Source organism: Mycobacterium sp. RTGN4 (genome assembly GCF_033804635.1).
Lineage (GTDB): Bacteria > Actinomycetota > Actinomycetes > Mycobacteriales > Mycobacteriaceae > Mycobacterium.
In genome coordinates, this window is record NZ_JAPZLB010000009.1 from 113,871 (window position 1) to 227,362 (window position 113,492).

The 113,492-nt window shown below is 66.3% G+C and carries 115 protein-coding genes and 2 riboswitches (2 of these 117 cut by a window edge); of the genes, 63 read left to right on the forward strand and 52 right to left on the reverse strand.

The annotated features are described in order from the left end of the window. Positions 1-1,178 carry the 5' portion of an MFS transporter gene (locus SLQ30_RS20320; RefSeq protein ID WP_319448187.1) on the reverse strand. The gene continues 79 nt to the left of window position 1, outside the view, so the window shows 1,178 of its 1,257 coding nt (coding positions 1-1,178); the start codon lies at positions 1,176-1,178; its stop codon lies beyond the left edge, outside the window. Beyond that, positions 1,175-1,819 (reverse strand): GntR family transcriptional regulator, encoded by a 645-nt coding sequence (locus SLQ30_RS20325; RefSeq protein ID WP_319448186.1) that lies wholly within the window; start codon positions 1,817-1,819, stop codon positions 1,175-1,177. Before SLQ30_RS20325 ends, SLQ30_RS20320 begins: the two co-directional genes overlap by 4 nt. Before the next feature lie 147 nt (positions 1,820-1,966). Between SLQ30_RS20325 and SLQ30_RS20330 the strand changes: the two genes are divergently transcribed. Together SLQ30_RS20330 and SLQ30_RS20335 are read left to right on the forward strand one after the other, a co-directional pair. After that, on the forward strand, positions 1,967-2,449 hold the full coding sequence (locus SLQ30_RS20330; RefSeq protein WP_319448185.1) for a DUF6640 family protein: 483 nt from the start codon (positions 1,967-1,969) through the stop codon (positions 2,447-2,449). Positions 2,450-2,475: 26 nt separating this feature from the next. Further along, positions 2,476-2,745: a hypothetical protein gene (locus SLQ30_RS20335; RefSeq protein ID WP_319448184.1), complete on the forward strand. Its 270-nt coding sequence runs from the start codon at positions 2,476-2,478 to the stop codon at positions 2,743-2,745. On the opposite strand, the gene SLQ30_RS20340 is transcribed toward SLQ30_RS20335, so the two are convergent. Next, on the reverse strand, positions 2,746-3,693 hold the full coding sequence (locus SLQ30_RS20340) for an Lrp/AsnC family transcriptional regulator (protein WP_319448183.1): 948 nt from the start codon (positions 3,691-3,693) through the stop codon (positions 2,746-2,748). 181 nt (positions 3,694-3,874) lie between these two features. On the opposite strand from SLQ30_RS20340, the gene SLQ30_RS20345 reads away from it, so the two are divergent. Continuing rightward, a complete protein-coding gene (locus SLQ30_RS20345) occupies positions 3,875-4,390 on the forward strand; it encodes a PaaI family thioesterase (protein ID WP_319448182.1) in 516 nt (171 codons plus the stop codon). 2 nt (positions 4,391-4,392) lie between these two features. Here SLQ30_RS20345 and SLQ30_RS20350 read toward each other — a convergent pair whose 3' ends face one another. Next, entirely contained in the window at positions 4,393-6,576 is a 2,184-nt protein-coding gene (locus SLQ30_RS20350) for a molybdopterin-dependent oxidoreductase (protein ID WP_319448181.1), read from the reverse strand. Positions 6,577-6,619: 43 nt separating this feature from the next. Next, the gene (locus tag SLQ30_RS20355; RefSeq protein ID WP_319448180.1) at positions 6,620-6,952 is read right to left on the reverse strand and encodes a hypothetical protein; all 333 of its coding nucleotides are present in this window, start codon (positions 6,950-6,952) and stop codon (positions 6,620-6,622) included. 270 nt (positions 6,953-7,222) lie between these two features. Between SLQ30_RS20355 and car the strand changes: the two genes are divergently transcribed. The 4 genes from car to SLQ30_RS20375 all read left to right on the forward strand — a co-directional run bounded on the left by car (position 7,223) and on the right by SLQ30_RS20375 (position 13,824). Then, positions 7,223-10,747 (forward strand): carboxylic acid reductase, encoded by a 3,525-nt coding sequence (gene car / locus SLQ30_RS20360; protein ID WP_319448179.1) that lies wholly within the window; start codon positions 7,223-7,225, stop codon positions 10,745-10,747. A 77-nt stretch (positions 10,748-10,824) separates the two neighbouring features. Next, on the forward strand, positions 10,825-11,898 hold the full coding sequence (locus tag SLQ30_RS20365; protein WP_319448178.1) for a hypothetical protein: 1,074 nt from the start codon (positions 10,825-10,827) through the stop codon (positions 11,896-11,898). Positions 11,899-11,920: 22 nt separating this feature from the next. Next, positions 11,921-13,015 (forward strand): LLM class flavin-dependent oxidoreductase, encoded by a 1,095-nt coding sequence (locus SLQ30_RS20370; protein WP_319448177.1) that lies wholly within the window; start codon positions 11,921-11,923, stop codon positions 13,013-13,015. Further along, entirely contained in the window at positions 13,012-13,824 is an 813-nt protein-coding gene (locus tag SLQ30_RS20375) for an SDR family NAD(P)-dependent oxidoreductase (RefSeq protein WP_319448176.1), read from the forward strand. The genes SLQ30_RS20370 and SLQ30_RS20375 overlap by 4 nt, the downstream gene beginning before the upstream one ends. Before the next feature lie 4 nt (positions 13,825-13,828). Here the strand turns inward: SLQ30_RS20375 and SLQ30_RS20380 are convergent, their stop codons facing one another. Then, the gene (locus tag SLQ30_RS20380) at positions 13,829-14,500 is read right to left on the reverse strand and encodes a TetR/AcrR family transcriptional regulator (RefSeq protein WP_319448175.1); all 672 of its coding nucleotides are present in this window, start codon (positions 14,498-14,500) and stop codon (positions 13,829-13,831) included. A gap of 185 nt (positions 14,501-14,685) precedes the next feature. Here SLQ30_RS20380 and SLQ30_RS20385 point away from each other — a divergent pair, with 185 nt between their 5' ends. From SLQ30_RS20385 to SLQ30_RS20435, 11 genes are all read left to right on the forward strand, one after another. Continuing rightward, the gene (locus SLQ30_RS20385; protein WP_319448174.1) at positions 14,686-15,222 is read left to right on the forward strand and encodes a MarR family winged helix-turn-helix transcriptional regulator; all 537 of its coding nucleotides are present in this window, start codon (positions 14,686-14,688) and stop codon (positions 15,220-15,222) included. A 166-nt stretch (positions 15,223-15,388) separates the two neighbouring features. Continuing rightward, on the forward strand, positions 15,389-16,288 hold the full coding sequence (locus SLQ30_RS20390) for a hypothetical protein (protein WP_319448173.1): 900 nt from the start codon (positions 15,389-15,391) through the stop codon (positions 16,286-16,288). 356 nt (positions 16,289-16,644) lie between these two features. Continuing rightward, entirely contained in the window at positions 16,645-17,838 is a 1,194-nt protein-coding gene (locus tag SLQ30_RS20395) for an MCE family protein (RefSeq protein WP_413468112.1), read from the forward strand. After that, entirely contained in the window at positions 17,835-18,866 is a 1,032-nt protein-coding gene (locus SLQ30_RS20400; protein WP_319448172.1) for an MCE family protein, read from the forward strand. The genes SLQ30_RS20395 and SLQ30_RS20400 overlap by 4 nt, the downstream gene beginning before the upstream one ends. Then, the gene (locus SLQ30_RS20405; RefSeq protein ID WP_319448171.1) at positions 18,863-19,945 is read left to right on the forward strand and encodes an MCE family protein; all 1,083 of its coding nucleotides are present in this window, start codon (positions 18,863-18,865) and stop codon (positions 19,943-19,945) included. The genes SLQ30_RS20400 and SLQ30_RS20405 overlap by 4 nt, the downstream gene beginning before the upstream one ends. Next, the gene (locus SLQ30_RS20410) at positions 19,942-21,390 is read left to right on the forward strand and encodes an MCE family protein (RefSeq protein WP_319448170.1); all 1,449 of its coding nucleotides are present in this window, start codon (positions 19,942-19,944) and stop codon (positions 21,388-21,390) included. The genes SLQ30_RS20405 and SLQ30_RS20410 overlap by 4 nt, the downstream gene beginning before the upstream one ends. Further along, the gene (locus SLQ30_RS20415; RefSeq protein WP_319448169.1) at positions 21,387-22,748 is read left to right on the forward strand and encodes an MCE family protein; all 1,362 of its coding nucleotides are present in this window, start codon (positions 21,387-21,389) and stop codon (positions 22,746-22,748) included. The genes SLQ30_RS20410 and SLQ30_RS20415 overlap by 4 nt, the downstream gene beginning before the upstream one ends. Next, positions 22,748-24,310 carry an MlaD family protein gene (locus tag SLQ30_RS20420; protein ID WP_319448168.1) on the forward strand — a complete coding sequence of 521 codons (1,563 nt, stop codon included), beginning with the start codon at positions 22,748-22,750 and terminating at the stop codon, positions 24,308-24,310. Before SLQ30_RS20415 ends, SLQ30_RS20420 begins: the two co-directional genes overlap by 1 nt. Before the next feature lie 38 nt (positions 24,311-24,348). Continuing rightward, the gene (locus SLQ30_RS20425; protein ID WP_319448167.1) at positions 24,349-24,891 is read left to right on the forward strand and encodes a hypothetical protein; all 543 of its coding nucleotides are present in this window, start codon (positions 24,349-24,351) and stop codon (positions 24,889-24,891) included. A gap of 19 nt (positions 24,892-24,910) precedes the next feature. After that, positions 24,911-26,038 (forward strand): NDMA-dependent alcohol dehydrogenase, encoded by a 1,128-nt coding sequence (locus SLQ30_RS20430; protein ID WP_319448166.1) that lies wholly within the window; start codon positions 24,911-24,913, stop codon positions 26,036-26,038. Between the two features lie 33 nt (positions 26,039-26,071). Further along, positions 26,072-26,533: a hypothetical protein gene (locus SLQ30_RS20435; RefSeq protein ID WP_319448165.1), complete on the forward strand. Its 462-nt coding sequence runs from the start codon at positions 26,072-26,074 to the stop codon at positions 26,531-26,533. 20 nt (positions 26,534-26,553) lie between these two features. On the opposite strand, the gene SLQ30_RS20440 is transcribed toward SLQ30_RS20435, so the two are convergent. Genes SLQ30_RS20440 through SLQ30_RS20450 form a run of 3 tightly spaced genes read right to left on the reverse strand, consistent with a single transcriptional unit; the run spans position 26,554 to position 28,760 of the window. Beyond that, positions 26,554-27,345: a site-2 protease family protein gene (locus SLQ30_RS20440; protein ID WP_319448164.1), complete on the reverse strand. Its 792-nt coding sequence runs from the start codon at positions 27,343-27,345 to the stop codon at positions 26,554-26,556. A gap of 16 nt (positions 27,346-27,361) precedes the next feature. Further along, on the reverse strand, positions 27,362-27,967 hold the full coding sequence (locus SLQ30_RS20445) for a peptidase M50 (protein WP_319448163.1): 606 nt from the start codon (positions 27,965-27,967) through the stop codon (positions 27,362-27,364). Between the two features lie 34 nt (positions 27,968-28,001). Next, positions 28,002-28,760 (reverse strand): hypothetical protein, encoded by a 759-nt coding sequence (locus tag SLQ30_RS20450; protein ID WP_319448162.1) that lies wholly within the window; start codon positions 28,758-28,760, stop codon positions 28,002-28,004. 273 nt (positions 28,761-29,033) lie between these two features. Here SLQ30_RS20450 and SLQ30_RS20455 point away from each other — a divergent pair, with 273 nt between their 5' ends. From SLQ30_RS20455 to SLQ30_RS20470, 4 genes are all read left to right on the forward strand, one after another. After that, positions 29,034-30,329, forward strand: coding sequence for an adenylosuccinate synthase (locus SLQ30_RS20455; protein WP_319448161.1), 1,296 nt, complete (start codon positions 29,034-29,036; stop codon positions 30,327-30,329). Next, positions 30,326-30,961 (forward strand): PaaI family thioesterase, encoded by a 636-nt coding sequence (locus tag SLQ30_RS20460; protein ID WP_319448160.1) that lies wholly within the window; start codon positions 30,326-30,328, stop codon positions 30,959-30,961. Before SLQ30_RS20455 ends, SLQ30_RS20460 begins: the two co-directional genes overlap by 4 nt. Positions 30,962-30,980: 19 nt before the next feature. Next, the gene (locus SLQ30_RS20465; RefSeq protein ID WP_319448159.1) at positions 30,981-31,670 is read left to right on the forward strand and encodes a hypothetical protein; all 690 of its coding nucleotides are present in this window, start codon (positions 30,981-30,983) and stop codon (positions 31,668-31,670) included. 206 nt (positions 31,671-31,876) lie between these two features. Then, on the forward strand, positions 31,877-32,503 hold the full coding sequence (locus SLQ30_RS20470; protein ID WP_319458332.1) for an Ltp family lipoprotein: 627 nt from the start codon (positions 31,877-31,879) through the stop codon (positions 32,501-32,503). Between the two features lie 162 nt (positions 32,504-32,665). Here the strand turns inward: SLQ30_RS20470 and SLQ30_RS20475 are convergent, their stop codons facing one another. Together SLQ30_RS20475 and SLQ30_RS20480 are read right to left on the reverse strand one after the other, a co-directional pair. Beyond that, positions 32,666-32,854, reverse strand: a complete 189-nt coding sequence (locus SLQ30_RS20475) for a ferredoxin (protein ID WP_319448158.1) — start codon at positions 32,852-32,854, stop codon at positions 32,666-32,668. Positions 32,855-32,856: 2 nt separating this feature from the next. Then, positions 32,857-34,062 carry a cytochrome P450 gene (locus SLQ30_RS20480; RefSeq protein WP_319448157.1) on the reverse strand — a complete coding sequence of 402 codons (1,206 nt, stop codon included), beginning with the start codon at positions 34,060-34,062 and terminating at the stop codon, positions 32,857-32,859. Positions 34,063-34,255: 193 nt separating this feature from the next. Here SLQ30_RS20480 and SLQ30_RS20485 point away from each other — a divergent pair, with 193 nt between their 5' ends. After that, on the forward strand, positions 34,256-34,777 hold the full coding sequence (locus SLQ30_RS20485; protein ID WP_319448156.1) for a MarR family winged helix-turn-helix transcriptional regulator: 522 nt from the start codon (positions 34,256-34,258) through the stop codon (positions 34,775-34,777). On the opposite strand, the gene SLQ30_RS20490 is transcribed toward SLQ30_RS20485, so the two are convergent. Then, on the reverse strand, positions 34,764-36,356 hold the full coding sequence (locus SLQ30_RS20490) for a Na+/H+ antiporter (RefSeq protein ID WP_319448155.1): 1,593 nt from the start codon (positions 36,354-36,356) through the stop codon (positions 34,764-34,766). The two genes, SLQ30_RS20485 and SLQ30_RS20490, sit on opposite strands and share 14 nt — an antisense overlap. A gap of 91 nt (positions 36,357-36,447) precedes the next feature. Here SLQ30_RS20490 and SLQ30_RS20495 point away from each other — a divergent pair, with 91 nt between their 5' ends. The 7 genes from SLQ30_RS20495 to SLQ30_RS20525 all read left to right on the forward strand — a co-directional run bounded on the left by SLQ30_RS20495 (position 36,448) and on the right by SLQ30_RS20525 (position 43,343). After that, entirely contained in the window at positions 36,448-36,756 is a 309-nt protein-coding gene (locus SLQ30_RS20495) for a UBP-type zinc finger domain-containing protein (RefSeq protein WP_319448154.1), read from the forward strand. Positions 36,757-36,925: 169 nt separating this feature from the next. After that, the gene (locus tag SLQ30_RS20500) at positions 36,926-37,996 is read left to right on the forward strand and encodes an ATP-grasp domain-containing protein (protein WP_319448302.1); all 1,071 of its coding nucleotides are present in this window, start codon (positions 36,926-36,928) and stop codon (positions 37,994-37,996) included. Next, positions 37,993-38,445: a lumazine-binding protein gene (locus SLQ30_RS20505; protein WP_319448153.1), complete on the forward strand. Its 453-nt coding sequence runs from the start codon at positions 37,993-37,995 to the stop codon at positions 38,443-38,445. Before SLQ30_RS20500 ends, SLQ30_RS20505 begins: the two co-directional genes overlap by 4 nt. Before the next feature lie 19 nt (positions 38,446-38,464). After that, positions 38,465-38,878 carry a rhodanese-like domain-containing protein gene (locus SLQ30_RS20510; protein ID WP_319448152.1) on the forward strand — a complete coding sequence of 138 codons (414 nt, stop codon included), beginning with the start codon at positions 38,465-38,467 and terminating at the stop codon, positions 38,876-38,878. A 25-nt stretch (positions 38,879-38,903) separates the two neighbouring features. Continuing rightward, positions 38,904-40,124, forward strand: a complete 1,221-nt coding sequence (locus SLQ30_RS20515) for an O-succinylhomoserine sulfhydrylase (protein ID WP_319448151.1) — start codon at positions 38,904-38,906, stop codon at positions 40,122-40,124. A gap of 108 nt (positions 40,125-40,232) precedes the next feature. Next, a complete protein-coding gene (locus tag SLQ30_RS20520) occupies positions 40,233-40,625 on the forward strand; it encodes a hypothetical protein (RefSeq protein WP_319448150.1) in 393 nt (130 codons plus the stop codon). A 69-nt stretch (positions 40,626-40,694) separates the two neighbouring features. After that, positions 40,695-43,343: an AAA family ATPase gene (locus SLQ30_RS20525; protein WP_319448149.1), complete on the forward strand. Its 2,649-nt coding sequence runs from the start codon at positions 40,695-40,697 to the stop codon at positions 43,341-43,343. Here SLQ30_RS20525 and SLQ30_RS20530 read toward each other — a convergent pair. Further along, positions 43,330-44,181, reverse strand: a complete 852-nt coding sequence (locus SLQ30_RS20530) for an SDR family oxidoreductase (RefSeq protein WP_319448148.1) — start codon at positions 44,179-44,181, stop codon at positions 43,330-43,332. The two genes, SLQ30_RS20525 and SLQ30_RS20530, sit on opposite strands and share 14 nt — an antisense overlap. Before the next feature lie 127 nt (positions 44,182-44,308). On the opposite strand from SLQ30_RS20530, the gene SLQ30_RS20535 reads away from it, so the two are divergent. Genes SLQ30_RS20535 through SLQ30_RS20555 form a run of 5 tightly spaced genes read left to right on the forward strand, consistent with a single transcriptional unit; the run spans position 44,309 to position 48,649 of the window. Continuing rightward, positions 44,309-44,803 (forward strand): GNAT family N-acetyltransferase, encoded by a 495-nt coding sequence (locus SLQ30_RS20535; RefSeq protein WP_319448147.1) that lies wholly within the window; start codon positions 44,309-44,311, stop codon positions 44,801-44,803. Beyond that, complete coding sequence (locus SLQ30_RS20540) at positions 44,800-45,876, forward strand: LLM class flavin-dependent oxidoreductase (protein WP_319448146.1); 1,077 nt, start codon at positions 44,800-44,802, stop codon at positions 45,874-45,876. Before SLQ30_RS20535 ends, SLQ30_RS20540 begins: the two co-directional genes overlap by 4 nt. Beyond that, positions 45,873-46,985: an LLM class flavin-dependent oxidoreductase gene (locus SLQ30_RS20545; RefSeq protein ID WP_319448145.1), complete on the forward strand. Its 1,113-nt coding sequence runs from the start codon at positions 45,873-45,875 to the stop codon at positions 46,983-46,985. Before SLQ30_RS20540 ends, SLQ30_RS20545 begins: the two co-directional genes overlap by 4 nt. Beyond that, complete coding sequence (locus tag SLQ30_RS20550) at positions 46,982-48,316, forward strand: NtaA/DmoA family FMN-dependent monooxygenase (RefSeq protein WP_319448144.1); 1,335 nt, start codon at positions 46,982-46,984, stop codon at positions 48,314-48,316. The genes SLQ30_RS20545 and SLQ30_RS20550 overlap by 4 nt, the downstream gene beginning before the upstream one ends. 39 nt (positions 48,317-48,355) lie before the next feature. Then, entirely contained in the window at positions 48,356-48,649 is a 294-nt protein-coding gene (locus SLQ30_RS20555) for a hypothetical protein (protein ID WP_319448143.1), read from the forward strand. Positions 48,650-48,659: 10 nt separating this feature from the next. Here the strand turns inward: SLQ30_RS20555 and SLQ30_RS20560 are convergent, their stop codons facing one another. Then, a complete protein-coding gene (locus SLQ30_RS20560; RefSeq protein WP_319448142.1) occupies positions 48,660-49,397 on the reverse strand; it encodes an MBL fold metallo-hydrolase in 738 nt (245 codons plus the stop codon). A gap of 141 nt (positions 49,398-49,538) precedes the next feature. Between SLQ30_RS20560 and fgd the strand changes: the two genes are divergently transcribed. From fgd to SLQ30_RS20580, 4 genes are read left to right on the forward strand one after another with little or no spacing between them, the layout of a single operon-like run. Next, positions 49,539-50,549, forward strand: coding sequence for a glucose-6-phosphate dehydrogenase (coenzyme-F420) (fgd, locus tag SLQ30_RS20565; RefSeq protein WP_319448141.1), 1,011 nt, complete (start codon positions 49,539-49,541; stop codon positions 50,547-50,549). Next, positions 50,546-51,370, forward strand: coding sequence for a PHP domain-containing protein (locus SLQ30_RS20570; RefSeq protein ID WP_319448140.1), 825 nt, complete (start codon positions 50,546-50,548; stop codon positions 51,368-51,370). Before fgd ends, SLQ30_RS20570 begins: the two co-directional genes overlap by 4 nt. Positions 51,371-51,384: 14 nt before the next feature. Further along, the gene (pta, locus tag SLQ30_RS20575; RefSeq protein ID WP_319448139.1) at positions 51,385-53,466 is read left to right on the forward strand and encodes a phosphate acetyltransferase; all 2,082 of its coding nucleotides are present in this window, start codon (positions 51,385-51,387) and stop codon (positions 53,464-53,466) included. Continuing rightward, complete coding sequence (locus tag SLQ30_RS20580; RefSeq protein WP_319448138.1) at positions 53,463-54,608, forward strand: acetate kinase; 1,146 nt, start codon at positions 53,463-53,465, stop codon at positions 54,606-54,608. Before pta ends, SLQ30_RS20580 begins: the two co-directional genes overlap by 4 nt. A 77-nt stretch (positions 54,609-54,685) precedes the next feature. On the opposite strand, the gene SLQ30_RS20585 is transcribed toward SLQ30_RS20580, so the two are convergent. From SLQ30_RS20585 to glnX, 3 genes are read right to left on the reverse strand one after another with little or no spacing between them, the layout of a single operon-like run. Further along, positions 54,686-56,938: a serine/threonine-protein kinase PknG gene (locus SLQ30_RS20585; protein ID WP_319448301.1), complete on the reverse strand. Its 2,253-nt coding sequence runs from the start codon at positions 56,936-56,938 to the stop codon at positions 54,686-54,688. Then, positions 56,938-57,900, reverse strand: coding sequence for a glutamate ABC transporter substrate-binding protein (locus SLQ30_RS20590; RefSeq protein WP_413468113.1), 963 nt, complete (start codon positions 57,898-57,900; stop codon positions 56,938-56,940). Before SLQ30_RS20590 ends, SLQ30_RS20585 begins: the two co-directional genes overlap by 1 nt. Further along, positions 57,897-59,216 (reverse strand): protein kinase G-activating protein GlnX, encoded by a 1,320-nt coding sequence (gene glnX / locus SLQ30_RS20595; RefSeq protein WP_319448136.1) that lies wholly within the window; start codon positions 59,214-59,216, stop codon positions 57,897-57,899. Before glnX ends, SLQ30_RS20590 begins: the two co-directional genes overlap by 4 nt. Positions 59,217-59,378: 162 nt before the next feature. Here glnX and SLQ30_RS20600 point away from each other — a divergent pair, with 162 nt between their 5' ends. Further along, positions 59,379-59,873 (forward strand): NUDIX hydrolase, encoded by a 495-nt coding sequence (locus SLQ30_RS20600; RefSeq protein ID WP_319448135.1) that lies wholly within the window; start codon positions 59,379-59,381, stop codon positions 59,871-59,873. On the opposite strand, the gene thiE is transcribed toward SLQ30_RS20600, so the two are convergent. Next, entirely contained in the window at positions 59,860-60,528 is a 669-nt protein-coding gene (thiE, locus tag SLQ30_RS20605; protein ID WP_319448134.1) for a thiamine phosphate synthase, read from the reverse strand. The two genes, SLQ30_RS20600 and thiE, sit on opposite strands and share 14 nt — an antisense overlap. Positions 60,529-60,558: 30 nt before the next feature. Then, a riboswitch (TPP riboswitch) is annotated at positions 60,559-60,668 on the forward strand. Between thiE and thiO the strand changes: the two genes are divergently transcribed. The 6 genes from thiO to SLQ30_RS20635 all read left to right on the forward strand — a co-directional run bounded on the left by thiO (position 60,658) and on the right by SLQ30_RS20635 (position 65,104). Then, complete coding sequence (thiO, locus tag SLQ30_RS20610; protein ID WP_319448133.1) at positions 60,658-61,665, forward strand: glycine oxidase ThiO; 1,008 nt, start codon at positions 60,658-60,660, stop codon at positions 61,663-61,665. It overlaps the preceding riboswitch by 11 nt. 13 nt (positions 61,666-61,678) lie before the next feature. Then, positions 61,679-61,876, forward strand: coding sequence for a sulfur carrier protein ThiS (gene thiS / locus SLQ30_RS20615; protein WP_319448132.1), 198 nt, complete (start codon positions 61,679-61,681; stop codon positions 61,874-61,876). Positions 61,877-61,907: 31 nt separating this feature from the next. Then, positions 61,908-62,663 carry a thiazole synthase gene (locus tag SLQ30_RS20620; protein WP_319448300.1) on the forward strand — a complete coding sequence of 252 codons (756 nt, stop codon included), beginning with the start codon at positions 61,908-61,910 and terminating at the stop codon, positions 62,661-62,663. Further along, complete coding sequence (locus tag SLQ30_RS20625) at positions 62,660-63,424, forward strand: SGNH/GDSL hydrolase family protein (RefSeq protein WP_319448131.1); 765 nt, start codon at positions 62,660-62,662, stop codon at positions 63,422-63,424. Before SLQ30_RS20620 ends, SLQ30_RS20625 begins: the two co-directional genes overlap by 4 nt. A 4-nt stretch (positions 63,425-63,428) precedes the next feature. Further along, positions 63,429-64,349, forward strand: coding sequence for an ABC transporter ATP-binding protein (locus SLQ30_RS20630; RefSeq protein ID WP_319448130.1), 921 nt, complete (start codon positions 63,429-63,431; stop codon positions 64,347-64,349). Then, positions 64,346-65,104, forward strand: coding sequence for an ABC transporter permease (locus SLQ30_RS20635; RefSeq protein ID WP_319448129.1), 759 nt, complete (start codon positions 64,346-64,348; stop codon positions 65,102-65,104). The genes SLQ30_RS20630 and SLQ30_RS20635 overlap by 4 nt, the downstream gene beginning before the upstream one ends. Before the next feature lie 3 nt (positions 65,105-65,107). Here SLQ30_RS20635 and SLQ30_RS20640 read toward each other — a convergent pair whose 3' ends face one another. Then, entirely contained in the window at positions 65,108-65,476 is a 369-nt protein-coding gene (locus tag SLQ30_RS20640; protein ID WP_319448128.1) for a nuclear transport factor 2 family protein, read from the reverse strand. 58 nt (positions 65,477-65,534) lie between these two features. On the opposite strand from SLQ30_RS20640, the gene SLQ30_RS20645 reads away from it, so the two are divergent. The 3 genes from SLQ30_RS20645 to SLQ30_RS20655 all read left to right on the forward strand — a co-directional run bounded on the left by SLQ30_RS20645 (position 65,535) and on the right by SLQ30_RS20655 (position 69,089). Beyond that, a complete protein-coding gene (locus tag SLQ30_RS20645; protein WP_319448127.1) occupies positions 65,535-66,014 on the forward strand; it encodes a MarR family winged helix-turn-helix transcriptional regulator in 480 nt (159 codons plus the stop codon). A gap of 139 nt (positions 66,015-66,153) precedes the next feature. After that, positions 66,154-67,656, forward strand: a complete 1,503-nt coding sequence (locus SLQ30_RS20650; RefSeq protein WP_319448126.1) for a M28 family metallopeptidase — start codon at positions 66,154-66,156, stop codon at positions 67,654-67,656. After that, positions 67,653-69,089 carry a M28 family peptidase gene (locus tag SLQ30_RS20655; protein WP_319448125.1) on the forward strand — a complete coding sequence of 479 codons (1,437 nt, stop codon included), beginning with the start codon at positions 67,653-67,655 and terminating at the stop codon, positions 69,087-69,089. Before SLQ30_RS20650 ends, SLQ30_RS20655 begins: the two co-directional genes overlap by 4 nt. Positions 69,090-69,116: 27 nt before the next feature. On the opposite strand, the gene SLQ30_RS20660 is transcribed toward SLQ30_RS20655, so the two are convergent. The 4 genes from SLQ30_RS20660 to SLQ30_RS20675 all read right to left on the reverse strand — a co-directional run bounded on the left by SLQ30_RS20660 (position 69,117) and on the right by SLQ30_RS20675 (position 73,465). Continuing rightward, complete coding sequence (locus SLQ30_RS20660) at positions 69,117-70,295, reverse strand: aromatic ring-hydroxylating dioxygenase subunit alpha (RefSeq protein ID WP_319448124.1); 1,179 nt, start codon at positions 70,293-70,295, stop codon at positions 69,117-69,119. 103 nt (positions 70,296-70,398) lie between these two features. Next, positions 70,399-71,283, reverse strand: coding sequence for an ABC transporter permease (locus SLQ30_RS20665; RefSeq protein ID WP_319448123.1), 885 nt, complete (start codon positions 71,281-71,283; stop codon positions 70,399-70,401). Continuing rightward, the gene (locus tag SLQ30_RS20670; protein WP_319458333.1) at positions 71,280-72,233 is read right to left on the reverse strand and encodes an ABC transporter permease; all 954 of its coding nucleotides are present in this window, start codon (positions 72,231-72,233) and stop codon (positions 71,280-71,282) included. The genes SLQ30_RS20665 and SLQ30_RS20670 overlap by 4 nt, the downstream gene beginning before the upstream one ends. Next, a complete protein-coding gene (locus tag SLQ30_RS20675) occupies positions 72,191-73,465 on the reverse strand; it encodes a spermidine/putrescine ABC transporter substrate-binding protein (protein WP_319448121.1) in 1,275 nt (424 codons plus the stop codon). The genes SLQ30_RS20670 and SLQ30_RS20675 overlap by 43 nt, the downstream gene beginning before the upstream one ends. A gap of 71 nt (positions 73,466-73,536) precedes the next feature. On the opposite strand from SLQ30_RS20675, the gene SLQ30_RS20680 reads away from it, so the two are divergent. Continuing rightward, a complete protein-coding gene (locus SLQ30_RS20680) occupies positions 73,537-74,913 on the forward strand; it encodes an aspartate aminotransferase family protein (protein WP_319448120.1) in 1,377 nt (458 codons plus the stop codon). A gap of 10 nt (positions 74,914-74,923) precedes the next feature. Next, entirely contained in the window at positions 74,924-76,102 is a 1,179-nt protein-coding gene (locus tag SLQ30_RS20685; protein ID WP_319448119.1) for an ABC transporter ATP-binding protein, read from the forward strand. Here SLQ30_RS20685 and SLQ30_RS20690 read toward each other — a convergent pair. Further along, the gene (locus SLQ30_RS20690; protein ID WP_319448118.1) at positions 76,083-76,748 is read right to left on the reverse strand and encodes a TetR/AcrR family transcriptional regulator; all 666 of its coding nucleotides are present in this window, start codon (positions 76,746-76,748) and stop codon (positions 76,083-76,085) included. The two genes, SLQ30_RS20685 and SLQ30_RS20690, sit on opposite strands and share 20 nt — an antisense overlap. Before the next feature lie 131 nt (positions 76,749-76,879). Here SLQ30_RS20690 and SLQ30_RS20695 point away from each other — a divergent pair, with 131 nt between their 5' ends. Next, positions 76,880-78,526 carry an NAD(P)/FAD-dependent oxidoreductase gene (locus tag SLQ30_RS20695; protein WP_319448117.1) on the forward strand — a complete coding sequence of 549 codons (1,647 nt, stop codon included), beginning with the start codon at positions 76,880-76,882 and terminating at the stop codon, positions 78,524-78,526. A 3-nt stretch (positions 78,527-78,529) separates the two neighbouring features. Then, positions 78,530-80,632: an acetate--CoA ligase family protein gene (locus SLQ30_RS20700; RefSeq protein WP_319448116.1), complete on the forward strand. Its 2,103-nt coding sequence runs from the start codon at positions 78,530-78,532 to the stop codon at positions 80,630-80,632. A 28-nt stretch (positions 80,633-80,660) separates the two neighbouring features. Here SLQ30_RS20700 and SLQ30_RS20705 read toward each other — a convergent pair whose 3' ends face one another. The 3 genes from SLQ30_RS20705 to SLQ30_RS20715 all read right to left on the reverse strand — a co-directional run bounded on the left by SLQ30_RS20705 (position 80,661) and on the right by SLQ30_RS20715 (position 83,746). After that, a complete protein-coding gene (locus SLQ30_RS20705) occupies positions 80,661-82,097 on the reverse strand; it encodes an FAD-binding oxidoreductase (protein ID WP_319448115.1) in 1,437 nt (478 codons plus the stop codon). A 102-nt stretch (positions 82,098-82,199) separates the two neighbouring features. Continuing rightward, positions 82,200-82,547 carry a cupin domain-containing protein gene (locus SLQ30_RS20710; RefSeq protein WP_319448114.1) on the reverse strand — a complete coding sequence of 116 codons (348 nt, stop codon included), beginning with the start codon at positions 82,545-82,547 and terminating at the stop codon, positions 82,200-82,202. After that, positions 82,544-83,746 (reverse strand): FAD-dependent oxidoreductase, encoded by a 1,203-nt coding sequence (locus tag SLQ30_RS20715; protein WP_319448113.1) that lies wholly within the window; start codon positions 83,744-83,746, stop codon positions 82,544-82,546. The genes SLQ30_RS20710 and SLQ30_RS20715 overlap by 4 nt, the downstream gene beginning before the upstream one ends. 65 nt (positions 83,747-83,811) lie before the next feature. Between SLQ30_RS20715 and SLQ30_RS20720 the strand changes: the two genes are divergently transcribed. Next, the gene (locus SLQ30_RS20720) at positions 83,812-85,011 is read left to right on the forward strand and encodes an acyl-CoA dehydrogenase family protein (protein WP_319448112.1); all 1,200 of its coding nucleotides are present in this window, start codon (positions 83,812-83,814) and stop codon (positions 85,009-85,011) included. On the opposite strand, the gene SLQ30_RS20725 is transcribed toward SLQ30_RS20720, so the two are convergent. Together SLQ30_RS20725 and SLQ30_RS20730 are read right to left on the reverse strand one after the other, a co-directional pair. Further along, positions 84,984-85,244: a hypothetical protein gene (locus tag SLQ30_RS20725; protein WP_319448111.1), complete on the reverse strand. Its 261-nt coding sequence runs from the start codon at positions 85,242-85,244 to the stop codon at positions 84,984-84,986. The two genes, SLQ30_RS20720 and SLQ30_RS20725, sit on opposite strands and share 28 nt — an antisense overlap. A gap of 15 nt (positions 85,245-85,259) precedes the next feature. Then, positions 85,260-86,570: a uracil-xanthine permease family protein gene (locus SLQ30_RS20730; RefSeq protein WP_319448110.1), complete on the reverse strand. Its 1,311-nt coding sequence runs from the start codon at positions 86,568-86,570 to the stop codon at positions 85,260-85,262. A gap of 116 nt (positions 86,571-86,686) precedes the next feature. On the opposite strand from SLQ30_RS20730, the gene SLQ30_RS20735 reads away from it, so the two are divergent. After that, positions 86,687-88,075: a 13E12 repeat family protein gene (locus SLQ30_RS20735; protein WP_319448109.1), complete on the forward strand. Its 1,389-nt coding sequence runs from the start codon at positions 86,687-86,689 to the stop codon at positions 88,073-88,075. Here the strand turns inward: SLQ30_RS20735 and SLQ30_RS20740 are convergent. From SLQ30_RS20740 to SLQ30_RS20765, 6 genes are all read right to left on the reverse strand, one after another. Continuing rightward, positions 88,072-88,932 (reverse strand): LLM class F420-dependent oxidoreductase, encoded by an 861-nt coding sequence (locus tag SLQ30_RS20740; RefSeq protein ID WP_319448108.1) that lies wholly within the window; start codon positions 88,930-88,932, stop codon positions 88,072-88,074. The two genes, SLQ30_RS20735 and SLQ30_RS20740, sit on opposite strands and share 4 nt — an antisense overlap. A gap of 19 nt (positions 88,933-88,951) precedes the next feature. Then, positions 88,952-89,386, reverse strand: coding sequence for a MarR family winged helix-turn-helix transcriptional regulator (locus SLQ30_RS20745; protein ID WP_319448107.1), 435 nt, complete (start codon positions 89,384-89,386; stop codon positions 88,952-88,954). 32 nt (positions 89,387-89,418) lie between these two features. Beyond that, the gene (locus SLQ30_RS20750) at positions 89,419-90,564 is read right to left on the reverse strand and encodes an APC family permease (RefSeq protein WP_413468114.1); all 1,146 of its coding nucleotides are present in this window, start codon (positions 90,562-90,564) and stop codon (positions 89,419-89,421) included. A gap of 106 nt (positions 90,565-90,670) precedes the next feature. Beyond that, positions 90,671-91,558: a polysaccharide deacetylase family protein gene (locus SLQ30_RS20755; RefSeq protein ID WP_319448105.1), complete on the reverse strand. Its 888-nt coding sequence runs from the start codon at positions 91,556-91,558 to the stop codon at positions 90,671-90,673. Between the two features lie 115 nt (positions 91,559-91,673). Next, positions 91,674-91,985, reverse strand: a complete 312-nt coding sequence (locus SLQ30_RS20760; protein ID WP_319448104.1) for a hypothetical protein — start codon at positions 91,983-91,985, stop codon at positions 91,674-91,676. A 35-nt stretch (positions 91,986-92,020) separates the two neighbouring features. Next, positions 92,021-92,245 (reverse strand): hypothetical protein, encoded by a 225-nt coding sequence (locus tag SLQ30_RS20765; protein WP_319448299.1) that lies wholly within the window; start codon positions 92,243-92,245, stop codon positions 92,021-92,023. Between the two features lie 140 nt (positions 92,246-92,385). On the opposite strand from SLQ30_RS20765, the gene SLQ30_RS20770 reads away from it, so the two are divergent. Then, a complete protein-coding gene (locus tag SLQ30_RS20770; RefSeq protein ID WP_319448103.1) occupies positions 92,386-93,603 on the forward strand; it encodes a TetR/AcrR family transcriptional regulator in 1,218 nt (405 codons plus the stop codon). Here SLQ30_RS20770 and SLQ30_RS20775 read toward each other — a convergent pair. From SLQ30_RS20775 to thiC, 6 genes are read right to left on the reverse strand one after another with little or no spacing between them, the layout of a single operon-like run. Further along, the gene (locus SLQ30_RS20775; protein ID WP_319448102.1) at positions 93,570-93,839 is read right to left on the reverse strand and encodes a hypothetical protein; all 270 of its coding nucleotides are present in this window, start codon (positions 93,837-93,839) and stop codon (positions 93,570-93,572) included. The genes SLQ30_RS20770 and SLQ30_RS20775 overlap by 34 nt on opposite strands. Before the next feature lie 13 nt (positions 93,840-93,852). Next, positions 93,853-95,337, reverse strand: coding sequence for an NAD(P)/FAD-dependent oxidoreductase (locus SLQ30_RS20780; protein ID WP_319448101.1), 1,485 nt, complete (start codon positions 95,335-95,337; stop codon positions 93,853-93,855). 24 nt (positions 95,338-95,361) lie between these two features. Beyond that, positions 95,362-95,976: a septum formation family protein gene (locus tag SLQ30_RS20785; RefSeq protein WP_319448100.1), complete on the reverse strand. Its 615-nt coding sequence runs from the start codon at positions 95,974-95,976 to the stop codon at positions 95,362-95,364. A 37-nt stretch (positions 95,977-96,013) separates the two neighbouring features. Then, a complete protein-coding gene (locus SLQ30_RS20790) occupies positions 96,014-96,628 on the reverse strand; it encodes an alpha/beta family hydrolase (RefSeq protein ID WP_319448099.1) in 615 nt (204 codons plus the stop codon). Beyond that, complete coding sequence (gene thiD / locus SLQ30_RS20795; protein ID WP_319448098.1) at positions 96,618-97,460, reverse strand: bifunctional hydroxymethylpyrimidine kinase/phosphomethylpyrimidine kinase; 843 nt, start codon at positions 97,458-97,460, stop codon at positions 96,618-96,620. Before thiD ends, SLQ30_RS20790 begins: the two co-directional genes overlap by 11 nt. Next, complete coding sequence (gene thiC, locus SLQ30_RS20800; protein ID WP_319448298.1) at positions 97,457-99,040, reverse strand: phosphomethylpyrimidine synthase ThiC; 1,584 nt, start codon at positions 99,038-99,040, stop codon at positions 97,457-97,459. Before thiC ends, thiD begins: the two co-directional genes overlap by 4 nt. Before the next feature lie 20 nt (positions 99,041-99,060). Beyond that, a riboswitch (TPP riboswitch) is annotated at positions 99,061-99,197 on the reverse strand. 116 nt (positions 99,198-99,313) lie between these two features. On the opposite strand from thiC, the gene SLQ30_RS20805 reads away from it, so the two are divergent. After that, entirely contained in the window at positions 99,314-101,083 is a 1,770-nt protein-coding gene (locus tag SLQ30_RS20805; RefSeq protein WP_413468107.1) for an MFS transporter, read from the forward strand. A 107-nt stretch (positions 101,084-101,190) separates the two neighbouring features. Further along, positions 101,191-101,646, forward strand: a complete 456-nt coding sequence (locus SLQ30_RS20810; RefSeq protein WP_319448097.1) for an SgcJ/EcaC family oxidoreductase — start codon at positions 101,191-101,193, stop codon at positions 101,644-101,646. Here SLQ30_RS20810 and SLQ30_RS20815 read toward each other — a convergent pair. The 4 genes from SLQ30_RS20815 to SLQ30_RS20830 all read right to left on the reverse strand — a co-directional run bounded on the left by SLQ30_RS20815 (position 101,643) and on the right by SLQ30_RS20830 (position 104,384). Continuing rightward, on the reverse strand, positions 101,643-102,026 hold the full coding sequence (locus tag SLQ30_RS20815; RefSeq protein WP_319448096.1) for a hypothetical protein: 384 nt from the start codon (positions 102,024-102,026) through the stop codon (positions 101,643-101,645). The two genes, SLQ30_RS20810 and SLQ30_RS20815, sit on opposite strands and share 4 nt — an antisense overlap. Before the next feature lie 67 nt (positions 102,027-102,093). After that, positions 102,094-102,888 carry an exodeoxyribonuclease III gene (locus SLQ30_RS20820; protein WP_319448095.1) on the reverse strand — a complete coding sequence of 265 codons (795 nt, stop codon included), beginning with the start codon at positions 102,886-102,888 and terminating at the stop codon, positions 102,094-102,096. Positions 102,889-102,891: 3 nt separating this feature from the next. Then, complete coding sequence (locus SLQ30_RS20825) at positions 102,892-103,791, reverse strand: GNAT family N-acetyltransferase (RefSeq protein ID WP_319448094.1); 900 nt, start codon at positions 103,789-103,791, stop codon at positions 102,892-102,894. After that, positions 103,791-104,384, reverse strand: coding sequence for a peptide deformylase (locus SLQ30_RS20830; RefSeq protein WP_319448093.1), 594 nt, complete (start codon positions 104,382-104,384; stop codon positions 103,791-103,793). Before SLQ30_RS20830 ends, SLQ30_RS20825 begins: the two co-directional genes overlap by 1 nt. 137 nt (positions 104,385-104,521) lie before the next feature. Here SLQ30_RS20830 and SLQ30_RS20835 point away from each other — a divergent pair, with 137 nt between their 5' ends. Genes SLQ30_RS20835 through SLQ30_RS20855 form a run of 5 tightly spaced genes read left to right on the forward strand, consistent with a single transcriptional unit; the run spans position 104,522 to position 107,904 of the window. Then, positions 104,522-104,830: a DUF3263 domain-containing protein gene (locus SLQ30_RS20835; RefSeq protein WP_319448092.1), complete on the forward strand. Its 309-nt coding sequence runs from the start codon at positions 104,522-104,524 to the stop codon at positions 104,828-104,830. Positions 104,831-104,881: 51 nt separating this feature from the next. Next, positions 104,882-105,352 carry a LytR C-terminal domain-containing protein gene (locus tag SLQ30_RS20840; RefSeq protein WP_319448091.1) on the forward strand — a complete coding sequence of 157 codons (471 nt, stop codon included), beginning with the start codon at positions 104,882-104,884 and terminating at the stop codon, positions 105,350-105,352. A 10-nt stretch (positions 105,353-105,362) separates the two neighbouring features. After that, the gene (sodC, locus tag SLQ30_RS20845) at positions 105,363-106,061 is read left to right on the forward strand and encodes a superoxide dismutase[Cu-Zn] (RefSeq protein WP_319448090.1); all 699 of its coding nucleotides are present in this window, start codon (positions 105,363-105,365) and stop codon (positions 106,059-106,061) included. 4 nt (positions 106,062-106,065) lie between these two features. Next, positions 106,066-107,217, forward strand: coding sequence for a glutamate--cysteine ligase (locus SLQ30_RS20850; RefSeq protein WP_319448089.1), 1,152 nt, complete (start codon positions 106,066-106,068; stop codon positions 107,215-107,217). A 42-nt stretch (positions 107,218-107,259) separates the two neighbouring features. Next, positions 107,260-107,904: an LON peptidase substrate-binding domain-containing protein gene (locus SLQ30_RS20855; protein ID WP_319448296.1), complete on the forward strand. Its 645-nt coding sequence runs from the start codon at positions 107,260-107,262 to the stop codon at positions 107,902-107,904. 16 nt (positions 107,905-107,920) lie between these two features. Here the strand turns inward: SLQ30_RS20855 and SLQ30_RS20860 are convergent, their stop codons facing one another. The 7 genes in view from SLQ30_RS20860 to SLQ30_RS20890 are tightly spaced (at most 11 nt apart) and all read right to left on the reverse strand, a layout consistent with a single transcriptional unit that may run on beyond the window. Then, complete coding sequence (locus SLQ30_RS20860; protein WP_319448088.1) at positions 107,921-108,805, reverse strand: SAM-dependent methyltransferase; 885 nt, start codon at positions 108,803-108,805, stop codon at positions 107,921-107,923. Next, entirely contained in the window at positions 108,792-109,127 is a 336-nt protein-coding gene (mnhG, locus tag SLQ30_RS20865) for a monovalent cation/H(+) antiporter subunit G (RefSeq protein ID WP_319448087.1), read from the reverse strand. The genes SLQ30_RS20860 and mnhG overlap by 14 nt, the downstream gene beginning before the upstream one ends. After that, a complete protein-coding gene (locus tag SLQ30_RS20870) occupies positions 109,124-109,414 on the reverse strand; it encodes a monovalent cation/H+ antiporter complex subunit F (RefSeq protein WP_413468115.1) in 291 nt (96 codons plus the stop codon). The genes mnhG and SLQ30_RS20870 overlap by 4 nt, the downstream gene beginning before the upstream one ends. An 11-nt stretch (positions 109,415-109,425) precedes the next feature. Then, on the reverse strand, positions 109,426-109,959 hold the full coding sequence (locus tag SLQ30_RS20875; protein WP_319448085.1) for a Na+/H+ antiporter subunit E: 534 nt from the start codon (positions 109,957-109,959) through the stop codon (positions 109,426-109,428). Further along, entirely contained in the window at positions 109,956-111,554 is a 1,599-nt protein-coding gene (locus SLQ30_RS20880) for a Na+/H+ antiporter subunit D (protein WP_319448084.1), read from the reverse strand. Before SLQ30_RS20880 ends, SLQ30_RS20875 begins: the two co-directional genes overlap by 4 nt. After that, on the reverse strand, positions 111,551-112,012 hold the full coding sequence (locus SLQ30_RS20885; RefSeq protein ID WP_319448083.1) for a Na(+)/H(+) antiporter subunit C: 462 nt from the start codon (positions 112,010-112,012) through the stop codon (positions 111,551-111,553). The genes SLQ30_RS20880 and SLQ30_RS20885 overlap by 4 nt, the downstream gene beginning before the upstream one ends. Then, a protein-coding gene (locus SLQ30_RS20890; RefSeq protein WP_319448295.1) for a Na+/H+ antiporter subunit A crosses the window boundary here: on the reverse strand, positions 112,009-113,492 show its 3' portion. It continues 1,381 nt past the right edge of the window; 1,484 of the gene's 2,865 nt are visible here — the last part of the coding sequence; the start codon falls outside the window, past its right edge — the gene reads right to left on this strand; its stop codon occupies positions 112,009-112,011. The genes SLQ30_RS20885 and SLQ30_RS20890 overlap by 4 nt, the downstream gene beginning before the upstream one ends.

Here is a 113,492-nt window from a genome sequence, read left to right on the forward strand (position 1 = left end):
AGTGCGAGCAGTCCGAGGCCCGTCAGCATCGCGGGGTAGCTGAGGTAGTGGCCGAGGCCCGCCAACACAGCCGGCAGTAGGAAGCCCAGGTAGGCCAGCGAGTAGTAAACGCCGGTGATGCCTGCCAGGTCGTCGGGTTCGGCGATTCGTTGGATCTCGAGCAGCCCGGAAACGATGGCGATGCCGTAGGCGCTGCCGAGCAGCACCGCCACGAACATCGCCACGACGGGGGATCGGGTGACCGCGGTTGCCACCGCGGCGAAGACGCCCATGGCCATGAGCACCATCGACACCACCACGGCCCGCGCGCTCGAATGGTCGTCGAGCCGGCGCGCGATGGGCTGGACCAGCACGCCGCTGCCCAGCGTCAGGACCGTGAGCCCGGCGGTATACAGCAGGGCCCAGGAACCCAAGGTCTCGGCCACCAGCGCAGGCACGATGGCGTAGGCAATGCCTGCCGAGCCAAAGATCCACGGCGCCATGGGAATAACGACGTGCACGAAACGTCGATGACCCGCCGACGGCACTCTGAGTGCACGGAGGAGGGAACCGCCGGTCGAGGCGGTCCTGGTCTCCGTGGTGCGGCATGCCACCGCCCACAGCGCGGGCAGACACAGCGCGGCTTGAACCAGGTACGTGAGCACCAGCGGTAGCGGTGCGAAGGCTGCGAGCAGTCCGGCGCACAGCGGGCCGACGCCGAATCCGAGCGTCAGGCATATCGACGCCCGGCGTGCTCCGGCTCCGACCGACGCCTGCTCGAACGGCGGGCGGGACAGTTCGGTGATCCACGCCGAGCCCACGGCCATGGCGATGCCGACGGCCAGTCCGCTGAACAGTCGACCGATGAACAAGGCGTCAAAGCCCCACACGTCACCGATGGCGAGGATCAGGCTTCCGACACCGGAACTGACGACGCCGATCGCCATCACGATTCGTCGACCGTGCCGATCCGACAGGGCGGCGGCGACGAGCAGTCCGGGCACCAAACCGAGCACGTAAGCGCCCAGCAGGACGTCGACGTCGACCCGGGTGTAGCCCGAGTGCTGCGCGTAGGCAATTAGTAACGGAGTGAATTGATTTCCGCCCCAACCGATCACGAAGATCGCCGATGCGACGGCGACCCACGGTCGCATGCGGCGCTGAGCGTGTGGCGTGGAGCGGAGTTCGACGGCCGTCATCCCAGCACCACGCGATAGGTCGCCTCAAGGTGTGTCACCAGGGTGGCCTCGAAGCGAGCGACGTCGCGCTGCGCGATCGCCGAGGCGAGTTCGTCGTGCTCGTCGATCAGCAGCGTGACCCGCGCGGAAGCGGCCGAGACGGCGTCGGCCATCATGCGTCGCTGCCGGTCGCTGAGCACGCCATAGAAGCGTTGGGCGATCGCATTGCCGGACACTTCGACGATCCGTCGGTGAAACGCGTCGTCGGCCGCGGTGAACAACTGCAGGTCGCCCGATGCCGCGCTGCGTCGCTGCTCCTCGATCAGGTCGGTGAGGTCGGCGAAGACGGAGTCGACGGCCGCGGGGGTGCGGCACAGCCGGCGAACGGCGGCCACCTCCAGTGCAAGGCGCATCTCCAAGAGGTCGATGGCGTCGCGCGGCGAGACGGGTACGACGATGGCGCCGCGGCGGGGGAGCAACTCCAGCAGATCCTCCGCCGCCAGCCGTAGGAAGGCCTCGTGCACCGGGGTGCGGCTCACGCCGAGTTGGGTGGCGACCTCCACCTCGCTCAGCAGCTGGCCACCCCGTGCGCGCCCGGACACGATCTGGTCCTTGGTGGCCTGGTAGGCGCGCTCGGCGTTCGAGGTTTCCGTGGTGGGCACGACGGACACTATATCAGGTATGCATGCAACCTTGCATGCAACCAATGGTTGAGGCCAAAGCGCCACATGAGCCTTTGAAAAGTCGAAAATCGCCGCGTAGTGCCCGCTTGCTCGGAGATTGCGATCGGCGCGACGATCGTCGTCGGCATGACACACATCAGCGCTGGCAAGGCTCTGTTGACACTTACTTCGACGTGGTCGGCAGTGGGCAGCTACGTCTTCGACTGGAACGACACCCACATTCACAACCCAGACTGGACGCCGCACGCCAAGTTTCACAACGCCCAGACGATGAGCATGGGCGTGTACATGGGAGCCCCCGCGCTATGGGCGTTGTGGAGTGGCAAGCCATGGGACCGACGATCGTTGACGGCCGCCACGATGGGCGCCTCCGGCTACTGGGTCACCCAACTCTCGGCGGCGCTCTACCCCGGCACGGCGCTCTTCGACCATGGCCGTAGCCCGCGCGGCGCCCGCGCCAACGCGTTCACACGAGACGACTCGCCCGCCCCGCCGTCGGGGACTCCGCCCCGCATTTGCGGTCCGCAGCCCGCGGTCTCGGGCGTGGCGCTCGGGCTCAACCTGCTGGCGTTCGCACTGGAACGGCGCCGACTGCGGCGCAACACGTAGTCCCCAACGAAAGCGAGGTACCTCTCATGGCCATCGAAAACGTCGTCTTGCAACGCATCTCGGCTGTCATCGGCGCGTCGGCGGTGATCGCAGCTTTTGCGGTGTCGATCTCCGCGCCCTCGTCCACTCCGGTGTCGACGACCGATGCACACGCGAAGTTCCAAGTGATCACCGTGATCGCGAGACCGTCGGCAGCCCCGATGGCAACCGTCACCGAGACCGACAAACCGCACCAACTCGCCACGCCACGGGCCACTCCCGCGATCCGAGCACGGCGAACCGTCGTGATTCCTTGACTACACGCGCTTGAGCGTTCGGATCACGGGCGCGGACTCGACAGCTTGAAGCGATGGAAGGGCTGCGACCTTGGTGGTGAGGTACTCGAAGAGTGCGGGCGCATCGGCGCACACAACGTTGGCGTACACGTTGGTGGTGCCGGTCGTCGCCGCGGCGAACGCAACCTCGGGGTGCTCGGCGAGCGCGGTTCCCGCCTGTATCAACGCGTTTGGACTGACCGTCAGCCAAAGAATGGTCTGGCTCGCCAAACCGAGTCGGCGATAGTCGAGATCGACGTCGAAGTAGAGCACCCCGCTGTGGCGGAGCTCGCCCAACCGCCGCCGCAACGTGGTCGGCGCGATACCGGAGGCCTTGGCGAGCTCGGCGAGCTCCGCCCTTCCGTCGTCCTCCAGTAGTCGCAGGATATGTGTGTCGACGTCATCGAGATGGACGTCGGTCGAGTGGTCGGCAGCTGGGGCCCGTAACTGCGCGACCTGATCGTTCGACAGCGCGTCGATGACACCGTCCGTGCCGCCGAAGAACATGTGCAACATGCAGTTGGCCGAGACGTCGAGGACATCGCGGGTACGAGGAAGCTGCTCGAGAAGCAGCGAAGGGCTATCGCCATGTGCCGGGCCGCGGACGACTGCCACGACCTCGGTTCCGCCGGAAGTCAGCTTCACCCATGAGGTTTCGGGGCGACGTGCCATCGCCTCGCCCACCGCAAGCGCGACGTTGGGGCTGCAGCGCACGCGCACGAACCACGAGGTTTCGCCGATGCTGTGCGGATCGGTGCGCCCCACGACGCGAATGGCGTTCGTCGATCGGAGTTGGGTGTAGCGCCGCGCGACGGTCTGGTCGGAAACCCCGATGACGCGCGCGATCGTGCTGAACGGCACGCGGCCGTCGAGGTTGAGCGCCTGAACGATCTTGAGATCCAACTCGTCGAGAGCCTCGGATCGCGCCATGCGGTGCTCCCAGGTGTCGGTTATCGCCAAACATACGCGACGCGCTGGGTGGTGGGCGGGCCATCTCGCGCTCCCGCCGTTCGCCGGGCGCGCGGTGGACTCGCTGAGGCCGTGACTGCAGGGGCAGTATTATTACGAACGCAATATTTTGTTGGACAGCTTCCCGTGAAGTGGAGACCGAATGACGGATGGCGTTTCGCAAGACGACACGGAGCCGCGGCTGCTGCCGGGGCATACTCCGAACTGCTTCGGCTGCGGCGGCGAGAACGCCTCCGGGCTCGGTCTGAAGGTCTACCGAGTGTGGGATGAGATCTTCACCGATGTCGAGTTCGACGAGCGCTACATCGGTGGTCCCGGCTTGGCGCACGGGGGTGCGATTGCGTCTGCATGCGATGAACTACTGGGCTTTTCGGTGTGGCTGATCGGCGCTCCCGCCGTGACCCGAGCGCTCACGATCGACTATCTGGCTCCGGTGCCCCTGCACGAGACGCACAGGATCACGGGACGGGTCGACGGCGAGAAGGGCCGCGCGATCCTCGTATCCGCACAAGGCACCAACAGCAGCGGAAAGGTCTCGTTCACGGCCAGCGGGGTGTACGTGCGGGTGCCACTCGAACACTTCGACGGCTTTGGCGCCCTGGACACCCCCGCAAGCGAGTTACACGACAAGCTTGCGCAAGAGAGCGGTCGCACCTGACTTCACGGGTGGACGGGCGAGACTCGCACGGGCACGTTGCTCATCCGCGGCTGGCCTGAGAACTGATCGTACACACCATCATTGGCGACCAACGCGCCAGAATTTGTGCCCACTCGTTTGACGTCGTCATCGAGGTCGGGCACGTGGCCCCAGTTGTGGCTGATCGAGACCAGGCCGCGTCGCAGCGACGTGTCGGCCGCGGCGATCGCCACCACGCTGGCGTGGTCGGACTCGATCACGATGCGGTCGCCCTCGTCAATGTGCAGCGCACTCAGGTCATCGGGGTGGAGGAAGGCCGGGTTGTAGGGCAATCGCTTGGGCGGCAGCGTCTGCGACCGCGAGTTCATGACAGACGAAGTCCGTCGTGAAATCAGCCGGAGCGGATACCGCTCACCGCCGACGTCCGAGGCCTTCAATTCAGCCGTGAGGTCCGACATCATTGGAGCACTGCCCAATTCGAGCCGGCCCTCCCAGCCGGGGTCCTTCTCGGCTACGTACACCGCGGGTTCGGCGAAGATTGCTCCGCCGGGATGCTGCTTGACGACGTCTAGCGGAACGCGCGACCCGCGGTGGATGTGCGCGAACAACTCGTCGATGTCGGGGTCCTTGCTCATGTCGAGTTCCAACGCCGGATCGTCGGGTGCTGCGCCCATCCCCAGAAGGCCCGGCGGTAGCACCAGCTGAAGTTTCATGCGCTGCGCCACGCGAAACAAGAACCGCCACTGCTCGATGACGTCCGAACCGGCGGGTGGATCGACGACCTTCTCGGCGTACTGTCCGTATCCGCCCGGGTAGCCCCAGTCGTCGGCGTACAGCGAGTAGAGATCGGACATGCCGGTCGAGCACGGCGCCTCGTAGGGGATGGTCGGCGCAATCACGTAGTGCGCCAACGAGGCCGTGGTGGACATCCGCACGTCGGTCTGGACGAGCAGGTCGAGCGACCGTAGCGCCTTGATGAGTGTCAGCTGGTCGGGCACGCAGTTGGCGGGGTTGGCGCCGACGCTGATCAACGCGCGGATCTGCCCGTCCCCGGGAAGCGTGATCTCCTCGGCGAGCGCTGCTGCCGGCGGACCCGACACGCTGTGCAGCAGCCCCCGCACCCGCATCTCCGGATAGCCCGGACCAGTGGGCGGGAACGGAGGCATCGCCTGAGCCTTCTGCGGCTGGGCCTCCTTGGGAATCAACGTCATTGGGCTGTCCACCTTTTCGCCCGCGCGCAGCCGGTGCCCGCAGATGGTGTCCAGGCAGAGCAGAAGGTATTCCAGCAGCGAGCCCTTCGCCGCCATGTTCGGTCCCGTACCTGCGGCGGCATAGCCTCGGTGCGCGCGGCCGAACGCACGCGCGATCGCGACCAGGTCGGTTGCGTCGACATCGGCCCGTTCGGCGACCAGTCGCGGAGTGAACGGCGCGACCGTTGCGCACAGCACGTCGAAACCGGTGGTCTCGAGTTCGACGAACTCGGCGTCGTAGAGCTTCTCGGCGATGATGACGTTGATGAGCGCTGCCACGATCGCGACGTCTTGGCCGGGTCGGGGTTGAAGGAACATGGTGGCCCGGCCGGCCGTCTCGGTCCGGCGTGGGTCGATGACGATGACGTCGCCACCCCTGGCCCGAATGTCTTTGATGAAGTCCATGGGTGCGGCGTAGCGACCCTGATGGCTGACGAGGGGGTTGTTGCCGATCAGCAATGCCACGTCCGGGCGGTTCGCGGCGTGCCCGGGTGCCATCCACATTCCGTGCATGCCTTTGGCGATCGTCTTACCCGGTTGATCGAGGGTCTCCGGACTGAACGTCATCGGTGACCCGATGGCCGTCATGAATGCTCGGGAGATCGTCAGGCTGAGCGGGCTGTCGAGCGTGAAGTTGGTGCCGAAGAACAGCGCAACCGAACGGGGTCCGTGGCGGTCGAGGATCGCGCTCAGCTTATCGCCGACTTCGTTGATCGCCTGGCCGATGGGCACCGGTGCGAATTGACCGTCGAGTCGACGCTTGAGTGAGTGGAGGATTCGGCCGGCGTCAGTGTATGAGCGATAGGCGTTGCGGCCCTTCTCGCAGGTGTACCCGTGGTAGACCGGGTTGTCGGGATCGCCACGGACGCCGGTGAGTAGCCCGTCGTCGTCGACGTCTACCAACACCGCGCAACTGTTTTGGCACACCCGGCAGATGGAGTGCTGAGTTCGCGGCATGTCATTGGCTCCTTGAGGCGTTGATGCGCCACCGTCAGCGGGGCTAGCGCGGCGCTTGGTCGAAGGGCACCGCCGGAATGCGAACACAGTGCGCGCGCACGTGATCGCTATCGCTCATCCACCCCTTGGATTTGGCGTAGCCGAGCATGTCTGCGAAGGCGTCGGCCCAGTGCTGGTCGCGGTCGCCGGCCAGTTCGACCAAGGTGGCGACGCGTAACTCGACGTCGCCGTCGCCGTCGACACGGCCCAGTCGGTGCCGTCGCACGGCTGATGTGAGGGCGGCGCCATCCAGGCCCGCGATCTCCACGTGAAGCCTGCGAAGATCGTCGGCCTCGTGGAGCGACACGGTTTGGTCGATCGCAATCCGGACGAACATCACGTCGCTCCTCGAAGGCCCATCGATGGCGTGCCGACGTAGCACGCCGATATTCGTGGACCGGACGTGCGCTAGGTTATTAAGTGGCTAAACAAAATGCAATAGGAAAGCGGGCGAGGGTTTCTGGCCGGCGGTGATTGCCGTTGACAGTCCCGCCGTCACGGGCTAACTTCTTGTTAAGTATCTTAACAAGAACACGGGACTTCGCCGCAGGCGGGGAACCCGTTCGTGTCACGGCGAAGGAAGACGAGATCGCTACCGAGGTGTGCAATGCCCGATGATGACTTCCAGGAGCGGATGCTCCACCGTGTCGTGGACTTGTTGACTACCGATGCCGAGTTTGCAGCGTCGATGCCCGACGCAGGCGTGAATGCCGCGCTCGATGCGCCGGGACTGCGCCTGCCGCAACTTGTTCGGACGGTCTTCGAGGGGTACGCCGAGCGTCCCGCGTTGGGGCAGCGAGCAATCGAGTTGGTGACCGATGCGGCGGGTCGCACCACCGCGGAGCTGCAACCACGATTCGAGACCATCACGTATCGCGAGCTAGGGGACCGGGTCATCGCGACGGCGAGCGCCCTGTCCGACGCAGCGGATGCGGCGGTGCGACCGGGCGACCGGGTCTGCATCCTTGGTTTCGCCAGCATCGATTACGCGACCATCGACATGTCTCTCGTCCAGCTCGGGGCGGTGGCGATCTCGCTGCCGACCGGCGCTCCGGTCGCACAGCTTGGGCCGATCGTCGATGAGACCGAACCAGTGCTCATCGCATCGGCGATCAACCATCTGCCCGACGCCGTGGAACTCGCCTTGACCGGCCATGCGCCGGCCGCGATTGTCGTCTTCGACTTTTCCGAGCAGGTCGACGACCATCGGGATGTCCTGCAGTCCGCGCGCACCAGACTGGCCGACGCGGGCAGCGCGGTAGTCGTGCAGACCATGAGTGCGGTGCTCGAGCGCGGCCGCGCCCTCCCGCCGGTCGATCCCTACATCTCGGACGATGCCGATCCGCTGACCCTGCTCGTCTACACCTCGGGAAGCACCGGATCACCAAAGGGGGCAATGCATACCGAGCACATCGTGGCCGCCTCCTGGCTGTCACCGACGCTGAACGGTGAGCACAGTCCGCTGGCGTTGATCTCGTTGATCTTCGTGCCGATGAGCCACGTGATGGGACGCAGCCTGCTGTACTCGGCGCTCGGTGCCGGAGGAATCGCGTACTTCGCGCCCAAGAGTGATCTGTCGACCCTGCTCGACGACCTTGCCCTGGTGCGACCGACGTTGTTGACCTTCGTGCCTCGGATCTGGGACATCTTGCTGGAAGAGGTCACCAACGAGGTCGATCGTCGCGCAGTCGACGGCATCGATCGCGAGGCGGTGGAAGCCGACGTGCTCGCCGAGTACCGGCGAAAGGTGCTGGGCGGTCGGTACATTGGCGTGTCGTCGGGTTCGGCGGCCATCTCCCCGGAAATGAAGGCATGGGTGGAGCGGCTGATCGACCAGCCGCTGCTGGAGGGCTACGGCTCCACGGAGACCGGCCCGGTATTCGCCGACGGTACGGTGCGCCGTCCGCCCGTGATCGACTACAAGCTGGCCGATGTGCCGGACCTCGGCTACTTTCGCACCGATCGGCCGCACCCTCGCGGTGAGCTCCTAGTGAAGACCACAGGCTTGTTCCCTGGCTACTACAACCGCCCCGAACTTACCGCCGAGGTGTTCGATGCTGACGGCTTCTACCGCACCGGCGACATCGTGGCCGAGCTCGGGACCGATCAGCTGCAGTATCTGGACCGTCGGAACGCGGTGCTGAAGCTGTCGCAAGGGGAGTTCGTCGCCGTCTCCAAACTGGAGGCCGAGTTCGCCAATAGCCCACTGGTGAGCCAGGTCTACGTGTATGGCAACAGTGCCCGCGCCTACCTGCTCGCGGTGATCGTCCCAACGGACGGCGCGTTGTCGGGGGCAGGCGGCGACGTTGACACGCTCAAGCCTGCGCTCAGCGAGTCACTCCAGAAAGTGGCGCGAGCCGCAGGGCTTCAGTCCTATGAGATTCCACGCGACGTCATCGTCGAGGCCACCCCGTTCACGTTGGAGAACGGTCTGCTCACCGGCATTCGCAAGCTCGCGCGTCCCAAACTCAGGGAGCGCTACGGTCCTGCGCTTGAGCAGCGTTACGTCGAGCTCGCGGAGGGTCAGGCGGGCGAGTTGCGAGCACTTCGCCGGGACGGCGCCGACCGGCCCGTGCTCGAGATCGTCGGCCGTGCCGCGAGCGCCCTGCTCGGTACCGCGACTACGGAGCCGGACCCCAGCGCTCTGTTCACCGATCTGGGTGGAGATTCACTGTCCGCGTTGACCTTTGCCAAACTGTTGTACGACATCCTCGGCATCGAGGTGCCGGTGGGCGTCATCGTCAGCCCGGCCACGGATCTGCGCGCCATTGCCGACTACATCGAAGTCGAACGTGCGGCGAGCTCGAAGCGACCGACCTTCGCCACCGTGCACGGCCGAGGGGCGACTGAGGCGCATGCCCGCGACCTCACGCTGGACAAGTTCATCGACGCCGCGACGTTGGCGACGGCCCCGACGCTGCCCGGCCCGAGCGGCGAGCTCCGCACGGTGCTTCTGACGGGCGCCAGTGGCTTCCTCGGGCGCTACCTCGCCCTGGAATGGCTCGAGCGGATGCGTCTCGTCGGCGGCACGCTGATCTGCCTGGTACGCGCCAAGGACGATGCCGCTGCTCGCGCCAGGATGGATGCCATCTTCGACACCGGTGATCCGGAATTGCTCAGCCACTACCGCGAACTGGCCGCCGATCATCTGCGGGTGCTCGCAGGCGACAAGGCCGAAGCGAACCTTGGTCTCGACGAGTCGACCTGGCAGGGCCTGGCAGACACCGTCGATCTGATCGTCGATCCGGCTGCCTTGGTGAACCATCTGCTGCCCTACAGCGAGTTATTCGGACCGAATGTGGTGGGCACCGCCGAGCTGATCCGAATCGCCATCACTACCAAGCACAAACAGTTCGCCTACGTCTCGACGATCGGCGTCATCGTCGGAATCGATCCCGCGCTCTTCACCGAAGACGCCGACATGCGGACGATCAGTCCGGCTCGAAATGTCGACGACAGTTACACCAACGGCTACGGCAACAGCAAGTGGGCTGGCGAGGTGTTACTACGTGAGGCGCACGACCTGTGTGGATTGCCGGTTTCGGTCTTCCGCTGCGGAATGATATTGGCAGACAACAGGTATCAGGGCCAGCTCAATGTGCCCGACACGTTCACCAGGCTGATGTTGAGCGTGGTGGCGACGGGAATAGCTCCTGGCTCGTTCTATCAACTAGACAGCAACGGACAGCGTCAGCGAGCCCATTACGACGGGCTCCCCGTTGATTTCATCGCCGAAGCCATCTCTACGTTGGGCGAGCTTCAGGTCGACGGGTTTCAGACCTACCACGTGATGAACCCGTACGACGACGGCATCGGACTCGACGAATACGTCGACTGGTTGGTCGAAGCCGGCTATCCACTTCACCGGGTGCCGGACTACGACGACTGGTTCCACCGCTTTGAGACGTCGATCCGTGGGCTACCGGACCGCCAGCGTCAGGCGTCGGTCTTGCCACTGGTGAACACGTATCGGTATCCCGGGCCGGCGCCGACAGGCGCGATCGCATCGACCGACCGGTTCCGCACGGGGGTCCAGAACGCGAGAATTGGTCCCGACAAGGACATTCCGCACATCACGGCATCAATCATCGTCAAGTACGCCACGTCCCTGGAACTGTTGGGATTGCTGTAGGGAGACTTCATCATTGACACCGCTGCAGCGGAGCGGATAGCGTGCTTGTTAAGTAGCTAAACAAAAGGATGAACATGGTGTACAAGGTCGTACAGTGGGCCACCGGCAACGTTGGGGTGCAATCGCTACGCGCCCTGCTCGCCGACCCGCGCTTCGCCGTCGTCGGCGGTTACGTCTATGACCCGGGCAAGGCAGGCCGAGACCTCGGCGAACTGGCCGGAGTCGACCCGCTCGGAGTCGCTGCGACCAACAGCGCCGAAGACATCCGCGCCGTGGACGCGGACTGCGTCGTCTACAACGCCCTCGGCGACAGTGGCGATGCGGCCCAGTGTCTGGCGGACATCTGTGGGTTCCTCGAGTCGGGCAAGAACGTGGTCTCCACGGCGATCAGCACGCACACCCATCCCGAGGCCATCAATCCCGAGGATCGGGAGCGGCTCGAGGCGGCCTGCTCGAAGGGGCAGACGACGTTCTTCAGCACCGGCGTAAACCCCGGCTTCGCATTCGATGCGTTCCCCATCGCGTTGACGTCGGTGGCACGTCGGATCGACCGGTTACACGTGCTCGAACTGGTCGATATGTCCGACTACACCTCGGAGTCGATCGTCTCCGAGCTGATCGGCATGGGGCTGAGCCCCGACGTCACGGCGCCGATGGAGTACCTGACCGATTTGCGCTGGAGCCCGTACTTTCCGTGCGTGCAGCTTTTGACCGACGCGCTCAGTGTGACATACGACGAGTTCGTCATTCACCACACCAAGGCGGTCACCGACGTGCCGATCGACCTGCCGTGGGGACGCATCGACGCGGGCACGGTGGCGGTGCGCAGAATGGTCATCGAGGCGCTTACCGCCGGTTCGACGACGGTGGAGTATGAGCTGATCTGGCGCGTGTCCAACGACGCTGCGCCCGAATGGCCTTCAGGCAAAGCGCATTATGCGGTCACGATCACCGGCGACCCGACACTGACGTGTCGGCTCGACATCGACAGCGACACCGGCCGTGGTACCTCGATCGCCACGGCGATGGCCGCCGTCAACGCCATTCCCGCGGTGTGCGCAGCCTCGCCCGGCATCAAGACCCGCCTGGAACTCGGCACCTTCGGGGGCGGCTACTTTCCCGCGGCCGCCAACGCACCCGCGTCCTTTTGAGGATAGAAATGATTGGAGCACAATGAAGTTCGGAATCTTCTATGAAATGTTCGTTCCGCCTCACGAACTCGACGCCGAAGCGCGGATCATCCGCGAGACCGTCGACCAGATCGTGCACGCAGACAAGAGCGGCTTCGACTACGTCTGGATGACCGAGCACCACTTCCTTCGCGGGTTCTCGCACATGTCGGCGCCCGAGGTGCTCTTCGGTGCGGCGGCATATCAGACCGAACACATCCGGTTCGGGTTCGGACTGGCGCTGACCCCGCCGTCGTACAACCATCCGGTCCGCGTCGCCGAACGGGTGGCGATGCTGGACTGCTTGTCCAACGGACGGGTCGACGTGGGCTCCGGCCGATCGACCACGCCGGCCGAACTCTACGGCTTCGGCATCGACCCCGAGCAGTCCCGCGCCCAATGGCAGGAGGGCGTCGACGCCGTCACGCGCCTGCTGGCCGAGGAGAACGTCGAACTCGACGGTCAATTCGTGAAGATGCCGGCTCGCACGGTGGTACCCCGCCCGGTGCAGACGCCGCACCCACCGATGTGGGTGGGCGGCGTCGGACCCGGCAACGCCGAACGGGCCGCCAAGAAGGGTCTTGGCATGCTCTTCTTCGCCCACAAGACTGACTACGACGGACTGAGCGAGGCGACGGAGGCGTACTACGCCAACATCGACCAGGCCGAGCCGATCTGCGGACACGTCAACAAGCAGACGGCGGGTTTCGTCAACGGTTTGTGTAGTTACGACCGTGATGCAGTCCGTAAACTGGCTGCCCACAACACCGTTCAGCACACGTTGCACGGCTTCGACTGGATGTCGAAAGGCTGGCCGGACGACCAGCCGTCGCCCAGCTACGCGCACCTCGGCAGCGGCGACATCGCCATGCTGCGCGAAGCGGCCAAGGCCGACCCCGCTGCGATCGAGGATTTCATGATCAACGAGGGCTTCGTGATGGCTGGGAACCCGGACGACTGCGCCAAGGTGCTCGACGGCTTCAAGGCCAGTGGCGTCGATCAGGTCATCATCCACATGCAGATGGGCGGGATGCCGCACGACCGGATCATGGAGTCGATCGAGTTGATCGGCAAAGAACTGATCCCGAACTACCGATGAGCAATTCCGAGTCGGTCGCAGTAGTCACGGGTGGCGCCAGTGGAATCGGACTGGCGTTCGTCCGCGCGTACGCCGAGCGCGGCGCACACGTCGTGATCGGTGACATCGACGAATCGGCGATGGACCAAGTCCGCGTTGGACTTTCCGAGCAGGGCGCCAGGATCGACTGTGTCCGGGTGGATCTCCAAGATGCCGGGTCGGTCGCCGAGCTTGGCGAGGTCGCGGCCGCGTTCGGACCGCTCGGCGCGGTCTGCCTGAACGCCGGCGTCACCTCGACAGGCTCGACGGTGTGGGAGACGGCCGACGCCACCTACGATTTCGTCGTCGGGGTGAATCTGCTCGGCCTCTTCCACAGCATCAAGACCTTTGTACCGAGACTGGTCGCGCAGGGCCACGCCGCAGACGTCGTGATCACCGCGTCGATGGCGGGCATGGTGGCCTCGCCCTACAGCGCGGTGTACGCGGCCAGCAAGGCCGGAGCCATCGCGTTGGCGAAGTCGTTGCACGCCGAACTGGCGATCGTGGCGCCGTCGATTCGTGTCGCACTGTTGAACCCCGGGATGGTCAAGACCAACCTCATCAGAACTTCGGCGGCGAGGTTACCCGCCGACGCGTCGATATCCGACGAGCTCGTAGGCGGCATGCACGATGCGCTCAATCAGGCTGGCGTCGAGCCGGACGTGGCCGTCTCGTGGGCTCTGCGCGCACTGGAGGACGGGACGTTCTGGGCGTTGCCCGCAGCGGGGGATCCGTTTGCCACGATGCTCGACTCCGAACTCGCCGAACTGCATGCGGTGACGTCCGCGTGAGCGCTCACCGTCCGGTGCGACGGCGCGGTTTCGCCTTCGATGTCGCTCGCCGCTGACTGGCGTCGAGATGATCACTGATCAGTGCAGCCATGGCGTGCTGCTCCGGGTCGGTGGGAAGCGGTTCGGTCGTGACCATTTGCGCAACCATCATGCCGACCGGACTGGACCACAGCAGGTTCGCGATCGCGGTCGAATGCGGGGTGTCGCCGCCGATCGCATCGCCGATCCGCTCGATGGCGGCCAGGACTCCACTGAGCTGGTCGGAAGACAGCGTGCCCTGCATTGCGCGGGTGGCGATGAGGATCTCCAGCGCGGTCATGCAGATGGGGCTGAAGAACACCTTCCATGCGGCCGCGGAGAGCGATTCGGCGCGCTCTTGAGGATCTTCGACCGCGGCGGCAGTGTCGGCGAGCTGTTCCAGTGATGCGGTCAAAGTGGTGTTGGCATGGTCGATGACCGCCGTCAGCAGCCCGTCGCGATCACCGAAGTAGTACTGGATGACACCCCAGCTCACTCCGGCCCGGTCGATGATGTGGCGCGTGCTCGCTGCTGCGAAGCCTTCTTCCCGGATGCAGCGGATGGTCTCCTCGATCACCAGCGCCCGCGTCCGTTCGCCCCGTTCCTGGGTGCGGGCATTCCGATCACGCACCGGGCGGGACGCAGATTTGGCCGTCATGGCTACTACATCACCACACCTGGCGCCCGGGCTGCCACCTTGACCGACACCGAGTCGCGCTGCACCGGCCCCCGCACCGGCCGCCCCGATAGCATGAGGAGTTCGTCGGCGTGAGTGGCTCGCTCGTCCGACCCGCTGGCCCTCGAGACGAGGAGCCACCGCGCCGAAGGGGAGGAAGAGACGGCATGGCTACTCCCGCATCGAAACCAGGCCCGCGCGCCAAGCCGAAGGCCGACGTCGCCGAAACGATCACCATGTCGCTGCTGAGGGTGATCAACAAGATCCAGCAGGGCCGGCGGGTGCCTAGGGACTATGGCGCCGGGGTGTCGATGACGCTGCTCGAAGCCGAGATGTGCGCTCTGATCGCCAGAAACGACGGGGTAACCGGCAGCGAACTCTCCGACGAACTCGCCGTCACCCGTTCGGCGACGTCGCAGATCATCTCCAAGCTGAAGATCAAGGGCCTGGTCACCGAAAGGGCGTCGGAGCGCGACGCCAAGCGCAAACAACTGTCGTTGACGCCTCATGGGCACCGGGCCGCGGCGGTAGCCGACGACTTCAAAGCCGCCATGGCAGTGGCGATGTTCGGCGGTGAAAGCGCGGCCGAGTTGCGCGCGTACCTACGCTTCGTCACCAAACTCGAGTCATTCCACTCCGGTGTGGTCAAGCAGTGGGAAGACGTCACGGTGGACGGCGAACCGGCCCGCACCGACGACGCGTAAGCCCATCGCGCACTTCGTGCTGCCCCGCATTCCCGCAATACTATTGCAGGTGCAATAGAAAGTGTTACGTTGAGAAACGTCGTTCACGGCTAGTGCATTTCGCCGGAGAGGTAGGCCATGGTTCGCGATGTCTTGGTCGTCATGATGCAACTGAAAAGGACGAATGATGGTCAGCACTGACACGACCAACCCGGTCTCGCCCGACCCTGATGCGGCGCAGAAGTGGCACTGGTTGTCACTCAATCCAGGCAAGCGTCGGACCGAGATCATTTACGTGATCTGGTTTCTCGTCTCGGTGCCCTTGCAGGGCCTGGTCACCATGCACCTGTCCTACGACAGGCCCAATGACCTTCCGCTGGTGTCGCAGGCCCTCGTCATGGGGCTGGGCACGCTCATCTGGCCGTTGGTATTCCGCACCGCGGAGGACAAGGGCAGGCCGCTGAAGGACCTGTACGGGTTCAGGATGGGCATCTTCCTCACCGTCTGGGCCGTGCTGGGCGGTTTCATCGGAACTGACCCCTGGTACGAGGTACTGCACGGTCACTTCGCCTTCAACACGGACCTCAACCCCAACGGTGTTCCGCTCTTCATGCTGCCCATGACGATCAGCGTCTTTGCCTTCTACTCGGTCATTCTCGGCACGCTGTACCGGATCTGCACACAGCTGCTGGGCCGTACGCACACCGTGCTCGCCCACGACACCTGGTGGCGCCACGGCATTCTGTGCGCCATTCTGGCCGTACCGATGCCGCTCGGCGAAACCTTCGCGTACTCCGGATCGAACTACTGCTTCGACAACGGTGTCGGAATGTGGGGGCTCAACGTCTTGGTCTACGGCTCATGGCATTTCGCCGCGCTGCTGTTCTACACGAAGTTCGACACCCTGCCAGGAGAGCGGACACCGCTGAAGACTGTCGCGATCTCGGCGTTCGCCGTCCTCGGGATCCTGATGGTGCTGATGGCGATCACCAAGACGTTCATCGCGCCGCACTTCGTCGACGTCCAGCACGGCGTACGGCAGCTCAACGACTGGAGTGCGCACAACTGTCTTGGACCCAAGCCCTGACAGGTGCCCGCGCGGCCCGTGCGATGAGGTCCGATTACGACGTAGGCGTGCGCTGGCCGGCGAATCATGCCCGCGCGCTGGCTCGGTGGCTCCGCACTCCGGTGGGCGAAGGATGTGGCACTACCCGAATCGAGAGTTGTACAGTACCTTAACAACATGGTTGTTCAGCTACTTAACAACAAGTGGTCGACCATTGAGCTCGCGGCGTGGGCAGTTCGGGAATTCTCTGATTCGCGGCGCCGTCGTCTGCTTATTATGGCACATGCAATAGTTGTGCACTTGCCATTCTTCCACCCGACCGAACCTGTAATCGAAAGCTTTCCCGACCGCTCAGGAGCCGCGTGACAGACGTGAGGCTGGCTAGCGCAGCTGTCCGCCCACTGGCCGGACTCGCGACCGTCTTGGCGATCGTCGCCGTCGTCGTACTCGCAGTGACGCTGTTCAATGATGGGCTGGCCAAGGCGGTGCCCATCACCGTGATTTCGGCGCGTGCGGGATTGGTGATGAATCCCGACGCCAAGGTCAAGTTGCACGGCGTGCCCGTCGGCACGGTCAGCTCGATCGAGCTGCTACCGGACGGACAAGCCGCACTTCACCTGAAGGTGAATCCTTCGGCGTTGCACCTGATTCCGTCCAACGTAGGGGTGGACATCGCCTCGACGACGGTGTTCGGGGCCAAGTTCGTGGAACTGATTCCACCGCCCGAGCCATCATCGACGAGGATCCAAGTCGGTCAGGTGCTACACGCCGACCATGTGACCGTCGAGCTCAACACCGTCTTCGAGCAGCTGTCTTCGGTGTTGAACAAGATCGACCCCGCGAAGCTCAACGAGACTCTTGGCGCGGTGGCGTCGGCCTTCGATGGACGCGGCGAGAAGTTGGGCCAAACGGTGACGGACCTCGACCATCTGCTCGCGAAGCTCGACCCCAGCCTCCCGAACCTGGAGCACGAACTTCAAGTCGCCCCTGAGGTTTTCAACGCCTACGCCGACGCCGCCCGGGATCTGGTCAAGACCGCCGACAACGCAACTCGGCTCAGCAAGACGATCGTCGGGACGGCGCAGGACCTCGACAGGATCCTCGTCAGTGCCACCGGGCTGGCGGACCTGGGTAACCAGGTGCTCGGCGACAACCGGCAGAGCCTCACCGACGTCCTGCACCTGCTGGTGCCGACCACCGACCTGCTCAACAAGTACCACGAATCCTTGTACTGCGGCATCGCTGCGCTGGTGCCGTTCGCGAAGGCGCCGCCGTTGCCCCCGGCGTCAATCGTGGTGAACGTGAACTTCACGCTAGGCACCGAGCGCTATCGCTATCCGCAGGATCTGCCGAAGGTCGGGGCGTCAGCCGAACCGATGTGCCAGCAGTTGGGCTTGCCCATCGTGCCTCCAGGGTTTCGGCCGCCGTTCCTGGTCACCGACATCGGCACCAACCGCACTCAGTACGGCAACCAGGGCTTGCTGCTGAACTCCGACGGACTCAAGCAAATGTTGTTCGGGCCGATCGACGGCCCACCACGCAACTCCGCACAGATCGGGCAGCCCGGATGAGGTGGTCACGCCACGCGACATTGGTCAAATTCCTCGCCTTTGCGGTTGTGATGGTCTTGCTCACTGCGTCCCTGTTCTTCATCTTCGGCCAGTACCGAACCGGTTCGACCAACGGCTATTCCGCCGTTTTCGCCGATGCCTCCCGATTGAAGTCGGGAGACTCCGTTCGCGTCGCCGGTATCCGCGTCGGCACAGTCGGCGACGTTCGGCTTCAGTCCGACAAGACCGTGCTGGTGAGCTTCGATACCGATCGCACGGTCCCGTTGACCGGAGGCACGAAGGTCGCCGTGCGCTACCTCAACCTCGTCGGTGACCGCTACCTGGATCTCGTCGAGGGCCCGGGGCCGACGAATGTGTTGGCGCCAGGAACGCGGATCACCGTCGATCGCACAGCGCCGGCACTCGACCTCGACCTGCTGCTCGGGGGACTGAAGCCCGTCATTTCGGGGCTGAATCCGCAGGACGTCAACGCGCTGACCAGTTCCTTGATTCAGGCGTTTCAGGGTCAGGGTGACACGCTTGAAGCTCTCCTGTCGAAGACCTCGTCCTTCTCGAATGCCCTCGGCGACAACAACCAGGTCATCGAGCAGTTGATCGACAATCTCAACGCCGTGCTGAGCACGCTCGGCAAGGCCGATGGCAAGTTCGGGGACACCATCGACCGCATCGAAACACTGATCTCCGGGTTGTCGGCCGATCGTGACCCGATCGGGACCGCCATCACCTCGCTGGACAGCGGAACCGCTTCACTGGCAAGCCTGCTCACCCAGGCCCGTGCGCCGCTGGCCGGCGCCGTCGACCAGCTGAACCGGCTGGCACCCATCGTGGCCGACGACCAGGATCGCATCGACAGCGCGCTACAGAAGATGCCGAACAATCTGCGGAAGTTGTCACGGCTCGGCGCGTACGGCGCCTGGTTCCAGTACTACATCTGTGGCGTCACCGTCCGCGTGAGTGATCTGCAGGGCAGAACTGCTGAATTTCCTTGGATCAAGCAGGACACCGGAAGGTGCGCGGAGCCCGAATGAACAAGTACCGCAGCCACAAAGCGATCCGGATCGGCATCATCGGCGCCGTCCTCATCATCCTGGCGGTCACCGTCGGCATGAAGACGGAGCAGCTGACATCCATGGCAACCAACGTCCGATACCAAGCATTGTTCAGCCAGGCGGGCGGTCTGACCGTCGGGAACTCGGTGACGGTCTCGGGGATCAAAATCGGCTCCGTCGAGGACATCTCGCTGAGCTACGGTGACGCACTGGTCACCTTCACCGTCGACAGCGGAGTGCAACTGGGGTCTGAGACCACCGCGCACATCCGCACTGGGACGCTGCTGGGAGAGCGGGTCGTGACGCTGAACTCCGCGGGCAGCGCCACGATGCGACCGAACGCGGTGATACCTCCTTCCCGGACCTCGTCGCCGTATTCGTTGTCCGAGGCGGTCAACGACCTCACCACCAATACGGCGGGCACCGACACCGGGTCGCTCAATCAATCCCTCGACACGCTGTCGCAAACCATCGATCAAGTCGCGCCGCAGCTCGGGCCCACTTTCGATGGGCTGACCAGACTTTCGCAGTCACTGAATGGCCGCAACGATTCCCTGGGTGCGCTGCTCAAGAGCACCGCTGACATCAGCGGAGTCGTTGGTGAACGCAGCCAGCGGATCAACACGCTCATCCTCAACGCCCACGATCTGATCGCGGTGCTCAACGAGCGACGACTCGACATCGCCAATCTGCTCGCCAACACCTCGGTGGTGGCGCAACAGCTCAGTGGATTGGTTGCCGACAACGAAAAGGAGTTGGCTCCCACGCTGGAGAAGCTGAACTCGGTCTCGGCGATGCTCGAGAAGAACCGCGACAACATCGCCAAGATCATTCCCGGATTCGCGAAATTCGAATTGAGCCAGGGGGAATCAGTCTCCAACGGCGCCTACTACAACGCCTACATCCCCAACGTCATACCGGGCCAGTTCCTGCAGCCCTTCCTTGACTACGCCTTCGGATTCCGGCGCGGGGTCGACGCAGGACAACCACCCGACAACGCCGGGCCCAGGGCCGAATTCCCGTTCCCCCGCAACGGTATCCCCGGGGGATCGCGATGAGCGCGGGCGGACGAACAGGCCGCAAGTTGCAGTTAACTGTCGTCGCCACGGTCCTCGCCGTGACACTCATCGGGGGCGGTTTCCTCGCAGTGCGCGCCACGTTCTTTGCGCCCATGACGATCAGTGCAGACTTCGTCACCACGACCTCGATCTATCCAGGAGACGAAGTCCGGGTATCCGGGGTACGGGTCGGCACCATCGATTCGTTGCAGCCCGAGACCACTCGGACCAAGCTGACAATGAGCATTGATCCCAGCGTGCGTATCCCGGCCGACGCCAAGGCGGTGATCGTCGCGCAGAATCTCGTCTCCGCGCGCTACGTCGAGCTCACCCCGGCATACCGTCGTAGCGGGCCCACCTTGAGCGACGGCGCGGTGATTCCCGTCGATCGTACTGCCGTGCCCGTGGAGTGGGACGAGGTCAAGTCTCAATTAAACCGGCTAGCAACCGATCTGGGCCCGACCAGCAATCTGTCGAGCACTTCGATGGGTCGCTTCATCGACAGTGCCGCCACCGCCATGGACGGCAACGGTGACAAGTTGAGGCAGACGCTGACCCAACTCGCCGGGGTGGGCCGAATCCTGGCCAACGGCAGCGGCAACATCGCCGAGACCGTGAAGGGTCTGCAGACCTTCGTCACCGCACTGCGCGACTCTGAAACTCAGATCGTCTCGTTCCAGAACCAATTCGCCACGCTGACAAGCGTGCTCAATGAGAGCACGTCTGATCTGGACGCTGCGCTGCGCAACCTGTCTACGGCGATCGGTGAAGTGCAACGCTTCGTCGCGGGCAGCCGAAACCAGACCTCGGAGCAGATTCAGCGGTTGGCCAACGTCACCCAGAACTTGGTGGACAACAAGTCCGCGGTCGAGAACCTGCTGCACGTGACTCCGAACGCGCTGGCCAACGGCTACAACATCTACAACCCCGATACGGGCACCACCCTCGGCGGATTCACGCTCGCGAACTTCAGCAACCCGGCCACGTTCATCTGCGGAGCGATCGGCGGGGTGGAGAACGTCACCGCACCGGAGACGGCGAAACTGTGCTCCCAGTACCTCGGGCCCGCGCTGAGCCTGCTCAACTTCAACTACCTGCCCGTGCCTGCGAATCCGTACCTGGCGAAGTCGGCGAGCCCGGGCAACATCATCTACACCGACCCGGCCTTGGCTCCCGGGGCAGTCGGGCCGCCTCGAGCTGCCGAACTGCCGCCTGCGGTGTCGGCCTACACGGGTGACGGCGACGCTGCGCCGCCGCCCGGTTACGGGCAGCCTCCTGCCATTGCGCCAGGGCCGACCGCGCCGGGGGTAGCGGGGGCGCCGTCGTATCCGTCTCCGGCGTTGTTCCCCGGCGCGCCCGTGCCCACCGTGTCGAACGTGCCCGACATGCTGCTGCCCGCCGAGACGCCCCAGGGTCCGTCGTCCACCCCTGGAGGCACGCCATGACGGCGGTTCGATCGATGCTCGCCGCCGGCCTCGTCGTCGTGGTGTCGACGTCGGGTTGCGCCTTCTCGGGCCTGAACTCGCTGCCGCTGCCCGGCACCGTCGGACGTGGGTCCGGCTCGAGCAGCTACCACGTCGAGATCGCTAATGTTGGTTCGCTGGAGTCGAATTCGCCCGTGCTCATCGATGACGTCGTGGTGGGCAGCATCGCCAACATGACGTTGAAGAACAATCACGCCGATGTAGAGATCTCGATGAAGCCCGACGTGGTGATACCCGCCAACGCGGTGGCCAAGGTTGGGCAGACCAGCTTGCTGGGCTCGATGCACCTGTCGCTCGACCAGCCGCTCGGCCAGCCGCCCGCCGGCAGATTACAGCCGGGCGCGACGATTCCGTTGAACCGGTCGTCGAGCTACCCGTCCACCGAACAGACCCTGTCGTCGCTCTCGGTGGTCGTCAACGGCGGCGGGCTGGGCCAAATCGAGGACGTCATCCATAACTTCAATGCCGCGCTGTCGGGTCGCGAAGGAGATTTCCGCGAGCTCTTCTCCCGGCTCAACGATTTCGTCGGTGTGCTCGACCGGCAACGCGACCACATCGTGGCGACGATCCAGTCGCTGGATCGGTTCGCCGCCACTTTCGCCGACCAGCGTGACGTCCTCGACCGTCTGCTGCGCGAATTGCCCCCCGCGCTCGACGTGCTGATCCGGGAGCGGCCGAGGATTACGACGGCGCTGCAAAAACTCGGCCAATTCAGTGATGTCGCAACTCGACTCGTCAACGATAGTCAGGAAGACTTGGTCACCAACCTCAAGAACCTCGAGCCCACCATCAAATCGCTCGCTGATGTCGGCCCGGATCTAGATCGTGCGATCGCCGCCGCGGCGGTGTTCCCGTTCACGCAGAACGTCATCGATCGGGCCTTCCGCGGTGACTACGCGAACCTGAGCGTGATCGTCGATCTGACCATCCCCCGTCTGAAGCGCACCTTGTTGCTGGGCACCCGCTGGGGTGACGAAGGCGCGAAGCTGGTTCCGGCGCCGGGTGATCCGTGGTATCTCAACTACACCTACGAGCCGCTCAGCGCTCCCTTGGCACCACCGCCGCCCGGCACCGCCATGCCCGCCGACGTGCCAGCAGGCCCGACGTTGGCCGATCCCGTGGCCGGTGCACCGCCGCTGGACGCGGGACCGATGCCGCCGTTCAACGAGGCGGTGCTACCGGTGAAGCCTCCGATGATGACGCCGCCGGTCACCTCACCGAGTACGGGCGCTCCTGGGCCGATCTTCGCTGGGCCCTACGGCAATTGGCCGACGGATGCGGTGCCCGCACAGCCCACTCCGCCGAATGGTGGTGGCTGATGCTGAGTCGCCTGGTTCGTATTCAGTTGGTCATATTCGCCGCCGCGTCGGTCATCGGGCTTGGGGTGATGGTGTTCACCTACATGCAACTACCGACCATGCTGGGGGTCGGCAAGGTCGTCGTCACCTTGGAGTTGCCGTCCAGCGGAGGGCTTTACCCGCTCGCCAACGTCACCTATCGCGGGGTTCAGGTCGGCAAGGTGACCTCCGTCGTTCCGACGTCCACTGGCGCCGAAGCGGTGCTCACGCTGGAGAGCTCGCCCAGGATTCCGGCCGATCTCAAGGCCGACGTGCGGAGCGTCTCGGCATTGGGCGAGCAGTACGTGGAATTGCTGCCGCGCGGCGACGGTGCGGGCTATCTGCGTGACGGCTCCGTCATCCCCGTCGCGAGCACGTCGGTTCCTCAGCAGGTGGGCCCGATGCTCGATCAAGTCAGCAAACTGGTCGACAGCATTCCCAAGGACAAGCTCAGCCGGCTTCTCGACGAATCATTCCACGCCTTCAACGGCGCGGGGTACGACCTGGGCTCGCTGCTGGATTCCTCGTCGAAGCTCACCGCCGACCTCAACGGTGTGTCGGATCAGACCCGCGCCCTGATCGACGACAGCGTTCCGCTGCTGGATTCTCAAGCGCAGACCACTGATTCGATCAGAACATGGTCACACAGTCTGGCCGGTGTCTCGGACCAACTCGTCGCCAACGACCCGCAGCTGCGCACCATTCTGCGCACGGCACCAGGGGCTGCGCAGGAAGTCTCTGCGCTGCTGGGGCAGCTCAAGCCCACGCTGCCGGTGCTGTTGGCCAACCTGACGACGGTCGGGCAGATTCTGGTGACGTACAACCCTGGGCTGGAACAGATTCTGGTGTTGTTGCCCGCCTACATCGCCAACCAAGACTCGTTCGCGCTACCGCAGAACAATCCGACGGGTTGGCCGCTGGCCGACTTCACGATCACCGCCAACGACCCACCCGCATGCACCGTTGGCTTCTTGCCGCCATCACAGTGGCGCTCACCCGCGGACACCAGTGAGGCGGACACTCCAGACGGGCTCTACTGCAAGCTGCCACAGGATTCGCCGATCTCGGTCCGAGGAGCCCGCAACTATCCATGCGCAGGCAAACCGGGAAAGCGTGCACCGACCGTCGAGATCTGCAACAGCGACAAACCATTCGAGCCGCTTGCCGTGCGAGAGCATGAGTTTGGCCCCAGCCCAATCGATCCCAACCTGATCTCGCAGGGCATACCACCCGACAGTCGAGTCAACCGGTCCGACAATCTCTACGGCCCGGTTGCCGGAACACCTATGCCACCGTCGGCGATACCGCCGCCGGACGCTGCGCCTCCCTCGGCCGACCAGGCCCCGCCCACTGACGACACCGGAGCGATTCCGGCTGCACCAAGTGCGTTCAGCGGCAACCAAAGCCATCACCCCTCGGTGGCCGTCGCTCGCTACGATCCCGCGACTGGCCGCTACCTCAGTCCGGGCGGACGTCTCGAGCAGCAATCGAATCTCGTGCCCGGCTCGCCGACCAAAACCTGGAAGGACTTGCTACCCACGTGAACGCCGGTCACTGCGACCCGAATACCAAGGAAGTGAGCATGATTCGGATCAACTGCGAGTTTTTGAACTCGATGCTGAGCCGCGCCATGGTAATCGTGGCTGCGACGGCGGTCGTGGCAGTGACATCGGCACCCAGCGCTCAGGCACGGCCGGGCGGTTCCCCGCTCAACGGGCGCTACCTGGCGACATCCAACGGTGATTGGGCCACCACCAACGACGTCTACCGCGACGAAACCACCGTCAGGCAGGTGTGGACGATTACGTCGTCGTGCGTCGATTCGACGAGTTGCACCGGTCAGGTCAGCAGCAGTGCCGGTTGGACCGCCGACCTCCGCTATGACGGCGCGTGGTGGGTCATCGAGCGCGTCGTCGACGGTTGGGAACCCTGCGCCGACGGCACGTCTGCACCTGGGGACCAGAAGTACCACTTCTGGGGCGTCGACCCCGCGGGTCAGACCGATGACACGAACACCACGTTGTTGGCGGGCAGCGACACCACCTTTGGCCGCAGCGGTGCCTGCGGCATCAACAAGCTACTCGTCATCACGCTGCCTATGCGGCTGCAACGAATCATTCAATAGCTCTAGAAAGGCGTTGTTGGTGAAGACGAAGGGTGCCCTGCTGTGGGGTTTCAACGAACCATGGTCGATCGAGGAGATCGAAATAGGTGACCCCCGTCGCGGCGAGGTGAAGATTCAACTCGAAGCTGCGGGCATGTGTCACTCCGACTATCACCTCATGACCGGTGGCATCCCGATGTTCGGCTTCCCGGTCCTCGGCGGCCACGAAGGCGCAGGCATCATCACCGAAGTCGGACGCGACGTGGAGGACCTTCGCGTCGGTGATCACGTCGTGCTGTCGTTCATTCCGTCCTGCGGGAAGTGCCCGTCGTGTCAGGCGGGCCTGCGCAATCTGTGCGATCTCGGTGCGGGGCTGCTCGGTGGAGCGTCGGTGTCGGACGGGTCATTCCGGGTTCAGGCTCGCGGTCAGGACGTCTACCCGATGTCGCTGCTGGGCACATTCTCGCCCTACCTGGTGGTGCACCAGACCTCGGTGGTGAAGATCGATCCGGCGATCCCGTTCGAGGTGGCCTGCCTGGTCGGTTGCGGCGTCACGACGGGCTGGGGGTCGGCCACCCGCACCGCAGCGGTCAGGCCAGGTGAGGACGTCGCGGTGATCGGGTTGGGTGGCGTGGGTATGTCCGCGCTTCAGGGGGCGGCCAATGCGGGAGCGCGGTATCTGTTCGCGATCGAACCGATGGAGTGGAAACGCGAGGCCGCCAAGAAGTTCGGTGCCACCCATGTCTACGAGTCGATCGAGGCCGCGACCGCGGGCGTGGCCGAGGTCACCGCAGGCGGCATGTGCAAGAAGGTGATCGTCACGGTCGGCGAGGTGGACGGACACGACGTCGACAAGTGGATGGGGATCACCGCCAAGTCCGGGCTCTGCGTGCTGACTGCCGTCGGGAAGCTGCTCGACACCGAGGTGACGCTCAATCTGGCGATGCTTACCCTGATGCAAAAGGGGCTGCAGGGCAACATCTTCGGCGGCGGCAACCCGCAATACGACATCCCGCAACTGCTGTCCATGTACAAGGTCGGTCGGCTCAACATCGACGACATGATCACCAATACCTACTCGTTGGAGCAGATCAATGACGGCTACCGCGACATGGTCGACGGCAAGAACATTCGCGGCGTCATCCGGTACACGGACGCCGACCGCTAGTCGGGACGAGCGAGTGGTTTCATGAAGTGTTCAATGGCGCAGTCCCTTGTCGGCGCATTCACCACCACGCTCGCCGCGCTCGCGACGGTGATCGCTCCCGTCGCCAACGCCGTCTTCAACCCGATAGGAAATTTCGATCTGATCATTCCGGACAGGACGGACTTCCACACCTGGGTTTGGATGGTCAGCGCGTGCGGCAGCGACGCAGCACCGGTACCAGCCTGCATTCAGGTGACCGGGATCGCGAGACCAAATGCGAAGGCGTTCAACTACACCGGCGACGCCAATCTCGTCGGTGGGCGCTACACGCTCACCGTCGACGACCCCTTCGGGCTTCGTTGCGGGAACGTCTATTACGGTCCCACCGCGCCGACCCACGACGTCTACTCATGGGACGCAACAACGTTGTCCGGCACGCTGGTCTCCTCGTTCGAGGCGGGGTGCGACGGGGTTCCGGGAACGTTCACGTATCCGATCGCGCTGGTGCGGCTGTGAGCAGACGGAATCGAACCCCGCTACAACCAGGCCGACCAGAACCGGGTCAGCGAGTTGCCCCAGGCGACCAGTTGCTCGTCGACCCCGGTGAGTCCGACGAGCGACATCACCCCGCCGAAGAACCATTGGTTGAACAGCGGGATGAAGAGCAGCAGCAGAAACACCAGCAGTCCCCATTGCTTGATCGGCTGTAGTTTCAGCTGAAGCTCCCGGCTGAGGTGTGGCTCCAGCGCGCTGTATCCGTCCAACCCGGGCACCGGTACCAGGTTGAGCACCAAGGCCGTCACCTGCAGGAAGCCCAGGAACGCCATTGCGGCCCAGAACACGACATGTGTGAAGTCGAAGAACAGGGCCGTGATCGTCAGCAACACCACTGCGAGTACGGCGTTCGCCAGCGGTCCGGCGAGGCTGACGCGTGTCTTCTGCGCCGCCGTCATTCCGGCGGTGTTCAGGTAGACCGCGCCTCCGGGGAATCCAATGCCACCCAGCGCGATGAAGAGCACCGGCAGCCCAAGGGACAGCATCGGATTCGAGTACTTCAGCGGATTCAGCGTCAGATACCCGCGCACGGCGACGTCGCGGTCGCCGAACCGCCATGCCGTGTACGCGTGGCCGAATTCGTGCAGGGACAACGACACCAACCAGCCGAAGATGACGAAGATGAACACCCCGACGTAGGCCAGCACTGGCGGACGACCGTCAGGTGGTAGCGGGGTTAGCCAGGCCAGCGCCCCGCCAGCAACCGTGATGGCGACGATCACCAGGAAGACCGGGCTGGGACGCACCGATTGGCGCAGCGGACGGATGTTCACGATTCGACGCTACCTTTCACCGGACGGCTAACCAGCCCTGCGTGTGGCGGTAGAAGGTCGACCGCTTGACGGGGCGCTCGGCAGCCACCCCGTCGCGGACCACGATGGCGCCCGTCGTACCGAGTTGCGCAGCACGGCCGGCCACCCAGCGTCGGGGCCGTCCGCGTCGCGTCAAGACTGCAGCACGCAAGCCGGGCATCGTGGCCGTCGGTTCGATCCGAACCCCTGCCACGTCGCCGTCGAACAACACGCTGTCGTCGACCACCGCTTCACCGTGCAGCGCCGACCCGTCGGTTCCCGACCACTCCGCGCTACCGGCCAGCACGGCGCCCGTCTCGTCGCGGATCAGGGGCACGCGCCGCGCCACTCCGGTGCGAGCTCTTCGGGCGCGCCGCTGCTGTGGCGCGAAACCGACTTCTACGTCCAGCTTTTCGGACCGCAACAGCCGGGTCAACACGGCCGCCAGGTCATTCTGCGAACCGAGCACGATGACCCGGCGAACCTCGCGGACGGCGTCGTCGATGTCGGATGCCTCCGAGATCGTGACGACCGGAAGCCCGTCGAGTGGACGCGCCACCCGACGGGCTCCGAATCGCAACACGACGACACTGGCCCCGGCCACGTCGCGATGTTAACTGTTCCTACTAGCGCGCAGCCTAATTCGTCGGCGGCAGGATGATGGTCTGTCCGCCTTGGTCGGCCACGGTCTGCGGTTCGTGGTAGTCGTTGCCGTTGATGATCAGTGTGTTGCCGTTCGACGTGTGGCCGACCTTGCTTCCCGCGCGACCGCTGTTCGAATTGCCGTTGATCTTCACGGTGTTGTTGCTTCCGTAGCCCGAGAGCGCACCGTTGCCGGTGCCCTTGACGATGGCGGTGTCGTTGTCGCCCGTTCCGACGTTCACCGAGTTGTTGCCACCGCTTACCTTCACGGTGTTGTTGTTGCCGACGCCCGCGTTTCCGTGGCTGTGGCCGCAGACGATGCCCTTCGGGCAGGCGCCGTTCACCTGCGCGCTGTTGTTGTTCCCGCCGTAGGCGCCGGCGTCGGCGTTGTTGTAGGCCTTCGCGGTGTTGTTGTTGCCGTCGCCCGCGTAGGCGGTGCCCTGGTTGATGGCGATCGCCTTGTTCTTGCTGCCGTTTACGGCCTGTGCGGTGCTGTTGTTAATCGCGATCGCGAGGTTGTGGCTACCGGTGGCAGTCGCTTGGCTGCCGTTGATCGCGACGGCGATGCTGTGGCTGCCCGCGGTGGTGGACGCCGAGCTGTTGCCGAAGCCGACGGTGTGGCCGTTCACCGAGATCGAAGCACCACCGACGGACGACGTCGAGGTCGGGGCGGCCGCCGCGTTGGGGGCGCTTACGCCGAGCGCAAGCAACGGTGCGCTTGCACCGATGGTCAACATCAAGACAGATTTCTTCACAGGAACTCCCGTTCGCGAACCGCGGTCGACGCGGAGTTTGTCGACTCTGTTGGCATCATCTGCGCCAACGAGGGCCGGGTATCCGGGGCCGAACTACCTCTTTTTTTCCCGCCTGCGCTAGTCCGACTACTCGATTTCGCGTCAGCCGGGCGCGCGACTACCTAGCCCCGCGCCCGGCGACAGTCCGGGCGGTTGACGCTCGATGCGAACGGATGGGGGTGAGGTCAGATAGGGTGGCTCACCGGCTGCATCACTTTAAGCGGGAGAAATGCCATGCCGGCAATCGTGCTCATCGGCGCTCAGTGGGGCGACGAGGGCAAGGGGAAAGCCACCGATCTACTCGGTGGACGCGTCCAATGGGTCGTGCGCTACCAGGGCGGCAACAATGCCGGCCATACGGTCGTGCTGCCCAATGGCGAGAACTTCGCCCTTCACCTCATTCCTTCGGGCATTCTGACGCCCGGCGTCACCAACGTCATCGGCAACGGCGTCGTCGTCGACCCTGGGGTGTTGCTCACCGAGCTCAAGGGTCTCGACGAGCGCGGCGTTGATACCTCGCGCCTGCTGATCTCGGCCGATGCGCACCTGCTGATGCCGTATCACGTGGCCATCGACAAGGTCACCGAGCGCTACATGGGCAGCAGGAAGATCGGTACCACCGGGCGCGGTATCGGACCCTGCTACCAGGACAAAATCGCGCGCATCGGGATTCGCGTCGCGGATGTGCTGGATCCCGAGTCGTTGGCCCAAAAGGTCGAGGCCGCACTGGAGTTCAAGAACCAGGTGCTCGTCAAGATCTACAACCGCAAGGCGTTGGACGCCGACGAGGTGGTGGCCAGCCTGCTGGAACAGGCCGAGGGCTTCAAGCACCGCATCGCCGATGCCCGACTGCTGCTCAATCAGGCGCTCGAGGCCGGTGACACGGTGCTGCTGGAGGGTTCACAGGGCACGCTGCTCGACGTCGACCACGGCACCTATCCCTTCGTGACGTCATCGAATCCGACGGCGGGCGGGGCGGCGGTGGGCTCCGGGATCGGGCCCACCCGCATCACCACCGTGCTCGGCATCCTCAAGGCGTACACCACCCGCGTCGGCTCGGGCCCGTTCCCGACCGAGCTCTTCGACGAGTTCGGCGCGTACCTGTCCAAGACCGGCGGGGAGGTCGGCGTCACCACCGGACGCGCCCGCCGCTGCGGATGGTTCGACGCCGTCATCGCCCGCTACGCCACGCGCGTCAACGGAATCACCGACTACTTCCTCACCAAGCTCGACGTGCTGTCGAGCCTGGAGACCGTGCCGGTGTGCGTCGGCTACACCGTCGACGGCAAGCGCACCGACGAGATGCCGATGACGCAGGGCGACATCGCGCGCGCCCAGCCCATCTACGAGGAACTGCCAGGGTGGTGGGAGGACATTAGTTCGTGCCGCACCTTCGACGACCTGCCCGCCAAGGCGCGCGACTACGTGCTGAGGCTCGAAGAGCTTGCCGGCGCACATGTTTCGTGCATCGGTGTGGGCCCGGGTCGCGATCAGACGATCGTGCGGCGCGACATCCTGGCACCCAAGTGACAGACGATCCCACGGCTGTCGACCCCGACTACGACAGGCACGGCGGCTTCCCGCTGTTCGAACCGGCGCAGCCTGGACCGGGGTTTGCGCCCTTCATCGCGTCGATGCGCAGGCTGCAGGATCTCGCGGTGTCCGCCGACCCCGACAGCGACACCTGGGTCGAGGCGGCGGCGCGTGTAGCGGAACTCGTCGCACTGTTGGAGCCGTACCAGGCCGGCGAGGGCGTGGGGCCTGCCAGCCGCATGCCGTCGATGCCGGGCGGCGGCAACCTCTTGATGCCACCCTTCACCGTGGGCAGGCTGGATGCCGACGGCGTCGAGTTGAAGGTGCAGTTCAGCCGCTACCACGTCGGCGGCAACAATGCCGTGCACGGCGGCGTGCTGCCACTGCTGTTCGACTCGGTGTTCGGCATGGTCATCCACGGCGCGGGCCGTCCGATCAGCCGCACCGGCTTCCTGCACGTCGACTACCGCAAGGTCACCCCGATCGATACGCCGCTGACCGCGACCGGTTGGATCCGGGAGACCGAGGGGCGCAAGGCGTTCGTCAACGCCGAACTGCGCGACCCGGACGACAACTTGCTGGCTGAGGCCAACGGCCTGATGATCCGGTTGCTGCCCGGCCAGCCCTGACTGGGAGTTCAATGGCTCCATGCCTGAACATCCCGCGCAGCGTCACCTCCGCATCCTGTCGACGCCTCGTGCGGCGGCCTTCGCGGGCGTGCTCTTCGCGATCCTGTTCGGCGTCGCGCTGTACCTGATCCGTTCGGCGCTGCCCGAGGGCGGTGCACCGGGGTCGCAGTGGGTGGACGGCGCGGCGGGCAGGATCAAGGTCGCGTCGCTCCTGATGCCGTTCTCCGGCATCGCGTTCCTCTGGTTCATCGGCGTGGTGCGCGACGGTTTCGGCAAGTTCGAGGACAAGTTCTTCTCGACGGTGTTCATCGGCAGCGGCCTGTTGTTCCTGGCGATGATCTTCGCGTCGTCGGCCGTCGGCGCCGGGTTGATCGCCAGCAGAAAGTTCGCCACCGACACCGCCGCTCGCACCGCGGTCTCGGCGTTCGGTCAGGCCATGCTGCTCTCGCTGAGCAACACCTACGCGTTACGCATGGCGGGGGTGTTCATGATCTCGCTCGGCACCATCTGGCTCAAGACCCGGCTGATGCCGACCTGGTTGGTAGTGGTGACTTACCTTGTCGCACTTGGCCTTCTGGTTGCCAGCGACCTCAACACGTGGGTGGTGCTGACCTTTCCAGTGTGGGTGCTGGTGGTCAGTCTGCTGGTCCTGGTGCGGGCCGGGGTCATCGACCTGCACCACGACGACGATGAACCAGCGAAACCCTAGCGACCGAATGCCGAAATACGTTCTGCTGAAGGCGCGTATCCACATTCCGTTGATCGCCAACAGATCTGGCATTCAGGACGACCTTGAACGAGATGTCGGGTGAGGGCTAGCGACAGCCCGGTGGGGATCTTCCGCGCCTTGTCGGAACCTGTGGCTATGCTGACGCCCGCCTGTATGTATGACCGCTAAACAGAAACGGGGCCTTTGTGACGCAGCCAAGAGCGGGTTGGTATCCCGATCCATCCGACCCGAGTCGCCAAAGGTACTTCGACGGGCAGGCGTGGACCGAGAACTACGCTCCATTCGCTGCAGCGACATCTGGCATTGGCCAACCGGCGAAGCCGGGCATGTCCACAGGGAAGAAGATCGGACTCGGAGTAGGAGCCGCAGTCGTGGCGTTGATCGCCCTCGGCTCCATCGGAGACAGCGACAAAACCTCGTCTACGTCTTCTAGTACCGCCAGCACGAGTAGGACTTTCGCGGCTGCTTCAACGACACCAGAACCCCCTCGCACTCCTGAGCCCAACTTCACCTCCGCCCAGAAGAACGCAATCAAGAGCGCCAAGAGCTACCTGGACTACACCTCGTTCTCCAAGCAAGGGCTGATCAAACAACTGCAGTCCGAGGACTTCAGCGAGGCAGACGCCGCATTCGCGGTTGAGAACATCGAGACCAATAGCGGGGTGAACTGGAGTGAGCAGGCGGTGAAGAGCGCCAAGAGCTACCTGGACTACACCTCGTTTTCCCTTTCGGGGTTGGTTGACCAACTGAAGTCTGAGGGATTCACCCCGAGCGAGGCTGAGTACGGTGCCAACACGGCCTACGACAGCTGAATGAAGGTGTAGTAGTACCTGATCGCCGATGTCCCGGAGGACCGCCGTATGACGGCCCCCTAGGGGCATTTGCCAGGTGGCGTCGTACAGACGGATGCCTGTGCCTTGAAGATCGCCGAGGCGCACGGGTTCAGGTTGACGATGCTGGCCCCGACGACGAACTCAGGTCAGGTGCAGCACCGACGCCGGACAAGTCTTGACGGCCTCGCGGGCGTGGTCTTCCTCGGCTTCGGGCACGTCCTCGGTGAGCAGCACCACGACACCGTCGTCGTCCTGATCGAACAACGCGTCCGAAATCATCACGCAGTTGCCTGACGCGATGCAGTCGTCGCGATCCGCACTGAGCTTCATCATCACCACCTAACCAACAATGACCGTAACCCGTAAATGAAGTGAAACGACCGGAACGCGACGTCTTCGAAGTCCTCGGCGAGTGCCAGGTTCGGGAACCGGCGAAACAGCGCGGGCCACGCAATGCGCATCTCCATGCGGGCGAGCGGCGCACCGAGACAGTGGTGCACGCCGTGACCGAATGCCAGATGCCCTGGCGCGCCGCGTCTGACGTCCAACACCTCGGGCGCATCGGTGAACGCCGGATCGCGATTGCCCGCGGGTAGCGACGCGAAGACGAGTTGGCCCGCCGGGATGGTCACGCCGGCGAGCTCGACCTCGGCGGTAGTGATGCGCGGGATCGACGTCTGCACGATCGACAGCCAACGCAGCAGTTCCTCGACGGCCGGGCCGACCGCGTCCGGATCGTCCCTGATCACGGCCAGCTGGTCGGGGTGCCGCAGCAGTGCGAGCGTGCCGAGCCCGAGCATGTTCGACGTGGTCTCGTGGCCGGCCAAGAGCAGCAGTCCGGCGATGCCGACGAGCTCGTCGTCGGTCAGTTCGGCACCGTGCTCGCGGATCAGCATGCCGAGGATGTCCTCGCCGGGTGTGGTGCGGGCGCGCTCCACCAGCGACCGCATGTACTCCCGGCTCCTGCGCTGCATCTCCATGCGCTCGGGGATCGGCAGCGAAAGGTCGAGCTGGCGCCCGGAACGCTTCTGGAAGTCTTCCCGATCCTCGTAGGGCACCCCGAGAAGCTCGCAGATCACCAGCGACGGGATCGGCAGGGCGAACGACTCGACCAGGTCGGCAGGTGCACCCGCGGCCTCCATCGCGTCGAGGTGTTCGGTGACGATCTCGACGATGCGAGGCTCCAGCCGCTTCATCCGGCGGATGGTGAACTCCGGAGTGAGCATGCGGCGCAGTCGTTGATGCTCAGGCGGGTCGAGCCCCAACAGGTTGCCCGCCCTGGCGCTGGCCTGTTCCTCCTCGGGCATCGCGGGGGCGCCGGGTAGTACGAAACCGGGTGGGCGCGAATTGGCGAAGTGCGCATGATCGGAAAGCATCGCCTTGACGTCGTCGTGGCGGGTGACCAGATAGACCTGCATGCCGAAGGCGTTGACGACGGGCTTGACCCCGACGCCAGCCCGGATCTCCCCGAGTTCGGGGATCGGGTCGAAGGCGTTGCGCCGCATGTGTACCGGTGGCAGCGCGGGAGCTTGGGTCATCTGTTCGACGGTACCGACGGTTTCGACGGGCGGCACCGCCCAAGCCCACCGCGCCAGAAAGTTCGCGATCAGCTGATTGACGGTGGCGGGATCCTCCCCGAACCACTTTGTTCGGTTATTGAAAAGTTCGTGCATGGACCCCGTCGAAATCGACTTAGACTGTGGACACACCTGTGGCCAAAGGAAAACGCCAATGACGTCCGATCGGACCGATACCGTTGACTCCCGGGCGCAGCTCGAACGTCGGATGGGGGCCGACCTTCGGGAATTGACGTCCGAATCGGACTGGATTTCCCGTAGTTTCGCCGAACAGAACCATGTGTCCGCCAACGAGTTTCGCGCACTGCTCTTCGTCATGCTCGCCGAACGGACGGGCGTCCATCTCTCGGCTGGCGATTTGCGCAAGCAGATGGGTTTGTCAGGGGCCGCCATCACCTATCTCGTCGAGCGCATGACGGACAACGGACACTTGCGGCGGGAGACGGATCCCAGCGACCGTCGGAAGGTCATCCTCCGCTACGGCCAGCACGGCATGTCCGTCGCCATGGAGTTCTTCAGCAAACTGTTGAAGCACAACGAACAGGCCATGGCGCACTTGCCGGACGAGGACCTCGAGGCAGCCCATCGGGTGTTCGGCGCGATGATCACCGCCATGCGCAGTTTCCGGGAAGACCTGGCCGCCGCACCGACCGACACGGACGTCAATCGCGGTTGAGCGTCGCCTCTTCGAGATCGAGGCCGTGCAGCACCGACCGTAGCACCTCGTCGCTGATCCGACCCGCGTCGCGTTCGGCGATGAACGATTCCCGTTCGGCCGCAAGCATTTCCAGTCGCAGTCGTTTAAAGGCCGCCGATGGGGCCTCGCCGATCTCGTCGGGTCCGCGGCCGAGGCTCTCCCACGCGGAGCGTTGCCTGCGGTCGTTCCAGCCGCGCAGGATGTCCGCGGCATCGTGGACCCGGGAGCCCGGCCGTTGGTCGGCGAGGATCTCGTCGAGTCGGGCAGCAGCGGCACTGGCGGCCTTGGTCTGCGCGGCTGCCCTTTGCAATGCGTCCCGCTGGTCGTCGTCGCTTTCCACGTCGAGCACCTTGATCAGCCAGGGCAGGGTCAAACCGTGAAGCAGCAGCGTCCCGACGACCACGACGAACGTCAGGAAGACGAGCTGCGGGCGCCCTGGAAACTCAGCACCCGAGCCCGTCGTCAGCGGGACGGCGAACGCGGCGGCCAACGACACCACGCCGCGCATCCCCGCCCAGGCGACGATGAAGACCTCCGACTTGGTGGGCTCCCGCGGTTCGCGCTCGCGGACTCGGGCCGACAGCATGCGCGGCAGATAGGCGAACGCGTACACCCACACCAGGCGCACCACGATCACGGTCGCCAACACCGACACCGACGCGATGGCCAGCGTTGATGCCCTGATGCCGGCGAGCTCGCCGACGACCGTCGGCAGTTGCAGCCCGATCAGCAGGAAGGCGAACGACTCGAGCACCAGCTGAACGGCCTTCCACACCGCGGTGTCCTGCAGTCGGGTGGCGTAGCCGGCGTGCGCCGAGCGCTGTCCGAGGATGAGCGCAGCCACCACGACGGCGATGACGCCCGAGCCGTGGACCTCTTCGGCGACGAAGTAAATGACGAACGGGGCGACCAGACCAATCGCGCTTTCGACCATCGGGTCGTCGAGCCACCTCCTGACCGCGACGATCAGCTGTCCGAGTAGCCCCCCGACGACCGCGCCGCCCGCGGCCGCCAGCACGAACGTGCCGAGTCCCGACTCCCAGGTGGCCGCGGTGCCGACCGCCGCCGCGAGCGCGACCTTGTAGGCCGTGAGGGCCGTCGCGTCGTTCAGCAGGCTCTCGCCGCCGAGCAAGGTCATGATCTCGCGCGGCAGTCCGAGCCTGCGTCCGATCGCCGCCGCGGACACCGCGTCGGGCGGCGCGACGATCGCGCCCAGCGTCAGTGCCGCGGCGATCGTCAGCTCGGGCACCGTGTGGAACGCGACAACCCCGACCGCAAACGTGGTCGCCAAGGGCAGCCCGACCGCGAGCAGCCCGATGGGCCGCATGTTCCTGCGCAGGTCCACGTAGCTGCTCTCCAGCCCGGCCGACCAGAGCAGCGGCGGAAGGATGACGAACAAGACCAGTTCGGGTTCGAGCTCGATGCCGCGCAGGCCGGGAATCAGGCCGGCCAGAAGCCCGGCGACGACGAGCGCCAGCGGCGAGGACACGTCGTAACGTCGCGCCACCCCGGCCAACAACACCGAGATCACCAGGACCACGAGTAGTGGGGCACCCACGTTCGGAACCTCCCTGTCTTATGTCGACCTGCCGTCGGGTAGTTCAGACCTGCCGTTGGACAAACAGGAACCGTCCCTATCCTTGAACAGCATGCGTAGGAGAACGCGACGGCGCGATGTGAATTCCTCGCCCCAGACTTGCGAGCACCTGGCCGCTGCCGTCGATGCCGCCGAGCCGGAGGCTCTGACGCCGGGGCGTTGCGCTGAATGTGCCGAGCACGGCGACGATACCTGGGCGCACCTGCGCATGTGCCTCACGTGCGGCCACGTCGGCTGTTGCGACTCCAGCCCGCACCAGCACGCAGGAGCTCACTTCCGCCAAACCGGACACGCAGTGATGCGTTCGGTGGAGCCGGGGGAGAACTGGCGGTGGTGCTATGTCGACATCCAGTTGGGCTGATCGTCTGGCAGGGTGGTCGGCGATGAGTGAAACAGCCGGCGGGCATGAGCGCAGCGAGTCGGGGGACGTGCTGGGCGGGCAAGAGCGCAGCGACTTGGGGGATGTGCTGCCGGGCAGGCACGAGCGCAGCGACTTGGGAAAGACGCCCTCGCGCAGCGAAATCAAGGTCATGCTGCTCGGCTCGGGTGACGAGGGCCGCGAACTCGAGTCGGCGTTCGAGCGCCTCGGGGCCGAGGTGATCGCCGTCGCACACTGGGCGCACGCCGAGCATCTCATCGAGCTGTTCTCCGAGCACGCACCAGGCTTCGTCGTCGCGACGTCCGCGGACGTACCCCCCGAGGCGCTGATCGCCGCCGCAGAGCTTTCCGGCGTCGAGGTGTTCCCGGCTCCTCGCGCCATGCGACTCAGCCTCGATCGGGAGGGCTTGCGCACGCTCGCAGCCGACGAACTGGGGCTGCCGACGGTGCCGTTCTGGTTCGCTTCGTCGGAAGCCGAACTCGATGCCATCGCCGAGCACGCCGGCTTCCCGCTGGCCGTCACGCCGCTGAGCGCCGCACAGTCCGACGGCCGGTCGGTCATGCTGCGGACCGAGGACGTCGAACCCGCGTGGCGGATCGCCACCAACGCGCCGTCGGTGGCGGGCCCGCGCGTCATGGCCGAGACCCTCGTCGACGTCGATGAAGAGCTCACCCTGCTCACGGTGCGGACCACCGGCCAGGCGGGTCCGGCGGTGCACTTCTGCGAACCGATCGGCCACCGTGAGCACAGCGAGGGCCCGTTGGAGGCGTGGCAGCCACAGCCCTTGCCTCCTGCGGCGCTTGACGCCGCGCGTTCGATCGCCGCCCGCATCGCCAATTCGCTCGGCGGGCGCGGGGTCTTCAGCGTCGAACTCTTGGTGCGTGACGACGAGGTCTACTTCTCGACCGTGAACGTGCTGACCGGTGACACGGGCTTGGTGACGCTGCGGTCGCAACGCCTTTCGCAGTTCGAACTGCACGCCAGGGGGATCCTCGGGTTGCCGTTGGACACCATCATGATCTCGCCCGCCGCCGCCGAGGTGAGTGAGGCCACCGACTCGTCGGTGTCGGTGCCCGTGTTGGCCGAGGCGCTGTCGATCCCCGAGGCCGACGTGCGCCGCGTCGGCGGTTCGGCGGTCGCGCTGGCCTCGGCGCCCGACGTCGTTCGGGCGCGGGACAGGGCACATCGCTTGGCGGTCGCGCTGTCCAATCCCCGATCGTGACCGGCTCCGAGGCATCGGATGCGTCCGAGCTCCCTGAGGACCGGCCCACGATGGCACCGTTTGTCGGGGCGCTGGCAATCATCTTGCTCGTCGTGATCGGAATAGTCGCGTTCAATGTCTTCGGCAGTTCGGATACGACCCCCGACCAGCAGCTGAGGGGCGCCGTCGTCGGCCAGAACGACGCGCTGCAGCGCCAGGACTACGGCGATTTCCGTGACTTCACCTGCCGTGCCGAGCAACGAAACGAAGCGGATGTCCTTGCTGGTCAGCGTGATTCGCTCGCCAAGGGCGGCGAGCGCTACGTCGACGAAGTGTCCAACCTCCGGATCGCCGGAGACCGGGCGACCGCGAAGGTCACCTACCACTTCAAGAAGACGCCGGACACGACGTCGAGCGCCGAGGTGACCCTGCTCCGGGAGGACGGGGCGTGGAAGGTTTGCAGCAGGTAGTTATGGGAGACTCGCGGTCGTGAGCTATGCCGGAGACATCACCCCCGAAGCGGCGTGGAAACTGCTGAACGACGACCCTGACGCCGTGCTGGTGGACTGCCGAACGGCGGCCGAATGGCGCTGGGTCGGCGTGGCCGACGTCTCAAGCCTCGGGCGTGACGTGGTCTTCGTCGAATGGAACGCCTCCGACGGCACCCACAACGACGGCTTCGTCGACGACCTGGTCGCGGCAGGCGTCACACCCGGTGAGCGGCCAGTGGTCTTCCTGTGTCGTTCGGGCAACAGGTCCATCGGAGCCGCCGAAGCCGCGACCGAGGCAGGCATCGCTCCGTCCTACAACGTGCTCGATGGATTCGAGGGCAACCTCGACGACCAGCGGCACCGCGGCGGCACCGGATGGCGGGCCGTCGGACTTCCGTGGACGCAATCATGACCATCCCGTGGACGCGAGGCGCAAAATGAGTCCCGATCAACCGGTCCCGTCCGTCCGCATCCCGAAGCCGCTACCGGAGGGCGTCAGCCAGGCCACCATCGGCGTGCGCGGCGGGCTGCTGCGCTCCGGCTTCGAGGAGACAGCCGAGGCGTTGTACCTGACGTCGGGATACGTCTACTCCTCGGCGTCGGAGGCCGAGAAGGCCTTCACCGGAGACATCGACCGCTACGTCTACTCGCGGTACGGCAATCCGACCATCACGATGTTCGAGGAGCGACTGCGGCTCATCGAGGGTGCCCCCGCGTGCTTTGCGACGGCCACCGGGATGGCCGCGGTGTTCACGTCGCTTGGGGCGCTGCTCGGGGCAGGCGACCGGCTGGTGGCCGCCCGCAGCCTGTTCGGATCCTGCTTCGTGGTGTGCAACGAGATCCTGCCACGGTGGGGCATCGAGACGGTCTTCGTCGACGGCGAGGACCTCGCCCAGTGGGAAGAGGCGTTGTCGGTGCCGACGACGGCGGTGTTCTTCGAGACGCCGTCCAACCCGATGCAATCTTTGGTCGACATCGCCGCGGTGTGCGACCTGGCTCACGCCGCGGGCGCAAAAGTTGTGCTGGACAACGTCTTTGCCACCCCACTGCTGCAGCAGGGGCTCCCGCTGGGCGCCGACGTCGTGGTGTACTCGGGAACCAAGCACATCGACGGCCAGGGCCGCGTGCTCGGCGGGGCGATCCTTGGCGACAAGGAGTACATCGACGGACCCGTGCAGAAGCTCATGCGGCACACCGGTCCGGCGATCAGCGCCTTCAACGCGTGGACGATGTTGAAGGGCCTCGAGACCCTGGCCGTCCGCGTGGACTACTCCAATGCGTCCGCGCACCGGGTCGCGGAGTTCCTCGAGGGCCATCCGTCGGTGTCGTGGGTGAAGTACCCGTTCTTAGAGTCGCATCCGCAGTACGACCTGGCGAAGCGTCAGATGCGCGGCGGCGGAACGGTCGTCACGTTCGAGTTGGACGGTGGCACGAAGGAGCGGGCGTTCGAGGTGCTCGACAAGCTCGAGGTCATCGACATCTCCAACAACCTCGGCGACGCGAAATCCTTGATCACGCACCCGGCCACCACGACGCACCGCGCCATGGGTCCGGAGGGGCGAGCGTCGATTGGCTTGGGCGACGGCGTAGTTCGGATCTCGATTGGGCTGGAAGGCACCCAGGATCTGATCGCGGACCTGGACCGCGCGCTGAGCTAGCGTTCATGCGCCGAACGTGCGCCGGTGGCGGCGTTTCTCGCGGGGATTCAAGCGCGACATTTTCCGCCATGGACGCACAGTCAGCGCGAGCCGTCGTAGCATCTGACCGTGTCCAAGTCGACGGCAGCAAAGAAGGCGCGGCGTAAACGGCGGATCTCCGCGAAAAACGATCGCTGGCTGCCCGATGACGTCCAGGCCGACGTCAAGGGCGTCGCGCTGATCGCAAACCAGATCGTCGGGCGGGGTTGGGAATTCGATCAGGACTACTCGAACGAGAAGTTCATCACCTGGTACTACCCGCCGTCGGCGGCCGAGGTCTCCGACGAGTCCGTCGAGCCGGTCAGTCGGATCTGGGTAACCGATCCCGCCGAACCGCATGTGATCCTCGTTGGTTCCAGCGAGGTGGGCGCGGACTACACCTTCACCGTCGACGATCTGGTGGCGCGACTCGACGTGATCGAGGCGTATCGGATTGGCGATCCAGCGCCGAACTTCGGTTAGCTAGTGGCGGCCTGGCGATTTGCCTGTTGTTTGGCTGCCCTATTCCTGTGACGCGGCTATAGTTTGGCCGTGATCAGCGGGGATGCGCTGACCGGACGCGACACAGAATTGGCGGAGTTGCGTCGGGCGCTGGGCGGGGTCGGCAAGTACGCGGGTGTGGTGATCGCCGGGGCAGCTGGCGTGGGCAAAACGAGGCTTGCCCGTGAGTTGATGGCCCGTGCCGCCGGAGCGGGCATCCAGCCCAGTTGGGTCGTGGGGACGGCCTCCGCCCGCCCGATTCCGTTGGGCGCGTTCACCACAACGCTCAGTGGTGAAGCCATGACGGCCATGACGGAGCCCGCCCCGAGTGTGCGGCGGGTCATCGATTCGCTCGTCGGTGGGCAGGGGAAGGGCCGACATCTGATCGGCATCGACGACGCGCATCTGCTCGACGGGTACTCCGCACACGTCGTTCACCATCTCGCTCAAACCCGCGAGGCCCGGTTGGTGGTCACGGTGCGCTCCGGTACCGCCGCGCCCGACGCCGTGACCGCGTTGTGGAAGGACGGCTTGCTGGCCAGGCTGGACCTGGATCCGTTGTCGGAGGACGCAAGTCAGGCGATGGTGGAGGACCTGCTCGGCGGCCCGATCGCCCCGCGCAGTGCGAAGCGGTTTTGGCAGCTCACGGGAGGCAATCCGCTGTACCTGCAACAACTGGTCCGAGACCAGGTGGCGGCGGACCGAATCCGGAAGGCGGCCGGGTTCTGGATCTGGGACGGCGGGGTGGCGGTCTCACAGAGCATGACCGATCTGGTCGGTAGCCAACTGGATCGCCTGACGCCCGAGCTGGCGCGCGTTGTCGACATGCTGTCCCAGTGCGAGCCGCTCGAGGCCGACGTGCTCGCCGACCTCGTCGGGCGCGAACATCTCGAGACTGCCGACCGCCTGCACCTGATCAACGTCGAGCGCACGGGCGGCACTCTCATGGCGCGGCTGGCGCACCCGTTGTTCGGTGAACTGCGGCGCGCCGCGGCTGGTGAGCTTCATCTGTCGACGGTGCGCGGCGAGTTGGCGAAGCGGCTGTCCGCCGACGCCGACCGTGATCCGCAGGCCACGGTCCGTCGCGCGCTTCTGGTGCTCGAATCCGACCAGACGTCGGACGCGGAGCTCTTCCTGGAGGCCGCCCGGCACAGCATGCGGCTGCTCGACCTCGACCTCGCGGACCGGTTCGCGGCCGCCGCCGCGGCGCTGGGTTCGGTCGAGGCCGTCGAACTTCAGGCGATCAACCGGTTCCTGGCAGGTGACGGCGAGAAGGCGGAGGAACTGCTTCGTGAGCTCGTCGAGCGCGGCGTCGATCGGCACCGCTGGGCCACCATCCGTTCGGCGAATCTGGTCTGGATGCTGGGTCGACCTGCCGAGGCCGCGCACATCCTGACCGAGCTTGCGTTGGGCTCCGAGACCGACGCCCAGCGTGCGGAGCGCTTCGCCGTGGAAGCGTGTGTCGACGCCGTGTTCGCGCGTTGTGGCTCCGCCGAGCAGAAGGCCCGTGCGGCCTTGAGTAGCGACGAGCTCTCCGACCTCGGTGCGTTGCTGGCCACGCTGGCCTTCATGATGGCGTGCGGTGCGCTTGGCCACACCGAGGACCTCACTCCGGTGGCCCGTGCGGGACTGGACCGTGCGACGAATTCCTATGAGTCCGCACACTTTCGGTTCTGGGCGGGCGGCGTGTACGCAAGGGCCTGCCGGCTGACCGGCCGCATCGCGGAATGTCTCACCGCAGCGGAAGTGCTGTCGGAGTTGGCCAAGGATGCTCCGGGGCTGGCCTATGCGAATTTGATATTCCTGCTCGGCCACGCCCAACTGATGCGCGGAGACCTTCACACCGCGGGGGTGATGCTGCGGGAGGCGCTCGCTGGTGTTGAAAACCATGGCATCACAACGGGTTTGCGGCCTGCGTGTACGTTCGCACTGGCAGAGATGTACGCCAAGTTGGGCGATGCCGAGGCGTCCGCCGTGATGCTGGCCGAGGCGCGCCGAGGCGTTCAGCCCGACTTCCTGTTCATGCAGACGGGGCTGGCCTTGGCGACCGGGTGGAGTCAGGCCGCGGGCGGTTCGCTCGCAGAAGCGATCGAGACGGTGCTGGGCGAATCGAGGATGGCCCGCGACCGGGAACAACCGACCCACGAGTTGGCCTGCCTCCAGGCCGCGTTGCAGTGGGGCGTCACCGACGGGTCGGGCGCAATTGCCACGCGTGCCCGCGAACTGGCCGATGAATTGGCACTCCCGTTGGCCGAAGCCGTTGCGACGCATGCTGAGTCGCTGCGCTCGGCTAGCGGCGAAGGCCTACTCACGGCGTCGGCGGCCTACCAGGCCATCGGCGACCAGTCCACTGCCGCGGACGCCGCGGCGCAGGCGGCGGTGGCGTTCATGGCCGCGCAGCATCGTGGCAGCGGGCTGTTGGCTTCCGCGACGGCCGAGCAGTTGGCCCGCGATTGCGGCGGGTTGTGCACACCTGCGACCCGCAGCCTCGGGGCACCGACACCGCTGACGGGCAGACAACGCGAAGTCGCCGAGTTGGTGGCCGCGGAGCTGACCAACAAGGACATCGCGGACCGGCTGGTCATGTCCGTGCGAACCGTCGAGGGGCACGTACTTCGGGCCTGCCAGCGCATCGGAGTGACCACGCGCGCCGAACTTGCGGCCATCATGCGCAGACGTGACGGGCCTACTTCTCGATGACTCCGGTGGCACTCTGGGCGCGGTCCTCGTAGCCCTGGCGGGCCGTCTTGTCGAAGTCGAGGAAGACGTGGTCGTTGCCCATCTGCTTGGACAGCCACCGCCGCCCGCGCGGGCCGAGCATCGACGTGGCGGCGCCGATGAACCGCAGCGGGGTTGGGACCGAGACGTGCGTCTTGGGCTTGTCGAGAGCTTTCACGATCGCGGCGGCGATGTCTTCGGGTTGGACGGGCTTCTGTGCACCCGTGTTCTTGGTGCCCGCGATCAATTCGGTGTTGGTGAACGTCGGAAGGATCACCGTCACCTCGACGCCTTGGGGCGCGAACTCGTCGGCCAGCGCGGTGGAAAGCCCGACGACCGCGAACTTGGTCCCGGCGTAGACGACCTGGCCCGGTACGGCGACCATGCCTGCCATCGACGCGATGTTGATGATGTGCCCTCTGCGCCGCTTGACCATCTCGGGCAGCACCAGCCGGCAGCCGGTCAGCACGCCGTAGAAGTTCACTTCGATCGACGAGCGGATGGCCGCCTCGGTCTGTTCCAGGAATGGACCGACCGGCATGACGCCTGCGTTGTTGATGAGCACGTCGATGTGGCCTTGACCGTCGGTGCGGGCCTTGTCGAGGAACGTCGCGAACGAGGCCTGGTCGGTGACGTCCAGCGGATAGCCGGTGACCTGCCCGAACTTCGCGAGTCCGGCGACCGCGGACTCGAGCACCTTCACGTCGCGGTCGCCGATGACCACACGCGCACCCCGGGCGAGTAGGGCCTTGGCGGTGGCGTGTCCTATGCCGCGGGCGGCGCCGGTTATCGCGATGGTCCTGCCTGTGACGTTATCCATGGCGCCAAACTTTACACCTGTCAAGTTTCACTTTGAAGGGGGTGGGAACAGGCGTGATTTTCGCTCGTGGTGATTTGATGGCGACCCACGGAATGCGGTCGAGCGACGTGCGTTGGAGAGTGAGGTGATGTCGGTGTCGGCGGTGAATCAGCTGCGCTTCGTACCCGTCGGTCAGGACGACCCGCTGGCGCAACCACTCTTGGACGAACTCGCGCTCGAATACGCCACGCGCTATAACGGCACCGTCAGCGGGGTCGGAGAATGGCTGCGCGGCTATCCGGCCGCGGAGTTCGAGCCGCCCGCAGGGGGCATGCTCCTCGGATTGCTCGCCGGCGTGCCCGTCACGGGCGGGGCTTTCCGTCGCTTCGACGACGGCACCGCCGAGCTCAAGCGCATCTGGACCGACGCGCGCGAGCGCCGACGTGGGCACGCTCGCGCGCTGCTCGCGGCCTTGGAACGCGAGATCGCGGCGCGGGGGTACCGACGCATCTACCTGACGACCGGCAACCGCCAGCCTGAGGCCGAGGCGCTGTATCTGGCGACCGGATATCACCGACTGGAGGAACCACTCCCCGCCGAGGGTGAGGTCTATCCAATGGCATTCGCAAAGGATCTCCCGTGACCGACCTACACGTGGCCGTCGCACTCGAGGGTTACGGGTGGCACCCGGAAGCCTGGCGGCACACCCCCGACCGTCAACCGATCCTCAGCGGCCGGTACTGGGCGGGCCTTGCCGCGACGGCCGAGCGCGGCCTGCTCGACTTCGTCACCATCGACGACGGACTCTCGCCGCAGCGACGGCGCAGGCCCGGCCTGGAACCGGGCTGGCTGGCCGGTCGCCCCGACGCCGTCATGATCGCCGCGCGGGTCGCCCCCGCCACGTCGCACATCGGGCTGGTGCCCGTCGCGACCGTCACCCATACCGAGCCCTTCCACGTGTCGAAGGCCATTGCGACGCTCGACTTCATATCCGGCGGACGTGCGGGCTGGCAACCCCGAGTCAGCGGCGCTTCGCATGAGGCGGCGCTCTTCGGCAGACGGGACGTCACGACCGTGGACCTGTTCAAAGAAGCCGGCGAAGCGGTCGAGGTGGTCCGTCGATTGTGGGACAGCTGGGAGGACGACGCCGTCATCCGCGACGTCGCCTCGGGCCGCTACGTGGACAGGGACAAGCTGCACTACATCGACTTCGTCGGGACCTACTTCTCGGTCAAGGGTCCGTCGATCACGCCGCGATCACCGCAGGGTCAGCCCGTGATCGCCGCGCTCGCGCACGCCAGACCGATCTACGAATTCGCTGCCCGCAGTGCCGATCTCGTCTTCATCACCCCGACCGACGACGGCTCGCTGCGTGCGATTCTCGGCGAGCTCACCGAGGTGGGTGGCGATGCGCTGAAGGTTTACGCCGACGTCTACGTCGCGTCGACCGGCGTCGTCGACAGCCGGTCGGATGCGGTGGTCGTCGACGGAAGCGCACCGGAGTTGGTGGAGTTGCTGCTGCGATGGCAGCGCATCGGGGTCGACGGCGTGCGGCTTCGGCCTGCGGTGAACGCGATCGACCTGCCGTTCATCGTCGACGAGGTGGTGCCGCTGTTGCAGCAGGCCGGGGTGTTCCGCACGGCGTACGAGGACGAGTCGCTGCGTCGGCGCCTGGGCCTGCCCGTCGCCGTCAACAGGTATGCGGGGCAATCGTGAACGTCCCATTGTCAGTACTGGACCTGGCCCCCATCAGCGCGGGCAGTGATGCCGCGACGGCACTGCGCAACGCCGTCGACCTGGCCCAGCACGCCGAACGATGGGGCTATCGGCGGTATTGGATTGCCGAACATCACTTCGTCGCGGTCGCGAGCTCGTCGCCCGCGGTGCTCGTCGGACAGCTCGCGGCGGCGACGGATCGGATCCGCGTCGGCACCGCGGCCGTACAGCTGGGCCACACCACCGCCGTAGCGGTCGTCGAGAGCTTCGGCATTCTCGACGCCTTTCACCCGGGCCGCATCGACCTCGGCGTCGGACGGTCCGGCCATCGCAAGCCCCCGCCGCCGAAGCCGACGAACGCCCCGCCGAAGCCGCCGCGCGAACGACGTGAGGTCGACGGCGTCGTGATCCCATTGCCGTTCGACGTCAGTGCGCTGATGAAGAACCCGCGGCTGCGGGCCAGGCTGGCGGTGCTGCAGCAACCCGAGGCCGTAACCCCCGACTTCGCGGATCAGGTCGCCGACATCCTCGCCATGCTCGGTGGTGGCTATGCAGCCGACGGGGTGGAGTCGCACGTGGTGCCCGGTGAGGGAACCACGTTGTGGCCGTGGGTATTCGGCAGCAGCAAGGGCGAGAGCGCGCGGGTGGCAGGCGCGCTCGGACTGCCCTTCGTGGCGAGTTATCACATCACCCCAGCCACCGCGCTGGAGGCCGTCGACGTCTATCGCGACACCTTCCAGCCGTCGGCGCGGTTGCCCGAACCGTACGTCGTGGTGTCGGCGGACATCGTGGTGGCCGACGACACCGCCACAGCCAGGCACCTGGCCTCGACCTACGGGCACTGGGTGTACTCGATCCGGGCCGGTGACGGTGCGGTCCCGTATCCCGATCCCGACACCGCGCCGCCGCTGACACCGGAGAAGGTCGCGGTGGTCGAGGATCGCATCGAGACGCAGTTCGTCGGCGATCCCGACGAAGTGGCCCACCAGCTTTCGACGCTGCAGCGGCTGGCAGGCGCCGACGAACTGGTCGTCACCTCGGTCACGCATCGCCACGCCGACCGGCTGCACTCGCACGAACTCATCGCGAAGCGTTGGGGTCTGCAATGAGAGAAGGCAAGCAGCGCAAGCAGATTCACCTGGCAGCCCACTTCCCCGGCGTCAACAACACGACGGTGTGGTCGGACCCAGACTCGGGCAGCCAGCTCGACTTCTCGTCGTTCGTGCACCTGGCCGAGACCGCCGAACGTGGGTTGTTCGACTTCTTCTTCCTGGCTGAGGGGCTACGCCTGCGTGAGCATCGCGGCCGTATCCACGATCTCGACGTGGTCGGCCGTCCGGACACCTTCACCGTGCTCGCGGCGCTGGCCGCCGTCACCGACCGGCTTGGCCTCATCGGCACCGTCAACACCACCTTCAACGAACCGTTCGAGGTAGCTCGACAGTTCGCGACGCTCGACCACCTCTCCGACGGCAGGGCCGGCTGGAACATGGTGACGTCCTCGGATGCGTTCACCGGAGCCAACTTCCGGCGCGGCGGCTACCTCGAGTACGCCGACCGCTACGTGCGGGCCGAGGAATTCATCACCGTGGCCCGGAAGTTCTGGGACAGCTGGGACGCGGACGCCGTGCCAGCCGACGACGCCTCCGGGCAGTACGTCGACCCCGAGCGCGTGCATGCCGTCGAATTCCACGGTGCGCAGTTCGACGTGCGGGGGCTGGCCACGTTGCCCGCAGGCCCACAGGGGCATCCGATCCTGCTGCAGGCCGGCGATTCGTCCGACGGCAGGGACTTCGGCGCCAAGCACGCGGACGCGCTGTTCACCCTGCATTCTGAACTCGCCGCGGGCCAGAAGTACTACGCGGACGTCAAGGCCCGCGCCGTCGCCAACGGACGCGACGTCAAGGTCTTTCCTGCCGCGACGTTCGTGCTCGGGGACACGCCCGCCGAGGCTGCCGACCGGGCAAGGCACATCCGCCGTCAGCAGGTCACCGGTCCCACGGCCCTCGCGATGGCCGAACAGGTGTGGCAGCGCGACCTTTCCGGCTACGACCCCGACGGACCGCTGCCCGACGTCGAGCCACTCGATGATCCGACCGTCACACAGGGCCGGGTGCGCCACGGCGACCCGAAGGCCGTCGCCGCCGCGTGGCGCGAGCGTGCGCAGTCGGAGGGACTGAGCATTCGCGAACTGGTCATCGCGGTGACCAGCCGGCAGCAGTTCGTGGGAACCCCCGAACAGGTGGCCGCCGAGATCGACCTGCACGTCCAGTCCGACGCCTGCGACGGATTCATCCTGGTCCCGCACCTGACCCCACGCGGACTGGACGAGTTCGTGGCCAAGGTCGTCCCGCTGCTACAAGAACGGGGCACGTTCCGTTCGGAGTACGCGGGCGCCACGTTGCGCGACCACCTGAGGTTGCCGCACCCCGCGGGCTAGGCTGACCCCCGCTGAAACAAACACTCAGCGGGGGTGCACATGCTGTCCGAAACGGTCGTGGGATGGCTGCTACTCGCTGGCGCGCTGCTCACTTTCGCGGGCGGAATCTTCGTACGGCTGCTGCTCGGGCGCCACCGCAACTCGGAGCGCGTGCAGCGGATCGTCCGCGGTTTCCGAGGCACCGCGGTCGCCAGGGTGCTGTTCGGGCCCATCGCCAAGGACGCGCTCGACGACGGTGAACTCGACGCCATGATCCTGATGCCCGCGATCATCATCTCCTGCGGACTGTGCCTGGTGGCGGTCTTCCTGTTCGGCTACAAGATCCTCACCTGAGCGCGGCCCGTCATCGTGCGGCTTGCTCTGCCGCCGCTCGGATGGACCCGCGCCACACCGGCCCGTGGCCAGGGAGCAGGACGTCGGTGTCGAGCATGCCGAGCGCGTCGAGACTCCGCACGCACCCGTCCTGATCGTGGTTGAAGATGTCGGGAAGCAGCTGCGGGCCGCGTCGCGTCGACACCGGATGCCCGGTGATGAGCGCGTCCCCGGCGACCAGCACCCCGTCGACCAGGTAGGAACAATGCCCGCCGGTGTGGCCCGGCGAGGGAATCGCCATCGGGGTGCCCGGCAACGCGGCCGCGACGTCTTCGGTCAGCGCGTGCGCGCTGGGGATGCCCTCGTGCGTCAGCGCGCCCTTGGTACCGATTTCCAGTGACCACTTGAGGTACCGCGGCTGCCACATCTTGGTGGCGAGGTCGACCAGCGAGACCTGCTCGAGGTACTCGCGATGGGCGTGTCCGACTTCGGCCGCGTGGCAGAACACCGGTGTGCCATGGGTTTTCGCGAACCAGATCGCCGTGCCGAAGTGGTCGACGTGGGCGTGCGTCAGCAGGAACGCGTGGATGTCGTCGATGTCGTACCCGAGCTGACGTATGGAGGCCAGCACGTCGTCGCGTTGGCCGGGAAAGCCCGCGTCGATGATCAACAGGCCGCTGTCGTCGGTGACGAGGGTCCAATTCACCAGGTCGGTCTGCGCAAAGTGGACGGTGTCGGTGATTTGCGTCAGATCGACTGAAGTCCCCACCCGGTCAGTCTAGGTGTGGCCGCATTTCGTCATCGCGAGTGCGAAGCTCACGACGAAATCGCGCCGCGGAACTCGTGGTCAAATTCCCGCTCGACGCAACGCCGAGGAATACTGCGCCCGCCCGAGGAGTAGAAACTAACTGTGGCTGAACTCAAACTCGGATACAAGGCGTCGGCGGAGCAGTTCGCCCCACGCGAACTCGTCGAACTCGCCGTGGAGGCCGAGGCGCACGGCATGGACAGCGCGACGGTCAGCGATCACTTCCAGCCGTGGCGGCACGAGGGTGGGCACGCGCCCTTCTCGCTGGCCTGGATGACCGCGGTCGGCGAGCGCACCAAGCGGCTCATCCTGGGCACCTCGGTGTTGACGCCGACGTTCCGCTACAACCCGGCGGTCATCGCGCAGGCGTTCGCCACCATGGGGTGCCTGTACCCGGACCGGATCTTCCTGGGCGTCGGCACCGGCGAGTCGCTCAACGAGATCGCCACCGGATACGAGGGCGAGTGGCCCGAGTTCAAGGAGCGCTACGCGCGGCTACGCGAGTCCATCAAGCTGATGCGTGAGTTGTGGGTGGGCGACCGGGTCGACTTCGAGGGCGAGTACTACAAGACCAAGGGCGCTTCGATCTACGACGTGCCCGAGGGCGGGATCCCGATCTACATCGCCGCGGGCGGGCCGCAGGTGGCCAAGTACGCGGGGCGGGCTGGCGACGGATTCATCTGCACGTCCGGCAAGGGCGAAGAGCTGTACAAGGACAAGCTCATCCCCGCGATGCGCGAGGGCGCCGAGGCCGCGGGCAAGAATCCCGACGACGTCGACCGGATGATCGAGATCAAGATCTCCTATGACACCGATCCCGAACTGGCCCTGGAGAACACGCGATTCTGGGCGCCGCTGTCGCTGACCGCCGAGCAGAAGACCAACATTCACGACCCGATCGAGATGGAGAAGGCCGCCGACGCGCTGCCCATCGAGCAGGTCGCCAAGCGCTGGATCGTCGCGTCCGACCCCGACGAGGCCGTCGCCAAGGTCAAGGATTACGTCGACTGGGGCCTGAACCATCTGGTGTTCCACGCGCCGGGCCACGATCAGCGCCGCTTCCTCGAACTCTTCCAGAAGGATCTGGAGCCGCGGCTTCGCAAGCTGGGATGATTCCTGCCGACAACCACGTCCACTCACGGTGGTCATGGGACACCGCGGACGGCTCGACCATGGAACTCGCGTGTGCGCGGGCAGTCGAGCTTGGGTTACCAGGGTTGGCCTTCACCGAGCACGTCGACTTCACGGAGTGGGGTGACGGCGATGCCGTCGGGCAGGTCGGCGCACGGCCCCGTGTCTCGCCGTTGGACGTCGATGGCTACCTGGCGAACATCGAACGCTGTCGAGACCTCTTCCCGCAGTTGCGAATCCAGTCTGGAATCGAGGCGGGGGAGCCGCATCTGTTCGCGGCCAGCGTGGCGAGTGTGCTCGCCGCAGGTGACTTCGAACGGGTATTGGGCAGCCTGCATGCGGTGGAGTTCGACGGCCGCCTGGAGTACGTCAACGCCAGGCTCTTCCGCGCCGTCGACCCACACGATCTGATGCGGCAATACCTTCGGGACATGGTGATGCTCGTCGGCAGTTCCTCGGTGTTCAACGTGCTCGCGCACTGCGACTATCCGCGCCGGTACTGGCCGGCTGACCGCGTCGGCGCCTACCGGGAGGCCGATTTCGAGGAGGGCTACCGCGCGGTTTTCCGCGAGCTCGCATCGTCCGGTCGGGCCCTTGAGCTCAACACGTCGAGCCCGCTGGCGTCCGCGGAGTTGATCCGGTGGTGGTGGCAGGAGGGCGGCGACGCGGTGTCGTTCGGCAGCGATGCGCACCAGGCCTTCCGGGTTGGCGACAAGTTCGACGTGGCGGTCGACGTCGTCGAGTCGGCCGGGTTCGAACCCGGGCGGGATCGGTTCGACTTTTGGCGGCGTCGGCTCGGGTAGGGAAAGCTGGGCGGGTGAGCTCAGGCACCGCGGTCGCAATCTACGTAGCGTCGCCAGAGGGCGACACCGGCAAGTCGACGATCGCGCTGGGAATCCTGCACCGGCTGGCGGCCACGGTCGCGAAGGTGGGCGTATTCCGGCCGATCACCAGGATGGGCGAGGACCGCGACTACATCCTCGAACTCTTGCTCGCTCACACCACCGCCGGGCTCAGCTACGAGGAGTGCGTCGGAGTCGGGTATCAGCAACTGCACGACGACCCCGACTCGGCGCTCGCCGACATCGTGGATCGCTACCACCAGGTGGCGCAGCGGTGTGACGCCGTGCTGATCGTCGGAAGTGACTACACCGACGTCGCATCCCCGAGCGAGTTGTCCGTCAACGCGCGCATCGCCGTGAACCTCGGCGCGCCGGTGGTGCTCGCGGTGCGGGCCGCCGACCGCACGCCCGACGACGTCGCGCACGTCGTCGAACTATGTCTGGCGGAGATTGCCGGCCAGCACGCCCACACCGCTGCGGTGGTGGCCAACCGCTGCGCTCCAGCTGAACTGGATGCCGTGGCCGCGGCACTACGGCGCATCGATCAGGATGGCCTCAAGTGCTACGTGCTTCCCGAGGAGCCGCTACTGGTCGCCCCGTCGGTCGCCGAGCTGCGCGACTCGGTGCACGGGACGGTCATCAGCGGCGACGAGGACCTGCTGAGCCGCGAGGCGCTCGGCGTGCTCGTCGCAGGGATGACCGCCGAACACGTGCTCGAGCGGTTGGTCGAAGGCATGGCGGTGATCACCCCTGGCGACCGGTCTGACGTCGTGCTCGCGATGGCGAGTGCCCATGCCGCGGAGGGCTTTCCGTCGTTGTCCTGCCTCATCCTCAACGGCGGGCTTCCGCTGCACCCGTCGATCGCGAAGCTGGTCTCGGGGCTGGGGCTGCGGCTTCCGATCATTGCCACCGACCTCGGTACGTATGACACCGCGCGCGCCGTTTCGCACGCGCGCGGGCGTGTGACGGCGACGTCGCAGCGCAAGATCGACACCGCGCTCGAGTTGATGGACAAACACGTCGACACCGCCGATCTCATTGCGCAACTGTCGATTCCGATCCCGTCGGTCGTGACGCCGCAGATGTTCACCTACCAGTTGTTGGACCGCGCGCGTTCAGATCTCAGGCGCATCGTGTTGCCGGAGGGTGACGACGACCGCATTCTGAAGGCAGCCGGACGGTTGTTGCAGCGTTCGGTGGCCGAGCTCACCATTCTCGGTGACGAGCCGGAGGTTCGGGCCCGTGCCGCCGAGCTTGGCGTCGACCTGTCGGACGCCGTGGTGTTGAACCCGAAGACCAGCGAACTGTGCGACAAGTTCGCCGAACAGTACGCGGAGTTGCGCAAGCGCAAGGGCGTTACCCTCGAGCAGGCGCGCGAGATCATCCACGACGTCTCGTATTTCGGCACCATGCTCGTGCACAACGACATGGTGGACGGCATGGTGTCTGGGGCGCGCCACACCACCGCGCACACCATCAGGCCCGCGTTCGAGATAATCAGGACGACGCCAGGAGTCACCACGGTGTCGAGCATCTTCCTGATGTGCCTGGCCGATCAGGTGCTGGCCTATGGCGACTGTGCGATCGTGCCGGACCCGACATCGGAACAGCTGGCGGACATCGCGATCTCCTCGGCGCGCACCGCCGCCCAGTTCGGCATCGAGCCGCGGGTGGCGATGCTCTCGTACTCGACCGGTACTTCCGGTACTGGGGCTGACGTCGACAAGGTCAGAGCCGCAACGGAACTGGTGCGGGAGCGGGCGCCGGACCTGCTCGTCGAGGGACCCATCCAGTACGACGCGGCGGTGGAACCGTCGGTGGCGGCCACCAAGATGCCCGAGTCGAAGGTCGCTGGCCGCGCCACCGTGCTGATCTTCCCCGACCTGAACACCGGCAACAACACCTACAAGGCCGTGCAGCGCAGCGCTGGGGCCATTGCGATCGGGCCCGTGCTCCAAGGGCTCAACAAGCCGGTCAACGACCTATCCCGCGGAGCGCTCGTCGAAGACATCGTGAATACCGTGGCCATCACTGCGATCCAGGCGCAGGGCAAGTGATGCGCACCGTCCTGGTACTCAACTGTGGCTCGTCGTCGCTGAAATATGCGGTCGTCGAACCTGATTCGGGGCGGCAACTCGCCGACGGGATCGTCGAACGAATCGGGGACGACGGCGGCCCTGCCGACCACGAGGCCGCGCTCCGAGCGGCGTTCGTCGCGCTGGCGGAGGCGGGCTGCGAGTTGGAAGCACTCGACCTCGTCGCGGTCGGGCACCGAGTGGTACACGGCGGACCCGACCTGTACCGCCCGACCATCGTCGACGACGCCTTGATCGCGACGCTGGAGCGGGTCTCACCGCTTGCGCCACTGCACAACCCGCCGGCAATCCTTGGGATCGAGGTCGCACGCAAGGTGCTGCCGGAGGTGCCGCACGTCGCGGTGTTCGACACGGCCTACTTTCACGACCTGCCCGCCGCCGCCGCTACCTACGCCATCGACCGAGACCTGGCCGCGCAGTGGCATATTCGACGGTATGGTTTTCACGGCACGTCGCACCAGTACGTTAGCGAGCAGGCGGCCGCGTTCTTGGGGGTGCCGACTGAATCGCTGAGCCAGATCGTGCTTCATCTCGGCAACGGGGCGTCGGCCTCGGCGATCGTTGGCGGTCGTCCCATTGACACGTCCATGGGGTTGACCCCGATGGAGGGGCTGGTGATGGGCACGCGCTCTGGCGATCTCGATCCCGGCATCATCACGTACCTCTGGCGGACTGCGGGTATGAGCGTCGAGGAGATCGAGTCGATGCTGAACCGCAACTCCGGGGTTTTGGGCCTGGGCGGCGAGATCGACTTCCGGGTGTTGCACCAGCGCATCGACGCGGGTGACGAGGCCGCGCAGTTGGCCTACGAGGTGTACATCCACCGGCTGCGCAAGTACATCGGCGCGTACATGGCGTTGTTGGGCAACACCGACGTCATCACCTTCACCGCGGGTGTCGGCGAGAACGACGCGGCGGTCCGGCGCGACGCGCTCATCGGCCTTGCGCCGCTTGGCATCGAGCTCGACGAGCACCTCAACACCAGCCCCGCGAGGGGACCGCGGCGGATCACGGTCGACATGTCTCCGGTGACCGTGCTCGTCATCCCGACCGACGAGGAGCTCGCCATCGCGCGGGCGTGCACGGGTGCGGTTGACGGCTGAGCCCGCGCGAGATTGAAGTCACGCAACAAACGTGCGAGTGCGCACTTACCTCAGTGCAATGTCGCGAAGGCAGATCCCTAGAACGTGCTCATCGGCCTCACGTTGTTCGCAAGGTCGACCAACGCGTAACGGTGCGCCTGCGTTGGCGCAACCCTGGCCAGCCCCCGCAGCGACGCCTCGACACCGAGCCGCAACCCGTGTTCGGTGAACGGAAAGCCGAGGATGTGATTGGTGCTCGCGACGTTGTCGGCCAGCCAGTCCATCGCGGTGCCCAACACCAGCGCCCGGATCTGCAGCACCCGTGGCTCGGTTTCGGGAAGTGCCTCCACCCGGTGCGCGGCGTCGCGGATCTGCTGCTCGGTGACCTCGCTGCCGGACCGCCCGGACAGCAGGGTGACGGCGCTGGTGAGCCGAGCGGTTGTGAAATGCCTTGAGGTGGGCGGGACTTGGTCGAGCGTCTTGACGGCGGCGCCGCGGTCACCGTCCGCAGACTGTGCGCGCGCCAGTCCGAACCCGGCGGAGATGATGCCGTTGTCGGTGTTCCACACCGTCTTGTAGAACGTGCCCTCGTCGGCGGTGCGGGACAGTTCGGCCGTGGCCGCGAGCGCCAACTTGGGCGCCAGCTCACCTGGCAGCGTGTCGAGCACTTCGGTGAAGTGCTTTGTCGCCGTTTCGTAGTCGGCGGACAGTAGGTCGGCCACGGCGCGGAACCACACCAGCCGCCAGTGCCAGCCCACCCGGTCGGCCAGGTCGTCGAGCTTGCGGTTGGCCTTGGCGACGTCGCCGAGATCGAGCAGGGCCCGCACCTCCATCAGCGGCAGTTCGACGGAGTCAGAGAGGTCGATGCCCTCCGAGTCCAGCGTGCCGTGCCGTGCCGCGCGCAGCGAATCCAGCGTCTGCACGGGCTGACTCATGACGGTTGCCGACAGCACGGTGGCCCCGACATCAGCCGGGTCGACCAGTGGCACGGGCAGCGCCCGGATGATGTCTTGGCTGGTCAGCTTTTCCGAGTGCACCTGCCCATCGAGATAGACGTCGGTGTGGGCGACCAGGAGGTCGATACCGAACGTCGACCGCGACGGGCTGAAGACCGTCGAAAGACCAGGCCGCGATACTCCGCTGTCCTTCGCGACGACCTCGCGCAGCACGCCCAAGAGCTGTCCGGCCATCTCGTCGGCACTGGCGAAGCGGCGGCGCGGGTCGGGGTCGATCGCCCGTCGCAACATCCTCCCGAACGAATCATATTGCGCGAGTAGCGGATCCTCATCGGGAAGCCCGTCGACGTAACGTCCGTTGCGCGTCCTCAGGTTCAGCGTCATGGCGGCGAGCGTGCGGCCGACGGTGAAGATGTCGGTGGCCACCGTCGGACCCGTCTTGACGATCTCCGGGGCCTGATAACCCGGGGTGCCGTAAAGGAATCCGAACGAGTTGATGCGCGACACCGCGCCAAGGTCGATGAGCTTCAGCTGCTCCTCGGTGAGCATGATGTTCTCGGGCTTGAGATCGTTGTAAACCAGCCCGACGGAGTGCAGGTAGCCGAGCGCGGGCAGGATCTCGAGCATGTAGGCAATGGCTTGCGCGACAGAGAGTTTGGCGCCCTTTGCCCGTTTCAGCGAGGTGCCGCCGACGTACTCCATCACGATGTAGCCGACGGGCTCACCGTGCTTGTCCTCGTGCTCGACGAAGTTGAAGATCTTCACGATCGCGGGGTGGGTGACCTCGGCGAGGAACTGCCGCTCGGCCATTGCGATGGCCTGGGCCTCGGCGTCACCGGAGTGCACCAGGCCCTTGAGCACGACCGGCCGATCGTTGACGTTCTTGTCGAACGCCAGGTAGATCCAGCCAAGTCCACCGTGCGCGATGCAGCCCTTGATCTCATACTGGTCGACGACCATGTCGCCCGGGCTCAGTTGTGGCAGAAAGGAATACGGGCTGCCGCAGTGCGGGCACCAGCCTTCGGACAGTGCAGGGCCGTCCGAGCTCGAACGGCCGACCGGCTTGCCGCAGTTCCAGCAGTACCGCTTGGCCTCCGCGACGACCGGGTTGGTCATCAGCGCGTCCAACGGGTCCCTGGCCGGCACGCGCGGCACCTCGACCAGCCCACCACCGAGCCTGCGGATGGGCGCGAACATTCGAGTGGTTGGCGTCGGATGTTCGGTGGGCTCGGTCTCGGCGGTGCCGACGGACATGCCCTCGGAGTCGGCGAAGTCCGGCCGGAACACCGCCTGGGTGGCCATCGGACGCATGGTCGCCAGCGAGTCGTACGTCATGGCCTCCGCGGGCTGTGTGCCCGGGATGTCGTCGTCGGCGTGCTGCTCCTGGCCGGCCATCAGTCGATGTACCTCGGGACGGGCGGCGACGGCGCCGGACCGAGCACCGTCAACCACTTGCGGTACAACGTGTTCCAGGTGCCGTCGCGGCGAATGCGCTCCAGCGTCCCGTTCACGAAGCGCACCAGGCCGGTGTTCTCCAGGTTGACGCCGATGCCGTAGGGCTCCTCGCTCATGTTTGGCCCGACGATGTGAAGGTAGGGATCCTGAGCCACCAGGCCGGCCAGGATGGTGTCGTCGGTGGAGACTGCGTCGGCCTGCCGCTGTTGCAGCGCCACCAAGCAGTCGGACCACGTCACGACCTCGACGACGACAGGTGGCGGCTTGAGCTGCTGGATGCGTTGAAGCGACGTGGTGCCCGTGACCGCGCACACCCGCTTGCCGGAAAGGTCTGAGGGCTTCTCGATGTTGGAGTCGCGGGCAGCCAGGATCCGCTGATTGGCTATCAGGTACGCGGTCGAGAAGTTGACCAGCTTCCGTCGCTCGCACGTGATGCTCATGCTCTTGACGACGATGTCGACCTTGTTGTTCTGCAACGCCTCCATGCGGTCGTTGGACGAGAGGATGCGGTACACGACCTGAGACGGGGTTCCGAAGATGTCGCGTGCCACTTCGCCCGCGATGTCGACGTCGAAGCCCGTGATCTCGCCGGTGATCGGGTCGCGGAAGCTGAGCAGGTTGCTTCCGATGTCCAGCCCGACGATAAGTCTGCCGCGATTGCGGATGTTGGCGACTGCGGCGTCGGCCTGCGTCTTCGTCGGGAACGGCCGAAGGCTGCCCAGGCAGCTGTCGTCGTCCGGCGGTGGCCCGTCGTAACCCGCCGAAGGGTCCTGCTCCATGCCCGCCGGAGTCGGTGGCGCAAGGGTGATCCCCGGCTCGGAGCCCATGGGTGCGACCTGGCCACACCCCACCAGCACCGAGACCGTGGCGATCACGACGAACAACTTCCTCATCACCATCATCTGTACTCGCTCATCCGGGGCCACAGTCCCAGCGTGACGGCCATCGCGGCGATCACGCTCAGTACCGCGGCGCCGACGGTCGCGCCGGAAAGCACGCGGCGCGCGTTCACGATGTCGCCGCGCAACTGCTTGCGGCTTTCCTCGATGCCCTTCGCCAACGCGGCGTCGAGCTTCTCGAAGGCAGGCGTCGAGTCGTCCTCGCCGGTGCCCAGCGCGACGTCCGTCGCCCGCTGGTACTCGCCGTCGGCGATGTAGGCGTTGATGCGGTCGTCGGCGGCCCGCCAGCGCCGCAGCAGTTGCTCCGCGTCGGCCAGGTCCGTCTTGTCGATGGCCTCGTCGCGGCCGAGGTAGTCGGACAGCTGCTGCTGCATGGTGTCGATGCGCTGGTAGTAGGACTGCTTGCGGGCGCCCTCGTCGCCCCGCCTGATCAAGGACAACGTCTCGTCGGCGCGCGCCTGCTGGGCGGTGATCGCCATGGTGGTGACGGTCTTGAGTGACTCGGCGGCCGTGCTCTTCGCGCTCCGGCTGTCCAGCGTCGAGATGACGAGCGCGGTGCCGACCCACACCACGATGATCAGCACGGCCAGCCCGCCCGCGACGAACCCGATGTTCACCCGCCGCCGGGTGCGACGTGCCAGCCACCGGTTCGCGAACGCCCCGAACAACAGCGTCGCGAGCACCACCAGGATGACCGACGCAGGGATTCGGGTGGACGCCGTGGTCTCGACGTCGACCTGCTTGGAGGTCCGCTCGTACAGCCGTTGCGCGTCGGGCAGGATCTGCGTCTGCATGAGCGCGGACGCCTCGGACAGATACGACGAACCGACCGGATTGCCGGCCCGGTTGTTGGTGCGGGCGGTCTCCACGAGTCCGGTGTAGACGGCCAACTGCGCGTTGACCTCGCCGAGCAGCCGGATCATGTCCTTGTCGGTGAGCCCGCTCGATGCCTGGGTGACGGCGACGGCGGCGTCGGTGATCGCCTGCTCGTAGCGCTGTCGGACGTCCTGGGGTTCGGCGCCTGCGATGAATGCCGTGGCGGCGGCGGCGTCGGCCACCGAAAGCGTGGTGTAGAGCTGCCCGGCCGCGAAGGCCAATGGCTCGGTGTGGTCGAGCACCGTGGTCAGTGCCTGCTGGCGATCGTCGATGGTGGTTGAGGTCGCGAATGCGCACGCGACCACCAGCGCGGACAGCACGACGCCGATCGTGAGGATGCGACCTGGGGTCGTCCAAAGGAACCACCAGCGTGGATGCGCCGTGGTGGTCGGCGACCGCGACGCCATCGGTTCGGTCGAAGGGTGCGCCAACTCCACAGTCACCTGTGTGCGGACCTCAACTTCCCGGCTACTTTCTCGACTGCCCAACTTGTATGAAGAAAGTCTAAGAGCAGATTGCGGCGAGGGGGCGGATTCGGGGCGTGGTGTCGAACTTCGAGTCCGCCCGGCCAGGTCAATTCCGGCCGCGTTCCCTATCCTGAACCCGTGCGCGGCGACGGTGATGGCTGGGTCTTGTCCAACGACGGCGGCCATTTCTGGGGCAGGCACGGCGCGGCCGGGTTGCTGCTGCGGGCCCCGCAGTCCGACGGCAGGGTGGCCGTGCTGCTTCAGCACCGGGCCGTCTGGAGCCATCAGGGCGGCACCTGGGGGCTGCCCGGCGGCGCCAGAGACAGCCACGAAACGGTCGAGGAGGCCGCCACGCGCGAGGCCCACGAGGAGGCCGGGCTCACCGCGGATCAACTGATCGTGCGGACCACCAAGGTCACCGCGTCCGCAGCGGGCGGCGATTGGACCTACACCACGGTCGTCGCCGACGCCTCCGAACTGCTGCCCACGGTGCCCAATCGGGAGAGTGCCGAATTGCGATGGGTGGACGTCGACGAGGTGGCCGCGCTTCCGCTGCACCCGGGTTTCGCGGCCAGTTGGGACGAGCTCCGCACCTTGACGACGTCGCTCCCGCTCTTGGTCAACGAGCCGTAAGCGCCGCCTTCAACTCCGCCGCTGCAGCAGCCGGATCGTCAGCCCCGGTGATGGCGCGCACCACGACGACCCGGCGTGCCCCAGCTTCGAGCACCTCTGGCAGCCGTGCGCCGTCGATGCCACCGATCGCGAACCATGGCTTGTCCGTTCCCGATTCGGCCGCCGAACGCACCAGGTCCAGCCCTGCCGCCGGCCTGCCCGGTTTCGTCGGCGTTGGCCAGCACGGTCCGACGCAGAAGTAGTCGACCTGTTCGTTGATCGCGGCGTTCAGCTGTGCGACGTCGTGGGTGGAGCGGCCGATGAGCGGAGCGGCTCCGATGACCGCGCGGGCCTTCGGCAGCGGTAGGTCGTCCTGTCCGAGGTGAAGCACGTCGGCACCCGCGGCGAACGCGATGTCGGCGCGGTCGTTGACCGCAACGAGGGCGCCGTGACGGCGGGCCGCGTCGGCGAGCACCTCGAGCGCGGCCAACTCGGCGCGGGCCTCCAAGGGTCCGAAACGTTGTTCGCCGACCGAGCCCTTGTCGCGCAGCTGGACGATGTCCACGCCGCCGGCCAGGGCGGCGTCGACGAACTCGGCCAGGTCGCCGCGCTCGCGGCGGGCGTCGGTGCATAGGTACAGCAGGGCGGTCGCTAGGCGCGCTCTGGGGTTCTCCACATCGGTGACGTTACTGGCCCGAGTAGTGTGGATACCCGACACGGGAGTCCCGGGACGGGGACTGAGAGTGGGCACGACCAGCCCTTACCGTCACACCTGATCCGGGTCATGCCGGCGAAGGGAGCAGAGATGCCCGCGAAATCACTGGCCGTCGTCGGCGGTGGCGTCATCGGGCTGTCCGTGGCCCGCCGCGCCGCGCTGGACGGCTGGTCGGTGCGGGTGCACCGCACCGAGGAGCGCGGCGCCTCCTGGGTGGCGGGCGGCATGCTGGCCCCGCACAGCGAGGGCTGGCCGGGTGAAGAGGGGCTGCTGCAGATCGGGCTCGCGTCGTTGCAGAAGTGGCACGACGGGTTCCTCGACGGACTGCCGCCGGAGGTGGTGACGGCCCGAGAGTCGCTGGTGGTGGCCGTCGATCGGGCCGACGTCGAAGACCTACGCACCGTCATGCAGTGGCTCGCCGGTCAGGGGCAACCGGTGACCCCGACGACGTCGGCCCGCGACCTGGAGCCGTTGCTCGCCCAGGGCATCCGACACGGCTTCTGCGCCGAAACCGAACTGGCCGTGGACAATCGGGCGGTGGTAGCGGCGCTGGCCAAGCACTGTGAACGGCTCGGCGTGAGTTGGGCGCCGCCGGTGGACACGCTCGACGCCACCCGTGACGCGGATGCCACGGTGATCGCCAACGGCATCGACGCGCCCGCGCTGTGGCCGGGGCTTCCGATCCGGCCGGTCAAGGGCGAGGTGCTGCGGTTGCGTTGGCGTCGCGGCTGTATGCCCTTGCCGCAACGTGTGATTCGGGCCAGGGTTCATGGCAGGCAGGTGTATCTGGTGCCCCGCGCCGACGGGGTGGTGGTGGGCGCCACGCAGTACGAGCACGGCCGCGATACCGCGCCCGCCGTATCGGGTGTGCGCGATCTGCTTGACGACGCCTGCGCCGTGATGCCCGCGCTCGGCGAATACGAACTCGCCGAGTGCGCCGCGGGTTTGCGTCCGATGACGCCGGACAACGTGCCCATCGTCGGTAGGCTCGACGGGCGCACGCTGGTGGCCGCTGGGCATGGCAGGTCGGGTTTCCTGCTCGCGCCATGGACCGCCGACCGAATCGCGTCCGAATTGGAGGTAGGGGTACTTGCATGAAGGGTCGCCGCTCGTGAAGATCACCGTCAACGACGAAGCCGTCGAACTCGACGAACAGACCACTGTCGCAAAGCTTCTGGAGACGCTCGGGATTTCGGACAAGGGCATCGCGGTTGCCGTCGACTGGGCAGTGCTACCGCGCTCGCAGTGGCAGCTCCCGTTGTCCGACGGCGCGAAGGTGGAAGTGGTGACGGCGGTGCAGGGTGGCTGATTCGGAGGGTAGGAGCGCAGCGACCGGGGATTTGTCACAGAAACTGACCATCGCGGGACGCAGTTTCGGCTCCCGGCTGATCATGGGTACCGGCGGCGCGGCCAACCTCGCTGTGCTGGAGGAGGCGCTCGTCGCCTCGGGTACCGAACTGACCACGGTGGCGATGCGCCGCGTCGACGCTCACGGCGGCACCGGCGTGCTGGAGCTGTTGCAGCGGTTGGGCATCACCCCGCTGCCTAACACGGCGGGCTGCCGCGGAGCCGCGGAGGCAGTGCTGACTGCGCAGCTGGCCCGCGAGGCGCTGCACACCGAATGGGTCAAGCTCGAGGTCATCGCCGACGAACGCACGCTGCTCCCGGACGGCATCGAATTGGTCAGGGCGGCAGAGCAATTGGTCGACGACGGGTTCGTGGTGCTGCCGTACACCAACGACGATCCGGTGCTGGCCAGGCGGCTCGAGGACGTGGGCTGCGCCGCCGTGATGCCGCTCGGCTCGCCCATCGGCACCGGGCTTGGCATCGCCAATCCGCACCACATCGAGATGATCGTCGAAGGGGCGGGAGTGCCCGTCGTGCTCGACGCGGGCATCGGCACGGCCAGCGACGCCGCGCTTGCGATGGAACTCGGTTGCGACGCCGTGCTGTTGGCCACCGCCGTCACCCGGGCCACCGATCCGCCGGTGATGGCCGCTGCGATGGCGTCGGCCGTCACCGCCGGTTACCTGGCCCGCCAGGCGGGCCGAATTCCCAAGCGGTTCTGGGCGCAGGCGTCGAGCCCTGACCTGTGAGCCCGCGCTACGTAGCCATCGGCTCGTCAGTGGCTGCGGGCCCCGGCATCAAACCACGTGCGCCCAGCGCCCCACTCCTGGCCGGGCGGTCGGCCGTCAACTACCCGCACCTCGTCGCCGCGCGGTTGGGCTACGACCTGGTCGACGTGACCTACTCCGGCGCCACCACCGCGAACGTGCTGACCGACGCCCAGAATGGGGCACCCCCACAGGTCGAGGCGCTCGACGGCTCGGAGGCGCTCGTCACCGTGACCATCGGGGGCAACGACGTGGGGTACGTCCCGATGCTGCTCGCGGCGGGGTTGCCAAGGTTGGTGCGAGCCTTGCCTGCGGTCGGGCGCGCCATCCGAGCACAAACCGACCCCGAGGCCAAGGAACTCGCGCTGGCTCAGGCGGCCGACTCGTTGAAGGCCGTCGGCCGCGAGGTTCGGGCGCGCGCACCGAAGGCCAGGGTCCTGTTCGTCGACTACCTGACACTGCTGCCACCGCAAGGCACGCCCGCACGGCCGCTGCCTGACCCCGACGCCGCGCTGGGCCGACACGTCGGGGGCACGCTGGAAGGCCTCACCGCGGTGGCGGCCGCGGAAACTGGTTGCGAATTGGTGCTTTGGAGCGACGCGAGCCGGGAACACCACCCGTGGTCGAACGACCCGTGGGCTGTCGGACTCGGATTGCCGTGGCCCTGGCGTCCGGCTCCCATGCACCCGAACGCTGCGGGCATGCGAGCGGCGGCGAACCTGATCGTGGAGAGGTTGAGCTAGACACGTGGAACACGTCATCGAGCTGTCCGGATTGACGAAGGTGTTCGGGCGGACGCGAGCCGTCGACGATCTCAGCTGCACCATCGAACCCGGCGTCGTCACCGGCTTCCTCGGTCCCAATGGCGCAGGCAAGACGACGACCATGAGGATGGTGCTCGGACTCGACCGGCCGACGTCGGGCACGGCGACCATCGACGGCCGCGCGTATCGAGAGTTGTCGAACCCGCTTCGCACGGTCGGGGCGCTACTGGACGCCAAACAGGTCCACCCGAACCGCTCGGCGCGCGATCACCTGCGGTGGCTCGCGGCGACCAACGGCATCCCCGTCACCCGTGTCGACGAGGTGCTCGACACGGTTGGCCTCGCGTCGGCTGCCGACAAGAACGCGGGCACCCTCTCGCTGGGCATGAGCCAACGGCTGGGCATCGCGGGGGCGCTGCTCGGCGACCCACCGGTGTTGCTCTTCGACGAACCGGTCAACGGACTCGACCCCGAGGGCATCCGATGGGTGCGGACGTTGATGCGCTCGCTTGCTGCGCAGGGTCGCACGGTGTTCGTGTCGAGTCACCTGCTCGGGGAGATGGCCGACACTGCTGACCGGCTCGTCGTGATCGGTCGCGGAAAGCTGATCGCGTCCACCACGGTCGAGGACTTCGTCAGCCGCTCCGGCAGTGAAGCGGTCCGGGTACGCAGCCCTGCGCTGGACACGCTGCGCGAGCTGTTGTCCGACGCGGGCATCGAGGTCGCGGCCGAACCGGACGGTTCCGCGCTGTCGGTGCGGGGTGCCGCGATCGAGGTGATCGGCGAACTCGCGGCGCGCAACGCGATCGCGCTGCACGAGCTCAGCGTTCGGCAGGCCTCGCTCGAGGATGCGTACCTGCGAATGACCGACGCCGACGTGGAGTACCGGGCGGTGGGCACGTGACGGCATTGGCGGTACTCAACGCCGAGCGGATCAAGCTGGCGACCATCCGCTCGCCGCTGTGGACGGCGGCGCTCGCCGCCTTGCTGAGCCTTGGCGTCGGCGCGCTGCAGGGGGCCAACGCCTACGGTGCGGCGGGCCTGTCCCCGCAGGACGCGGTCACCGGCGTGGTGATCTTCGGGCTTCCCGTGCTGATGATCCTGTCCGCGATCCTGGTGACGGGCGAATACCGCACCGGGATGATCCGGACCACCTTCCTTGCGACGCCCAGTCGCACGCTGGTGCTGGTGGCCAAGGCCGTCGTCGCCGCGGTGGCCGGCGGTGTGTACGCCGCGGTGCTGGTGATCGCCGCGGTCGTCGTGGCGCGGTTGTCGGCCGACCCGTTGGTGGGAGCCCGGTTGTCGCTGGCGGCCTCGGGAGTGTGGCGCGTCGTCGGGGCGATCACGCTCATCGCGATGCTGTCGGCAGTGCTCGGCGTCGCCGTCGGTGCGCTGTTGCGTCACACCGCAGGTGCGGTCGCGGTGCTGTTGCTGTGGCCACTCGTGGCCGAACCGATACTCGGCAACCTGCCCCATCTCGGGGCCGAGGTCGGTCCGTACCTGCCGTTCGTCAACGCGTTCGTTTTCATCGACGTGCAGTGGCTGTTCCCGGCGTACTCGATGCCGTGGGGCGGGTTCGGCTCGCTGCTGTACTTCGCCGTCGTCGCCGCGGTCGCGTTCGTCGCGGCCGTCACCGTGGTGAACAAGCGCGACGCGTGACGCTCACGACTCGACGAGCACCGTATACAGGTGGGTGACCCGATCCTCCGCGATGAGCGCGACGTCGAAGCCACGCGAAACCACTGTTTCGTCGGCAGGATTGACCAAATTCCATGCGAGGTAGCCAAACCCGAGCGTCTGCTGTACGGGGCCGGCCGCCCTGAACTGCAGGTCGCCGAGATGCTGTTGAAGTAGCCCGGCCTTCGTAGCAAGCGCCGCACGGCCGACCGTCACGCCCTCATCGTCGGTCCAAAGGACATCCTCGGCGTAGGTCCGGTCGATCGCCGCGCCGCGTGTTTGCGAATCGCGTTCGTTGAATACTTCGAGCAGGTTGGCATGCATCAGCCGCTCCGTTGTTTCGTTCACCGTCATGGTTGATCCTCCTTGAATTGATTGCGTGATGTTTCACTCATCGCCCATGATGTGGAGCATGGCCGACAAGATCTGGTTGACCGCCGTGCAACAGCGCACGTGGCTGAACTACATGCGCGTCTACCTGCGCATGGAGTACGAGATGAACCGCCAACTGCAGGCCGACTGCGGGCTGTCGTTGGCCGACTACACGGTGTTGAACGCGCTCTCCGAGGCGCCGGGGCGGCGGCTCCGGTTATCGACATTGGCCACGACGATGGGGTGGGAGCGCAGCCGGCTGTCGCATCATCTCCAACGCATGGCCAGCCGCGGCATCGTCGACCGGGCGCCGTCTGCCACCGATGGCCGCGCGACCGATGCGACGCTGACCGAGCGGGGTTTGAAGGAGCTGCGCGACGCGGCCCCCAAGCACGTGGCGCTGGTGCGGGAGTTGTTCTTCTCCGGTCTGCCCGCTGACCGCACCGCCGACCTCGGCGACCTCCTTGGCGAGGTGTATCAGACGATCTTGCGGGAAGGAACGCTGCCGACACCGGAGTGAGCGCAGTGGGCACTAGGTCTGGAAGTGATCCCATGACTTCTCCTTTTGCGTGAATGCCCGAGCTTCGGAAATTGCGTGACATGTCAATCAAACCGTGGGATTCCCCGGTTCATTCCCGTCCGTGACTAACCTGAACGCAATGCGGCGTAGATCTTGGGCGATGGTGGCGGTCGGACTAGCGGTGGCAATGGTCGGATGCGGGCGTACCGAGGCCCCCCAATCGAGTACGCCGACGCACGCGGCGTTGCCCTCGACACCCGCCGCGGAGTTCGGAAAGGCATTGCAGGCCAAGGTCACGACCGACGCGATGATGGCTCACCTGACCAAGTTGGCCGACATCGCCAACGCCAACGGCGGGAACCGGGCGCTGGGGTCACCGGGCTATGCCGCCAGCGCGGACTACGTCGCCAACACGCTCAAGGACAAGGGCTTCGACGTGACGACCAACGAGTTCGAGGTCCGACTGCCCTTCGCCGACGAACCCGTGGTGACCGTCGGAGGCCAAACCGTGAAGGCGGCGCCGTTGAAGTTCACCATCGGCACCCCGGCGGGTGGCCTGAGTGCCCCGCTGGTTGCCGCGCGCAGCGATGACACGCCTGGCTGCACCGCGGACGACTACGACGGGCGTGGCGTCGCGGGCGCCATCGTGTTGGTGGACCGTGGCTCCTGCCCGTTCTCCGAGAAGCAGACGGCGGCGGCCAAAAGCGGCGCGGTCGCGCTGATCGTCGCGAACAACACCGAAGGAGACAAGTTCCAAGGCGGCACACTTGGCGAGCGGACCGACGTCAAGATTCCGGTCATCGGCATCACCAAGGCCGACGGAGCCCGGCTGCGGGCCAACCCGGGCCCTGCCACCATCAAGCTCAACGCGGGGGTGCGAGTCGAGCGCACGCATAACGTCATTGCGCAGACCAAGACCGGGTCGACGCACGACGTCGTGATGGCAGGCGCCCACCTCGACAGCGTTCCGGAGGGCCCCGGCATCAACGACAATGGCTCGGGCGCAGCGGCGGTACTGGAAACCGCTGTGCAGCTGGGTAGTTCGCCTGACGTGCGCAACGCGGTGCGGTTCGGCTTCTGGGGCGCCGAGGAGGAAGGTCTGGTGGGCTCGACCAACTACATCGAGAGCCTCGACGTCGAGGCGCTCAAGGACCTCGCGTTGTACCTGAACTTCGACATGCTCGCCTCGCCCAACCCTGGGTACTTCACCTACGACGGCGACCAGTCGGCGCCGCCCTCCTCCGAGGTGCCGCGCGTGCCGGAGGGCTCGGCGGGTATCGAACGGACGCTCGCGGCCTACCTTCAGAACGCGGGAAAGACGTCGCAGGACACCGACTTCAACGGCAGGTCCGACTACGACGGCTTCACGCAGGCGGGCATTCCGGCCGGGGGGTTGTTCTCCGGGGCCGAGGAGAAGAAGACCGAGGATCAGGCCAAGCTATGGGGCGGTGACGCGGACCAGCCGTTCGATCCGAACTATCACAAGTCCACCGACACGCTCGATCACATCGACCGCACGTCGCTCGAAATTCAAGGCAGGGGAGTCGCATTCGCCATCGGGTTGTATGCGCAGGACCAGACGGGCCGCAACGGCGTACCCGTTCGAGACGATCGCACGCGCCACACGGTGTCGGACTCGTGAGGTCGGCGGCGCTACTCGCCGCAGTCGCGCTGGCGCTGGCCGGGTGTTCCTCGGCGCCGCCGTCCTCCGCACCCGCTGACCCGGCCCGCGAACTGGCGTCCAAGGTCACCATCGACGGCGTCTATGCCCACCTGCGCAAGCTCGCCGACATCGCGACGGCCAACAAGAACAGTCGCGCTGAGGGCACCCCCGGGTACGAGGCCAGTGTCGATTACGTGGCAGGAATGTTGCGCGACAAGGGTTTCGACGTCCAGACCCCGGAGTTCGAGCGCGTCGCCCTCCAACAGCCCGGCAACCCGACGCTGACCGTCGCGGGCCGCAGCTTCTCCGTCGACCAGGCGTCGCTGCTCGTCGGCACCGCGGCCGGTGGCTTGTCCGCGCTGACGCTGCGGCCCGCCAAGCCGGCCGGCTGTGCGGCCGCCGACTACGGTTCGGTGAACGTGAAGGGCGCGCTCGCCGTGGTCGACGACACCGGGTGCTCGGTGGTCGACAAGCAGAACGTCGCGGCGGCCGAGGGCGCGGTCGGGCTGCTGGTGGTCAGCGAGCCAGGTCCGAACGGACCCGCGGCCGGGCTCTTCACCCCCGGCTACTACCAAGACTTGAAGAACCCGGTGGCGGTCATCGGCAAGGACGTCGACGCGCAGCTTCGCCGCACCTCTGTGCCCGTCAAGCTGACTCTGGACGCGAAGTCCGTCATGGTGAAGTCCCGAAACGTCGTGGCGCAAACCAAGACCGGCGATCAGCACCGCGTGGTGGTGGCGGGTGCTCACCTGGACACGGCTCCGCGCAGTCCCGGAATCAACGACAACGGGACCGGGGTCGCGGCGGTGCTCGAGACCGCGCTGCAACTCGGCGGATCGGCGCCGCTCACCAATGCGGTGCGGTTCGCGTTCTGGGGTTCGCAAGAGGCTGGTCTGGCTGGCTCGTCGAAATACGTTCAGGGACTTGGCCGTGAGGGGCTTGGCGATGTCGCGCTGTACTTGAACTTCGACGCGCTCGGCTCGACGAACGCCGGATTCTTCACCTACGACGGCGACCAGTCCGGAACGCCCAACCCCAGCGTGCCCGCGGCCAGCGTGCCTGCGGGTTCGGCAGGCATCGAACGCACCTTGGCCGGTTACTTGAACCTCGCAGGCGTGCGGCCAGCCGACATGCCACTGGGCCGCGCCAGCGACTACAGCCCGTTTCTCTTGGCCGGAATTCCGATCGGCGGGCTCACCGCAGGCACGAACCAACGGAAAACCGAAGTGCAGGCCAGGCTTTGGGGTGGTCGGGCCGGGCAGCCATTCGATCCGAACAATGGCACTCCCATAGATGACATCGACAACGTCGATCGGCACGCGCTGTCGATCACCGCTCCCGCGGTGGCCTTTGCCGTAGGTACCTACGCCCACTCGACCGAAGGGGTCAACGGCGTCCCGCCGCGGAGCTGACGGCCTCAGGAGATCCCAAGCATTCGGTCACGGCGACGCGTCAGCAGGATCAGCGTGGGAATGGCCCTGGTACGAACGGGCAACACGGGTGACGAACTGGTAGACGCCGTCCTCGTCGGGTGCCATCGGACCCGGGCGCGCGTGCGGTGAGCTCAACCCGCGCTGTACGGATTCGCAGGCGGCCCAGTCCTGCCGGTTGGTGAGGTCCCAGAAGTCCACCGCGTAGGACGGATCGAAGTCGGCGCTGGCCGCGACCTCGGTGGGGAACGCCCATGCGCATTCGACGTGCGTGCGATCCGCGGCCAACGGCGTCATGAGATGGGTCATGACGTAGTCGGGATGCAGGCTGACGAGCAGGTTGGGGTATCCGACGACGTACATCACCGTGCGGAGCTCGTGTTCGGAGAGGCCCGCAATGGCGACGCCGCCGCTGGCGCCGGTGAGCGACATGGTCTCCGCTTCGTCGATCATCGACATCCAGCCGCCGATCCAAGCCCCGTCGGTCTGGAGATTCTCGCCGCTCGTCGGTGGGCTGATCCGGGACAGTTCGGGGTGAATGCTCGAGCAGTGGTAGCACTCCTGGTAGTTCTCGGCGATGACCTTCCAATTGGTGGCGAGTTCGTAGGAGTGGCGGGCGACCACGGTCAGGTCCTCGGGGCGGTACGGGGCGATGACGTTCTCCATGCCTGCGACGTGGGCGCTGAACTCGACGTCGCATCCGCTTGGGTCGACGAACAACCAGCCGTGCCAGTTGGTCAGCCGTAGCGGGGCAAGCCCGAACTCCTCGGGTGAGAAGCCGTCGACTTCGGAGAATCCCGGTGCATTGCGCAGCCGACCGTCGAGTCGGTAGGACCACGCGTGATACGGACATACGATGTTGCGGCGCTTGGCACTTGCGCCGCACGCGAGCAGTTCGTGCCCGCGGTGCCTGCAGGTGTTCGCGAAGGCGCGAGTGACGTCATCCTCGCCCAGGACCAGTAGCACGGCGTTGGCCCCCGAGCCCACCGCCCGTTGGGCGCCTACTCCTGCGAGCTCGTTCGCGTGGCCCACGCACCTCCAGCCGGAGAAGATGTTGGCCTGCTCCCACTCGAACACCGCTTGGTCGACGTACGCCTCGCGAGGCAGCATGCGAGACCGCCCGAAGGGCGCGAGCGCCGCGGCGAGATCGTCGGCGGGAACCGGTGCCGGGCTGTGCTGTTTGAACATACAGTCAGTTTAGTGCGCAAGCGTGCCCCGGTCTACCGGCCGAGCAGACGCAAATGTGCCAGGAAACCGGCGTGTCGCGGCACAGATGCGTCTGCTCGCGGGGCTAAAGCTCGCCTGCGAAGGCCCCGATGCCGCGGTCGGCCGTGGTGTCGTCGTTGCGCGTCATCCGCCGGAAGATCAGGAAGCCCACCACGACCGCCGCGAGTGACGCCACCAGCAGCAGCGTCGCAAGGGCGTTGAGCGCAGGCGTCGGCGCCGCGCGGGCGGTGTTGTAGATCTTCACCGACACCGGTTCGGTCGATGCGCCGATGGACAGGTAGCGCACCAGCACGAAGTCGTCGATGACGTCGGCGAACACCAGCACCGTGCTGGCGAAGATCGCTGGCATCAGCATGGGCAGCGTGACCCGGCGCAGCGCTCCGAAGGCCGACGCGCCGAGATCCGTTGCGGCTTCTTCATATTGCTTGCCGATGGTGGCCAGCCTGGCCCGCACCAACACCGCCGGGTAGGCCACCTGGTACGTCACCAGCCCGACGACCTGTGCGGAGGTGCCAAGGCCGATCGGGAGCGCCAGGTTGGTCACCACGAACAGCAGTGCCACCGCAAGCAGCACTTCGGGAATGACGAACGAGATCAGCATCAGCACGTTCGCCCCGGAGGGCAGTCGGCCGCGCCACCGGTCGATGCCGATTGCGAACAGCACTCCAAGCGGCACGCAGATCACGGTGGTGATGACGCCGAGTTTCAGGGTCTGCAATAACGCGGTGTGCAGCGCGGCGTCGTGCCAGACCGACCGGGTCTGGTCACCCCAGTACCACCGAAAGGAAAAGCCTTGCCAATTGGTTCGGGAGCGGCCGTCGTTGAACGAGAACATCACGGCGATGAGCACCGGCAGCAGTGACCACACCAGATACCCGATGGTGATACCGGCCAGTACCCTTGGCCGCCGCCAGGGATCGCGATACCAACCGATCGGGCCGCGCGTCACGTGCGTACCTCGTCTCCGCGCAGCGTCGTCCTGACGTAGTAGAGCATCGGAAGAATGGTCGCGACCAGCACCAGCATCACGAATGCCCCGGCCTGTCCGGTCTGACCAGGCGCCTGCACGCTGTCGTTGATCAGGTTGCCGACCATCGCCGTCTTGGGCGATGCGGAGAGCAGGTCGTTGGTGAAGTAGTCGCCGAGCATGGGCAGGCACGTCAACAGGACGGCGGCCAGCATCGTCGGCCTGCACAACGGCAGCGTCACGCGCAGGAACGACGACACTCTGCTCGCGCCGAGATCGCGGGAGGCCTCAAGCATCGGCTGGGACAGGCGGTCGAGTCCCGCGTACAGCGGCAGGATCATGTACGGCACGTAGCCGTACGCCAGGCCGAGGATCACCACGACCGGTTGGCCCGTCAACCAGTCCACCTGGACGTCGAACAACCCGCCGAAGTTCAGCAGCCGGTTGACAAGGCCGTCGTTCTGAAGAAGGTTGACCCAGGCCAACATTCGCATCATGTAGCTGATCCAGAACGGAGCGATCAGCAGCGCGATCAACAGGCCCTTATGCCTGCCGGCCAGCCGTGACACGTAGTAGGCCACCGGGAACGCGATGGCTAGGCAGAGGATGCTGGCCGCCCCGACGTAGCCGATGGTGCGCAGGATGGCCGGAAAGTAAACGCCCCCCGGCCCGATGCGGGACAGCACGTAGGTGAACTGATCGGCGTTCCACTCCAGCGGATTCCACACCGGAACGGCCGTCCGGAAGAGTGGATCCACTTGGCCGAACACGATGGCCAGGACCACGTAGAGCGGAGCCAGGAAGAAGAGCAGCAGCCATCCGATGCCCGGAGCGGCCAGTGCGGCCCACAGCCGGGTGTTGCGTTCGCGTTCCCGCAACAACACCGTTACTAGGACCCGCCGGCGTTGAACGCATTCCAAACGTTGTGCCACGCAGCGTCATTGGCAGCGTCGAGCTCCAACGTCCGGAAGCCGGTGTCGAAGTACTCCGGCTTGACGATCGCCGACCGCAGGTTTTCCGGGATGAACGCGTCTGCGATGAGAGAGTCCGCCGTGATGGTGTTCTGCGGGGGCTGGTAGCCGATGGCCGAGAAGTTCTCCTTGGCCACTGCGGGATCGAGCATGTGGTTGAGGAAGAGGTGCGCCGCCACCGGGTTCTTGCCGCCCTTGAGCGTGACCAACATGTCGTTGTCGACCAAGCCCTTGCCGTCCTTGGGGAACCAGTACTGAAGGATCTCCGTGCCCACCCCCTCGGGAAGGTAGGACTGCGCGTTGATGATGTCGCCGGACCACATCTGACACAGCCCGATCTGCCCCGCGGGCATGTCGCTGTACATCGTGATGGTGACCTTGGGCGAGGTTGCCTTCACCAGCGCGGAGAGTTGCTCGCCGACCATCTTCAGGTCGTCGGCCGACGACGTGTTGACGTCGGTGATGCCCTGCTTCAACAGCACCATCGCCATCGCGGTGTGCCAGTCGTCGATGATCGCGGTCTTGTCCTTGTACTTCGGATCCCACAGCGACTCATAGGGATTCTTCAGCGCACCGATGTCGGCGGGCACTTGGTCGTTCCGCCAACCGATTCCGGTCGTGTAGATGGTGTACGGCACGGTGTACTGCCAGCCCTGGTCGTACCACGGGTTGGTGAACGTCGGCCACACGTTGGAGATGTTCGGGATGTAGCTGTGGTTCAGCGGGCGCACCAGCCCGCCGGTCACAAGCCTGCTCATCTCGGTGTAGTTGGCGTTGTAGATGTCGAAGTCCACCCCGCTGCGCAGCTTGGTGATGGCCTCGTCGCCGTCGTTGAACGTCGAGACCTCGACCTTGACGCCGTACTTCTCCTCGAATCCCTTGATGGCTTGGGGACTGAGGTAGTCGGCGTAGTTGTAGATCTTGAGCGTCGCGCCCTTTTCCGGGGCCAGCCCGTCGGCGATGGGCTTGTTGTCATCGGGGATGGGCCATTTCACCGGGCTGTCCGGTTTGGCGAGCGTGAGGGTCGGTCCGGATGACGGTGTTCCCCCTGGCCCCGACTTGGAGCACGCAGCAAGGAATGCGCCGAGTGTCGGTGCGGCCGCGGCGAGTATTGCCGCGCGCTGCAGGAACTGTCGACGGTTCGGAGCGGGTTTGTTGGGCACGGGCATCTGGGCCTCCCCGAAGGTTTCCATGTCTTGTGGCTGTTAGCGACTCTCGCATAGACTGAATGCTCAGTCAACCGCTGGAGAGTGGAGGTTCTACCGTGTCTTCCACGGTGATGCAGAGCCCGGTGTCGGACGCCGTGGATGAGTTGATCGCCGAGGAAGAACGCGTGTTCCTTCGCCGCCAGCCCCGCAGCACCGAACTCATCGCACTGGCCCGTGAACACCTCGCGGGCGGGGCCACGTCCAACTGGCAGATCGCCCAACCGCAGGCCGTCTGGATGAGTCACGGAGCAGGCTCCAAGGTCTACGACGTCGACGGCACCGAGTACGTCGACATGCACGGCGGCTACGGTGCTTCCATTGCAGGACATGCACATCCGGCGATCGTCGCCGCCGTCAGCAATCAGGTTCGGCGCGGCACGCACTTCGCCCAGCCCACCGAGGACGCCATCTGGATCGCAGGCGAGTTGGCCCGCCGGTTCGAGCTTCCGCAGTGGCGGTTCGCGAATTCGGGCACCGAGGCCACCATGGATGCCGTACACCTCGCCCGCGCGCTGACGGGGCGCGACCTCATCATCAAGGTAGAGGGCTGCTACCACGGGCACCACGACTCGGTTCAGGTGTCGGTGCTGCCGGAGGCTGACGAAGTCGGCCCGCGCGACCATCCCATCGGCGTGCCTGGGAACTCCGGCATCCCCGCCGCGATCCGAGACCTGGTGATCGTGGTGCCGTTCAACGACACGTCCGCGGTGGCGCGGGCATTGGCCGAACACCGCGGTCAGATCGCCGCGATGATTCTCGAACCGGTGATGATGAACGCGGGCATCATCCCGCCAGACGACGGCTACCTGGCCGTCATACGCGACCTCGTACACCAAGAAGGCGCGCTACTGATCTTCGACGAGGTCAAGACCGGCTTCACCACCGGCCCGGGCGGGGTGACCGCACTATCCGGCGTCGTGCCCGACATGATCTGTCTGGCAAAGGCATTGGGCGGTGGCATCTCGGTGGCCGCGATCGGCGGGACCGTGGAGGTGATGTCGGCGATCGCCGACGGTCGCTACGAACAGGTCGGCACCTTCAACGGCAACCCGCTGGCGATGGCGTCCACCCGCGCCACCCTGTCCGAGGTGCTCACCCCGGACGCGTACCGCCATCTGCATGGGCTCGCGACACACCTGCGGTCGTCGCTGGAGTCCGTCATCGCGGAGCACGGCTACGACTGGCACGTCGTATCGGTGGGCGCCAAGGGCTGCGTGACGTTCCGTCGCGACCGGGTGCGGGAGTTCCGTGACTTCCTCGGCATCGACGCCAGACTCGGGCACCTGCATTGGCTCGTTCAGCACAATGGCGGGGTTTTTCTGCCGCCATGGGGGAAGGTGGAGCAATGGCTGTTGTCCGTCCAGCACGACCGCGCCGATGTCGAGCGGTTCGTCGCGAACTTCACCCGCTTCGCCGCTGCGGTAGCGAATTGAGCGGATTCGCATGACCGACTCGGGAAATCGAGGCGGCGCGATCCGCCTGGTCGAACTGGCGAAGTCCTTCGACGGGGTGCCCGCGGTCACGGGTATCGACCTCGACATCCCTGCCGGGCAGTTCTACTCACTGCTGGGCGCCTCGGGCTGCGGCAAGACCACCACGTTGCGCATGATCGCTGGGTTCGAGAAGCCGGACTCGGGTCGCATCGAACTCGACGGCCGCGACGTGGCGGGCGATCCGCCGCACAAGCGCCCGGTCAATACCGTGTTCCAGACCTATGCGCTCTTCCCATTCATGTCGGTGTGGGACAACGTCGCGTTCGGGCTGAGGTACCGCAAGGTCTCCAAGCAGGAGACCAAGGAGCGCGTCGGCGAAGCCCTGGAACTGGTTCAGATGGGCAACTACGCCAAGCGCCGCCCTGGCCAACTGTCCGGTGGCCAACAGCAGCGGGTGGCGCTGGCCAGAGCCCTGGTGTTACGCCCGCGGGTGCTGCTGCTCGATGAGCCGCTCGGCGCGCTGGATGCCAAGCTGCGCAAGCGGTTACAGCTGGAACTGCGCGCGGTCCAGCGCGAGGTGGAGATCACCTTCGTCTACGTCACCCACGATCAAGAGGAAGCGCTCACCATGAGCGACCAGATCGCGGTGCTGGCAGAGGGCAAGGTCGAGCAGGTCGGGCCTCCGCAGGAGATCTATTCGGCGCCGGCCACCACGTTCGTCGCGGGCTTCCTCGGCGCGGCCAACATCTTCGACGCCGAGGTGCTCGAACTGGACGGCTCCTCGGCCGTATGTTCGGCGCTGCACACCCGATTGGGTGCGGCTGTTGACGGCTCGACGAGCACCGGGCCCGCGGCCGTCGTCATCAGACCCGAGCGCATCGTGCTACAGGATCCGGATGTACCAGTAGCTCAGGGGCACAACGCCATTCGTGGCATCGTCTCCGAAGTGGTGTATCTCGGCTCGTGTACCCAGGTCCACGTCGATGTCGGCGCCCCTTCTACGATGATCGTCGAGGTGCCCAACGCGTCGGGGCCGACGTCGGTGTCGCACCAGCCGGGTGCGGCCGTCGCGTGCATCTGTACCCACGATGCCGTCCGGGTGCTGCATCGCAGTAGCGCGCAACCGGTAACCGATCCGGTGGTGGACGACCTGGAAGGCGCCGACGAGCTCAGTTCTTCCTCGCTGTAGCGGTTTTCCGCGCAGCACGCTTCCTGACGGGCGGTAGGTTGAGCTCGCGTTCGGCGAACCGCATCGCGATGTCGTAGGCGATATTCGAGTCGACCTCGGGATCTTCCAGCGCCACCTGAATGGACAGCCCATCCAGTAGTGCGCCGAATTCCAGCGCGAACATCCTGGCGTCGACGGCGGCGTCCAACTCGGAAGACGCCTCCGCGGACTTGATGGCGTCGACGATCATCCCGCGCCAACGGGCGTCGAGCTCGACCCGGCCCGCCTTGACCTCGTCGTGCCGAAAAGCCTGCGCCCACAGGTCGAACCAGAGCCCCCACGCTCCGGGAATCTCGTTGTCAGCCGACGGCACGCACGTCCACTTGATCAACAGCGAAAGCCGTTCGCGCAGGGAGGTCACCTCGGCCAGCATCTTCTCGGCGGCTTCGTAGCCCGACTCCTCGGAGAAGCGCAGTGCGTCGACGAGCAGCCGGTCCCTGGTGCCGAAGTAGTAGATGACGAGCGCCGAGCTCACGCCAGCACGCTTTGCCACGTCCGCGATGCGGGTATCCCCGAAACCGCGCTCGCAGATCAGCTCTGCTGCCGCGCGCAGCATTTCGATGCGGCGGGCTTCGTTGTGCTCCGTGGCAGGTGCAGGATCGGCCATGTCTGTGAGTCTCCCCCTCTTCGATGTGGCGGCAGTGGCACTTGTCTGTAGCCTAACACTTGATTAGATTGAACAGTCAGTCAGTCCGCCGGTGTCCGGGACTCAGTGAGCCCGACGGGAAGAGGGTCCTCATGTCGAATTCGTATGACGCGATCGTGATCGGCGGCGGCCACAACGGGTTGGTCTCGGCGGCGTACCTGGCGCGCTCGGGCGCCAAGACTCTCGTGCTGGAGTCCCGCGGTGCACTCGGTGGCGCGGCCACCACCGAAGCGCCATGGGAGGACGCCCCGCACCTGCGCGTCACCCGGCTGTCGTACGTGATGAGCCTGATGCCGCCCACGATCGTGCGCGAACTCCAGCTGGCGCGGCACGGCTACAAGGTGCACCCGATGGGACCGTCCTACCAGGCGTTTCCAGAGGGCGGATCGCTGATCATCTACGAGGACGACCCCAAGCGGACCCACGAGCAGCTGTCCAAGTTCTCCAAGAAGGACGCGGACGCGCTGCCGGAGTACTACGCGTGGATCGAGGGCATCGCCGAGGTGATGGGCCCGCTGCTCACGCAGGTGCCGCCAAACATCGGCAGCAAGCGGCCGTCGGATCTGCTCGACCTTGCCAAGCTGGCCTGGCCGATGCGGAGCAGCATCACGCCGCGCCTCACCGCGGACATCACCCGACTGCTGACCATGAGCATCGCCGACCTGCTCGACGACTGGTTTGAATCACCACAAGTCAAAGGTCTGATGGCCGTCAACGGCATCATCGGTACGTGGGCCGGACCCTGCGAACCGGGCACCGCATACGTGATGGCCCATCACTCGATCGGCGACGTCGGCGACGGCCAGCTCGGCAGTTGGGGCTACCCAGAGGGTGGCATGGGTGGGGTGTCGGAGGCCATCGCGCGCTCGGCGCGCAGCTTCGGGGCCGAGATCCGCACCAACGCAAAGGTTTCGCGGGTGCTCACCAGCGGTGGTCAGGTCCGCGGGGTCGTGCTCGAGAATGGCGAAGAGCTGACGGCGCCGCTGGTGGTCACCACGCTGCACCCGAAGATCGCTTTCCTCGATCACCTTTCGCCAAATGAACTCCCCTCGGATTTTGTAGGGGACATCGAGCACTGGAAGACGCGCAGCGGCGTGGTGAAGGTCAACGTCGCACTGTCCGAGCTGCCGAGCTTCACGGCCAACCCGAGTTCCGGTGAGGCCGAACACCTCACCGGTTCGATCGAGATGGCGCCGACGATGGAGTACCTCGAGGCGGCGTTCCAGGAGGCGCGCGTCGGCAAGCCTGCGACGCTGCCATTCAGCGACGGCGTCATCCCGACCACGCTGGACAAGACGCTGAATCCCGATGGCACACACATCATGTCGCTGTTCACCCAGTGGGTGCCCGCGGAATGGGCGAACGCACCGCACACCCAGGAACTCGAGGCCTACGCCGATCGGGTGATCGACACCTACGACCAGGTCGCACCAGGCTTCAAGGCGTCGATCACGCACCGCGACGTCGTCGGGCCGCACGAGATGGAGGTGGAGTACGGCCTCATCGGCGGCAACATCTTTCACGGCGAGCTGTCGCTCGAGCAGCTGTTCCACATGCGGCCCGCACCCGGCTTTGCCGACTATCGCACCCCGATCGCGGGCCTCTACAACGGTAGCTCGGCGACCCACGCGGGTGGCGGCGTGTGTGGCATTCCCGGCTGGCAGGCCGCCAAGGCCGCGCTGGCCGACAAGAAGCGGGCCGGCGGTCGGTTGCGTTCGGTGTTGGGACGCCGGAGCTAGTCGATGGCGGATGAGCGGCGTGCCTCAGCCGTAGCCGCCATGCTCGGGGCGCGGTCCGTTGCCGTTGTGGGCGCAAGTGCCAAGCCGGGCAGCTTCGGCGAACGCATGGTCATCGAGGCGCAACGCAGTTCGTCGCGTATGCACCTGGTGAACCCTCGATACGACTGGATCGGCGAGTGGCCTTGCGTGCCTTCGCTGTCCGATCTCGACGAGGCCGTCGACATGGTGCTGCTCGGGGTTCCAGACGGCGTGTTGATCGACCAACTCAAGGCGGCCGCCGGGAGCGGGGCGCGCTCGGCCGTCTTGTTCGGCTCCGCGCATGGGCTGCGCGACGAGGTGGTGGCGGTGGCGTCCGCCGCGGGCATGGCGCTGTGCGGCGCAGGATGTATGGGCTTCGTCAACAACGCGGTCGGCGTGCGCGCGTTGGGTTACCTCGAACCCGACCCGCTGCCTGCCGGGGGAGTCAGCCTGGTCACGCACTCGGGATCGGCCTTCTCGACGATGCTGCGTGCACGCCGGGGGTTCGGCTACCGGCTTGCGGTGTCATCCGGTCAGGAGTTAGTCACCGACGCAGCCGATTACGTCGACTACGCGCTCGACGATCCGGGGACCAGGCTGGTGGCGCTGATGATGGAGTCGCCGCGCGCGGTGCCGCGACTGCGCTGGGTGCTACTCCGAGCCGCAGAGTCCGGCGTGCCTGTCGTCATCCTGCCCGTCGGAGGATCGCCGACCGGGCGTGCGATGGTGGCGGCGCACTCGGGCGCGCTCGCGGGTGAGGACGCGGCGTGGGATGCGTTCTGCGCGTCGGTGGGCGCGGTGCGGGTGCGGGACATGGCCGAGTTCGCCGACACCATCGAACTGTTCTCCGCGGGTCGACGGGCGCAACATGGGCATGGCATTGCGACGGTGCATGATTCGGGCGCCGAACGCGCGCTGACCGCGGATCTCGCCCACGAACTGGGTGTGACGTTCGCGCCGCTGTCCGACCCAACGGCGCGCGCCATCGACGAGTTGCTCGACGACGGACTGTCGGCGACCAACCCCTTGGACGTATGGGGTACCGGCGCGGACACCAGGTCGTTGTTCCGGGCGTGCCTACGGGTGATGTCCGACGAGCCCTCGGTCGCGGTCACCGCGTTGGCCGTCGACCTGGTCACCGAATTCGACGACGACACCGCCTACGAGGACGCAGTGGTAGACGTCGCCGCAGACACTAACGCACCGCTGGCCGTGCTGACGTCAGTGGCATCGGCGATCGACCGAACCGCGGCGGAACGGCTGCGCAGCAAGGGGATTCCGGTGCTCGAGGGCACCCGCAGCGGCCTGGCCGCCCTTGACCACCTGGCCCGTTGGCCGATCGAGCTAGACCACCGAGAGCCGCGACTGGACGCCGCACGGCGGGACCGGTGGCAGGCGGCGCTGCGCGACTGGGCGCCGGAGCTGGCATTCGACTTGCTCGCCGACTATGGCATCCCGGTCGCCGCCCCGCGCGTAGCGCACTCGGTCGACGAGGCGCTACGCGCAGCCGGCGCGGTTGGCTATCCCGTCGCCTTGAAAACCCTTGGTGCCGAGCACAAGAGCGACGTCGGCGGGGTGGTGCTCGGGATCGCGGGCGCGGATGCGTTGCGGACCGAGTATGCGGCGCTGTCGAGCCGGCTCGGACCCGCGGTGACGCTCCAGCCGATGGCCCCCGAGGGCATCGAGGTGTCGATCGGACTGGTGCGCGACGAGAGCTTCGGGCCGCTGCTGGTCATCGCCGCAGGCGGCACGCTGGTTGAGTTGCTCGCCGACCGGGTGCTCGTCGTTCCGCCGGTGTCGCACGCGCGGGCACTGCGGCTACTGAACGGGCTGCGGCTGCGGGCGCTGCTCGACGGCTGGCGCGGCGGGCAACCCGCGGACGTTGCAGTCTTGGCCGACGTTGTCGTCGCGTTCTCGACGCTGGCCGCCGAATTGGGCGATGCGCTCGATGCGGTGGAGGCCAACCCGGTGATCGCGTCACCGCAGGGTGTTGTCGCAGTCGATGCACTTGTTCTGACGAGTGGGGCAGAATCCTCAAGCGTGGCTTGGGACTTCTCGACCGATCCGGATTTCCAGGAGAAACTCTGACCGCGACCTGTCCACGGTGTGAGCGGCGCTAGTAGTTCAGCCCGGAGAACATGACCCGGCCGGGATCGTACTTCTGCCGGACAGCGCTCAGCTTCGATAGATTTTGGCCGAAGTACCGCGCCGGTGGTTGATTCGCTTCGACATAGTTCACGTACCCGCCGACCGAATACTGTTGCACCGCTTGGTGTGCGGTGTTCAGCCAGCCGACGGCCGCCGCTGGCGGTCCGGATGGTTCGATATACCACTGCACCAGCGCGGACTGCCCGCGCCAGGGAAACGCGGTGGCACCGGGTGCCACCGTGGCCAGCGCGCCGTCGAGCGTGTGCATGATCGCCAACATGCGGCCGGCTCCTGCGGGAAAGGCGTTGACCGCTGCGGCGATGCCCTGGGCCGCTCCCGCGTCGATGGTCCGAAAAACGTCGGACCCGCCGACGTATGCCAGCGGAGCCGGATTCATGTTGTTGCCTGCCAGGTACTTCGTCAGATCGAGATAGTTGAACGTCTGGACGTCGGTCCCGATCGGTTGCACGCCTACGGCTTTGGTGACGGCGTCGGCCACGCTGTTACCCGACCCGGCAGGGCATGTCGCCATGATGCGACAGTGCGTACCCGTCGCGTCGGTGGTGCTGTCCGCCAGTGCCCAGTTGCTGCGGTCGGCGGTCCGCAACCAGTTCTGCCAACCGACGAGGACCTGCGCGAACGACTCCGTCGGGAAATGGACGTTCACGACGTCGGCGTCCGAGATGGGGAACGTGGCAAACGTCAGCGAGGTCGTCACCCCGAAGTTTCCGCCGCCACCACCACGCAACGCCCAGAATAGGTCGGGGTTCTCGGCTGCAGACGCGGTGACTGCCTGGCCCCCTGGTAGTACGACCGTCGCCGATGAAAGCGCGTCGGAGAGCAGGCCTGCATGGCGGGACTGGGCGCCAAGCCCGCCGCCAAGGGCGTGCCCCGCGGCACCGACCGTCGGGCAGATACCTGTCGGGATGCCCCTGCCTGCCGCGGCCAACGTTTGGTGCAGATCCCACAAACTCGTCGCGGGCGTCGCAGTGACTCGCCCGCTTGCGGCGTCATAGTTGATTCCGCCGGGCAACTGACGCAGGTCGAACACCATCGCGCCGGTCGTCGTGGACGCCCCTATGTAGGAATGCCCACCGCCGCGTGGCGCGACCTTGAGATTGTTGGCTGCGGCGAACGTCATCGCCTTCTGCACGTCCGCTGCCGATGTCGGGGTGACGATCGCCGCAGGCGTCGACCCGTTGAAGTTGGTGTTGAAAACCTGCTTCGCCGAGGCGAATTGACTGTTGTCAGGCAGTAGGACCGGGTTGCCGATGGCCGCTGACAAAGCACCCCAGCCGGAGGCGACCGGCTCGGCGGCAGCCCGCACCGAGCCGAAAACCGTGCCCGCGGCTAACGCGCCCGCGGCACCGCGCAGAAACGTCTGACGGGATATCTCACGCGCCAACGTCGGGCCCCCGCAATTCCGTCACGCCCCGAATTGTCAATCACGAGACGACGAGAACCGCGGTGCCGCACGAGCCGTTGCGCGACAGAGACCGAATCGAGATCAGAAGATGGAGTAGACCTTTCGCACCGTTTCGTGAATGTCCCACGTGCCGGTCCAGCCCTTGGGGAACACGGCCATGTCGCCGACGCCGATCACCGAGGCCTCGCCGCCGTCGGGCGTCACGGTCATGCTGCCTGCGACCAGGTAGATCACCTCGTGGGTTTCCAGCGTCCAGTGCGACGGCCCCGGTGCGCACTGCCAGATGCCAGCCGATGCGTCACCGTCTTCCCACAATTGGATGCCGTGCGTGGCCATCTCATCGCCGGTGGCCTCGTCGAGCGGGCCCCAGTCCTCGAGCTCGGCGTCGGCCGCTCCGGAGATGAAGGGGGTGAGGATAGTGGTTCTCATTGGGTCGCTTTCTCTGGAAACGGTAGTGAAATGGGTTCTGGTGCTACCCGACTGTTGCCTTCTGCGTCGAAACGGTCGAGCCCGAGGTCGGTGAGGTCGAGCCACGTGCACTCGCCGGTGGTGGCGAGGTCCGCGGCGACCTGGGCCACGGCTGGGCCCCACATCATTCCGTGCCCGGCCGGGCTGGCCACTACGGTGCCGTCGACGGGACCGTCGTCGGTGAGCAGCGGGCCGAGGATGGGTAGGTGGTCGGGGGTGTAGTCGATGGTGGCGGCCCACGACCGGCGCAGCCCGAGTCCACGAACCGCAGGGAAGAGGTATTCGATGCGGTCGCGGGCCTTGCGGTAGTACAAGGTGTCGAAGTCCACTGCGGTGCCCGGTGGTTCGTCGGGGTTGCTCATGCCCCACAGCACGCCGCCGGCTTCCCCTGGCCGCCAATAGATTCCGGAGGTCACGTCGAACGCCATCGGTACGTCGTGGATGTCTAGCTCGGCCGGTGCCGCGGTGACGACGACCTGATGCCTGGTGCCGCCTGCATGGATGCGTCCGCCCGCCCGAGCGCCGACGGCGGCGAGCTTCGGACCGCCGGTGAGCACCACCCGTTCGGTGGTGATCGGCCCGGCGGAGGTGTCGACGCCGACCACTCGGCCGCCTTGCGTGCGTAGCCCGGTGAACGCGCAGCGCTCCCGGATGTCGACGCCGTGAGCCACTAGCGCAGCGGTGTAGGCCAGCACGTTGCGGGGGGCATCGATGTAGCCGTCGCCAGGTGCGTAGGAGGCGCCGAGCGTGACGCCCTTGGCCAACCCGGTGTTGCGGTCGTCGAGGTCGTCGCTGCTGAGCCATTCGACGTCGAGACCGAGGCTGCGTTGCAGCGCGATGCGGTCGTGGGCTTGCTGCACTTCGGATTCGGTGAAGCTCGGCATGAGGTAGCCCTGCGCGACGAACCCGCAGTCGAGCGGAAAGCGGTCGCCACTGGAGCGGTAGAAGTCTTGGCTGCGCATGCCGAGCTTGATTGCGGGTTCGGTACCGCCCTGCGCGCGGACCATCCCTGCGGCGCGGCTGCTGGCACCGTCGCCAAGGGTGGCCGCCTCGAGCAGGACGACGTTGGGAACTCCGCTTTCGGCGAGCAGGACGGCGGTCCAGGCGCCCACCGTGCCTCCGCCGACCACGACCACGTCGGCGTGAGAGGAACTGGTCATAGTACGAGACCGTGACATAGACTGAACGCTCAGTCAAGCGGTCGGCGAGGATCGGAGTGCGGAGGATGTATGGACTGACGGCGGAGGATCGGCGGATCAGGGAGACGGCGCGGGCGTTCGTCAACTCAGTCATTCCGTTCGAGGTCCAGGCCGAGTTGGCAGGCGGACTTTTGCCCAAGGAGGTGACGGCCGAACATCACGCCAGGGCAATCGAATTGGGCCTTTACGGCACCAACATGCCGACGTCGGTAGGTGGCCAAGGATGCACGGCCCTGCAGCAGGTGCTGGTGCAGGAGCAGTGCGGCCGGGCGACCAACGGGCTGGCCTGGGTGATGCACACGCCGCCACAGTGGTGGGTGGACGTTGCGACCGACTACCAGAAGGAACGCTGGCTGCTACCCGCGGTGCGGGGTGAGAAGCACGAGGCCTACGCCATCACCGAGGAGTTCGCCGGATCGGACGTGTCCGCGCTGGAGGCCACCGCGCGTCGGGAGGGCGACGAGTACGTCGTCGACGGGGTGAAGTGGCACGTCACGTCTTACAATCTGGCCGAGTACCTGTTCGTCCAGGCGCGCCTGGTGGGTGGCGAATTCGACGGTGAGCATGTGCTTCTGGTTGTCGATCTGCCGTGGCCGGGCGTGGAAGTCGTTCGTACGCCACACTATTCGCACCACATCGCCGACGAGCACCCGATCGTTGCCTTCACCGGGGTGCGGGTGCCGGTGGCGAACCTGGTCGGGGCCGAGGGCGAGGGCATGACCTTCAGTCAGGACTGGTTCCGCTTCGAGCGGTTGATGGTGGCGGCCCGCTGCGTCGGGGCAGCGCAACGGTTGCTCGACGAGGTGACGGCATTCGCCAAAGACCGGGTGGTGGACGGCAAGCCGCTCGGCGAACACCAACTGGTGGCGGGCATGCTGGCCGACATCGCCACTGAACTGTTCGCAGCCCGCACGATGCTCTACGAGGTGGCCCGCTCCATCGATGCCGGCACCGATCGCAAAACGCTGCACGCGCAGGCGTCGATGGCCAAGCTGTTCTGCTCGGAGATGGCGGGGCGCGCAGCCGATCGAGCCGTCCAGATCTTCGGCGGGCGTGGATACATGCGCGAGAACGTCGCCGAACGGATGTACCGCGAGCTGCGCGTCGAGCGAATCTGGGAGGGCGCCAGCGAGATTCAGCGGCTCATCGTAGGCCGCCAGCTACTGAACCGCGGTCCGTCGGTAGTGCTGGAGGGAACTCAGCAGGGGTCGCCTGGAGGCGTGTAGTACGGCACTCCCTCGACGGTGTAACAAGGGATCTCGCCGGGAATGTACGGATTGTCGGCCGACGCAATCGCGGCGCCTCTGGCCACGTCACCGGCGACGTTGGTGCACCCGCCAACTGCGACGTGACGGCCACTGGCACCTGCGCAGATGTCGGCTTGCGCTGCCGGCGCGACGACGAGCGGCAAGCCCGCCATCGCGGTGGTTGCGAAGAGTACTGCTACCAGCTTCTTCATTGCACACGTCCTTTGCTAGCCCGGCCCGTCGTTATTATCACGTGCGTCGATCGCCGCGACCGATGTTTGACCGTTTTGCCCGTCGGTCGCGGTCGTGCGGAACGCAAGCAACCGCATGCCGTGGTAGATGACGAGCGCTGCGATCGAGCCAAGCGCGATGCCCGTGAAGGTCAGGCTCCCGGCCGTCCACGTGAAGTCGGCGATGCCGATGATCAGGGGGATGGCGGCCGTCATCTGGTTGATCGGCTGGCTGAAGTCGACGTGATTGGTCAACCAGATGCGCACGCCCAGAATGCCGACGAGCCCGTACAACACGACCGTCGCGCCGCCGAGCACACCGGACGGAATGGCGGAAATGACCGCGCCGATCTTCGGGCAGAGTGCCAGCACGATCGCCACGGCCGCGGCAATCCAATATGCCGCAGTCGAATACACGCGCGTGGCGGCCATCACGCCGATGTTCTCGGCGTACGTGGTCGTGGCCGAGCCGCCACCGAACCCGGCCAGTGCCGTTGCGACGCCGTCGGCGGCGATGGCCCGGCCCATGAGGGGATCGGTGTCCGTGTCGGTCATCTGGCCGACCGACTTCACGTGGCCGATGTTCTCCGCGACCAGGGCGATGACGGCGGGCAGGAAGAGCGGCAGCACCGCGAGCGTGAATGTCGGGGTCTGAAACTTGGGCAGTCCAATCCAGGGGGCCGCCGCGATCGCAGTGGTGTCCAGATCGCCGAGCGCCCACGCGAGCAGGTATCCGACGACGACGGCGAGAAAGATGGCAAGGCGGCCGATGATGCCGCGGAAGAAGGCCAGGCTGCAGACCAGCAGTACCAGGGTGACCAAGCCCAGCAGCGGCCCCTTTTCGAAGTTCTGCTTCGCGGCAGGTGCGAGGTTGAACCCGATGAGGGCGACGACGGCGCCCGTCACGACCGGCGGCAGCGTCGCGTTGAGCCAATCGGTGCCGACGAAGTGCACCACCGCACCGATGACCACCAGGGTGAGACCCACCGCGACGAGGCCACCGAGCGCGCTGCCTGCGCCATTGCTGGCCACCGCCGCCACCACGGGGGCGATCACGGCGAAGCTGGAACCCAGATAGCTGGGTAGCCGATTGCCCGTGATGAGCAGGAACAGCACGGTGCCGATGCCGGAGAAGAGCAGCGTCGTCGTCGGCGGAAAGCCCGTCAGCACCGGCACCAGGAAGGTGGCGCCGAACATCGCGACGACGTGCTGAGCGCCGATGCCGATGGTGCGTGGCCAACTCAGGCGTTCGTCGGGGGCGACGACGTCGGCATCGGCGGGGACGGGTTTCCAGGTCAGCGGAATCACGGTTTCCGACTACACACCATCACGTGGGATCTCGCGCGTTATCCACAGTCAGCGATTCATCCACAGATTGCACTTGGCTCGATGCTATCGAACAGATGTGCGAATAGCGTGGAGTCATGTCCGAACGCTCCTTCCTGACCGCCGAGGTGGCGCGCGCTGCGGTGTGCGCCGAGCTCGACGTGATCGATGCGGCGTTGGACCGCATCCGGAAGACGTCGACCGATCTGGTGGGCAACGCGTTTCGGATCGAGGTGGCGACTCGGCTGGAGGATCAGCACCGGATGAACCGTGGGCTGTCCTACCGGATGCTCGGTGAACTGTTCGATCCGCCCGACGGCCAAGTGGATCCGGACGTGCCGACCGAGCGGCGGGTGCGCGATCGGTTGTGGCAGGGGCTGCGCATCACCCAAGCCGAATTGCGGCGCCGAGTGAAGTTCGCCGCGCGGATTCGGGGGCGGCGCAGCCTGACCGGGCAGCCGTTGCCGCCGGAATTGCCGGTGCTGGCCGGGGCCGTGGAACGAGGCGAGGTGGGTGAGGACCACATCCGCGAGATCTGCAAGGCCCTCGACGTGCTGCCCAATTCCGTGTCGGCGGCCGACAAGGAGAAGGCCGAACGCGTGCTCGTCGAACACGCGCTCACTCAGGATTCGGCGTTCGTCGCAGCGCTGGGGCGCGGCCTCGCCGACTCGCTGAATCCCGATGGGCTCTTCGATGACCGCGACCGTGCCAGGCGGCGTGGGGTGGTGCTGGGCAACCAAGGGCCAGACGGGATGAGCAAGCTCTCGGGTTGGTTGACACCCGAGACGCGGGCGTATCTGGAGGCCGCAGGCGCTGCGGTGCGGCCCGGGCGGCATCATCCGGACACGGATCAGCCGGTGGTCGATGCCAAGACCGACACCCGCACCTCGGCGCAGCGACTCCACGATGCATTCGCGTTGACACTCAAGGCCGGCATCGGCTCCGGCGAGCTCGGGCTACACCGCGGCATGCCCGTGACGGTCATCGTGTCCACCACACTGTCCGAGCTCGAGCAGGCCGCCCGCGCCATGGCCGACCCCTCCGTGCCGATGCCACGGCCCGCACGAACCGGCGGCGGGTCGGCGCTACCGATGCGCGACCTCATCCGGATGGCCAGTGGCGCCATCCACTACCTCGCCGTCTTCGAAGACCATTCGAACCGTCCGCTGTACCTCGGACGAAGCACGCGCATCGCGACCGCCGATCAGCGCATCATCTGCTATGCGCGGGACCGCGGCTGTACCCGGCCCAATTGCCAAGTGCCGGGCTATCACAGCGAGGTCCACCACTCACCAGGCTGGCATCCCGACGGGCGCACCGACGCGGACAAGCTGTACTTCGCGTGCCATTCGGACAATGCCAGGGCCGAGGATGACGACATCTCGACGACGGTCACCGAGGACGGCCGGCTGGCCTGGTCCGAGAGGGATGGGCCGCCGCGAGTCAACCGGTTCCACCACCCGGAAGAGTTACTCGACGACGGCTAGCGCGATAGCCGTGGAATGACTTCGTCGCCAAGGCGTTTGACCCAGCCGGCCGGATCCGGATTGCCGGGCCAGGGGCCGGTGTTGATCGTGTCGATGCCGAGGGCGGCGTACTGGTCGAGCGTGCGCAGATATCCGTCGACGTCGGCGAACGGATCGTCGAAGTAACCGACCGTCAGCCGGATGTCGGAGAAGTCGCGGCCCACTGCGTCGCAGTGGCGGCGCAGCACGTCGATCTTGTGCGGGAGCTCTTCGAGTGTCGACGAGGCATTCCACACGTCGGCGTACTGCGCCACCATGCGCAGCGTCTTCTTCTCGCCGGAGCCGCCGATGAAGATCGGTGGCCGTCGGATCGGCTGAGGCGCACAGATGGTCTCGGCGAGTTGGTAGTGCTTCCCCTCGTAGGGCCCGTCGTCGTCACTCCACATCTGCTGGCAGATCTGCAGCGTCTCCTCCAGCATTTCGAACCGCTCCTTCAGCGGCGGGTAGGGGATGCCCAGCGCGTGGTGTTCACGGTCGTACCAGGCCGCACCGATGCCGAACATCGAACGGCCGCCACTCAATACGTCCAATGTGGTGATGGTCTTGGCCAGCACGCCGGGATAGCGGTAGGTGACGCCGGTGACCATCATCGTCAGCGTGATGCGTTCGGTGAGCGCAGCGAGGTAACCCATGGACGTGTAGCCCTCGAGGAAGGGATTCTCGGCGGGGCCGAAGGTCTCCATCTGGAAGAAGTGGTCGGCGAGGGTGAACATGTCAACGCCACCCTCCTCGGCGGCCTTGGCGGTCGCAGCGAGCGTCGGGGCCAGCTGCTCGGGTGCGCCGGGTAGAAAGTCGATGTAGTGAACGCCTAATTTCATTGTGGTGATTAGCCTTTCGCTAGTCGGAGAGTCGCTCGAGCAGCGTCAGTGCCTCGTTGATGATGCGGCGCTCCGGTTCGGTGTAGCGGTCTTGCATGGCGCGCACCAACCATTCCTCGCGCACCTTGCGGTCGTGCTCGGCATGCTTCTGTCCGCGTGCCGTCAGCGTGATGAGCTGACGGCGCCCGTCCTCGGGATCGGGACTACGAGTGATCAATCCGTGCCGGTCGAGACCCGTCAGCGTGGTCGCCATGGACTGCGGGCGCACGCGTTCTGCTCCGGCCAGTCGGCTGGTCGAAGCGGGCCCGTCCTTGATCAGCCGTATCAGGACTGCGGTCTGGGACGGAGTCAGGTCGTCGTCGGTCGCAACTTCGAGCAGTCGCCTGCGCAGTCTGCTGAACATCACGCGCAGATCGCGCGCCGCCGCTACGGCTGACTCACTGACCTGGCTCATATATACAGTCTAGACTGTGCAGTTGTAACTGTCTAATTTGCCTGGCGAACCCAATAGACCGCGGCGCCAAGCACGACCACGCCCGCACCAGTGAGCACCGATGCCAACGGGAGCGCAAACGCGAGCACCACGCAGCCAACGAAGCCAAGCACGGGAATCACTGTGCGGCCCAACGTGAATGCAGCTGCATTCGTGATCGCGTAGTACAGCAGCACCGTGAACGACGAGAAGCCGATCGCCCCACGGACATCGACGAAGGCCGCGAGCACGGCGACGACGAAGCCCACCGCGACCTCGGCGCGGTACGGGCTGTCGAACCGCGGATGTACGGCGGCCAGCGCGTGCGGTAACTGGCGATCGCGCGCCATCGCCAGCGTCGTGCGGGACACCCCAAGGATCAGTGCCAACAGCGCTCCGACGGCTGCCACCACGGCGCCCACTCGCACCACCGGGACCAAGCCCGGATGGCCTGCGACGGCGTCGGCAAGTGGGGCTGTCGCGGAAGCCATTGCAGCGCTGCCCATTACACCGAGCACCGCGATCGCGACCACGGCGTACACCGCGAGTGTCACGCCGAGGGCGATGGGAATGGCGCGCGGAATCGTCCTGGCCGGATCGCGCACCTCCTCGCCGAGCGTGGCGATGCGCGCGTAGCCGGCGAACGCGAAGAACAACAGCGCTGCCGCCTGCAACACGTCGCCAACGCCAACGAAGTGGCCGAACTCCAACCGCCCCAGGTCAACCCGTCCAGAACCCAGCAGCACCGCGACGACCATGGCCAGTACGGCCAGCACGACGGCGACGATGACCCGCGTCAGCAGCACCGAGCGCTGCACGCCGACGACGTTGACGGCGGTCAGCACGACCACCACCCCGACCGCTACCGCGTGCGCATGCGTCGGCCACGCGTAGTAGCCGACGGTGAGCGCCATCGCCGCACACGACGCCGTCTTGCCCACGACGAAACTCCAGCCTGCGGTGTGTCCCCAGAACTCGCCTAGCCGCTCACGCGCGTACACGTACGTGCCGCCGGACTGTGGATACCGCGCCGCCAGCCGGGCCGACGAGGTGGCGTTGCAGTAGGCCACCACCGCGGCGACTGCCAGCCCGGCGAGCAGCCACGAGCCCGCCGCTTCGGCCGCGGGCGCAAGCGCCACGAAGATGCCCGCGCCGATCATCGAACCCAGTCCAATGGTGACGGCGTCGACGGTGCCGAGACTGCGTTTCAGCGGGACGTGCTCCGGCGTCGGCACGCGCCAATGATAGGCGCGCCAATGATAAGAATCAGCCGGGATATTCGGACGTCAGCACGGTTGCCTCGGGCTTGGCGAAGACGTCGTTGAGCGTCACGGTGCGTAGCTTGCGGTCGGCAATGATGTCGAGCAATTGGTGGTAGGCGGTCGTCACCGGCGGGTGATTGAGGTGCCCGATGACGATGTTCTGCGAGGTGTAGAACTTCTGTGCGTTTGCCACGATGTCGCGCGGGTTCAGGATCGCGTCGTCGCCGATGTTGCCGTCCCACATGGTCGTCGCGGTGTAACCGAGGTCGGCGGCGACAGAGCTGACGAGGTCGTTGTAGGCCCCGTAGGGCGGCCGGTAGTACGGCGTTGCGTCGGCGCCGAAGGTATCCTTGATGAACTGGTCGGTGTGCCGCAACTCGTCCGCGATCTGGCGGCCCGTCATCTTGGTGAGGTCGTGGTGGAGCCACGTGTGGTTGCCGAGCTGAATCTGGCCGGACTCCACCAACGGCAGCAGCAGATCGCGGTTGTCGGTCCACGACGCGAACACACCCGTGACGAACATGGTGAGCCGAATGCCGGTGTCGTGCGCGAGCTGTCCATATGCGTGCACGACGTTGGTGTCGACACCGTCGTCCAGGGTGAGCGCCAACAGGTCGCCCTGGCCCGGGAGCGTGCTCAGCACGGCCCCGCCCGGCAGCAAAACCCGGGCGGCAGGCGGCGGAGGCGGAAGCAGCGACGGCCATGGCGGAGGGGCCGGCGCGCCCTGGGGTTGCGCATCGTCGACGTGTGCGGCCTGGCTCGGGGCTCCGGCGCCGTACCGCGCGAACGCCACCGCCACGGCCGATCCGACGACGCCGAGCAATACGTTGCGGCGTGTCAACGGCGGCGTCGTGCTTGCGCTGCGCACCCGACGCGCAGTCACACGAGTCACTTCAGTAACATTCCGCACGTCGAACAGGGTAGCTGGATGATTGCCCACAGTCGGGGACGCTGGCGTCGACGCCCTTGGACGGAGTCTGAATCCGGGCTTCGAGGTAGCTGGCAGCTCAGTTGCCGTCGGCCTGCGCAGGCATCGCCTCGCGGAGCGATTCCAAGGCCGTCGCGAGCATCATCCCGATGAACGCGACGGACCCGATCACCACCAACGGAATCGCCCACAGTCGACGGAACAGCAGGGCCGATTCGCAGCTGGAGACGAATCCGGTGCCGTTGGTCGCATCGGCGGCCTGGCGGAGGTCACCCGTGAATCCGGTGCCGCACTTGACCTGCCAACCCCACTGATCGAAGTCGGAGATGAAGACCGGGAATCGCATGGCGAACAGCCCGATCACCACCAGGACCGCGCCACCAATGACCATGTACCACCCACGCCGACTCAACTCCCCATCTCCCTTCAGGTCATGCAAACGTTGGCGAACAGCAGCACCGGCCACGACACGATCGATCCAAGGAAGGACACCACCGCGTCGACCTTGGGCATGTGCTGCAGGTGCTCGGTGTGGGTGCTCGACCAGACGAGTCCGACGAGCAGGTACGGGGTGCCGACGACAAGCCCGATCACGATCAACTCGCCGATGGACACCCGGTAACGGACGATCCGCCGCAACCCGGCAACCACATCGACCACGATGACCCCCAACCCAAACAGATCCCCGAGCGATATGTTAATGACGATTCTTACCCGATGGAAGGTTTCCGTCATCACTATCTGCACCAGCTGGCCACTAAGTTGCCGAGCGGTCGCATAGCGTGAGGGCCATGTCGCCCCGCCCCAAGGACCGCAAGGCGCAGATCGCGCGGGCGTCGGCCGACGCCTTCAGCGCGCTGGGCTACCACGGCGTCACCATGGAGGACATCGCGTCGCGGGTGGGGATCTCCGCCACGGCGCTCTACCGCCACTACTCGGGCAAGTATGAGTTGTTCCGGCTCGCGGTGCTGAACCTTGGGCAGCAGTTGGTCGACGCGACGGCGTTCGCCGACGAGTCCGACGCCCAGGCTGTCGCCGCCGATCCCTGGCGGCACCTCGGCGCGCTGGTAGCCGCACTCACCGACACCGCGCTCGCGAATCGTGAGTCCGGTGGGCTCTACCGGTGGGAGGCGCGCTTCCTCAGCGCCGACGACCAGGCCGAGTTGAACCGCCAACTCCGCACGGTGCATCGCCGGATCCAGCGCCCGCTGGCGGTGCTGCATCCTGACCGGACTTCTCGGGAGCGCTGGGTTGGCTCGACCGCCATCCTGAGTGTGCTCGGTAGCATCGTCGACCACCGCGCCCGGCTGCCCGTCGCCCGGATGCGAACCGTGCTGAGCGAACTCGCCAAGGTGATCGCGACCGCCGAGCTCGCCGCGCCCGTCGACGAACCGCACGTCCAAAAGTCGCCGACGAGCCCTGCGACCCAGTCGAAATATGAAGCGCTGCTTGATGAGTCGATGCGACTGTTCAATGAACGGGGTTATCGCGAGACCAGTGTCGAAGAGATCGCCGCGACCGTTGGGCTGCCTGCTTCCGGGGTCTACCGGTACTTCGGGCACAAGAGCGACCTGCTGGCGGCGTCGTTCCGGCGGGCGGCCGACTGGCTGTCGGCCGAGCTAAGCTCCGCCGCCGCCGTCGCGAACGATCCGGAGGAGGCCCTGACGCGGGTGATCGACGCCTACGTCGCCCGATCCTTCGACCGCCCCGAACTGGACTACGTCTACTACACCGAACGGCTGAACATGACGGAGGCCGACCAGAACGTGTTGCGCATCCTGCAGCTGTCGACCGTCGAGTCGTGGGTTCAGTTGGTCGTGGCCGTACGACCGGAGTGGAGCCCAGGGGACGCCCGGTTCGCCGTGCACGCCGCGATGGCACTCGTCATCGACATGGGGCGGTTGACCGAATATCGGGATACCGCACAGGCCCGCGTTCTGGTCGGCGGGCTGCTGGATCTGACGCTGCTCGGGCGCTACCGGTTGCGGGCGACGTTGACGGCCAGATAACCGACGTACCCGAGTGTTCCGAGCACCGCCAGCCTGCGGGTCTTTGGGGCAACCAGGCCGAGGCCGATGGCCGTCTCGATGGCGCCGTTGGTCTTGAGATGACGGTCGGTGTCCTGCGGGAAGGCGGACTTGGTGATGCCTTCGAAGAGCTCGGGGCGGACGAAGTGCGCCACCCCGGTCCCGGCCAACGCCAACCCCACTAGTGCGGGCAGGCGCGACTTCTTTTGCTCTGACACGTACCGATCCTCTCTACGACATCTGATAGTCGGTCAACGGGAACTCCGACGCTTCCCGGATGGCGGCCTCCGTCGAGGAGGGCCGCAACAGCGTGGGTTCGCCGGCCGGATTGAAATAGTACGACCGCGCGGTCGCGCAGTTTCCGGTGGTGAACAGCGAGTCGCCGAGCAGTTCGGTCATCCGGTCCAGGAAGACGGTATTGGCTTCCTCGGTGACCTCGAACGTCGTGACGCCACGGCGCTTGACCTCCGTGAACAGTCGATCCATGAGCCGCATCTGGTACTCCATGGTGTTGAAGAAGTTCAACCCAAGGAACGCGTACGGGCTGGCCAGGCTCAGGTAATTCGGGAAGTATGGCATCGAAACACCTTGATACGCCTGGAATCTGGTGTCGCGCCACCACTTTCCCAAATCGCGGCCGTCGCGCCCGATGACCTCGACGGCTGGGAAGTTGGCCTCCCACAGATCGAAACCGGTGGCCAGCACCAGTGTGTCGATGACGTTCTTGGTGCCGTCATTGCCGACGATGCCGTCGGAGTCAATGTGGTCGATGCCCGCATCCTGCAGGTGTACGTGTGGCTTGGTGAAGGCGCGGTAGTAACCATTGCTGAATGTTGGCCGCTTGCAACCGAAGTCGTAGTCCGGAGTGAGCCGCCGCCGCAGTTCCTTGTCGCGGATCGTGACGAATCGGTGCAGCTTCGACAGGCCGGTCGCCGAGAGGTTGAAACGCCCGCGGAATCTCCCGTAGTGCCGTACACCCACCGAGACCATCACCTCGTAGATGGAATCGGTCAGCCAGCGAAGAACGCGCTGAGTCAACGGAACTCGCGCGAAGAGCCGCTTGGTCCGCTCGCCGAAGCGCAGGTCGACCTTGGGTACCACCCAGATCGGGGTGCGCTGGTACACCGTCAGATCGGCGGCACTCTTGGCGAGCTCGGGGATCAACTGGACGGCCGTGGCGCCGGTGCCGATGACGGCGATCCGCTGCCCGGCGGGATCGAAGCCGTCCTCCCATTCGGTGGTGTGGATGACCTTGCCGTCGAAGGAGTTGATGCCGGGGATGTCCGGAACCGCGGGCTGGGAAAGGAAGCCCGTCGCCGTGATCAGGTAGCGCGTGGTCAGCGTCTCGCCGCCAAGGGCGACGCGCCAGAGGTTTGCGTCCTCGTCCCAGCGTGCGCCCTCGACCGTCGTGTTGAACCGCATGTGGCGCCGGACGTCGTACTTGTCGGCCACGTCATCGGCGTACTGCTTGATCTCCCGCCCGGGCGTGAAGAGCCGCGACCAGTTGGGATTCGGCTCGAAGAAGTACGAGTAGGTCGTCGTCGGTACGTCGACGGCCAGGCCGGGGTAGTGGTTGACGTGCCAAGTGCCGCCCAGATCGTTCTCGCGGTCCAAGATCACGAAGTCGTGGTAGCCGAGCCGCTTCAGCTGAATGGCGGCACCGATTCCAGCGAAGCCGGCCCCCACGATGACCGCCTCGAATTGCTGCGAAGTCATGAGTAGACGGTACCAGGGGTACCGCTAACCCTTCAGTGAGCCCGACCGCTTCGGGTCGAGTGTCGCGATGCAGGTGATCGCACGGTCGCCCTTGCTCCAGGTGTCCGCCGTCGGGGCTAGTACGTACACGCCGACGGCGGCGTCGGTCATGGCCTCCGGCGCGAACTTCCCCAGTTCCTCCGGGCACTTGTTCTGCCACTCGTTGATCGTCGACGCACCGGGGTAGTCACCGCTGGGCATGTCGAGTACCGCAAACACCTCGCCCGCGTGCGGTTTGGCGCAGTCGATGGTCGGCAATGTGATGACCTCCGACCCGGTGGGCACCTCGGAGATGCAGTCGCCGACTTTCATGTCGGTGGCGATGGCAGTGTCCTTGACCGCGAAGTAAAGGATCGCCAACCCGACGACAACGATGAGCACGACCACGCCGACGGCGGACAGCGCGATGATCAAGCCCTTGCGCGAGCGCTTCGGCGGGGGTGCGGGCGCCTGCCCGTACGGGCCGGCCGCATAGGGCATCGGCGGCGGAGGAGGCCCCCATGAGCCTGGCGGCGGCGGTGACCCCCAAGAGCCGGGCGGCGGAGGAGGTGGCTGGCCCCATGCGGGCTGGTTCGGGTCTCCGGGAGGCGGCCAGGTCACCCCAGGAAGATACCGGTCACTTCCGGAAGAGAACAGTTCAGGCCAGCAGTCGGAGGGCTGCGTCGACCGCCAACGCGGGCACGTCGAGCGTCTTCGAACCGAGGTCGTGACGGGCGCCGGTGACCTCGACGAGTTCGGTTGCGGCGCCGACGAGCGCGGCCGCGGCGCGCAATTCGTCGATCGTGCCGAACGAGTCGGAGGTGCCATGGGTGAACACCGTCGGAACGGTGATGCGAGGTAGGTGCTCGGTGCGGGCCCGCTCGGGCTTGCCGGGCGGGTGCAGCGGGTACGAGAACAGCGTCAGCGCGGCAACACCGAGCCCGTCGGCGACTGCCATCGACGTCATGCGTCCTCCGTACGAGTGGCCGCCCGCGAGCACCGGCCCCAACGTGTCTGCCCGCGCGAGTTCCACCGCCTCGACGATGCCCGCTTGATCGGCCTTGGCTGACCCCGATGGCGGGCCCTTCGGGCGACGCCGACGGTAAGGCAGGTCGTAGCGCACGGCCAGCCAACCGCGGCTGGCCCACTCGTCGCACAGCTTGATCAACATCGCCGAATCCCGGTTGCCGCCCGCGCCGTGCGTCAGCAGCACGGTGCCGTGCGCCTTGCCCTTCGGCTCGTGCGCGAGGCCTGCGATGGCGTCAAGATCCATCGCGGTCAGCCAATCGGAACAACGCGGAGACGGGACCGTGGCCGTGCCCCAATGGGTAAGCGGCGCGCAGACATTCGGTGACCCAGCGCTTGGCGAACGCCACGGCGTCCGGCACCGAATAGCCGTGGGCAAGCGCGCACGCCGTCGCCGCGGCGAGGGTGTCGCCCGCGCCGTGGTCGTGGCCGGTGTCGATACGTTCGGCGTCGAATTCGTGGAACTCGGTGCCGTCGAACAACACGTCGGGGCTGTGGGCCGAGGACCGCAGGTGGCCGCCCTTGACGAGCGCCCACTTGGGCCCCAGTGCGTGCAGCGCCCGCGCCGCTTCGCGTTGCGATTCGGCCTCAATGACCTCGATCCCGGTGATCAACCGCACCTCGTCGAGGTTCGGAGTGACCAACGTCGCGATCGGAAACAGTTCGGTACGAAGCGCATTCAACGCCGACGGATGCAGCAGCGGGTCGCCGTGCATCGACGCGCAGACAGGGTCGACGACCAACGGCGGTGCGTTGGAGAGGTCGCGCCACGTCTCGGCGACCGCGCCGATGATCTCCGACGATGCCAGCATCCCGGTCTTTGCGGCCTGGATGCCGATGTCCTCGGCCACCGCGGTGATTTGGCCAGTGATGATGTCGAGTGGCAGTTCGTGGAATCCCTTGACGCCGACCGAGTTCTGCACGGTCACCGCGGCCACGGCCACACAACCGTGCAGGCCGAGCATCGCGAAGGTGCGAAGGTCGGCCTGGATGCCCGCGCCACCACCGGAATCGGACCCGGCGATCGTCATCACCCGCAGTGGGGTCTGACCGGGCGGCGTCAACGGTAGGTAGTTCACGTGCTCAAGGGTAGATAGACCTGGTTGCCCTGCTGTGCGAACTCCTCAGATTTCTCCGCCATCGCGTCCCTGATGTCCTGCGTAATGCGCATCGAGCAGAACTTCGGGCCGCACATCGAGCAGAAGTGCGCCGTCTTGGCCGGTTCGGCGGGCAGCGTCTCGTCGTGGAATTCGCGGGCGGTGTCGGGGTCGAGCGACAGGGCGAATTGGTCGTGCCAGCGGAACTCGAAGCGGGCCTTGGACAATGCGTCGTCCCTGCGCTGGGCGTGTGGGTGACCCTTGGACAGGTCGCCCGCGTGTGCGGCGATCTTGTAGGCGATGACGCCGTCCTTGACGTCCTTGCGGTCGGGCAGCCCGAGGTGCTCCTTGGGGGTGACGTAACACAGCATCGCGGTGCCGGCCTGCGCGATGATGGCCGCGCCGATCGCCGACGTGATGTGGTCGTAGGCGGGCGCGATGTCGGTGGCCAGCGGGCCGAGCGTGTAGAACGGCGCTTCCTCGCAGAGCTCTTCCTCGAGCCGGACGTTCTCGACGATCTTGTGCATGGGCACGTGCCCTGGTCCCTCGATCATCACTTGCACGCCATGGGCTTTCGCGATCTTGGTGAGCTCGCCGAGGGTGCGAAGCTCGGCGAACTGGGCCTCGTCGTTGGCGTCGGCGATCGAACCAGGGCGCAACCCGTCACCGAGCGAGAACGTCACGTCGTAGCGCGCCAGTACCTCGCAGAGTTCCTCGAAGTGGGTGTAGAGGAACGATTCGGTGTGATGCGCCAGGCACCAGGCCGCCATGATCGAGCCGCCGCGGCTGACGATGCCGGTGACCCGGTTGACCGTCAGCGGGATGTAGCGCAGCAGTACGCCCGCGTGCACGGTCATGTAGTCGACGCCCTGCTCACACTGCTCGATCACGGTGTCGCGGTAGAGCTCCCACGTCAACTTGGTGGGATCGCCGTTGACCTTCTCCATCGCCTGGTACATCGGCACGGTTCCGACCGGGACGGGGGAGTTGCGCAGAATCCACTCCCGGGTCTGGTGGATCTCGCGGCCGGTGGACAGATCCATGATGGTGTCGGCGCCCCAGCGGGTGGCCCACACCATCTTGTCGACCTCCTCGGCGATCGAGGACGTCACCGCCGAGTTGCCGATGTTGGCGTTCACCTTCACCCCGAACGCCTTGCCGATGATCATGGGCTCGGCCTCGGGATGATTGTGATTGGCGGGGATCACCGCCCGGCCGCGCGCTACCTCGTCACGGACCAACTCCGCGGGCACGCCTTCGCGCACCGCGATGAACGCCATTTCCGCGGTGACCTCGCCCGCGCGGGCCCGCTGCAGCTGAGTGCCGCGGTCCCTCACCACCCCCGGCCGGTGCGGCAGACCGCGGGTGAGCTCGATCACTGCCTGCTCGTCGGTGTACGGACCGGACGTGTCGTACAGGTCGAGGTGTTCGCCGTTGGACAGGTTCACCCGACGGAACGGCACCTTGGCGCCCTCGACGCCGTCGAGGTCGCGGTAGAGCTTGGTGCTCCCGGTGATTGGCCCCGTTGTGACAGCAGGTGTGACAGAAGGGGATTCGGACATGGATGGGGACAGGGCAAAATCAGTCAACGTCATCAGCTCCCTACGCCGGCATTACCCGGACAGGTTCATACGGTCGACGGCGCAGCCTTCGCGAAGCGAAGGGACTGCTGTAGCCGTCCTCTCAGCGCACTCCGTGTGCGCTCCCGTGGTGGACGTCCCAAACCTACCCCAGGGGACTACGGATTGCCCTGAGATGATTTGAATAGCTAACATATGTTTTTTGTGTTGGCCGTGTGCGGCCGTTTTCGATATCGCAGCTAGAAAACCGATGACATGACGACTGAGACCGAGATGACGAAGCCTCCAGTAGTGGACGACGTAGACGACGCGTTGGTCGAGACGGCCCGCCGGCGTAGCCGCATGGACCACGACCACCCGCACTACAAGTGGGTGGTGTTGTCGAACACCACGCTGGGCATCCTGCTGGCCTCGATCAACGCGTCGATCGTGCTGATCTCGCTGCCCGCGATCTTCCGCGGCATCGGACTCAACCCGCTGGCCCCCGGCAACGTCAGCTATCTGCTCTGGATGATCATGGGCTACCTGGTGGTCACGGCCGTGCTGGTGGTCCCCTTCGGCCGACTCGGCGACATGTTCGGCCGGGTCAAGATCTACAACCTCGGCTTCGTGGTCTTCACCTTCGCGGCCGTCGCGCTGTCCTTCGATCCGTTCCACCTCGGCGGCGGCGCCGTGTGGCTCATCGCGTGGCGCGTCGTCCAGGGTGTCGGCGGTGCCATGCTGATGGCGTCCTCGTCGGCGATCCTCACCGACGCGTTCCCCGCTAATCAACGCGGCATGGCGCTCGGCGTCAACATGGTGGCCGCCGTCGCGGGGTCGTTCCTCGGTCTGCTGATCGGTGGCTTCCTGTCCGAGTGGCATTGGAAGGCCATCTTCTGGGTCGGCGTGCCCATCGGCATCGCAGGCACCATCTGGAGCTACCGTTCGCTGCGCGAACTCGGCGTCCGCACCGCGGGCCGACTGGACTGGGCGGGCACGTTCACCTTCGGGCTTGGGCTGACCATCCTGCTGGTCGGCATCACCTACGGCATCCAGCCCTACGGCGACTCCACCACCGGCTGGACCAACCCGTGGGTGCTTGGCTCGATCGCCGCGGGCCTGCTGTTGTTGGTCGCGTTCTGCTTCATCGAACTGAACGTCGACTCACCCATGGTCGACATCCGACTGTTCAAGTCGGCGTCGTTCGGCATGGGCAACCTCGCAGGCCTGATGTCCTCGGTGGGCCGTGGCGGGCTGCAGTTCATGCTCATCATCTGGCTGCAGGGCATCTGGTTGCCGCTACACGGGTACAGCTTCGAGTCGACGCCGCTGTGGGCGGGCATCTACCTGCTCCCTGCCACGTTCGGCTTCCTGGTGGCCGCGCCCATCGCGGGCACGTTGTCCGACCGCTTCGGGGCTCGGCCACTAACGGTGGGCGGCATGTTGTTGATGGCGGTGGCCTTCATCTCGCTGTTGCTGATTCCGGTGAACTTCGACTACTGGATGTTCGCCGTGCTGGTGTTCCTGAACGGGCTCGGCGGCGGCATCTTCACCGCACCCAATACTGCGGCCATCATGTCGAGCGTGCCCGCCGCCCAACGTGGCGCCGCGTCTGGGGTGCGGTCGACGTTCTTCAACGCGGGCAACTCGCTGTCGATCGGAATCTTCTTCTCGCTCATGATCGTTGGGCTGGCGCACACGCTCCCGGCGGCCATGAGCAACGGCCTGCAGGCCCAGGGCGTGTCGGCTGACGTAGCCCACGACGTCGCCAACCTGCCTCCGGTCGGAAGCTTGTTCGCCGCATTCCTCGGCTACAACCCGATCGCCGAATTGCTCGGCCCCTCGGGCGCGCTCCACGCGCCAGGGGTCAACGCCGACGTGCTGACCGGCAAGACGTTCTTCCCGCAACTCATCACCGAGCCGTTCCACACCGGGCTTTCCGTGGTGTTCATTGCCGCCGCGGTGATGATGGTGCTCGGGGCGATCGCGTCGCTGTTCAGCGCGGGCCGGTACGCCGACGCGCCGGGCGCCGACAACGCGGCTTAATTTCCCCGCCAGCGCGCGTGTTGGCACGCAACACGCCGCGTCGCGATGACGCTCTGCGCACGCTCGCGGTTGACCTGAAGGCCGGTTGAGCTCTTAACGTGAACACCATGGCCCATCACAGACCTCTGCTCTCCGACGACGAAGACCTGCTGCGGGAAGCCCGCGGTGCTGTCGAGGCCTTCGTCGCCGAACTGCAAGCAGGTGTCGATGCCCGCGATGCCGACGTATTCAACGCACACTTCGCCGACGACGTGCTGTGGGGAACTCCCTACGGCGACACTGTCCAGGGTTACGACACCCTGCACGCGGTCCACCGACGGATGCTGCCTCAGCGTGTCGGCGGCGCATCGTCGCGCTACGAGACGGTCCGGGTGCGCGCGCCGGCACCCGGCGTCGCGGTGGCTCAGGTGCGGCGGGTCGCGTTCGGCGAGGACGGTGCGCCGGTCGCGAACACCGATCCGGCGACGTTCTCCGAGATGACGACATTCGTACTCGTCAGGCGAGCCGGCGAATGGTGGCTGGCCGCGGGTCAGCACACACCGGTGCGGCCCAAGCCCGCTTAGCGGATCAGCGCACCGCGCAGGAAGAACTCGTCCAGCCTGCGGACGATGATCGTGCCCACCGACAGTTGAGCGGCGATTTCGAGGTTGTCGTCGGCGATCTCCTCGCCCCACTCGAACGGCCATCCGCCATCGGGCAGGCTCGTCTGAAAGGCCAGCACCACTTCGTCACGCGTCAACTCCGACTCCACAACCATGGCCGTCGTCGTGGCTCGATGGGAGGCCGCACCCGCGAAGCCCCTGCCGCAACCGCAGCCGCCGTCCGGGTCGTCCGTGCCACGCGCGCACGGTTCCTGAATCCACACCAATTCACCCTCGATGCAGTAGTGGTAGTCGCTCGGATTGGTGCCCTGGGTCAGTCCCGTGGCCACGAGAATCTTCATGCCCTGGACGCTACGAGCGGCCACCGACACCCGGATGCATCCGAGCCGGGCTCCCTCTTCGGGTGAGTCAGTCGAGTTCGACGAGCACCGGCGCGTGGTCGCTTGGCGCAGGCGTGCCCTTCTTGCCGGGCTTGCGTTCGTCGCGGACGATCTCAGCGTGCGTGACGCGCGACGCGAAACCCGGTGAGCCGAGCACGAAGTCGATGCGCATGCCCTGCTTCTTGGGGAATCGCAGCTGCGTGTAGTCCCAGTAGGTGTACGTGCCAGGGCCGGGCGCGAAAGGCCGTACCACGTCGGCGAACTGGGCTTCGATGGCACGGAACGCCACGCGTTCCGGTTCGGTGACGTGCGTGGCGCCCTTGAAGAAGTCGACGTCCCACACGTCGTCATCGGTGGGCGCGATGTTCCAATCACCGGTCAGCGCGATCGGGGTACCCGGGTCGTCGGCCAACCAACCCTTGGCCGTTTCATCCAGCGCGGCAAGCCATTTCAGCTTGTAGGCGTAATGCGGGTCCTCGACGGTGCGCCCGTTGGGGATGTACAGGCTCCACACCCGCACGCCGCCACACGTCGCGCCGATCGCCCGAGCCTCGGCCAGCTCGTTCCATTCGGGCTGGCCGTCGAAGCCGAGTTCCACGTTGTCGAGCCCAACCCTTGACGCGATCGCAACGCCGTTCCACTGGTTGAACCCGACGTGGGCGACGTCGTAGCCGAGCGCCGCGAACGGCATGCTGGGGAACTGCGCGTCGGTGCACTTGGTCTCCTGCATGGCCAACACGTCGACGTCGGCCCGCGCTAACCAGTCGGTCACGCGATCGACACGTGAACGGATCGAGTTGACGTTCCAGGTGGCCAGCCGCACGGGCTAGAGCGTACGGCCGTCGACGTAGCGCATGCGGTGCTGGGTGCGGAAGCCCATCGATTGGTAAAGGGTGAGCGCCGCAGCGTTGTCGGCCAGCACTTGCGCGTAAGCGCGGGTGGCCCCGCGGGCGACACCCCAGGCCAGCAGGGTCGCGCACAAGGCGCGAGCGTGGCCCTTCCGACGTTCGTCCGAAGCGACGTGGACGGCGGCCAACCCCGCCCACCGGGTGCCGTCGGGGGCGGTCGTGACGGCGCCGCGTCCGACGGCTGCCGACGCGCGGGTCGCGAAGCCCACCTCGCCGTCGATCACCGCGGTCAGCACGTCGACGTCGATGTCGCGCTGGTAGCTACGCAACCACTGGTCGTCGGGGCGGGCCGCGACGTCCGCCTGCTCCGCGCCGTCGACGTCGGGGTCGAGCTCACGCGTCATCACCAGGACCTCGAGACTGGCCTGCGTCGCTTCGGGCAGTCGCACCAGGCGGTCGGGGACGGCGAGCCACGGCGTCGCGAGCCGCTCGCGATACCAGGCCACGATGGCGGGCACGGCCGTGAGGTTGGCGTGAACCTCAAGCGGAACAGCAGAATTCGCCCGGTGGCTCGGCCCCCCGCTGAATCGCAGCAGCCAGCCGTCCAGCCACTGCTGCTCGAGCCCGGGCCATGCGAGCGCCGCCGCGTGCTCGAGATTCCGAATCTGCGAATTTCGCACCGGCGCGTCGGTGAGCACGCGCACCGCCATCACGTCGCCGGGCGGAACGTCCACCAGCTCAGCGGACTTGGTCCGCACCCGGACCGTCGGCGCCACTTCGATGAGGTGCCCGACGACGTCGTTCAGCGGCCGCTCGGATCCGGCGGGGAGTCGGTAGCGCAGGCTGACCCGGGTACCCACCGGAGGAAGTTCAACCACTAGTGCCCGAACGGATCGGGACCCTCGCCAGGTGTCCAACTCAAGCCGGGAACCCCCCAGCCCTGGGCCTTCACCGCGCGCTTCGCAGCCCGCGCATGCCGTCCGATGAGGCCGTCCACGTAGAGGAAACCGTCCAGGTGGCCGGTCTCGTGCTGCAGCATCCGCGCGAACAGGCCGGTGCCCTCCAGCACGACGGGATTGCCGTCGGCGTCCAGCCCAGTGACGCGGGCCCAGTCGGCTCGGCCCCTGGGGAAGGACTCGCCAGGCACTGACAGACAGCCCTCGTCGTCGTTGTCCGGGTCGGGCATGGTCTCCGGGATGTCGGACGTTTCGAGCACAGGATTCACCACGACCCCGCGCCGCCGACTCGACAGGCCGCGCTCGTCGGCACAGTCGTAGACGAACACGCGCGCCGAGACGCCGATCTGGTTGGCGGCCAACCCCACTCCGTTGGCTTCGTCCATCGTCTCGTAGAGATCGGCGATCAGTTGGGCAAGTTCAGCGGGCAGCGAACCGTCCGCTCCGACGGGTATGGGACTGGTCACGGTGTGCAGGACGGGATCTCCCACAATGCGGATGGGTACGACGGCCACGATTAGCAAGCTTAAGTCAGCCGACTCGCGGGGCTCGATCACGGCCCAACTCCCGCTGCCGTGGTTCAATGTTGGCCGACAGCACCGGAATGTCCACCAGTTAAATGTTCGACTTTTGGAAAGGGCCCCAAGGAGCAATGGACGGCGCCATGGCGACGACTGAGCCTTCCGGGGACGACGCTGCCCTCACGGATGGGCTCACCCGCCGCGAACACGACATTCTGGCCTTCGAACGGCAATGGTGGAAGTACGCCGGTTCCAAGGAAGACGCGATCAAGGAACTCTTCTCGATGTCGGCCACCCGGTACTACCAGGTGCTCAACGCGCTCGTCGACCGGCCGGAGGCGCTCGCCGCCGACCCGATGCTGGTCAAGCGGCTGCGCCGGCTTCGGGCCAGCCGGATGAAGGCGCGTGCGGCCCGGCGGCTTGGCTTCGACGTCACCTAAGGCCTTCGTGCCTGGGGTGGGCTGGAGCAGCGGCGTAATACAGTGGGTTCGATGAATCAGCGAGAGTCCTCCGGGCTGCCCCTACGCGCCATGGTCATGGTGCTGATCTTCCTCGGCTTGGTATTTCTGCTGGTCGCGTTCAACTTCATGGGTTCCGGCGATGACGGAAGCACCAGCACCTCGACCACCTCGTCGACCACCTCGGCCAGCCCGACACCCCCTGCGACCTCGTCGACGGCCGCCGCGCCTGCGAAGGCTGACGTGCGGGTCTTCAACATTTCCGAAGTTGCGGGTGCGGCCGAGGGCGTGGCCAACCGGTTGCGCGAAGCGGACTGGAACGTGACCGAAACCGGCAACCTGACGCTCGACGGCGTGACGGCCACCACGGTCTACTACGGCGAGGCTGAAGGGGAGCGCGAAGCCGCCGACGAGGTGGGCAAATTGCTCCAGGCACCCGTCGCGCCACGATTGCCCGACATTGCAGAACAACCACCAGGCGTCATCGTGGTGGTCACCGGCTAGGCTTTCAGCCATGCCGATTTCCGCCCCGCTTCGCCTCTTCGCCGCCGCGGCGCTCATCGTCCCGATCGCGGCCGCGTGTAGCCCCTACGAGCCGACTGCCACCACTCCTGGCACCACCCCGTCGGTGTGGACCGGGTCCACGCCCCCACCGGCTTCCGGCCATGCCCAAGGCGAGGCCCCGCCCGCCGCGGGCGAGACGCTGAAGGCCGACATCAGGACCCCCGATGGCACCACCGTCGCGACCGCCCAGTTCGCGTTCTCCGGTAACTACGCGACCGTCACCGTCACGACCGTCGCGCCGGGCCTGCTGACTCCGGGATTCCACGGCCTACACGTCCACTCGGTTGGCAAGTGCGAGGCGAATTCCGTCGCACCGGCGGGCGGCGCCCCTGGCGACTTCAACTCTGCCGGTGGGCATTTCCAGAAGGCCGGCCACACCGCGCATCCGGCCAGCGGCGACCTGACCTCACTGCAGGTGCGTGAGGACGGCACCGCGAACCTGGTGACGACGACCGACTCCTTCACTGCCGAGGACCTGCTCGGCGGCACCAAGACGGCCATCATCATCCACGAGAAGGCCGACAACTTCGCCAACATCCCGCCCGAGCGGTACCAGCAGGTGAACGGCACGCCGGGTCCGGACGAGACGACGATGAGTACCGGCGACGCAGGCAAGCGGGTCGCCTGCGGTGTCATATCCGGCCCGTAGGGCAGTGTCCTTTCCCGCCCGCAGGGCATCGGCCGGGCAGCGCCCGGACCACATCGCCTTCAACCGGTCGCAGCGGCCGACCGTTGGCGTCGAGTGGGAGTTCGCGCTCGTCGACCCCAAGACCCGCGACCTCGCCAACGAGGCGGCCGGGGTCATCGCGGAGATCGGCGAAACCCCGCACGTACACAAGGAATTGCTGCGCAACACCGTCGAGGTGGTGACCGGCATCTGCGACAACGCCGGTACTGCGATGGAAGACTTGCGTGGCACGCTCGGCATCGTCCGGCCCATCGTGCGTGAACGCGGGATGGAGTTGTTCTGCGCAGGCACTCACCCGTTCGCGGAGTGGGAGGCCGCCGAACTGACCGACGGGGCGCGCTACGCCGAGCTGATCAAGCGCACCCAGTGGTGGGGCCGCCAGATGTTGATCTGGGGTGTGCACGTCCACGTCGGGATCTCGTCGGCGAACAAGGTGATGCCCATCATCACCTCGCTGCTCAACCAGTATCCGCACCTGCTGGCGCTGTCGGCCTCGTCGCCGTACTGGGACGGCGCAGACACCGGATATGCGAGCAACCGTGCGCTGCTGTTCCAGCAACTGCCCACCGCGGGCCTGCCGTTCCACTTCCAACGTTGGTCGCACTTCGAGCGGTTCGTCCACGACCAGAAGAAGACCGGCATCATCGACCACATGAACGAGATTCGTTGGGACATAAGGCCTTCCCCTCATCTCGGCACCATCGAGGTGCGTATCTTCGACGGGGTGTCCAACCTCGCCGAGCTCGGGGCGCTGGTGGCGCTGACGCACTGCCTGATCGTCGACCTGGATCGTCGGCTGGACGCGGGCGAGCAGTTGCCGACGATGCCGCCGTGGCACGTGCAGGAAAACAAGTGGCGCGCAGCGCGTTACGGCCTGGACGCGGAGATCATCCTCGACGCCGACAGCAATGAGCGGCTGGTCACCGACGACCTGGACGAGCTCTTGAACCGGCTCTATCCGATCGCGACGTCGCTGGGATGCGCCGACGAGTTGACCGCGGTGTCGGCGATGGCGGCCAACGGCGGCTCCTATCAACGGCAGCGCCAGGTCGCTGAAGAGCACGACGGCGACCTACGGGCCGTCGTCGACGCACTGATCGCGGAGTTGGTGCTGTAGGCATGCGGCGGGCAGGAGCGCAGCGACATGGGGAATGAACTCATGTCCGAGACGCCGATGTTTCCGCTGGAGTCCGTCCGACTGCCGGGTGAAGACCTGCCGCTACGGATCTTCGAGCCCCGCTATTCGGCGTTAGTGAAGGACTGCTTGGCGGGCCAGCGGAGTTTCGGCGTCGTGTTGATCGCGGCGGGTCGCGAGGTCGGCGGGGGCGACACGCGCTGTGACGTCGGGACGCTCGCGCACATCGTCACGGCGCAGGAGAGCGGCGACGGGCGCTATCGGATCGAGTGCGAGATGCGCGAACGGATTCGCGTGCAGCAGTGGCACGACGACGACCCCTACCCACGCGCCACGGTGGTGCCCTGGCCCGACGAACCGGGCGACACCGTCACCGGAGCCGACATCGCCGACGTTGAGGACCGCGTGATGGCGCTGTTCGAGCGGATCGCCGCCTCGCAACAGGCCACCCTGCCGCCGCGTGTCGAACTGCTCGGCGAGGCCGAACCCGGCGACGACGCAGGCACGCGTCTGTATGCGTTGGCCGCGCGCATCCCGATGGGCCAGGCCGACCGGTATTCGGTGCTCGAAGCGCCATCGGCAGCCGCCCGGCTGGCCGCGTTGAGCGATGCCGTCGAGACGGTGGCCGCGCTGGTGGAGTTTCAGCTGGCGGCTCCCCCGCAGGAGTAGTCAGCCGTTCTTGCGGTCAGCTACGCAGGCCCTCGATGAACTCGGTGCGCATCGCAGTGGCGCCGGCGTCCTTCCCGTACCGGTGCATCAGGTCGGCCGCAGACACCGCCGACACGTTCCAGTCGCGGGCCCTCAACCAGTCTGGGACGTCGGTGCGCTGCTCGATGAACCACAGGTCGGCCACGTCGGGAGCGTCGGAGTCTTCGCCCGCCTGCTCTCTCAGCTTTCGGACCTGGGCGCTTCGCTCGGCCAGATACTCAGGGTCGAAGAAGCCTGCGCCGAAGGACTCTATGCCGAGCCGACTGCCCGGCGCGCTCAGCGCGTCGATTCGCTCGAACAACAGGTCCTGAGCAGTGGCGGGAAGATACGGGAGCAAGCCCTCTGCCGACCACGCGGTCGGCGCATCCGCATCGAAACCACTGTCCACCAAGGCCTTCGGCCAATCTTGACGCAAGTCGACGGCAACGGCGACATGTCGCGCCACCGGTTGAACGCCGTGGCTGTGCAAGGTCTCGGCCTTGAACGCCAACACCAGCGGTTGGTCGATCTCGAAGACCTTGCTGCCCGGCGCCCACGGCAAGCGCCAGGCCCTGGCGTCGAGTCCGGCGGCCAGGATCACCGCCTGCCCGATGCCGTGTCCGCTCGCGGTCACGAAGAAGTCGTCGAACCATTTGGTCCGCGCGGCAGCATATGCCGAGATGTGCTTGATCCGTTCCGCCTGCGCACCCGCAGGCGCCTCCCAACCGAGCGCGGTGGCCGCGTCGATGAACACCTGGGCGAACGGGTCGACGATGAGTGGTTGCTCGGCGGCCGTTTCCAGCGCCCTCGCGTAGGCCACACCCAACGCGGTGGCGCCGACACCCTTGGTGATGTCCCAGCTGTCGTCGTCAGTCCTGCTCATGCTCAGCCATCTCATCTTTCGTCAGTAGGTCATCTCGGAAACTCTGTTCACGGTAAGCCAATTGGCCCACCCGATTGGCCACCACCGGAGCCGTGATGACGGTGAAGATGCCGGCCAGGATCAGCATGCCGACGTCGGCATGGCCGCGTAATCGGATCGCGGCCCCCAAGAGCACCAGCAGCAGCCCGAGCACCTGTGGCTTGGTGGCGGCATGCATCCGCGACAGGGTGTCGGGAAAACGCACCACGCCGATGGCCGCCGTCAGGGCCAGTGCGGATCCGCCAAGGACGAGCCCGCCCGCGACAATGTCCAACACGGTCATTGCGGGCTCCCGTCGTTGCGGTCTGTGTCGCGCACGCGGCTGAAGTCTTTGTCCCGCACGCGGAAGCGCGCCACGCTGACCGAACCGACGAAGCTGATCAGCGCCAGCGCCGTCAGGCTGTAGGTCACCGTGGTGTCGAGACTGAACGCTGCCCAGGTACCGATGGCGCACATCGTCACCGCGACGAAGGTGTCGAGGGCGACCAGGCGGTCCAGCGTGCCCGGGCCGGCCAGCAGCCGGAACATCGTGATGACGGCGGCGGCGGCGAGCATGACGCCGGACACCATCCAGATCGTGTTCACGAGGCTTCCCGTTCCCCGGCAGGCCGCCAGTCCTCGGGCCGCTCGAACGCCGCGATCAACAAGCGCTCCACCTCGGCGATCTGGTGGTAGAACCGGTTCACCGAGCGTTCGGAACCCACGTCGATGACGTGGACATAGATCAGCCGGCGGGTCTGGTCGATCTCCAGCACGATCGTGCCGGGGATGAGGTTGACGATGTTGACGGCCAGCGCCAACACCAAATCGGACTTGAGCGCCAGGTGCGCCCGCAGCACGGCGGTCCTCGGCGGTGGTCCCGGCTTGATCGCCAGCCAAGCCACCTGCAACGACGACACCACCAGGTAGTACCCCACCTTGATGACCAGCCATAGCAGCGACACCGGGTGAAGCCGCCCCTCAGTGGGTACCGGCGGCAGCGGCAGCAACACGGTGATAACCAACGCGACGGCCAGCCCGCTCAACGCGTTGGCGGCAGAAACGCTGCCCCACAACAACATCCACACCAGCGTCAGCCAGCACAGTACCCACGCGCGCAGCAGGAGATGTCTCATGAGCGCCCCAACACGGCCGAGATGTACTGCCCACGGTCGAGCACCTCGGTGGCCGCGCGCTGGCTGTAGGAGAAGATCGGGCCGGCGAACACCGTGAGGGCCAGGCCCACCGCGATCAGTGCGCCCGTCGGCACCAGCATGCCGACCGGCATGCGGCCGACGTCGTCCCGGTCGGCGTATGCGACGTCCTCGGAATCGTCGAGCAGCGCCGTTGGCGTAGCCATCGCGAGTGCGCCCTCGGGGGCGTCCGCGCGGGCGCGCCAGAACGCCTTGGTCCAGACCCGCGCCATCACGTAGAGCGTGAGCAGGCTCGTCACCACGCTTCCTCCGACGAGCAACCAGGCCAGCACCGAGCCGTCCTGGGCGCCGGCCTCCAACAACGCGACCTTGCCGATGAAGCCCGAAAACGGCGGTATGCCACCGAGATTGAGTGCGGGGATGAAGAACACCAGCGCTAGGAGTGGGCTGGCCGCCGCAAGCCCACCGAGGCGTTGCAGCGTGGAGGCGCCTGCTTGGCGTTCGATGAGTCCGACCACCAGGAACAGCGTCGTCTGCACCACGATGTGGTGAGCGACGTAGTAGATCGCGCCGGACATGCCGAGCGCACTGGACAGTGCGATGCCGAACACCATGTAACCGATGTGACTCACCAGGGTGAACGACAGCAGGCGCTTGATGTCGCTCTGTGCGATCGCGCCGAGGATGCCGACGACCATCGTCAGCAGTGCGGCCACCAGCAGCACGTGGTCGAGCGCGCCGCCGGGGAACAGCAGCGAATGGGTGCGGATGATCGCGTACACACCGACTTTCGTCAGCAGGCCGGCGAACACGGCGGTGACGGGTGCAGGTGCGGTGGGGTAGGAGTCGGGCAACCAGGCCGAAAGCGGGAACACTGCGGCCTTGATGCCGAAGGCCACCAGCAGCACCGCGAACATCGCACTGCGCGTGCCCGCCGGAACGCCCTCGAGCCGCACCGACAGTTCGGCCATGTTCAGGGTGCCGGTGGCTGCGTAGATCAACGCGAGGCCGATCAGGAAGACCAACGACGACACCATCGACACCATGACGTAGGCGATGCCTGCCCTGACCCGATCGGCGCTGGCGCCGATGGTCAGCAATACGAAGCTCGCGCTGAGCAACACCTCGAAGCCGACGAACAGGTTGAACAGGTCGCCGGCCAGGAATGCGGTGCAGACGCCCGCCGACAGCACCAGGTACGTCGGTAGGAAGATCGACACCGGCTGACGTTCATCGCCGTCACGGATGCCCTGCCCGATCGCGTAGAACACCACGGTCAGCAGCACTATCGCCGAGACCAGCAGCATCAGCGCAGAAAGCCGGTCGACCACCAGCGTGATGCCGAGCGGCCCCATCCCCGGCACGGTCTGACCCCAGCCACCGACCTGCACGGCCAACGTGCCGTAGCGGTCGGCCAGCACGACGAGCGCAGCGCATACCGCCACCACCGCTGAGAGCGCGACCACGGCGATGGTGCGCTGCAGCCGTGGCCTGCGCCCGGCGAACAAGGTGGCCGCCGCGGCGAGCGTCGGGATCAACACGGGTAGCGGGGTCAGCACCGCCGAGGCATTGCTCATGCGGAGCCCTCGTGGCCGGGCAACGCGTCGAGCTCGTCCGGTGCATCGGTATCGCGGGCGACGTCTGGGGTGACGGCATCCTCGTTGAGTTCGTGCTCCGACTGCTGGGAGACGCGCGTGTCCTCCGGATCGTTGTCGACCTCCTCGGCCCGCGACAACCGGTAGGACCGGTAGGTCAGCGCCAGCACGAACGCCGCGATGCCCATGGAGATGACGATCGCGGTCAGGATCATGCCCTGGGCCAACGGATCGGCCGTGGTGGTCGCGCCGTCGCTGGTCCTTCCGTGCACCGGTGGGTTGCCCGACGGTCCGCCGACGGTCAGGATCAGCAAGTTCACCGCATTACCGATGAGCAACAGCCCCAACAACATTCGGGTGAGATTGCGCTCCAGCAGCAGGTAGACGCCCGTGCTGGTGAGGCCACCGATCAGCACTAGCGGCACAAGATAGGTGGTCATCGGGCGCCAACCAGTTCTTCGTCGACGCGTGCGCCGAGGCTGCGCAGCACGTCGAGGACGAGGCCGACCACGACGAGATACACCCCGAGGTCGAAGAACAGCGCGGTCACCAGCTTGACGTGCCCGAGCACCGGAAGGTCGAACTGCAGCACCGCCGACGACAGCACCGGGGCGCCGAGTAACAGGGACGCGACAGCAGTGCCTGCCGAAAGGGTCAGTCCGGCGCCGAGCACCTTGCCTGCGTCCAGGGGCAGTGTCTCGCCGAGCTCGTACCGACCCCCTGCCAGATAGCGCAGCACCAGCGCGAGGCCAGCGGTCAGTCCTCCGGCGAAGCCGCCGCCGGGGGTGTTGTGCCCGGCGAAGAAGAAGTACGCCGACAAGACCATGATCAACGGGAAGATGAGCCGGGTGGCGACCTCCAGCACCAACGACCGGTGCCTCGGGTCACGGAGTTCGCTGCCGCGCAGCCAGGTGATGTCGCCGACCGCCGGGCTCGTCGAAAGCACTGGGATGCGGCCGATGTCGGGCTGCCCGGCGTCGCCGACGCGGGGGGCGGAGCCGAACCGGCGGTGCCGGAACACCAACGAGGCGACGCCCGTCGCGGCCACCAGAAGCACCGAGATCTCGCCCATGGTGTCCCACGCACGGATGTCGACGAGCAGCACGTTGACGGTGTTGGCGCCGTTGCCGCGGTAGTAGGCGGCGTCCGGCAGCAACTCGGCGATCGGCGTGGTGGTGCGGGCGGCCATCGCGAACACGGCCAGCGTGGTAACGCTCGCGCCGACGGCCACGGCGAGCAGTGCCCGCGGCAGTCGGTGCCGATACATGTTGGCCCGATCCGCCTCGGCGGGCAGTGTCCGCAGCACCAGCACGAAGATCACCAATATCAGTGTCTCCACAAGGAATTGGGTGAGCGCGAGGTCCGGGGCGCCGTGGAACACGAAGATGACGCCGCACCCGTAGCCCGTCACTCCGACCAGCAGCACCGCGGCAAGCCGGTTGCGCAGCACGGTGGCGGACAGTGCCGCGGCAAGGATGATCAACCCGACCACCACCTGCAGCGGCGAGTCCCACATCCGCAGTTCCGGGCGGTCGCGTGCCCCGAGCACGAGCATCGCCAACGGAAGCACGACAAGCGTGCACATGATGAGTGTCTGCGTGGCGGGTATCGATCCGCGCTGGGTCACCGCGGTGGTTCGCACGGCGAACACATCGAGGTTGCGGATCACTGCGTCGTAGCTCCGATCGGCGTTGCCCAGCGGCAGGTAACCCGTCTTCAGCCTGGGCAGCCGGGACCGCGCGGCGAAGACCGCGATGCCGACACCGAGCACCAGGATCGACAGCAGCAGAGGCAGATTCACGCCATGCCAGAGTGCGAGGTGGTAGTCCGCCCCGCCCGGCACCGTCTCGGCGTAGGAGTCGAGCACGCCGTCGAGGCCGGCGGGCCAGACGCCGAACAACAGCCCGGCCGCCGCCAGAA

Bases quoted from the DNA above. Each gene is read 5' to 3' on its own strand.
- SLQ30_RS20330 (WP_319448185.1), top strand. From the start codon at position 1,967: ATGACACACATCAGCGCTGGCAAGGCTCTGTTGACACTTACTTCGACG.
- SLQ30_RS20335 (WP_319448184.1), top strand. From the start codon at position 2,476: ATGGCCATCGAAAACGTCGTCTTGCAACGCATCTCGGCTGTCATCGGC.
- SLQ30_RS20340 (WP_319448183.1), bottom strand. From the start codon at position 3,693: ATGGCGCGATCCGAGGCTCTCGACGAGTTGGATCTCAAGATCGTTCAG.
- SLQ30_RS20345 (WP_319448182.1), top strand. From the start codon at position 3,875: ATGACGGATGGCGTTTCGCAAGACGACACGGAGCCGCGGCTGCTGCCG.
- SLQ30_RS20350 (WP_319448181.1), bottom strand. From the start codon at position 6,576: ATGCCGCGAACTCAGCACTCCATCTGCCGGGTGTGCCAAAACAGTTGC.
- SLQ30_RS20355 (WP_319448180.1), bottom strand. From the start codon at position 6,952: ATGTTCGTCCGGATTGCGATCGACCAAACCGTGTCGCTCCACGAGGCC.
- car (WP_319448179.1), top strand. From the start codon at position 7,223: ATGCCCGATGATGACTTCCAGGAGCGGATGCTCCACCGTGTCGTGGAC.
- SLQ30_RS20370 (WP_319448177.1), top strand. From the start codon at position 11,921: ATGAAGTTCGGAATCTTCTATGAAATGTTCGTTCCGCCTCACGAACTC.
- SLQ30_RS20375 (WP_319448176.1), top strand. From the start codon at position 13,012: ATGAGCAATTCCGAGTCGGTCGCAGTAGTCACGGGTGGCGCCAGTGGA.
- SLQ30_RS20380 (WP_319448175.1), bottom strand. From the start codon at position 14,500: ATGACGGCCAAATCTGCGTCCCGCCCGGTGCGTGATCGGAATGCCCGC.
- SLQ30_RS20385 (WP_319448174.1), top strand. From the start codon at position 14,686: ATGGCTACTCCCGCATCGAAACCAGGCCCGCGCGCCAAGCCGAAGGCC.
- SLQ30_RS20390 (WP_319448173.1), top strand. From the start codon at position 15,389: ATGGTCAGCACTGACACGACCAACCCGGTCTCGCCCGACCCTGATGCG.
- SLQ30_RS20400 (WP_319448172.1), top strand. From the start codon at position 17,835: ATGAGGTGGTCACGCCACGCGACATTGGTCAAATTCCTCGCCTTTGCG.
- SLQ30_RS20405 (WP_319448171.1), top strand. From the start codon at position 18,863: ATGAACAAGTACCGCAGCCACAAAGCGATCCGGATCGGCATCATCGGC.
- SLQ30_RS20410 (WP_319448170.1), top strand. From the start codon at position 19,942: ATGAGCGCGGGCGGACGAACAGGCCGCAAGTTGCAGTTAACTGTCGTC.
- SLQ30_RS20415 (WP_319448169.1), top strand. From the start codon at position 21,387: ATGACGGCGGTTCGATCGATGCTCGCCGCCGGCCTCGTCGTCGTGGTG.
- SLQ30_RS20420 (WP_319448168.1), top strand. From the start codon at position 22,748: ATGCTGAGTCGCCTGGTTCGTATTCAGTTGGTCATATTCGCCGCCGCG.
- SLQ30_RS20425 (WP_319448167.1), top strand. From the start codon at position 24,349: ATGATTCGGATCAACTGCGAGTTTTTGAACTCGATGCTGAGCCGCGCC.
- SLQ30_RS20435 (WP_319448165.1), top strand. From the start codon at position 26,072: ATGGCGCAGTCCCTTGTCGGCGCATTCACCACCACGCTCGCCGCGCTC.
- SLQ30_RS20455 (WP_319448161.1), top strand. From the start codon at position 29,034: ATGCCGGCAATCGTGCTCATCGGCGCTCAGTGGGGCGACGAGGGCAAG.
- SLQ30_RS20465 (WP_319448159.1), top strand. From the start codon at position 30,981: ATGCCTGAACATCCCGCGCAGCGTCACCTCCGCATCCTGTCGACGCCT.
- SLQ30_RS20475 (WP_319448158.1), bottom strand. From the start codon at position 32,854: ATGAAGCTCAGTGCGGATCGCGACGACTGCATCGCGTCAGGCAACTGC.
- SLQ30_RS20480 (WP_319448157.1), bottom strand. From the start codon at position 34,062: ATGACCCAAGCTCCCGCGCTGCCACCGGTACACATGCGGCGCAACGCC.
- SLQ30_RS20485 (WP_319448156.1), top strand. From the start codon at position 34,256: ATGACGTCCGATCGGACCGATACCGTTGACTCCCGGGCGCAGCTCGAA.
- SLQ30_RS20495 (WP_319448154.1), top strand. From the start codon at position 36,448: ATGCGTAGGAGAACGCGACGGCGCGATGTGAATTCCTCGCCCCAGACT.
- SLQ30_RS20500 (WP_319448302.1), top strand. From the start codon at position 36,926: ATGCTGCTCGGCTCGGGTGACGAGGGCCGCGAACTCGAGTCGGCGTTC.
- SLQ30_RS20515 (WP_319448151.1), top strand. From the start codon at position 38,904: ATGAGTCCCGATCAACCGGTCCCGTCCGTCCGCATCCCGAAGCCGCTA.
- SLQ30_RS20530 (WP_319448148.1), bottom strand. From the start codon at position 44,181: ATGGATAACGTCACAGGCAGGACCATCGCGATAACCGGCGCCGCCCGC.
- SLQ30_RS20535 (WP_319448147.1), top strand. From the start codon at position 44,309: ATGTCGGTGTCGGCGGTGAATCAGCTGCGCTTCGTACCCGTCGGTCAG.
- SLQ30_RS20550 (WP_319448144.1), top strand. From the start codon at position 46,982: ATGAGAGAAGGCAAGCAGCGCAAGCAGATTCACCTGGCAGCCCACTTC.
- SLQ30_RS20555 (WP_319448143.1), top strand. From the start codon at position 48,356: ATGCTGTCCGAAACGGTCGTGGGATGGCTGCTACTCGCTGGCGCGCTG.
- SLQ30_RS20570 (WP_319448140.1), top strand. From the start codon at position 50,546: ATGATTCCTGCCGACAACCACGTCCACTCACGGTGGTCATGGGACACC.
- SLQ30_RS20585 (WP_319448301.1), bottom strand. From the start codon at position 56,938: ATGGCCGGCCAGGAGCAGCACGCCGACGACGACATCCCGGGCACACAG.
- SLQ30_RS20590 (WP_413468113.1), bottom strand. From the start codon at position 57,900: ATGATGGTGATGAGGAAGTTGTTCGTCGTGATCGCCACGGTCTCGGTG.
- thiO (WP_319448133.1), top strand. From the start codon at position 60,658: ATGCCCGCGAAATCACTGGCCGTCGTCGGCGGTGGCGTCATCGGGCTG.
- SLQ30_RS20640 (WP_319448128.1), bottom strand. From the start codon at position 65,476: ATGACGGTGAACGAAACAACGGAGCGGCTGATGCATGCCAACCTGCTC.
- SLQ30_RS20645 (WP_319448127.1), top strand. From the start codon at position 65,535: ATGGCCGACAAGATCTGGTTGACCGCCGTGCAACAGCGCACGTGGCTG.
- SLQ30_RS20650 (WP_319448126.1), top strand. From the start codon at position 66,154: ATGCGGCGTAGATCTTGGGCGATGGTGGCGGTCGGACTAGCGGTGGCA.
- SLQ30_RS20660 (WP_319448124.1), bottom strand. From the start codon at position 70,295: ATGTTCAAACAGCACAGCCCGGCACCGGTTCCCGCCGACGATCTCGCC.
- SLQ30_RS20675 (WP_319448121.1), bottom strand. From the start codon at position 73,465: ATGGAAACCTTCGGGGAGGCCCAGATGCCCGTGCCCAACAAACCCGCT.
- SLQ30_RS20685 (WP_319448119.1), top strand. From the start codon at position 74,924: ATGACCGACTCGGGAAATCGAGGCGGCGCGATCCGCCTGGTCGAACTG.
- SLQ30_RS20690 (WP_319448118.1), bottom strand. From the start codon at position 76,748: ATGGCCGATCCTGCACCTGCCACGGAGCACAACGAAGCCCGCCGCATC.
- SLQ30_RS20695 (WP_319448117.1), top strand. From the start codon at position 76,880: ATGTCGAATTCGTATGACGCGATCGTGATCGGCGGCGGCCACAACGGG.
- SLQ30_RS20700 (WP_319448116.1), top strand. From the start codon at position 78,530: ATGGCGGATGAGCGGCGTGCCTCAGCCGTAGCCGCCATGCTCGGGGCG.
- SLQ30_RS20710 (WP_319448114.1), bottom strand. From the start codon at position 82,547: ATGAGAACCACTATCCTCACCCCCTTCATCTCCGGAGCGGCCGACGCC.
- SLQ30_RS20715 (WP_319448113.1), bottom strand. From the start codon at position 83,746: ATGACCAGTTCCTCTCACGCCGACGTGGTCGTGGTCGGCGGAGGCACG.
- SLQ30_RS20720 (WP_319448112.1), top strand. From the start codon at position 83,812: ATGTATGGACTGACGGCGGAGGATCGGCGGATCAGGGAGACGGCGCGG.
- SLQ30_RS20725 (WP_319448111.1), bottom strand. From the start codon at position 85,244: ATGAAGAAGCTGGTAGCAGTACTCTTCGCAACCACCGCGATGGCGGGC.
- SLQ30_RS20735 (WP_319448109.1), top strand. From the start codon at position 86,687: ATGTCCGAACGCTCCTTCCTGACCGCCGAGGTGGCGCGCGCTGCGGTG.
- SLQ30_RS20740 (WP_319448108.1), bottom strand. From the start codon at position 88,932: ATGAAATTAGGCGTTCACTACATCGACTTTCTACCCGGCGCACCCGAG.
- SLQ30_RS20745 (WP_319448107.1), bottom strand. From the start codon at position 89,386: ATGAGCCAGGTCAGTGAGTCAGCCGTAGCGGCGGCGCGCGATCTGCGC.
- SLQ30_RS20750 (WP_413468114.1), bottom strand. From the start codon at position 90,564: ATGATCGGCGCGGGCATCTTCGTGGCGCTTGCGCCCGCGGCCGAAGCG.
- SLQ30_RS20760 (WP_319448104.1), bottom strand. From the start codon at position 91,985: ATGGTCATTGGTGGCGCGGTCCTGGTGGTGATCGGGCTGTTCGCCATG.
- SLQ30_RS20770 (WP_319448103.1), top strand. From the start codon at position 92,386: ATGTCGCCCCGCCCCAAGGACCGCAAGGCGCAGATCGCGCGGGCGTCG.
- SLQ30_RS20780 (WP_319448101.1), bottom strand. From the start codon at position 95,337: ATGACTTCGCAGCAATTCGAGGCGGTCATCGTGGGGGCCGGCTTCGCT.
- SLQ30_RS20790 (WP_319448099.1), bottom strand. From the start codon at position 96,628: ATGGATCTTGACGCCATCGCAGGCCTCGCGCACGAGCCGAAGGGCAAG.
- thiC (WP_319448298.1), bottom strand. From the start codon at position 99,040: ATGTCCGAATCCCCTTCTGTCACACCTGCTGTCACAACGGGGCCAATC.
- SLQ30_RS20805 (WP_413468107.1), top strand. From the start codon at position 99,314: ATGACGACTGAGACCGAGATGACGAAGCCTCCAGTAGTGGACGACGTA.
- SLQ30_RS20810 (WP_319448097.1), top strand. From the start codon at position 101,191: ATGGCCCATCACAGACCTCTGCTCTCCGACGACGAAGACCTGCTGCGG.
- SLQ30_RS20815 (WP_319448096.1), bottom strand. From the start codon at position 102,026: ATGAAGATTCTCGTGGCCACGGGACTGACCCAGGGCACCAATCCGAGC.
- SLQ30_RS20835 (WP_319448092.1), top strand. From the start codon at position 104,522: ATGGACGGCGCCATGGCGACGACTGAGCCTTCCGGGGACGACGCTGCC.
- SLQ30_RS20840 (WP_319448091.1), top strand. From the start codon at position 104,882: ATGAATCAGCGAGAGTCCTCCGGGCTGCCCCTACGCGCCATGGTCATG.
- sodC (WP_319448090.1), top strand. From the start codon at position 105,363: ATGCCGATTTCCGCCCCGCTTCGCCTCTTCGCCGCCGCGGCGCTCATC.
- SLQ30_RS20855 (WP_319448296.1), top strand. From the start codon at position 107,260: ATGTCCGAGACGCCGATGTTTCCGCTGGAGTCCGTCCGACTGCCGGGT.
- SLQ30_RS20860 (WP_319448088.1), bottom strand. From the start codon at position 108,805: ATGAGCAGGACTGACGACGACAGCTGGGACATCACCAAGGGTGTCGGC.
- mnhG (WP_319448087.1), bottom strand. From the start codon at position 109,127: ATGACCGTGTTGGACATTGTCGCGGGCGGGCTCGTCCTTGGCGGATCC.
- SLQ30_RS20870 (WP_413468115.1), bottom strand. From the start codon at position 109,414: ATGGTGTCCGGCGTCATGCTCGCCGCCGCCGCCGTCATCACGATGTTC.
- SLQ30_RS20875 (WP_319448085.1), bottom strand. From the start codon at position 109,959: ATGAGACATCTCCTGCTGCGCGCGTGGGTACTGTGCTGGCTGACGCTG.
- SLQ30_RS20880 (WP_319448084.1), bottom strand. From the start codon at position 111,554: ATGAGCAATGCCTCGGCGGTGCTGACCCCGCTACCCGTGTTGATCCCG.
- SLQ30_RS20885 (WP_319448083.1), bottom strand. From the start codon at position 112,012: ATGACCACCTATCTTGTGCCGCTAGTGCTGATCGGTGGCCTCACCAGC.